We start from the raw sequence: 115343 nt of genomic DNA, 5'->3' as shown, positions 1-115343 counted from the left end.
TTTGGCCGGCGCCTGGCGCCCTGACTCGAGGACAAGCATGCTCGTCACATCGCAAGACGTACTGGATTTCTGGTTCCTGCCGATCGGCGTGAAGGGCCACAACATGCAGCGGCCGGAATGGTTCCGCAAGGACGACGGGTTCGACCGCCTCGTGTTCGCGGAATTCGGCGACGCGGTCGAGGATGCGCTGGCGGGCGGCCTGCGGCAGTGGGACGACGAAGGCACGCAGGGCGCGCTGGCGCGCATCCTCGTGCTGGACCAGTTCACGCGCAACATCTACCGCGGCACGCCGAAGGCGTTCGCCGGCGATACGCTGGCGCTGGAAGCGGCGCTGGCGATCGACAATTCCGGCGCCAACCAGACACTGCCGGCGGTGCAGCGGGCCTTTTCGTACATGCCGTTCGAGCATGCGGAAAACCTGTCGATGCAGGACCGCTCGGTGATCCTGTTCGACAAGCTGGCGGCCTCGGCCACCGGTTTTGAAAGCATGCTCGATTTTGCGAAACGCCACCGCGACGTCATCCGCAAGTTCGGCCGTTTCCCGCACCGCAACGATATCCTGGGCCGCACGTCGACGCCGGAAGAAGTGGCGTTCCTGCAAACGCCGGGGTCCGGGTTCTGATGCCCACGCTGGCCATCGTCGGTGCCGGGCACGTGGGCCGTGCGTTCGGACGCCTGTGGCATGCGGCGGGCACGTTCGACGTCGTCGGCGTGCTGGCCCGTTCGGCCGCCTCGGCCCAGCGGGGCGTGGATTTCATCGGTGCCGGCTGTTCGACCGCGGAGGTTGCCGCCTTGCCGGAGGCCGACGTCTACCTGCTGGCGGTGACGGACGACCAGATCGTTCCCGCCTGCGCCGCGCTCGCGGCCAGCCGGCCATTGCGGGGCGCCACCGTGTTCCACTGCAGCGGCGCGCTGGCGTCCGGCACGCTGGAGGCGGCGCGGCAGGGCGGGGCACTGCTGGCCAGCGTGCATCCGATCCGCAGCTTCGCCGACCCGGCAGGCGTGGTGGCCGCGTTTGCCGGCACGTTTTGCGGCGTCGAAGGCGACGAGGCGGCGCTGGCGGTGCTCGTGCCGGCGCTGGAAGCGATCGGCGCCCGGCCCGTGGCGATCGATCCGGCGGCCAAGACCGTCTATCACGCCGCTGCCGTCTTCGCGAGCAACTACCTCGTCACGGTGCTCGATGCCGCGCTGCGCGCCTACCAGGCGGCCGGCATTCCGGAAGACGTGGCGCGCGAGCTGGCCCGTCCGCTGGCACAGGAATCGCTGTCGAACGTGTTCCGGATGGGGGCGGCACAGGCCTTGTCCGGCCCGGTCGCACGGGGCGATTACACGACCGTGCAGCGCCAGCAGGCGGCAGTGTCGGCCTGGGATGCCGATACGGGCAACCTGTATGGCGCGCTGGTACCGCCGACCGCATCCCTGGCCGCGCGCAAGGCGCCAAAAACCGCCTCGGAGTAAGCGCATTGAGCGGCTTGCAATCTTGTCGCCTTGTCGCTAAAGTGTTGCGTTGAAGCAAAAATTCTGTCGCAGTGATCGACAAAATTTGCTGAAGGCAATAAGCTAGGTCCTCTTTATTACTTCCAATCAACCGGCGCCGCGCCGGACAGGGGATCTGTATGTTATTTCTGAAATCCACGACCGTCACCAAGGCGCCCGGCATCTACGAAGTCGATATCGCTGCGAAACCGCCGGGCAAGACCTTCGGCGTCTATCTCGCCACCGACCCGGACAATCCACCCGTTGCCGTGCTCGAAGCCCTGGCCGCTGCCGGCTTCGTGCAAAGCCACAGCTCCGGCTATACCCACAAGGACCGCGGCAAAGTGCTCGACCTGCATTTCCACAAGGATGGCACCGACCTGTTCAAGGGCTGGAAGCTGGAAGAGTGCGAAGCCAACATGGCGCAGATCACCAAGATCTTCGGCGACGTCGGCATCACCTACACGCCGCGCGTCATGTCGCTGGCCGAAGCCTACGCATAAGAAAAACTGGGGGCGTACCGGATCGCCGGACCGCCTGGTTTTCAGGAAATTTCCTGGAAACCAGGGTACGTCCCCAGTTTGTTGATCAAGCAATATCGATGTGGTACAGGGCCCAGGGGCACGAGCCGAAACGCTCGGCCACGGGCCTTTTTGCCATGTCGGGCACCCGGTCCGCATCGTAGAGTGCCAATAGCGGGCCCAGGCCGCCCAGCGCCATCGGTGCGCCATCCATGTGTGTCGCCACGATGAACCGTTGCTGCCGCGCCTGCGCGCCGGTGACCACCGCCGCATAGCCGTCGACGGCGCGCAGCGTGATGCGGGTGCGGTCGGTGACGGTAACGCCGGCAGCTTTCAGCACATCGGTCAGCAGCGGCCCGGACAGCGAATGCACCTTGCTATCGTACTCCAGCGTGGGCTTGATCGCCAGCACGGGCAGGGCGGCCAGCGCCGCGTAGTCGAACGCCCATGCCCTGTCGAAGGACAGCTTCTGCTTGAACATCATCTGGTCCGCCACCGGGTCGAATTTGCCGCGGTTGGCTTTCGGGATTGCACCCGTGACCGTCAGCAGCACCGGGCCGCGCTGCACGTTCTTCGGTGCGGCCAGCGCCGGTGCCGCGCCGGTGGCCGCCAGCGCCGCCAGGAAAATACGTTTCTCCATCACGATCCTTGTCGTTGTCGTTGAGCGTCCATTTGGCCCGGCGTCCACCTGTTCGAGCGTCCACCTGTTCGAGCCTTCGCTTGTTCGAGCCTCCACTTGTCCAAGCCTCCCTTATCATAGCCGGATGGACCTGTTCACCTCCGAAGCGACCCTGCAGCCGATCCCCATCGAAGATGGCGAACTGTCTTTCCTGTCGCAGCTGCCACTGGCCGAGCCGAACGACGTGGTGCTGCGCCGCCTGCTCGACGAGATCGCGTGGCGCGAAGAAACGATTTATCTCTTCGGCAAGGCGCAAAAGCAGCCGCGCCTGTCGGCCTGGTACGGCGAGGCCAGCTACACGTATTCCGGCCGCACGTTCCACCCGCTGCCTTTCACGCCGCTGCTGCGGGACATCCGGCGCGCTGTCGAGGATGCCACCGGCAAGCGCTACAACAGCGTGCTGCTGAACTGCTATCGCAACGAACGCGACAGCATGGGTTTCCACAGCGACGACGAACCGGAACTGGGGCCCGAGCCCGCCATCGCATCGGTGACGTTCGGTGCCACCCGCACCTTCATCCTGAAACATAAAAAACTGGCGAAAACCGTAAAGCTCGACCTCACGGACGGCAGCCTGCTGCTGATGGCCGGCACGCTGCAACGGCACTGGCGCCACGGCGTCAACAAGGAAACCAGGCCGCGCGGGATGCGCATCAACCTGACCTTCCGCTTGATTCGCTGAATCCTTTCCGCGACTAAACTTTATTAGGGTTTCTTAAGGAAACGCCGCCATTTTGGGCCCGTTCGCGTCCTTTCAATAGCCATTACATCTGCTAACAATTATTACGGAAATGGACCTTTTATAAATGAGGTCCGGTGTTATCTTGGTCTCATCGCGGTTCCACACATGCTGAACAGCGATCCCGCAGCACTGTGAACAACAACCATTTTTTGCTGAGAGATCCATCATGAAAAACACCATTCTTGCCCTTGTCGCTTCCGCTGCCGCCTTCGGTGCCGTCACCGCCCATGCTGCCGAAGGCCAGCCGTACGTCGGTATCGGTGGCGTCGTCTCCGAGCATCGCTATGAAAACCTGAATGGCGACATCGGCTCGGGCGACCACGCCAAGCACGAATACGGTGGCAAGTTCTTCGCCGGTTACCAGATCAACCCGATGTTCGCCGTCGAGGCGGGCTACACCGATTTCGGCAAGTCGAACTACGCTTACTCGCAGGCTGGCCTGAATGGCCGCGCCCAGGCCGATTCCAAGTCCTACTACCTGGCCGGCAAGGCCAGCTACCCGGTGGCGGAAAAGGTCAATGTGTTCGGCAAGCTCGGCGTTGCGCACAACAAGAACGACGTGACCGTTTCCGGCCTGGCCGGCAACTACAGCGGCGAAAGCAGCCGCAACACCGCCTACGCGGCGCTGGGTGCCGAGTATGCCGTGAACGAGAAGGTCGGCCTGTCGCTGGAATATGAACACTACGGCAAGAACGAAGTCGACATCGGCCGCAGCAAGGGCGCCGTGTCGCTGAACGCGAAGTACAGCTTCTAACGCTGTACGCACCGATCGAGGCCGGGCGCGACAACGACAGCCCGCATGGGCCGCCAATGTCCTTGTGCCCGCCTCACTGGAAGAGGTTCTTCGTGAGAGAAGAAAAAAACGGACTCCCGAGGGAGTCCGTTTTTGTTGATGCTTGCGAAGATCAGTTCGTGAGCGGCTTGTAGCGGATGCGCTTCGGCTTGGCACCTTCCTCGCCCAGGCGCTTCTTCTTGTCCGCTTCGTATTCCTGGTAGTTACCGTCGAAGAACGTCACCTGCGAATTGCCCTCGAAGGCCAGGATGTGCGTGGCGATACGGTCCAGGAACCAGCGATCGTGGGAGATCACCATCACGGAGCCGGCGAATTCCAGCAGCGCGTCTTCCAGCGCGCGGAGCGTTTCCACGTCCAGGTCGTTCGACGGTTCATCCAGCAGCAGCACGTTGCCGCCCTTGAGCAGCGTCTTGGCCAGGTGCAGGCGGCCGCGTTCGCCGCCGGACAGGTTGCCGACGAGCTTTTGCTGGTCGCCGCCCTTGAAGTTGAAGCGGCCCAGGTAGGCGCGCGACGGCATTTCGAAGCGGCCCACGGAGAGCATGTCGGCGCCGCCGGACACGTCTTCGAACACGGTCTTGTTGTTGCCCAGTTCGTCGCGGTTCTGGTCCACCAGCGACACCTGCGCGGTCTTGCCGATGACGACTTCGCCGCTGTCGGGCGTGTCGATGCCGGCGATCATCTTGAACAGCGTGGATTTACCGGCGCCGTTCGGGCCGATGATGCCGACGATCGCGCCGGGCGGCACGATGAAGGACAGGTTGTCGATCAGCAGGCGGTCGCCGAACGCTTTGGACACGTTCTTGAACTCGATCACATCGTTGCCCAGGCGCTCGGCGACGGGGATGAAGATCTCCTGCGTCTCGTTGCGCTTCTGGTATTCGTATTCGGACAGTTCGTTGAAGCGGGCCAGGCGGGCCTTCGACTTGGCCTGGCGCGCCTTCGGGTTCTGGCGCGACCATTCCAGTTCCGTCTTCAGCGCTTTCTGGCGTGCCGATTCGGTGGCTTCTTCCTGCTGCAGGCGGGCCTGCTTCTGGTCCAGCCAGGAGCTGTAGTTGCCCTTCCATGGAATGCCGTGGCCGCGGTCCAGTTCCAGGATCCATTCGGCGGCGTTGTCGAGGAAGTAGCGATCGTGGGTGATGCCCACCACGGTGCCCGGGAAGCGCAGCAGGAACTGCTCGAGCCACTCGACGGATTCGGCATCCAGGTGGTTGGTCGGTTCGTCGAGCAGCAGCATGTCGGGCTTGGACAGCAGCAGCTTGCACAGCGCCACGCGGCGCTTTTCACCGCCGGACAGCACGCCGATCTTCGCGTCCCACGGCGGCAGGCGCAGCGCATCGGCGGCCATTTCCAGCTGCAGGTTCAGGTTGCCGCCATCGGCGGCGGCAAGGATCGATTCCAGGCGCTGCTGCTCGGCGGCCAGCGCGTCGAAGTCGGCATCTTCCTCGGCATAGGCGGCGTACACGGCATCGAGCTTGGCCTGTGCCTCGAACGCTTCGCCCAGGCCCGATTCCACTTCCTGGCGCACGGTTTTTTCCGGGTCCAGCTGCGGTTCCTGCGGCAGGTAGCCGATCGACAGGCCCGGCATCGGGCGTGCTTCGCCCTGGATGTCGGTATCGATGCCGGCCATGATCTTCAGCAAGGTCGACTTACCGGAGCCGTTCAGGCCCAGCACGCCGATCTTCGCGCCCGGGAAGAACGAGAGCGAAATGTCTTTCAGGATCTGGCGCTTGGGCGGGACGATTTTGCCCACGCGGTTCATGGTATAGACGTAATTTGCCATTGAGAAATTCTCGAATTGAGTGTGGTGACTGTAAAGAAGGTCAACAAGGATACGCCAAACGGTGCGCGAGAGCCAGCGCGTGGCCAGTCAGGCCGCCGTCCGGCGCGACGTGATGAAGCCCTCCGCCATGTACAGCGCCAGTGCGCTCCAGATCACGATGAACCCGGCCAGCCGCGCCTTAGAGAACGTTTCGTGGAACACGAGCAGCCCCAGGATCATCTGGATCGTCGGCGCGATGTACTGCAGCATGCCCAGCACCGACAGCGGGATCTTGCGGGCGCCGGCGGCAAACAGCAGCAGCGGGATCGCGGTGATCGGGCCGGCGGCGACGAGCAGCGCGCGCGTCCAGTCGCTGGGCGTATTGACGAAGGTATTGGTGCCGTGGACGGTCAGCCAGATCACGTAGCCGCCCGCCAGGGGAAACAGCAGCAGGGTTTCGAACGACAGGCCTTCCAGCGCCGCCAGCGCGGCGGTCTTGCGCAGCAGGCCATAGGCGCCGAAGGTAGCGGCCAGCACCAGCGCAATCCACGGCAGCGCGCCGGCCTGCCAGGTGAGCCAGGCCACGCCGGTGGCGGCCACGCCGATCGCGAGCCACTGGCCGCGGCGCAGCCGTTCCTTCAGCACGAACAGCCCGAGCAGCACGTTGAGCAGCGGCGTGATGAAATAACCGAGGCTGGCATCGATCACGTGGCCGTTGTTGACGGCCCAGATATAGATGAACCAGTTGGCCGACAGCAGCAGCGCGCTGGCCGCGAACGTTCCCACGATCTTCGGCTGCCGCAGTACCTCGGGCAGCCATTTCCACTGCTGGCGCACCGTCAGCACGATGCACAGGAACAGCAGCGACCACACCATGCGATGGGCCAGGATTTCCACCGGCGGCACCTCGCCGATCGCGTGGAAGTACAGCGGGAACAGGCCCCACAGCAGGAACGCCATGGTGGCGTTCAGCACACCCGCGCCATGGCCTTTGTCGTCGTGGCCTTCTTTTTTCATGGAAGCTCCAGGTGCAGGATCGGATAGGGATGGCCGAACGGGTCGCGTTCCGAGCGGCCCGCCTGGCGAAAGCCCATGTGCGCATAAAAGCCGGCGGCCTGGCCATTCTGCTCGTTGACATCCACCTTCGTGGCGCCGAGCGTGCCGATCGCGAATTCCGTCAGCGTGCGGCCGGCGCCATCGCCACGATGGCCGGGGTGCACGAACAGCATCTCGATATTGCCGCCCGCCACGCCGATGAACGCATAGGGCGCGCCGGAACTGTCGCGCAGGCAGTACAGTGGCGCAAACGTGGCAAGCAAGTCGCGCACGAGCGGCACCAGCGTGGCGATCGCTTCTTCGTCGAGAAAATCGTGGGTGGCGCGAACGGCGGCTTCCCATACCTCGAACAGGCGGGGAGCGTCGGCGGCGGTCGCCTGGTCGATGCGTGCGATATTTGTTGCTGCGGTCATTCTTCATCCTTCCATAAGGCGCGACCTTAACACAACAGTGCAGCATGCGCCGGCCACCCCGCGACTTGCTTTTAGAGTATGGTTGGCCTATTGTGCAGTGCGCAAAAAAATAATTCGGGTGCAATTTTGACAGACAAGAAAAGCAGCCTCGCTACATTGACGCTGGCAGCCGTGGGCATCGTCTATGGCGACATCGGTACCAGCCCCCTCTATACCCTCAAGACCATCTTCGACCCGGACCATGGCCTGGCGCTCAACGAAGCGAACCTGCTGGGCGTCGTGTCCCTGATCGTCTGGGGACTGACGATCGTGGTCTCGCTGAAATACGTCACGCTGGTGCTGCGGGCGGACAACCGGGGCGAGGGCGGCATCATGGCGCTGATGGCGCTGGCGCTCAATTCCGTCAGCAAGCGCTCCGGCTGGCATTTTCCGCTGCTCGTGCTGGGCGTGCTGGGGGCCACCATGTTCTATGGCGACAGCGTGGTCACGCCGGCGATTTCCGTGCTGAGCGCGATAGAGGGCCTCGAGGTGGCCACACCCGCGCTGTCGCACTACGTGGTGCCATTGACCATCGTGGTGCTGGTCACGCTGTATTCGGTGCAGCGCCACGGTACGGCCGGCATCGGCCGCTTCTTCGGGCCGATCATGGTGCTGTGGTTCGCGGCGCTGGCGATCATGGGCGTCGTCAACATCGTCGAGCGGCCGGACATCCTGCGCGCGCTGAACCCGCTGCACGCGGTGCACTTCATGATCGACAACGGCTTCGTGGCATTCGTCGGCCTGGGCGCCGTGGTGCTGGCATTTACCGGTGCCGAGGCGCTGTATGCGGACATGGGCCACTTCGGCAAGAAGCCGATCCGCATGGCCTGGTTCGCGGTTGCGTTCCCCGCGCTGGCGCTGAACTACTTCGGCCAGGGCGCACTGCTGCTGCACGCGCCGGAAGCGATCTCGAACCCGTTCTTCCAGCAGCTGGGCAGCTGGAGCATCTACCCGCTGGTGGTGCTGGCCACGATGGCCACCGTGATCGCATCGCAGGCCACGATCTCCGGCACGTTCTCGATGACCAAGCAGGCCATCGCGCTCGGCCTGCTGCCGCGCATGCGCGTGATGCACACGTCCGAACACCAGATCGGCCAGATCTATATCCCGGCCGTAAACTGGCTGCAGCTGATCGTCGTGCTGATCGCCGTGATCGGCTTCGGTTCGTCCGATGCCCTGGCCGGTGCCTACGGCATCGCCGTGTCGGCCACGATGCTGGCGACCACGATCCTGACGTTCTTCGTGATCCGCTACCGCTGGCACCTGCCGCTGCCGGTCTGCATCCTCGCCACCGGCTTCTTCCTCGTGATCGACGTGCTGCTGTTCTCGGCCTGCACGCTGAAGCTGTTCCACGGTGGCTGGATGCCCCTGCTGCTCGGTGCCACCCTGTTCACGATCATGCTCACGTGGCGCACCGGCCGCCACCTCGTGTTCAAGAACCTGGAAAAGCATGCGATCCCGCTGGAGGCTTTCCTCGACTCGCTGTTCGTGGCGCCGCCCGTGCGGGTACCCGGCACCGCCGTGTTCCTGCGCGGCGAAAGCGACGGCGTGCCGCACGCCATGCTGCACAACCTGTCGCACAACAAGGTGCTCCACGAACGCGTGGCCTTCCTTACCGTGCATATCCTGGAAGAGCCGTACGTGGCACCGGACGACCAGGTGCGCATCACCGATCTGGGCCACCAGTGCTACCAGGTGAACGTGAACTACGGCTTCAAGGACGAACCGGACATCCCCGCCATCCTCGAACGGTGCGCCAAACACGGCCTCGCGTTCGAGATGATGGAAACCTCGTTCTTCATCGCCCGCCAGACTGTGATCTCGGCACCGCAGCAGGGCATGGCGCCATGGCGCGAACACCTGTTCGTGGCCATGTCGCGCAATGCGCGGGCCGCGGCAGACTATTACCAGATCCCGCCGAACCGCGTGATCGAGCTGGGAACGCAGGTGGAAATCTAGGGATCGTATTTTGTAAGGAAATGTTGTGGTGAAGGAGCGGCAGTGGCAGTCTGTTAAACTTTCGCTCCACCGGCAACCGCCAACAATCCCAGCAACCGTTCCATAACGTTTTTTTCCAATCCAGGTAAGAGTGACCACATGAAATCGATTTTTCAAATTATCGCGACGCTGTCCTGCGCGCTGTTCCTGACTGCCTGCGGTGGCAATGACGACGACGCCCCCGTGGTGACCCCGCCCGGTACCGTGACCAAGCTCGACCTGGCGGTGGGCACGGGTATCGAAGCCGTTGCCGGCGATTCCGTCACCATGGCCTACACGGGCTGGCTGTACGACGAGACGAAGGCCGAGAACAAGGGTACCCAGTTCGACCAGGCCACCGCCGCTGCGCCGTTCACCTTCCAGCTCGGCAAAGGCAAAGTGATTTCCGGCTGGGACCAGGGCGTCGTGGGCATGCGCGTGGGCGGCAAGCGCCGCCTGGTGATTCCCGCAAGCCTGGGCTATGGGGCGACGGGGTATGGCTCCATCCCGGGTAATGCCACGCTGGTGTTCGACGTCGAAATGCTGGCGATCAAGCGCTGAATATCGGCATGAAAATATCGGCATGAAAAAAACGGCAGCCCGCGGGCTGCCGTTTTTTTGCGCGGGCGTTCCGTCGACGGTCAGTCGCGCAAGGCACCGGCCGGCGGCAGCCGCAGCGCAGCCAGCGCGTGGCGCGCCGTAGCCAGTACCACCACCAGCGCCGCCAGCAATGTCGCCCCGGCCAGCGGCCACTGGCCGAGCGGCGCGCGTTCCACGAAGCCGGCCAGGTAGCGCTCGATCGCCAGCCATGCCAGCGGCACGCCCAGCAGCGCACCGGCCGCCAGCAGCGCGGCGAACTCGCGGGCCAGCAGCCGGGCGATCGCCCCCTTGCCGGCGCCATACAGCTTGCGCAGCACGATCTGGCGGCGGTTGCGCTGCACGCTGTACGCTGCCAGCACATAGATGCCGAAGGCTGCCAGGCCCACCGCCAGTGCGCTGGCCGCGCCCAGCATCCTGGCCAGCCGCGCATCTTCGCGATAGCTTTGCGCGAACAGGCCGGCGGCGGGCTGCACGGTCATGATCCGGGCCGGGAAATAGCGCTGCCACAGCGGCGCCAGGGCGCGTTCCACTTCGTCCATACCCGCCGTGGTGCGCAGCGTGAGCACACCATAGCCGGGTCGCAGCAAGTACACGATGGGCTCCGTTTGCCGGCGCAGGTCGTTGTGGCGGATGCCCGGGGCGATACCGATCACCGTGCCGCCTTCCGTGAACGGCACCTGGCCGACCGCGGCGTGCGGACTGGCGTAGCCCAGCGCGGTGGCGGCGGCCTCGTTCAGCACCAGCGCATCGCCGCCCGCCCGGTCGGTACCGGCGCGATAGAGCCGGCCGAACTGCGGCCGGATGCCGTATACCTCGAAGAACTCCGGCGACACCGGCTTGACCTCGATCCGCAAATCGCGGCCATCGCGGGTACGGAAGCCCTGCACGACCTTCCACCCGTCGCGGCCGATGGCCTCGGAGGAGAGCGCCACGCCATCGGCCTGCGGCAAGCCGCGCACCGCGTCGGCAAAGCCCTGCACGAGCGCCGGCTTGGCGCCTTCCGGCAGGTCGACCGTCACCAGCTGCGCCGGATCGAAGCCGGGATCGGCATGGCTGGCATACCGCGTTTGCCAGGCCACGGCGATGGCCATGCCGCCAAGCGCGATCGCGGTGGCGAACTGCAGCACGGTCAACAAGCGGCGCAGCCATAACCCGCCCACCGTTTCGCTGTTGTCGCGACCGGCGAGGGCCGCCGCCGGCCGCACGCGCAGCGCCACCAGTGCCGGCCATGCCCCTGCCACGATACCGGTCAGCAGCGCCGCCAGCAGGGCAAGCGCGATGCGTGCCGGGGCAAAGAAGCCTTCCAGCGTGCGGTCGACCAGGCCGGCGAACGTGGGCAGCAGCAGCCAGGCCAGCATCATGCCCAGTCCCGCTGCCAGCACGGTCACTACTACCGACTCGGCGATGAATTGCGCCGCCATGCGCGGTGCGCTGGCGCCCAGCAGCTTGCGCAAGCCCGATTCGCGCTGGCGCTGCTGCGCGCGCACGGTGGCCAGGTTCACGTAGTTGGTCATGGCCAGCAGCAGGACCAGCAGCGCGATACCGGCCAGGCCCAGCACCGTGGCGCGCTTGCCGTAACTGTCGCCGTTGCGGCTGGCGGCCATGTCGGGGTCGAAGTAGGCATCCGGCAACGCCACCAGCTTCACCTCGGTGCCCGGCCCCTGCATCGTCTTGCCGATCGGGCGGGAACGCATGCGCTGTTCCGTCGGCGAGGCGTCCATGGCCTTTTGCAGCAGTGCCTGGAGCTGGCCGGCATCGGCGTGCGCCTTCAGTTTCAGGAAGATGCCGCCACGCTTCCAGTCCGGGACAAGTGTCCGTTCCGCGGCCGGGCGCGCCCGGCTCAACGGCCCGGTCAGCGCGTCCCAGCGCGTGGTGACGTTGGCGGGAAGGTCGGGCAGCAGGGCCGCCACGCGCAGCGTTTCACCGTCGACCTGCACGGTACGATCCAGCACGCCCGTGTCGGTACCGAACAGCCGGCGAGCCGTTTCCCGGGTCACTGCCAGCGCATCGGGCCGGGTCAGCGCCGCGCCGAGGTCGCCGGCCAGGGGAACGATGCCGAAAATGCCAGCGAATGCCGGGTCGACGGCCAGCAAGGCCACGTCATGCAAGTGCTCGCCGGCGCGCAGCGGCTCGCGCAGCCACACGGCGATGCTGGCCTGTTCCACCAGGCCGCTGTCCTGCGCCACCTGGCGCAGCGGCAGCATCGAGCGGGCGTCCCAGTCCGGCCGCGGGAACCAGTTGATGCGCTGTTTGACCTGCTGTACACGGGCTGCATCGGGCACATGGCTGTCGTAGCTGAAGCTGTAGCGCACATAGCCGAGCAGCAGGAAGCACGCGGCGAACGCCAGCGCCAGTCCCAGCACGGTCACCAGCGAAAAACCGGGCTCGCGCAGCAGCAGGCGCCAGCCGATACGAAAGTCACGCAAGGTCATGGTCATCCTTCTCTCCATTCATGTTCTCAGCACCGCGGCCGGTGTGGCACGCAGCGCGGCAATGGTGTGGCGGGCGGTAGCGGCGAACGCCACCAGCACGGCGATCGCGGCCGCGGCAAACAGGGTCCAGCCACCGACCGGCGCGTGTTCGACGAAAGCGGCCAGGTAGGCCCGGATCGCCAGCGCCGCCGGCGGCAGGCCGATCACGGCACCCAGCGCCAGCAGCACGGCGAACTCGCGACCCAGCAGCCTGGCGATGGCGGCGCGGCCCGCCCCGTACAGCTTGCGCAGCACGATCTCGCGGGCACGCCGTTGCACGTTGTAGGCCGACAGCACGTAGATGCCAAAAGCCGACAGCAGGATGGCGACGACGCTGGCGGCACCCAGCAGGGAGGCCAGCCGCAGGTCTTGCGCGTAGATCGTGGCGAAATGGCTGGCGGCCGGGCGCACCACGGGAACTTCGTCCGGGAAGAATTTGCCGAACAGGCCAATGGCCTGCCGCGCCACTTCACGCACGTCGCCATCGCTGCGGATCGTCAGCACCGAAGCGCCCAGCGAGTTCCGGTAGAACATCGGCTGCGGCTTCTCGCGCAGCGATTCGTGGCGCAGGTCGGGCGCGATGCCGATCACGCGCGCCGCCAGCCGCTTGCCATTGTGCTCGAACGAGACCAGTCCGCCCACGGCCGCTTGCGCCGAAGGGAACCCGAGCGCCAGGGCACCGGCCCGGTTCAGCATCACGGTCGTCGGCACGTCGTCGCGCTCGATCTTCGGGTCGAAGGTACGGCCCGCCAGTGCCGTGACGCCGTACAGCTGGAAGAAGTCGGCCGACACGTTGCGCGATACCAGCACCGTTTCCGGCCCGCCCAGCCGGCGGATCGGGCCATTCTGGCCGGCGAACTGCTGGCCGACGGCATTTTCGGAGAACGCCACGCCTTGCACGTGCGGCAGGCGGCGCAGCGCGTCGCGGAACTGCCTGCCTTGCGGCCCTTGCCACAGCTCGCGCGGCAGTTCGACCGTGAGCAGCGGTGCCGCATCGAAGCCCGGATCGGCCGAGCTGGCAAAGCGGGCTTGCCACGCGATGGCCAGGGTTGCCGCCGCCAGGCCCATCGCCACGGTCAATTGCAGCACCGTGAGCGCGCGCCGCAGCCACAGGCCGCCGCGCTGTTCCAGTTCGCGGCGCATGGCCAGCACGGTGGCCGGACGCATGTCCAGCGCGATCCATAGCGGGTACAGCCCGGCCAGCAGGCCCGTGACGATGCCGACGGCCAGCGCCGCCAGGATCGCTGCGGGCGACATTGCCTGGTCGAGCGGGCGGTCCAGCATGCCGGACAGGGCGGGCAGCAGCAGCCACGCCAGCAGCAAGCCCAGCACCGTGGCCAGCATGGCGACCAGCAGCGCCTCGGCCAGCAACTGGCCGGCAAGGCGGAACGCACTGGCACCCAGCACCTTGCGCAACACGATTTCCGGCTGGCGGCGGGTGGTGCGCACGGCGGCCAGGTTGACGTAGTTCGCCACCGCCAGCGCCAGCACGAGCACGCCGACCGCGCCCAGGCCGATGACGACGGCCTTGTTGCCGTGCTGCGTGCTGCCGGGACGGCCTTCCAGGCTGGCGTCGAAATACAGGTCGGGCAACGGCGTCAGCGCCAGGTCGACCATCTTGCGCGAACCCAGCTTGCGAATCAGGTCGGGCGGCACTTCACGGCGCAGCGGCGAATGGTCGAATACGCGCTGCAGGTGGGCGGTGAAGTCCGCCGGGGCGGTACCGGGTGCCAGGCGCACGTAAAGGTGGCCGGCGATCATGCCCCAGGAGTCTTCCATGTGCGCGCGGTATTCCTGTGGCATCAGGACGGAATCGAGGCTGTTGACGAGTTCGTATTGCAAGGCGGACGTGGCGGGCGGATCGGCCAGCAGCGCCATCACGGTCAGGGTCTTGCCGTCGATGTGCAGCACCTTGCCGAGTGCCGCGCGGGTACCCAGCGCCTTCAATGCCGCACGGTAGGTCAGCGCAACGCCATCCGGCCGTGCCAGGGCCCGCGCCAGGTCACCCTCGGCGGCGGCAAGGCCGAATACCCTGGAAAAGCCCGGGGATACCGTCAGCGTCTTCACCTGCAGCATGCCGGACGGTGTGTGCACGCTCGCTTTGGCGGGTATGGCCAGCACGGCTGCCTGCGCCATGCCGCTTTGCTCGGCCACGCGCAGCAACGGCATCGGCACGACTTCGAACCAGCCCGGCTTGCCGATCAGGTTGATGTGCTGCTTGACCGCGTACACCTCGTGCGAGGCCGGCACGTGGCGGTTGTAGCTGAACGACAGGGCCACGTAGGCCAGCAGCGCGAAGCAGGTGGCGAAACCGGCGGCCAGGCCGAGGATCGTGACGGCCGAATAGCCCGGCTCCGCAACCAGCTGGCGCCAGGCGAGGCGCAGATGCCTCATGCGGCACGCAGCGCGTCGACGATGATGCGCCCGTCGAGCAGGTTCAGCGTGCGCGATGCCTGCGCGGCGTGGGTCGGCGAGTGGGTGACCATGACCACGGTGGTGCCCTCGGCGTTGATCGTGCGCAGCAGGCGCATCACGTCGTCGCCGTGCGCCGTATCCAGGTTGCCGGTCGGTTCGTCGGCCAGCAGGATCGCGGGGCCGGCCACCAGCGCGCGGGCGATCGCCACGCGCTGCTGCTGGCCGCCGGACAGTTGCGACGGCCGGTGCTTCGCGCGGTGGGCCACACCCAGCTTGTCCAGCATTGCCGCCACCTTCACCTTGCGTTCGCGTGCCGGCATGCCGGTGTATTCCAGCGCCAGTTCCACGTTCTCGAACACGGACAATTCCTCGATCAGGTTGAAGTTCTGGAAGATGAAGCCGATGCGGCCGCGCCGCAATTCGTTCAGCCGCGACTCGCTCCAGCCGGACACGTTGCGGCCCTCGAACCAGTAGTCGCCGCTGGTGGGCACGTCCAGCAGGCCCAGTACCGAGAGCAGCGTGGACTTGCCGCAGCCGGAGGGGCCGGTGATCGCCACGTATTCGCCGGCGTCGATATCGAGGTCGATGCGGTCGAGGGCGGTGGTCTGCACTTCGCCGGCCACGTGGATCTTGCTGACGCCTGACAGTTTGAGCATGGGATTTCCTTTGTTGAGTAGGAGAAGATTACTGCAAGTGGATTACCGGTCGAGCTGCAGCCGGGCCGCGTTGCCGAACGCCGCATAACCGGAGACGATCACGCGCTCGCCCGGGGCAAGGCCGGAGAGCACCTCGATCTGCGCATTGTTGCGCCGGCCCGCGCGGATCTCGCGGCGCTGCGCATGGGTGGCATCGGTGAATACGTAGACCCACGCCGCGCCGGAATCGGCCACGAACGCGCCGTTCGGCAGCAGCAGCGCCGGTGCCGGCTCGCCCAGCGTGATCTGCGCATCGAGGCTCTGGCCAGGGCTCAGCAACGGCTGGCCTTGCGTGAACAGCAGCTCGGCGGTGAAGCGGCCTTCCTTGATCTGCGGGTAGACGGTGCCCACTTTCACCGGGTAGCGCCGGCCCTCCTGCATCACCACGCCGAGGCGGCCCACGGAGACGCGGTTCAGGTAGTACTCGTCCACCAGCGCGGACAGCTTGAAGCGCTGCGGGTCGTCGATGCGGCCCACGCGCTTGCCGGTGACGATCGATTCGCCCACCTGCAGCCGGAAATCGGTGAGCCGGCCGGCGACGGGCGCACGCACGGCCAGCGCGTCCACGGTCTGTTCCACGAGCCGCAGGCCGGTGGCCAGGCCAAGGATGGTTTCCTCGAGGCGCCCCAGCGCATTGCCGCGCACCTTGTCCTCGGCCGCATTGCTTTCCTGTTCCAGCGCGAGCGCGCGCTGCGCCTTGTCGCGCCGGTCCTGGACTTCTTCCAGCGCCACGGCCGAAACGAAACCCTGGCCGGCCAGCCGCTCCGTTCGCGCCAGCGTTTTCTGCGCCTGCTCCAGCGCGAACGACAGGTCGTCGAGCCGGCGCTGGCGCTCCGTGCGGTTGCTCTGCTCGGCCACCCGCAACGTGGACATGTTCGAGATCTGCTGCGCGTATTCGGACTGGCGCGCCAGCAGTTCCAGGTTGCGCTGCGGGTTCGAGATGCGGAACAGCAGCTGGCCCTTGTCGACCAGGTCGCCGTCGCGCGCATGCACTTCCTCGATGCGGCCGGACTCCACCGAGTCGAGCATCACCGCCGTCAATGGTTCGGCATTGGCGCGCACGGCGATATCGTCGCGGAAGATGCCCCGTTCGACGGTGGCGATGCGCAGGTCGGCAGCCGCCACCTGCAGGCCGCGCGGCATCCAGTGCCAGATCGCGGCGCCGGCGGCCAGCAGCACCAGCAGGGCCGCCACGGCCAGCGCGATGGCACGGCCGCGGCGGCGCGGCACGATGGTGTCCATGGCCGCGCCGCTGGCCGGCTTGTTGTTGGGAAGATTCGTGATGGGCATGTTCGTCCTGCAGCAAGGCACGTGCCAGGGCGGTTTCAACACCGTTCCGGTACGCTGCGCGGCGGGTTTGGCCGGAAGCGGACAGGGTAGGGTGTCCGCTTCCGGACAGGTCGCGAAACCCCTGTCCGCGGTGTGAATGCTGCTGCTAGAATGCTCCCCAACCGTGCCCGAGCCCTGCCGCAGTGCCCGATTCCATACCCGATCCTGTGCCCGATCCTGTGCCCAATCCTGTGCCCAATCCACCACCCGATTCCACTGCCCGCATCCTGATCCTCGATGACGATGCCGACGTGGCGTATGCGGCGCGCATGTTGCTGCGCCGCCGCCATGGCGACGTGGCGGTACTCCACGATCCGGCCCAGCTCGAAGGGGTACTGGCCTGCGGCGTTCCCGATGTCGTGCTGCTGGACTTCAATTTCACGCCGGGCCGCGCCGATGGCGCCGAAGGCCTGGCGGCGCTGGATGTGCTGCGCCGCCAGCCGCGGCCGCCGGCCGTCATCGCGCTGACCGCCTATGCCGACGTGCCGCTGGCCGTGGAGGCCCTGAAACGCGGCGCGGTCGACTTCATCACCAAGCCGTGGGATAACGCGCGGCTCGTGTCCGCCGTCGATGCCGCCCTGGCGCGGTGCCGGCCGGCGGCCGACGCGACGATGCGCGGCGCCTCGGCGCTGATGGGCGATTCGGCGCCGATGCAGGCGGTGCGCGCCATGATCGCCGGCGTGGCACCGACCGAGGCCAATGTGATGGTGCTGGGCGAAAACGGCGTGGGCAAGGAACTGGTGGCGCGGGCCCTGCACGCGCAGTCGCGCCGCGCCGCCGGCACCTTCCTTTCCGTGGACATGGGTGCGCTGCCCGAATCCACGTTCGAAAGTGAACTGTTCGGCCATCGCAAGGGTTCGTTCACCGATGCAAAGGCCGACCGCGCGGGGCGCTTCCAGGCGGCGCGCGGCGGCACGCTGTTCCTCGACGAGGTCGGCAACATGCCGCTGGCCGCGCAGGCCAAGCTGCTGACGGCGCTCGAGCGGCGCGAGGTGACGCCGGTCGGTGCCGACCGGCCGGAGAGCGTGGACGTGCGCATCGTCAGCGCCACGAACCTCGACGAAGCGCGGCTGTTCGAGCCTGCCGTGTTCCGTGCCGATCTGCTGTTCCGGTTGAACACGATCGTGGTGCGCGTGCCGCCGCTGCGCGAGCGCCGTGAGGACGTGCCGCAGCTGGCACGGTATTACCTGGCCCTGTACGAGGCGCAGTACGGGCGGCCGGCGCGCGCCATCGCACCGGCCGCGATCGATGCACTGTGCATGCACCCGTGGCCGGGCAATGTGCGGGCGCTGCGGCATGCCTGCGAACGGGCCGTGATCCTGGGCGCGCATGCCGATTACCGGTTCGAGGATTTCGGCCTGGCTGCCGGCGCCGCGGTGGCGCCATCGGCGGCGGTCGGGGGGGCGGCAAATACGGTGCGCGAGGAAGCCACGCTGTCGTCGCTGGAACGCGAGGCCATCGCCGCCGCGCTGGCGCAGGCGCAGGGCAATATCAGCCATGCGGCGCGCATGCTGGGCGTCTCGCGCGCGGCGCTGTACCGCAAGCTGGACAAGCATGGCATCTGAGCGGGGCCTGCGCACGGGTGTCGTTGCCGCTGCCGCCGCGCTGGCCTTGCTCGGTGCCTGCGCCGCGTCGGTGACGGCGTCGCCGCGCCTGCTGGTGGTGTGCGGGCTGGGCGCCGCGGCGGCCGGGGCGCTGCTGTGGGGCTGCCTCGGGAAACTGCGGCTGCCGGTGGCACGGCCCGAAATGCCGGCGGCACCGGGCGGGTGGCCGGCGACGGCTTCGGTGCTGGCGCTGGAAGCGCGGCTCGAGCATGCGCCGATCGCGCTGTTCCGCGTCGACGGGTTGTCCGGCGCCGGTGCCGTCGTACCCGTCAACGCCAATGCGCGCCGGCTCGTGGCACCCGGGCGTGCCAGCGAACCGGCGGCGCTGTATGCGCTGCTCGCCGCGCAGCCCGCGGACGAGCGCAGGCTGGTCAGCTTCGACACGGAGCGGGGGCTGGAACGGGCGATGGTGGCCGTCTCCACGCTGACGGTGCAGGGAGAGGGCGGCCGGCTGGCGGCGCTGATGCCGGTCGAGAGCCAGCTGGAGGCCGAGGCGCTGAACGCCTGGCGCCAGCTGGTGCACGTGCTGACGCACGAGATCATGAATTCGCTGACGCCGGTCGCTTCGCTGTCGCGCACCGCGCACGACCTGCTGGGCGAGCTGTCCGTGGACCTGCCGGCGGATGCTGCCGAAGACCTGTCCACCGCGCTCGACGCGATCGCCCGGCGGGCTGCGAGCCTGGTCGATTTCGTGTCGAGCTACCGCAGCCTGTCCACGCTGCCGCAGGCGCAGCCGGAGCGGGTGCACCTGGGCCGGCTGTTCGCGCGGCTGGCGGCGCTCGTCGGGCCGCACTGGCAGGCACGCGGCGGCAGCGCCGAATTTTCCGTCGAACCGGCATCGCTGGAAGTGATGGTCGACCCGGGCCAGCTGGAACAGGCGCTGATCAACCTGCTGAAGAATGCCGCCGAAGCGACGGCCCATTCTCCCTCGCCACGCGCCGCCATCACCGCGCGGCTGGGGCGGGGCGGGCGGCTGCGGATCGAAGTCGCCGACAACGGCCCCGGCGTGCCCGTCGACCTCGCCCCGCACATCTTCACGCCATTCTTCTCCACGAAGAAGCAGGGGCGCGGCATCGGCCTCGCGATGGTGCGGCAACTCGTGCACGGCAACGGCGGCACCGTCCGCTACGCCCGCTCGGTCAGCAGCGGCGCCCGGTTCATCGTCAGTTTTTGACAACACCCACACCGGGGACAGTCCCCGTTTTGCGGAAATATTTCTATAGAAGAGGGACGGTCCCCGCAGCACTGGTTCAGGCAAGAGAAGACGTAATTCTTATACCAATCCTTTGTGCATCAGCAGCGGCGCCTGTGCGTCGGCATTTTCGCCACAGAATGGTGTTGCCAAGAAGCGGGGACTGTCCCCGGTTCTTTGAAATATTTCCTGGAAAAGGGGACAGTCCCCGATTTTGAGAAATGTTTTAGCGGAGCATGTCGATGTGCGGGATGCCGTCTTCGTCGTACGGGGCGCTGACGGTGGTGAAGCCGAAGCTTTGGTAGAACTGTTCGAGGCGCTGCTGGGCGCCGATGCGGATGCGGTGGCCGGGGTGCTGCTGTTCGGCGCGGCGGATGCCTTCGGCGACGAGCTGCCGGCCGATGCCGGTGCCGCGCGCGATGGCGGGGGTGAGGATGCGGCCCAGTGACATTTCGGTGTACTTGGCGCCGGGGGCGAGACAGCGCAGGTAGGCGACCAGGCGGCGCGTGCCGTCGACCGTTTGCCAGGCCATCAGGTGGTGGGCGGCTTCGTCGTGGCCGTCCAGGTCGGGATACAGGCAGGTCTGCTCCAGCACGAACACTTCCTGGCGCTGGCGCAGCACTTCATACAGGTCCCTGCGGGGAATACTTTCAAACTCCAGCCACTGCCATTCGATCATTTCAATGCCCGCTTTGATGTTGCGTAAAAGAGGGCATTGTAGGGCAGCGGCCGGAGCGGCCCAACTTTTTAGACGATCGTCAGCGTGACGTCGATATTGCCGCGGGTAGCGTTCGAGTAAGGGCAGACGATGTGCGCGGCCTGCACCAGCTTGTCGGCCGTTTCGCGGTCCAGGCCCGGCAGCGAGATCTTCAGTTCCACTTCGATGCCGAAGCCGGTCGGGATCGGGCCAATGCCGACGCTGGCGTCGATCGACGTGTCCGCCGGCACGGCGATCTTGTCGCGGCCGCCGACGAATTTCATCGCGCCGAGGAAGCAGGCCGAATAACCGGCAGCGAACAGCTGTTCCGGGTTGGTGCCTTCGGCGCCATTGCCGCCCAGTTCTTTCGGCGTGGTCAGTTTGACGTCCAGCACGCCATCGCTGGAAACGGAACGGCCTTCACGGCCACCAGTGGATTTGGCATTCGCGCGGTACAGGACTTTTTCGATCGACATGATGCAGTTCCTTTCAATTAGGTAATATTCGATTCAATAGCGCACTATTTTTACGGTGCGCTTTGATTGCTTTTTTGCTGCCTGGGACGCTGTTCGCGTCGTCCATGTGCCCACTATACATAGCGTGCGATTTAATTGCAAGCGATTTTCCGCGTGATCGCTGTCATGGCTGTCGATACTTCACAGGGCGGTCTCGAACCCTTCGAGCACGTTGACGATGTTGGTGCCCAGTTCGCGCAGCGGGCTGCCGCCTTCGAACACGAAGCAGGTCGGCAGGTTCAGCCAGGCCAGCCGTTCGCCCAGGCGCAGGTAGTCGCCCCCCGCCAGGCCGAAGCCGCCGTGGGGCTCGCCGCCGAACGTATTGCCGCCGAGCGCGACGACGAGCGCTTCGGGCCGGTACATCGACAGCCGCACGCACGCCGTTTCCAGCGCCGTGAACCATGCCTGCGACGCAGTGCCGACCGGCAGCGGCAGGTTGACGTTGTAGCCGAGGCCGGACCCACCGCCCGTTTCATCGGCATGCCCGCTGTAGAACGGATAGGCATGGCGCGGCTCGGCGTGGATGGACAGGCACAGCACGTCCGCCTGGTCATAGAAAATGCCCTGGGTGCCGCTGCCGTGGTGGTAGTCGACATCGAGCACGGCCACGCGCTGCAAGCCATCGTCGAGCAGGTGGCGGGCTGCCAGTGCTGCATTGTTCAGGTAGCAGCCGCCGCCCAGGAAATCGGCGCCCGCGTGGTGGCCGGGCGGGCGCGTCAGCGCGAAGCTGCCCCGCTCGCCCACACGCAACGCATGGGCCGCGTTGACGGCGCAGTCCGCGCCCGTTTTCGCGGCCACCCATGTGCCGGCGGTGATGGGCGTGGTGGTATCGATCGAGTACAGGCCGAGGCGGGCGCCGAAATCGTCCGGCTCGATGTCGGCGCGCAAGGTGCGCACGGGCCACTGCGACGCAAAGGCATCGCGGCTGGCATGTGCGGGGGACTGGGCAATCCACTCGCTCCAGGCAGTGCGCAGGAAATGCAGGTAGCGGGGCATGTGCACGCGCTCGAGCGACACCAGCGGCACGCCATGCGGCGTGACGATGCGCCCGAGGCCGCGGCGGCCCAGTTCGGCGAGAATGCCGTCGATGCGATCGAGCGTGTCGCGCCCGGGAACGGGCTGCCCCTGCACGAGTTCGTGCCGGGGCCGCAGCTGGGCATGCTGTTCGTTAAAAAAGGTCAGCACGCCAGGCCTGCTTCAGGCGTGGTTCGGGCACAGGTTGCTGGCGCGGTAGGCTTTCACGTAGTCGTCGAAGCTGCCGGCCTGCGTGCGCTCCAGTTCCGCCTGCTCGGCCACCGACTGTTCCGCCAGTGCGCCGAAGTGCGCTTCCTGTTCCGCGCTGGGCGGATGGGCGCGGAAATATGCCGCGTGCTTCGTGCTTTGCGCGAGGCCGAACGCGGCGAACGAATTGCCGTGCCCGGCCAATTCGCGCAGCACGGCGGCCGATGGCGTGCGATCCGGATCGGCCAGCTTGGGGGCCTGCTGCGCCAGCGCATCCATGTGCTGGGTATCGCCGCGCAGGGCGTCGAGCAGTTCGGCCGCGGGGCGGATCCGTTCGAGCAATTCCTCGCCCCAGGCACGCAGCGCGATTTCCTGGCCGTCGCGCGTCAGCGTCAGGCCCGGGCGGCGGCCTTCCTTCACCGTGCGGGAAAAGTTGCGGGCCAGGATCTCGCCCTGTTCTTCCGAAATCGGCGGGCTTTCCTCGAGCGCGCAAAACAGCAGGAAGGCATCGAGGAAGCGGCCGGTCGCCAGGCCCACGCCGACCGGCTCGAACGGGTCCACGTCCAGGCAGCGCACTTCGATGTACTGCACGCCCCGGTTGCACAGCGCCTGGATCGGCCGCTCGCCGGTGCGGATCACGCGCTTCGGCCGGATCGTGGAGTAGTACTCGTTCTCGATCTGGATGACGTTGGTGGACAGTTGCTGCCACTCGCCGTTCGCATCGCGGGTGCCGATTTTCTGGTAGGGCTCGTAAGGCTGGTTGACCGCGCGGGTCAGCGTGGCCACGTAGCTGTCCAGGCTGTTTTCATGCGGGCTCAGTCCCGATTGGGCATCGTTCTGGTAGCCCAGGTCGCTCATGCGCAGGCTGGTGGCGTGAGGCAGGTACAGCGTGTCCGCCGACAGCGTTTCAAGCTTGTGCGGACGACCGCGCAGGAAGCTGCTGTTCAGTGCGGGCGACGTGCCGAACAGGTACATCAGCAGCCAGCTGTTGCGGCGGAAATTGCGGATCAGCGACAGGTAGGCTTCCGACTGGTAGGCCACCGGCGTCAGCGGCTTGGCCGCAGGCTCGTTCTCCGCGAGGATGCGCCACAGGCGTTCATCGAGCGAATAGTTGTAGTGGATGCCGGCAATGCATTGCATGGCCTTGCCGTAGCGCAGCGCCAGGCCGCGGCGGTACACGTGCTTGAGCATGCCCAGGTTCGATTTGCCGTACCAGGCGATCTGGATGTCCTGCTCGGGCGGCAGCTGGCAGGGCATCGATTCGCTCCACAGCAGCTCGTCGCCCAGCTTGCTGTAGGCGAAGCGGTGGATACCGTCCAGCTTTTCCAGCGTGGTGGCGATGTCGTTCTCGGCCGGCGTGATGAACTCGGCCAGTGTTTCCGCGTAATCCGTGGTGATCTCGGGATGCGTCAGTGCCGACCCCCAGCCTGCCGGGTGCGGCGTGCGCGCCAGGTGGCCGTCCGGCTGCACCCGCAGCGTTTCCCGTTCGATGCCTCGCAAGCCGCCCCGCAGCACGTCGCGGTGCCGATCCTCGGCCAGCAGGGCCAGGCGGCGTGTCAGTAGATTGGACAATTGGCTTTCCTTTCTGTGCATCAGACCAAAATTGCTGCGAGAGTAACCGAAATTGCAAAAACGCGTACGCTGGCGCTCGAAAGTGCCCGATCGGCGAAGTACGGGCCTGATCGGGGATTCTAGCAAAGCGATACGGGTGGTTCGGGGCGGTGGCTAACCTTGGCTGTCGCTGCGGCCGCCGGTGACGCGGGCGATGCCGGCCAGGTCGTGCCAGCTTTGCACACCGGTGTAACTTCGGACCGCCAGCAAGGCTTGCACGGCGGCGGACTGGTCGTAGCCATGCTCCATCAGCAGCCAGCCTCGCGGCGCCAGGTGCGCCGGGGCGCCGGCGACGATCGTGCGCAATGCGGACAAGCCGTCCGCATGGTCGGTCAGGGCGCCGGCGGGTTCGAAGCGCAGGTCGCCTTCGGACAGGTGGCGGTCGCCGGCCGCGATGTAAGGAGGATTGGAGACGATCAGGTCGAACGTTTCGCCGGCGATGGCGGAAAACCAGTCGCTGTGCAGGCAGCGCACCGTGACGCCGTTCAGCGCCGCATTGCGGCGCGCGATGGCCAGCGCATCGGGGCTGACGTCCAGCGCCGTCACGTGCGCATCCGGTCGCGCGTGGGCGATGGCGACGGCGATGGCACCGCTGCCGGTGCCCATGTCCAGCACGCGGCCGCGCGGCGGCAGGCGCTCCAGAGCCAGTTCCACGAGCAGTTCCGTTTCGGGGCGGGGAATCAGTACGCCGGGGCCGACCGCGAAGTCGAGTCCGTAGAATTCGCGCTTGCCCACGAGGTAGGCGACCGGTTCGCCATCGAGCCGGCGCTGCAGCAGGGCGGCTATGCGGGCCGCCTCGTCTTCGGTGAGGGCGCGGTCGGACTGCGTGATCAGCGCCGTGCGGGTGATGCCCAGCGCGTGGCACACGAGGATGCGCTGGTCGACCGGGTCGAGCAGCGGCATGCGCTGCAGCGCGGCCAGCGTGATGCCGGGGGCAACGGACACGTTCATGCCCGGCGGCGCACGAGCACCCAGATCAACGTCGCCGTCAGGATCGCGAACCAGACGGCGGACCACTGCGGCACCGACAGGCCGAGGAACATCTCGGCCTTCGTGCACAGGCCATCCGCTTCGAACAGCCATGGCAGGTAAGTGGCGGTGGGAATCTTGTTGAGCATGGTCGTCATCGGGTCGATGCCGCACGAAAAGCCGGGGTTGGCCAGCACATACAGGTGCTTGCCGACGACACCGAGTCCCCCGATCGCCGCGGCCAGCCCGACCGCCGCGCCCACCTTCGGATTGCGCCCGAACGCGCCGATCAGGCAGCCGATGGCCACGGCCAGGAACAGGTAGCGCTGGATCACGCACATGGGGCAAGGCAGCATGTCCTGCACGTGTTGCAGGTACAGCGCCACGGCGACGACCAGCAGGCAGGCCGCGGCGGTGGACAGGAGGATGGTGCGCGAGTTCGGCGAATTCATTGTCGATAACGTTGCTCGAATGTGAAGGCGCCAATTCTCGCATAAAGCGGAGAAGGGGTTTCGCGAAGCATGCTTCGCGCCTGCGTAGCGGCCATGGCATGCAGGCCATGTCCACGGGAAAGCCGGCCGATCACGGCGTCCAGCAATGGCCGAGGCCGTGAGCTGGGCTGTAGGGCGGGACTCAGTCGCCGAGTGCCGCCAGCTGTTCGGCCTGGTGCTCGGCGGACAGCGCGCCCGTCAGCTCCGTCAGGTCGCCATCCATGATCATGTCCAGCTTGTACAGCGTGAGGTTGATGCGGTGGTCCGTCATGCGGCCCTGCGGGAAGTTGTAGGTGCGGATGCGCTCGCTGCGGTCGCCGCTGCCGATCAGGCTTTTCCGGGTGGCAGCCTCCTTCGACTGCTGTTCGCGCAATTGCACGTCCTTGATGCGCGCGGCCAGCACCTTCATCGCCGAGGCCTTGTTCTTGTGCTGCGAGCGGTCGTCCTGGCATTCGACGACGATGCCGCTCGGCAGGTGCGTGATGCGTACGGCCGAGTCGGTCTTGTTGATGTGCTGGCCGCCGGCGCCGGAAGCGCGGTACGTGTCGATGCGCAGGTCGGCCGGGTTGATGTGCACGTCTTCCACCTCGTCCGCTTCCGGCATCACGGCCACCGTGCAGGCGGACGTGTGGATGCGGCCCTGCGTTTCGGTCGCAGGCACGCGCTGCACGCGGTGGCCGCCGGATTCGAACTTGAGCTTGGAGTAGGCACCGTTGCCGACGATGCGGGCGATCACTTCGCGGTAGCCGCCCAGGTCGCTTTCCGAGGCGGACACGATTTCCACCTGCCAGCGGCTGCGCTCGGCGAAACGCGTGTACATGCGCAGCAGGTCGCCGGCGAACAGCGCCGATTCGTCGCCGCCGGTACCGGCGCGGATCTCCAGGAAGATGTTGCGCTCGTCGTTGGCATCCTTCGGCAGCAGCATCTTTTGCAGGTCGAGCTCCAGGGCGGCCAGCCGGGCCTTGCCCGCTTCGATTTCTTCCTGGGCAAACTCCTTCATGTCCGGATCGCCCAGCATCTGCTGCGCTTCGTCGATATCGCCCTGCACGCCCAGGTAATCCTTGTACAGCGCCACGAGCGGGCCCAGTTCGGCGTGCTCGCGGGTCATCTTGCGGTAGCTGTCCATATTGGACGTGGCACCTTCGGACATCAGCAGTTCGTCCAGCTCCACGAGGCGGTTGGCGAGTTGGTCCAGCTTGGCCAGCATTGATGGTTTCATGGTCTCGTTCTTGTATGGGTGGTCATCGCACCGTGGGCGGTGCGGAGGCGGAAATGCAGGATGGGGCCGCTAACGGCGGCCGCGGAACAGCTGGGGCAGCAGTTCGGCCAGCTGGGCGCGCTCGGCGCCCTGGGCACGGTGCAGCGCCTGCTGCGGGCCGTGCATGAACTTGGCCGTGAGGCCTTTCGACAGCGCTTCGAGCACCGCCTCGACATCTTCGCCCTTGGCCAGCAGCTTGCGGGCACGCTCGAGCTCGGCCAGGCGGATCGCCTCGCCGTTTTCCTGCAGGCCCTGGATGACGGGCACCACGGCGCGGTCGTCGACCCAGTGCATGAACGACTGCACGCGCGTTTCGATGATCGCCTCGGCCTGCGCAACGGCGGCCTGCCGGTTCTCGATGCCGGCCTGCACGACCTTGCCCAGGTCGTCGACGGTATACAGGAACACGTCGTTCAGCCGGCCCACTTCCGGTTCGATGTCGCGCGGCACGGCCAGGTCGACCATGAACATGGGCTTGTGGCGCCGCGCCTTGATCGCCCGCTCGACCATGCCGAGGCCGATCAGCGGCAGCGACGAGGCGGTGGAGGAAATCAGGATGTCGTACTGATGCAGCTGCGTTTGCAGGTCGGCCAGCCGGACCGCCTTGCCGTTGAAGCGGTGCGCCAGCAGTTCGCCGCGCTCGAGCGTGCGGTTGGCCACCGTGATCGATTTCGGGTTCTGCGCCGCGAAGTGCGTGGCGCACAGGTCGATCATTTCGCCGGCGCCGATGAACAGCACGTTCTGTTCGGAGAGCTTGTCGAAGATGCGCTGCGACAGGCGCACGGACGCCGCCGCCATCGACACGCTGTGCGCGCCGATCTCGGTGGTGCTGCGCACTTCCTTGGCGACGGAGAAGCTGCGCTGGAACAGCTGGTGCAGGTACGTTCCCAGGCCGCCCGCCTCGTCGGCGGTGCGGATCGCATCCTTGATCTGGCCGAGGATCTGCGTTTCGCCCAGCACCATCGAATCGAGGCCGGACGCGACACGGAACGTGTGACGCACGGCTTCATGCTGCGGCAGCATGTACAGGTGCGGGCGCAGCTCGGCATAGTTCAGCTGGTGGAAATCGGCCAGGAAATGCGCACCGGCGTCGAGCGGGTTGGCGGCGCAGCTGGCAGCGTAGAGCTCGGTGCGGTTGCAGGTGGACAGGATGGCCGCCTCTTCACTGCCCTGGCCGCCCGTGCGCTGGAACCAGTTGCGCGCCGCGCGCACGGCCGACCCCAGCTGATCAGGCGCGAACGCCAGCCGTTCGCGCAGGGCGACCGGAGCTGTAGTGTGGTTGAGGCCGACGGCAAGGAGTTGCATTTCCAGAAAAATCAACGACGTAGGCTTTGATTATAGCCTGATGTGCGGCACTCGGCTGCATCACGCCCCGGCCGCCGGAATGGGACAAATTGTCCCGGTCGCGGCGTGTTCGCGGCTTTTATTGATCAATTGCCCAGTTTTTCGAGACGATAGCCGTAGCTGTAGACTGGTACCAGGCGGAAACCATTTTCAGGTTTCAACTGGAGTTTATTGCGCACACGCGACACATGGGTATCCATCGTGCGGGAGGGGACATCGGTTTCCCGTATCCAAACCGCCTCGTGAATGTAGGCACGTGACAGAGGCCGACCGATGTTGCGGAAAAACAGCAGTGCCAGGTAGAATTCCTTGTGTGTCACATCCAGCACATGCCCATCCATCAACAGCCGTCCAGGGCGGGTTTCAAAAACATACTGGCCGAAAGTCAGTTGCTCGGCACCATTTTGTGCCGGGAAGGCGCGGCGCAGCAGTGCTTGCACGCGAGCAACCATTTCGCTGCGGCGCAGTGGCTTGATCATGTAATCGTCGGCGCCCGCATCGAGGCCGGAAACGATGTCATCCTCGCCGGAACTGGTGGTCATGAACATCACGGGCGCATGGTCGTTGAGCCTCTCGCGCGCCTTGCGCATCAGTTCCGCACCCCCCATATCCACGACCTGCCAGTCGAAAATGAGCATGTCGTAGCTGTCCTTGCGCAATTGGCCAAGCAGTTCCTTGCCGGCCGGAAAGGCATGGCAAACATGGCCCGCGGAAGTCAGCACCTGCGAAATCAGCTCGGCCTGGCTTCGGTCATTATCAAGGACTACGATTCTCATCTTATCTGTGGGTTAAAGCACGGCGGTAAGGCTTGGTCACTGCGAATATAACAGGATTCGCAAAAGAATTACTAAATTGACCAAATATTGCACTAAGTAAACTTTGTTTGTGCGATTCATACGATCAGTAAACGGTACACTGGTTAAAGGCCGTTTTCAATGAACTTTTATCTTTAGCAACTTTTTAGGAGACACATTCGTGGACAGCGGCTGGGAATTGTTGCCTGTTTCAACCAGCGATATTGCCGAGGTCAGGGAACGCTGCCGTCGGCTCGTGCGGCGCCGTGCCGCGCTGGCGGCCGGGGTATCGGCCGTGCCCATCCCGGGTGTCGACATCGTGTCGGACATCAAGTTGTTCACGCAGTTGATCGACGAGGTCAATACCGCTTTCGGACTGACGGCCGAGCAGGTCGAGAAATTGCACCCGAAGTACCGGATGATCGCTTACGAGGCGTCGGTCAGTGTCGGTGGCATGCTGGTAGGCAAGTTGATCACGCGCGACCTCGTGTTCAAGCTGCTGGCGAAGAGCGGGAAAAAGCTGGTGGCGAAACAGGCATCGAAGATCGTGCCGCTGGCGGGGCAGGTGGCATCGGCCGCGATCGGTTTTTTCGCGTTCCGGCAGATCGGCTACCTGCACGTGGATGCATGCGTGAAGGTGGCGGAGGAGCTGTTGGCGGCGAAGAAAATATAACGGCCGCAGGGGGAAGGTGCAGCCCGGCAGGGCCGCACCCGGGGGACGCGTACGAATTACACGTCCATTACGCGTGCATTACGCGTGCATTACGCGTCCATCTGGCGTGCTTTACGCGTCCGGCAGCACGACGTTGACGTCGAGAACTTCCAGGTTGCCCTGGCGGTCCAGCGAAATCTTGATGTCGTCGGCATTCACTTTCGTGTACTTCGAGATGACTTCGATCAGTTCCTTGTGCAGCGCCGGCAGGAAGTCGGGGCCGCTGCGACCATTGCGCTCGCGCGCGATGATGATCTGCAGCCGTTCCTTGGCTGCGGTGGCCGTTTTCGGCTTGCTGGGGAACAGGAAAGATAGCAGTGCCATTTACTTTCCTCCAAAGATACGCTTGAACAGGCCCGGCTTTTCATAATCCGTGAAGCGCAGGGGCCGGGTTTCGCCGAGGAAGCGGGCGATGACGTCTTCATAGGCTTCCGCCACGTCCGTGCCCTTGAAGTGGATCGCGGGATTGCCCTGGTTCGAGGCATGCAGCACCTGTTCCGATTCGGGAATGATGCCCAGCAGGGGAATGCGCAGGATTTCCTGCACGTCCGTATAGCTCAGCATTTCGCCGGCTTCCACGCGTTTCGGCGAGTAACGGGTGATCAGCAGGTGTTCCTTGACCGGTTCGCCGCCCGATTGCGCGCGGCGCGACTTGGCTTGCAGGATGCCGAGGATGCGGTCGGAATCGCGCACCGACGACACTTCCGGATTGGTGACCACGATCGCTTCGTCGGCGAACGTCAGCGCCATCAGCGCGCCGTGCTCGATACCGGCCGGCGAATCGCAGATGATGTATTCGAAGCCCATGTCGATGATCTCGGCCAGCACGCGCTCCACGCCGTCTTCCGACAGCGCATCCTTGTCGCGCGTTTGCGAAGCCGGCAGGATGAACAGGTTGTCGCAGTGCTTGTCCTTGATCAGTGCCTGCGGCAGCGAGGCTTCCTTGTTGATCACATTGATCAGGTCATAGACGACGCGGCGCTCGCAACCCATGATCAGGTCGAGGTTGCGCAGGCCCACATCGAAGTCGATCACGGCGGTCTTGTGCCCGCGCATGGCGAGACCCGTGGAAAAGCTGGCGCTGGAAGTCGTCTTGCCGACACCGCCCTTGCCGGACGTTACAACAATAATTCTTGCCACGAATAATCCTTTTAATGTGAAAGCTCAGGCGCGGGGCGCGTACGCGTGGCCTGTTGAATTGCCTTAATTGACAGATTGTATATCCAGTTTGTCGCCGCTGAGCCTGATTTGTGCCGGCTGCTTGGCCTGTTCGGCGGGGAAACCGTCCTCGAACGTGCGATAGACACCGGCGATCGACACCAGTTCCGGCGACATCGACAGGGCGAAGATCCGTGCGCTGGCGTCGCCGGAGGCACCGGCCAGTGCGCGGCCGTTCAGGGTGTTGTAGACGTGGATGCTGCCGTCGGCAATGATCTCGGCGCCGTTGTTGACGACGGCCATCACGATCAGGTCGCCGCCGCGCGCATAGATGCGCTGGCCGGCGCGTACCGGCGTATCGACGATGATCGTGCCCGTATTGGCGGACGCGGCAGGAGCAGGGGCGGCGCCGGGCGTCAGTGCCGGTGCCGGGCCTGGCGCCGGCGCGGAAGTTGCAACAGGAGGGGCGGCCATGCCGGCATCATCGCTGCGGCCGGTATCGATCGACAGGCCGAGGGCCTGGATTTCTTCCACCATGTCCGGCCGGGCATTGCGCACCGCCACCGGGTTGAGGCGGTATTTCTTCAGCAGGGCGATCGTGCCGGCCCAGTCGATCCGTTGCGAGCCTGGTGCCAGGTCGCCGACATCGATGACGGCCAGGTCGCCTTCGAAGAAATCGGACACCCCGCCGGTCATGCCGCGCAGGGCGGCATCGAGGGCAATGCAGTCGGAGGTGTGCAGGATCGCGGAAACGGCAACGACGGTGGAAATCTTGATTTCGATGGGCTTCTGGAACGGGCTTTTGGACATGACGACAGTAAAAAGTTCGGGCTGGCCCGGGCCCGAGCATTTTACTGTCAAAAAACAATTATCGGGGAGGCATTTTCATGTAGCGAACAGCCTCCCGGCCTGCATTCATGCGGTTTCCCGCCAGTTGCGGGCAGCCGCTTCCGCACGCATTTGCCGTGCCGCGTCGACCATGTTGCGCAATGCCGCTTCGGTCTCTTCCCAGCCCCGCGTCTTCAGCCCGCAATCCGGGTTGACCCAGAGTTGCCCGGCCGGGATGACCGCCTGCGCGCGGCGCAGCAATGCCAGCATTTCCTCGCGGTCGGGCACGCGCGGCGAATGGATGTCGTAGACGCCCGGGCCGATGTCGTTCGGGTAGCGGAAACCGCCGAAGGCATCGAGCAGGGCCATTGCCGAGCGGGACGTTTCGATCGTGATCACGTCCGCATCGAGCGCGGCGATCTGCGGCAGGATGTCGTTGAATTCGGCGTAGCACATGTGGGTATGGATCTGCGTGCCGTCGCGTGCCACCGCGGCGGTGAGGCGAAAGGCGCGTACCGCGCGGTCCAGGTAGCCGGCCTGCGGGCCCCGGCGCAGCGGCAGCCCTTCGCGCAGTGCCGGTTCGTCGATCTGCACGATGGCGATGCCGGCCTGCTGCAGGTCGTCCACCTCGTCGCGCATCGCCAGCGCGATCTGGTCGGCCGTGTCGGCACGCGGCTGGTCGTCGCGCACGAACGACCATTGCAGGATCGTCACGGGACCCGTCAGCATGCCTTTCACCGGCAACGGCGTCAGGCTCTGCGCATACCGCGCCCACTCGACGGTGATCGGCGCCGGGCGCGACACGTCACCCCAGATGAGCGGTGGTTTCACGCAGCGCGAGCCATACGACTGCACCCAGCCATTCTGCGTGAACGCGAAGCCGGCCAGCTGCTCGCCGAAGTATTCGACCATGTCGTTGCGTTCGGCTTCGCCGTGTACCAGCACGTCCAGCCCCAACGTTTCCTGGCGGCCGATCGCATGGCCGATCTCGGCGCGCATGGCGGCCTCGTACGGGCCCACGGCCAGTTCGCCGCGCTTGAACGCGGCGCGCGCGGCGCGGATCGCCGGCGTTTGCGGGAACGAACCGATCGTGGTGGTGGGGAAGAGCGGCAGGTTCAGCCTTGCTCCCTGCAGCAGGCGGCGTTCGGCGAACGGCGACTTGCGCTGCACGGCACCGGCGGGCAGGGCCGCCAGCCGGGCCCGCACCGCCGCATCGTGCACGCGCGGGCTCGTGCGCCGTGCCGCGATGGCCGCGCGCGAGGCGGCCAGTGCTTCGACCGCCGTGGCCGGCTGTTCGATCGCGGCTTTCAGCAACGCCAGTTCATCGAGCTTTTCCCGGCCGAAGGCCAGCCAGGATTTCACTTCGGGGTCCAGGCCGCTTTCCGGTTCCAGGCTGTACGGCACGTGCAGCAGCGAGCATGACGTGGACAGCCACAGCTGGCCGTTGCGTTTTTCCAGCACCGGGGCCAGCGTGGCCAGCGCCGCGTCGAGGTCGGTACGCCAGATGTTGCGCCCGTCGACGATGCCCGCCGACAGCACCTTGTGCACCGGCAGCCAGTCGGCCACGCTGACCAGCTCGTGGGCGGCGCGCACGCCATCCACGTGCAGGCCGGCGACGGGCAGGCGGCAGGCCAGCGACAGGTTTTCTTCCAGCGGCGAGAAGTAGGTGGCCAGCAGCAGCGGCGCGCCGGCCTGGTTCAGCTGCCAGTACGCGGTGTCGAACGCGCTGCGCCATGCCTGCGGCAGGTCGAGGCCAAGGATGGGTTCCTCGACCTGCACCCAGGCCACGCCCTGTTCCTTCAGCCGTGCCAGCACCTCGCCGTAGACAGGCAGCAGCTGGTCCAGCAGGTCGAGGCGGGCGGAACCGTCGGTGGACCTGGCCAGCCACAGGAAGGTCAGCGGGCCGATCAGCGTGGCCTTCACGGCGTGGCCCAGGGCCTGCGCCTCGGCCACTTCGTCGAACAGGCGGGTCGATGCCAGTGCGAACCGCGTGCCGGCATGCAGCTCGGGGACGAGATAGTGGTAGTTGGTGTCGAACCACTTCGTCATTTCCAGTGCGGGGCTGCCGCCGCCGTGGCTGTCGCCATGGCTGTCTTGGCTGCAGCCGCAGCGTTCGGCACCCGAGCGGCCGCGCGCCAGCGTGAAGTAGCGCGCCAGCGCCGGCTCGTCCCGGAACCCGAAGCGTTCCGGTTCGCAGCCGAACAGCTGGATGTGGTTCGCCACCTGGTCATAGAAGGCAAAGTCGCCGACGGTGACGACGTCGAGCCCGGCGTCGCGTTGCAGCGCCCAGTGGCGTGCCCGCAGGGCGCGACCGGTGTCTTCCAGTTCGGCCGCGGACAGTTCACCGCGCCAGTGGCGTTCCAGGGCCGTTTTCAGTTCACGGCGTGCGCCAATGCGGGGAAAGCCGGGGATGTGCGTGCAAATGTTTTTCATGTCATCGGAGTTAAATATTAGTGAAGTAGAGTGTGCGACAATGGGGTGCATAAGCCAAACGAAACATTTTGCGGTTTAACTTGAAAATAATTCATTGACCATGCTGGAGATCCGCCACCTGCGTACGCTTGCCGCGCTGCGCTCCGCAGGCAGCCTCGTGCGCGCTGCCCAGCTGCTGAACCTGACCCAATCGGCGCTGTCGCACCAGATCAAGCTGCTGGAAGACCGCTACGGCGGCCCGCTGTTCGAGCGCAAGTCGGTGCCCATCGGCTTTACCGCCACCGGGGCGCGGCTGTTGAGGCTGGCCGACATGCTGCTGCCGGAAATCGAGCAGGCCGAGCGCGACGTGGTGCGGCTGATGCAGGGCGACCAGGGCCAGTTGCGCGTGGCCCTCGAATGCCATACCTGTTTCGACTGGCTGATGCCGGTGATGGATGAGTTTCGCAAGCGCTGGCCAGAGGTGGAGATCGACCTGGTGTCGGGGTTCCACAGCGAACCGGTCGACTTGCTGCGCGCCGGAAATGCCGACCTCGTCATCGGCTCGGACTACAGCGCCCACTATGCGACGTTCCCGCTGTTCCGCTTTGAAATCCTGACCGTGATGGCGCAAAAGCACCGGCTGGCCAGCCAGCGCCGCCTGGCGGCCGCCGATTTCGAGGGCGAAACGCTGATCACCTATCCGGTGCCGGAAGAGCGGATCGACCTGATCCGCGAGGTGCTGTGGCCCGCCGGCGTGCAGTTCGGGCGCCGCCAGGCCGAGCTGACGGTGGCGATCCTGCAACTGGTGGCCAGCCGCCGCGGTATCGCCGCGTTGCCGAACTGGGCAATCAAGAACTATGTCGACTACGACTATGTGATCGCGCGGCCGATCGGCGAGAACGGGTTGTGGAGCGACCTGTACGTGTCGGTACCGGAAGCATTGCGGCAGAAAGCCTATGTGGCGGACTTCGTGAAGGTCATTCGCGAGCAGTGCGCGGCGACACTCGATGGAATTAAATTGCTCTCATGACGCAGAGTTTGATATTTATCAAATAACTGGTCAGCTCTGCCAATTAGCATGAAAGCCTTTGCGGAATCTCAGCTGTCTTTGCTCGGTTGTGTCCGCTCATTGTGCCCGGCGATGCTTGGCGATGTCGGCGATGCCTGGCGGTAACCCGGTAATACGCGATAGTTCCGGTCGGTTTCCGGTCGGTTTCCGTTCTTGCTCAGCCGTGCTCAATGACGTTCGCTCGCCAGTTTTTTGCCTAGTTGTGTTCGCTTAGCCGTTTTCCGAAAGGACCTTCCATGTTCATGCTTCCCACGAAGTTTTTCAGCGAGTGGCCCGCTGCCCTGCCGGCCGAGTTGCCCGCCGTCCTGCCAGCCGAGCTGGTCAATGCCGGCCGCAACTTCGCCGAGACGCAGCTGGCCGGTTGCAATGCCTTGATGCGGGCCGCCTTCGAAAGCGGCGCCAGCCTCGTCGAGCTGAACGTGCATGCCACGCGCGAAGGCATCGCGGCGGCCAATGCCGTCTCGAACGGGCTGTTGTTCGTGCGCGAGCCCCGCGACCTGGTCTGCCTGACGGCTTCGCAATCCCAGCAGGCACTGGAACGTGCTCAGCGGTATGGCCGGCAGGTGGCGGGAGTCGCCAATTCCACCCAGCATCGCTTAGGCGAGCTCAGCCGCGACTTAGCTGGTAGCTTGTCCCGCAACGCTATAGAATGAAAAGTAGTAGCGCTTCGACAACCCTGCTGGCCGGTCTGGTCAGCGAACTGGAGAAAGTAAATGGATGATGTAGTCATCGTTGCCGCGGCCCGTACCGCGGTCGGCAAATTCGGCGGCAGTCTGGCCAAGATCCCTGCAGCCGACCTGGGCGCGCACGTGATCAAGGGCCTGCTGGCGCAGACCGGCATCGACCCGAACCTGGTCAGCGAAGTGATCCTGGGCCAGGTGCTGACGGCTGGCGTGGGCCAGAACCCGGGCCGCCAGGCGGTGATCAAGTCCGGCCTGCCGAACGCGATTCCCGGCTACACGATCAACAAGGTGTGCGGTAGCGGCCTGAAGGCCACGTTCCTGGCGGCGCAAGCAATCAAGGCCGGCGATTCGGACATCATCATTGCTGGCGGCCAGGAAAACATGAGCGCCTCGCCGCACGTGCTGAACGGTTCGCGCGACGGTTTCCGCATGGGCGACGTGAAGATGACGGACACGATGATCGTCGACGGCCTGTGGGACGTGTACAACCAGTACCACATGGGCATCACCGCCGAGAATGTGGCGAAGAAATATGAAATCTCGCGCACCCAGCAGGACGAATTCGCGCTGCAGTCGCAGCTGAAGGCGGAAGCGGCCCAGAAGGAAGGCAAGTTCAAGGACGAGATCCTGCCGCTGGAAATCGCGCAGAAGAAGGGCACGATCGTGTTCGACAGCGACGAATACATCAAGGCCGGTTCCACCATCGAAGGCCTGCAAGGCCTGCGCCCGGCCTTCAACAAGGAGGGTAGCGTTACCGCCGGTAACGCTTCCGGCCTCAACGACGGCGCCGCCGCCGTGGTGATGATGTCGGCCTCGAAAGCCAAGGAACTGGGCCTGAAGCCGCTGGCACGCGTCAAGGCCTACGCCTCGTCCGGCCTGGATCCTGCCTACATGGGCATGGGCCCGGTACCGGCCAGCACGCTGGCACTGAAGAAGGCCGGCTGGTCGCCGCAAGACCTGGACCTGCTGGAAATCAATGAAGCCTTCGCCGCCCAGGCATGCGCCGTGAACCAGGAAATGGGCTGGGACACCAGCAAGATCAACGTGAACGGTGGCGCGATCGCCATCGGCCACCCGATCGGCGCTTCCGGCGCCCGTATCCTGGTGACGCTGCTGCACGAGATGGTGCGCCGCGATGCGAAGAAAGGCCTGGCCTCGCTGTGCATTGGCGGCGGCATGGGCGTGGCGCTGGCCGTCGAACGCGAGTAACAATAGTAGTGAGGGGGCCACATATGCAGTGGCCCTTTGTTTTTACGTGCGGAGCACGCTAATTAGAGGGGATGACATATGGCACGAGTTGCATTGGTAACGGGCGGCATGGGTGGTCTGGGCGAAGCGATCTGCATCAAGCTGGTCGCGCTGGGCTACAAGGTGGTAACCACGTATTCCCCGAACAACACGAAGTACCAGGGGTGGCTGGATGAAATGAAGGAAAAGGGTTACAACTTTTCCGCCTACCCGGCCGACGTGGCCGACTACGACTCGGCACAGGAATGCGTTGCCGCGATCACCCGCGACATCGGCCCGATCGACGTGCTGGTCAATAACGCGGGCATCACCCGCGACACGACGTTCAAGAAGATGGACAAGGTGAACTGGGATGCGGTGCTGCGCACCAACCTCGATTCCGTGTTCAACATGACGAAACCGGTGACCGACGGCATGATCGAGCGCGGCTGGGGCCGCATCATCAACATCTCGTCCGTCAACGGCCAGAAGGGCGCGTTCGGCCAGACCAACTATTCGGCCGCCAAGGCCGGCGTGCATGGCTTCACGAAGGCGCTGGCGCTGGAAGTGGCGCGCAAGGGCGTGACCGTGAACACGATCTCGCCGGGCTACATCGGCACCAAGATGGTCACGGAGATCCCGCAGGAAGTGCTCGATACGAAGATCCTGCCGCAGATCCCGATGGGCCGCCTGGGCAAGCCGGACGAAGTGGCGGGCCTCGTCGCCTACCTGTCGTCGGACGAAGCCGCTTTCGTCACGGGCGCCAATATCGCCATCAATGGCGGCCAGCACATGTCGTAAGTTACCGCTGTTGCAAGCTACCGGCATCCGGTAGCCTGACCGGGGGCAGGTACCTGGTGCCGGGCGAACAGCCCGCACCAGGCGCCTGCCTCTGTTTTTTTGTCCGATGATTTTCCCGATGCATTCGAGGACCGCATGAATATCCTGCCCGACGGCGGCCTGCAACTGGCTGAACTGGAAGAACAATCGCTGCAGCCCGGTACCAAGGGCCTGCCGATCACGGAACCGCTGCGCCAGCACATGGTCGGGATGCAGCGCTGGAACGTGCTGGCGGCCGATACCGGCTTTCCCGTGGCCGTGCTGAAGATGTCCAGCCTGCTGCATAACCTCGACTGGATGCGTGCCTTCTGCGCCCGCCACGATGCCGTGCTGGCGCCACACGGCAAGACCACGATGAGCCCGCAGCTGTTCGGCGCCCAGCTGGCGAACGGTGCCTGGGGCATCACGCTGGCGACCGCGCCCCAGGTACTGGCCGCTGCGCGCTTCGGCGTGCGGCGCGTGCTGCTTGCAAACGAACTGGTCGCGCCGGCCGATATCCGCGCGCTGCTGGCCTTGTTGCGCGAAGACCCCGGCTTCGAACTGTTCGTGCTGGCCGATTCGGCCGAGGGGGTACGGCGGCTGTCCCAGGCCGCGGTGGCGGCCGGCATCGGGCGGCCGTTGCCGCTCCTGGTGGAACTGGGCATCGCCGGCAAGCGCACCGGTTGCCGAACGCCGGAAGAGGCGCTCGCGCTGGCACGCGCCATCGCCACGGCGCCCGGCCTGCAGCTGGCCGGCATCGAGGGCTACGAAGGCTTGCTGGTGAGCGCCGACCGTGCCGCCGATCTCGAACGGGTCGGCGCATTCCTGGCCCAGGTCACGGACCTGGCGCGGCAGTTCGACGCGGAAGGGCTGTTCGGCGGGCCGCGGATCCTGCTGTCGGCTGGCGGCTCGTCCTATTTCGACCTGGTGGCGCGCGCGTTCCATGCGGTCGGTGGCCTGTCGCGGCCCGTGCTGCCGGTGCTGCGCAGCGGCTGCTATCTCACCAGCGATCATGGCCACTACCTGGAACTGACGGCCGAGCTGGATGCGCGCGAGGGCGGTGGCGAAGGCTTGCGGCCCGCCCTCGAAGTATGGAGCATCGTGCTGTCGCGGCCCGAGCCGGGCCTGGCGATCCTGTCGATGGGCAAGCGCGACGCATCGCACGACCTGGGCTTGCCGGTGGCGCTGGTCGCGCACCGGCCGGGCGAAGGCCCGGTAACGCTGCCCGCAGGCGCATGCATCGACAAGATGAACGACCAGCATGCCTACCTGCGCCTGCCGGAGGAGGTGGACGTGCGCGTGGGCGACCTGGTGGGGTGCGGCATCTCGCACCCGTGCACGACGTTCGACAAGTGGTCCGTGCTGCTGCTCGTCGACGACGATTACAATGTGCAGCGTGCCATCAACACCCTCTTCTGACGCTTTTGCTGAAAGTCTGCCCTATGCCCGACCCATCTTCCTGCCTGTTCCCGCCCGTTACTCCACTGCGCACCGGCATGTTGCAGGTCGACGCGCTGCACACGATCTACTGGGAAGAGGTGGGCAACCCGCAGGGCATTCCCGTGATCTTCCTGCATGGCGGGCCGGGCGCCGGGTTGTCGCCGCAGCACCGGCGCTTCTTCGATCCGCGCCACTACCGCGTGATCCTGTTCGACCAGCGCGGCGCGGGCCAGTCGACGCCGCTGGGCGAAACGCGCCAGAACACGACCGCGCTGCTGGTGTCGGACATCGAACGGCTGCGCGAGCTGATGGGCATCGAGCAGTGGCTGGTGTTCGGCGGTTCGTGGGGCTCGACGCTGGCGCTGGCGTATGGCGAAGCACATCCCGAACGCTGCCTCGGTTTCGTGCTGCGCGGGGTCTTCCTGTGCACGACGCTGGAAATCGACTGGTTCATCGACGGCGCCCAGTGGTTCCACCCGGAGATCCACGAGGAATTCGCCGAGGCGATTCCGCTGGAGGAGCGGGGCGACCTGCTGCAGGCGTATTACCGGCGCATCATGGATCCGGACCCGGACGTTTACTGGCCCGCGGTGCGGGGATGGAGCCGGTTCGAAGGGCGGCGCGTGTTCCTGATGCCGCAGCCGGAAGAGCCGTCGTGCGACACGCTGGACCTGGGCCTTGGCCGGCTGGAAGCGCACTACATGGCCAACCTGGGCTTCTTCGAGGAAGACCAGTTGCTGCGGAACGTGGCGCGCATCGCCCACCTGCCTGCCGTGATCGTGCAGGGGCGCTACGACGTGATCTGCCCGCCGGTGACCGCATGGCGGCTGCACAAGCACTGGCCGGGCTCGGTGGTGAAGATGGTGCCCGATGCCGGGCACGGGGCCATGGAGCTGGGCATCAGCAGCGAGCTGGTGGCGGCTACCGAGGCATTCCGCCGTTTCGGAAGATTTTAAGCCGCGACAGGTTCGCCCGGCACCGTCGCCGCGCGGCGGCCTGCTACACTTGCGCCTGGAGCGGGCGCGTCGTCCCGCAGCGTACATACAATAATATGGCAATGAACATCCAGCTGGGCGACATCGGCCACATCATTCAACTGGCGATCGCACCGGTATTCCTGCTGAACGGCGTGTGCACCGCCCTGATGGTGCTGATCAACCGCCTGGCCCGCATCATCGACCGCTCGCGCGTGCTCGAGGACCGCCTCGACATTGCCTACAACGACCATTACATCACCGAGCTCGACGTACTGTACCGCCGCTCGCACTACATCAACATGGCGATCACGCTGTCCACGCTGTGCGGCCTGTTCGTCGGTATCGTGATTGCCCTGCTGTTCGTGGGCGATACCACCGATGTCACGCTCGACAAGTACATTGCGGGCCTGTTCGCCGCGGCGGTGGCCAGCCTGATCGCCAGCTTCGGCGCGCTGCTGCGCGAGATCTTCATCGCTTCGTCGGCCATGCGTGCGATGCGCCACGTGCGCCGGGCACCCAAAGCCAACGAGCCAGTCACGAAACAAACCTAGATACGAATCCCATGCACGACTATCAACGCCCCCCGACCCTGCACCGCTATGGTCCCCGCAGCGAACTCGACCAGGCACTCAGCCTCGGTCATTTCGTGCTGCGGCCCGATGCGGGATTCCTCACGCTGTCGTTCTCGCAGGCATGGAGCCGCGACCTGTTCGACCATTTCGGCGCCGATGCCTGCCTCGTCATCCATAACACCGAGGAATTCGGTGAACGGGTCCACCGTGCCGTGCAGCGCACGCTGCCGAACTGGGCCGGTATCGACGGCGCCGTCGAGTATGGCAGCCGTGCCCGGCTGGGTTCGGCCTTCACGATGGCCGCCCAGGATGCGCCGGAGCAGGAATGGAAATTCGCCTGGCGGCCGATGCACGCGCAAGCCAGCCTGAACCCGGTAGTGATCCGCATCGGCAGCCTGGAGCAGTTCGCGGAAGTGCGCACGCGCGACCAGTATCCGGCCTGAACGGCCAGGGGCGGCCAGGGCGCGGCAGGGTCAGCGCGGCGCCGCCATGGCTGCAGCGCCGGTGCGGGCGATGTCCGTGCCGGCCGAAGGCAGCGCGCGCGGTGCGATGCCCTTGTCGAGCCGCGCCAGCACGGCGCCCATCATGCGTTCGATGTCGCCGCGGATGATGTTCGTGCCGAGGATGCCCGGCACGTAGAAGTTGGGCATCATTCGGCCCGTGTACAGCACCTTCGTGCCGCCCGTTTCCGGGACCGGCACCAGTTCCCAGCGCGATTCATAATGCTTCATGTCGCCGGAAATGAGCGCGATATCGATCGACGACATCGGCTGCTCGGTGGCGCGCACGATCAGGTGGATCGAGCGCGACATGAACAGGAAGCGGGCATTGCCGAACTGCTCGATGATCACCTCGTTGCCATTGCGGGAAAGCACGCGGCACGACACCAGGTCCGGCACGAATTCCTCCATGCGGTCATATCCGGTCAGGATGCGCCACACGACGGGCAGTGGCGCCTGTACGGTGCCGGTGGCATCGATCTCGAACATGTGCAGCGCTTCCTGCGTGATGCGCTTCACCGTTACCTGGAGCTTGGGCGTGTCGCTGCGCGGGCCCTGCGCAAACACCAGCGCGGGCGCACCACAACCTAACAACAATAGCAGCAATAGTTGCCTCATGGTTCCAGCGTACGGTAACAGGCAGAGGAATACAAGGGCGGCACGCGCGTACGGTTAACCAGCGCACCGAGCGGGTGCCGGTGCGCATGCCAGAGCCGATTTTCCATCGACTGGATTTTTCTCGTCCGCCCGCCGTCGTCAGTGCGCCGTGGCAATCGGCTTGCGGAAGGTGTCGATCACGAAATGGCTCATGTTGTCGGCCAGGACCTGTTCGCCGATGAAGATCTTGCCGGCCTGCTCGTGTCGCAGCAAGTCCGCTTCCTCCTCGCTGTGGGTGCGCACGACGGTGCGGATGTCCGGATTCAGCGCGCGAGCCGTTTCGATCATGGCGCGCACGTGGAAGGTGTCCGGCGTGGCGATCACCAGCATCCGGGCGTGGGCGATGTGAGCCTGGATCAGCACGGCTGGCTCGCCCGCGTTGCCGGCAACCGCGGGTATGCCGTTGCGCCGCAGTTCGTCGACCAGCTCGCGGTTCTGTTCCGCGACCACGTAGTGGATGCCGTGCTCGTTCAGCGAGCGGGCGATGTGGCGCCCGACGCGGCCGTATCCCACCAGGACCACCTGGCCGGACAGTTTGGTGCGCGCCGTGGTCATCGGCAATTCGGCCAGCGGGTCGGCCGGCCGGTCGAACTTTGCCGCCAGCCGCTGGTTGCGGCCGAGCCAGCGTTCCAGCGGCCCCGTTGCGGCAAACACCAGCGGATTCAGGGCGATCGAGATGATCGCCCCGGCCAGCAGCAGGCTCTGGCCTTCGGGCGGCATCAGCTTCAGCGAAATCCCCAATGCGGCGAGGATGAACGAGAATTCGCCGATCTGCGCGAGGCTGGCCGACACCATCAGGGCCGTCTTGACCGGATAGCGCAGCACCACCACGAGCAGGAATGCGGCCAGCGACTTGCCGAAGATGATGATCGCCACCACCGCCAGTAGCTGCAGCGGCTGTTCCAGGATGATGGCCGGCTCGAACAGCATGCCGACCGACACAAAGAACAGCACCGCGAACGCATCGCGCAGCGGCAGCGATTCCTGCGCCGCGCGGTGCGCCAGCGCCGATTCGCGCAGCACCATGCCGGCGAAGAACGCGCCCAGCGCGAACGAAATGCCGAACAGCTTCGTGGCGGCGAAGGCGATGCCGACGGCGGCCGCGATCACGCACAGCGTGAACAGTTCGCGCGAACCGGTGCGCGCCACCTGCCACAGGATCCACGGGAACAGCTTGCGGCCCACGACCAGCATGAAGGCAACGAACACGGCAACCTTGCCCAGCGTGATGGCCAGCGTCATCCAGATACTGGCATTCGGGTCGACACCTGTCGTGTCGCCGCCCAGCGAGGGCGCCAGCGCCGGCAGCAGCACCAGCACGATCACGGTGACGAGGTCCTCGACGACGAGCCAGCCGACGGCGATGCGGCCGTTGAAGGTGTCGAGGATGCCCCGTTCCTCCAGCGCGCGCAGCAGCACCACGGTACTCGCGACGGACAGCGCCAGCCCGAATACCAGCCCGCCGCCGATCGACCAGCCCCACCAGTGCGCCAGGCCCATGCCCATGGCGGTGGCGGCGGCGATCTGCAGCACGGCACCGGGCAGGGCCACCTTGCGCACCTCCCACAGGTCGTCCAGCGAGAAATGCAGCCCCACGCCGAACATCATCAGCATGACGCCGATTTCGGCCAGCTGGCCGGCCAGGGCGGCATCGGCCACGAAACCGGGCGTAGTGGGACCAAGCAGGATGCCGGCGGCGAGGTAGCCGACCAGGGCGGGGAGTTTCAGGCGGGCGGCGATGAAGCCGAGGACGAGACCGAAGCCGAGCGCGGCTGCGATGGTGGTGATCAGGGGAACGTCATGGGGCATGCAGGCAGGGTTCCTTTCGGTGGATGGCGGGACGGCGAACGCCGACCCTTGCCGAAAGTATAAACGCAGCAGCTGCCACGCCCTGCCGTTTTTCCGCGGTTTCCAGCGGCGCCTTCACTTGTGCCTGCACCTGCGCCGCTGGCTGCGGCGCTTGTAACTCACCGCTGGCTGCGGCGCTTGTAATTCACCGCTGGCTGCGGCGCTTGTAATTCACCGCTGGCTGCGGCGATTGCATCTCCACCGCCGGCCGCGGCGCGCTTCTCTACATCAGACCTTGCGGACGACGACGCTGCCGATCGAGTAACCGGCGCCGAACGAGCAGATGACACCGTAAGCGCCGGACGGCAGATCGTCCTGGTGCTTGTGGAAGGCGATGATGGAACCGGCGGACGACGTGTTGGCATACGTGTCCAGCACCACCGGTGCTTCGTCGGCGGTGGCATCGCGGCCCAGGATCAGGCGCGCGATCAGCTGGTTCATGTTCAGGTTGGCCTGGTGCAGCCAGTAGCGGCCGATCTGCTCGACCGCCAGGCCGGCGCTGGCGATCGAGCTCTTGATCATCTCGGCGGCCATCGGGCAGACGTCCTTGAACACCTTGCGGCCCTGCTGCTTGAACAGTTTGTCGGGCTGGCCCACGCCCGCCTCGTCGAAGCGGTTCATGAAGCCGAAGTTGTTGCGGATATTGTTGGAGAACGACGTCTTGAGCTTCATGTCGACGATCTCGAACTGGTGTGCGGAGACGGCGGCGTCGCGTGCCTCGATCACGATCGCCGTGCAGGCATCGCCGAAGATGAAGTGGCTGTCGCGGTCGCGGTAATCCAGGTGGCCGCTGGTGATTTCGGGGTTCAGTACCAGTACCGCGCGGGCCTGGCCCGTTTGCACGGCGGTGGCGCCGGTCTGGATGCCGAAGGTGGCGGACGAGCAGGCCACGTTCATGTCGAAACCGAAACCGTCGATGCCCAGCGCCTGCTGCACTTCGACGGCCATCGCCGGGTAGGCGCGCTGCATGTTCGAACAGGCGACGATCACCATGTCGATATCGGCCGGCTGGCGGTTGGCGCGGGCCAGCGCCTCCCTGGCCGCGGCCACGCAGATTTCGGCCTGCAGCGACAGTTCCTCGTTGGACCGCTCGGGAATGCGCGGCGCCATCCGCTTCGGATCGAGGATGCCGGCCTTGTCCATCACGTAGCGCGACTTGATGCCCGACGCCTTTTCGATGAAGCCCGCGGACGACGGTTCCAGCGCCGTGACCGTGCCCGCCTCGATGGCGGCGGCGTGTTCGGCGTTGAACAGGGCCACGTAGGCGTTGAATGCTTCCACCAGCTCTTCGTTCGAGATCGCGTGCGGTGGCGTGAACAGCCCCGTACCGCTGATAACGGCTTGTTTCATATGCAAACTTTCGAATTCGTTAAGGGCGCAAGCGCCGCTGAGGCGCTGATTCTACCTGAAGAAATGTGCGAAAAACCTGCCCAAAAAAAACGACGCCCGGAGGCGTCGCGGCCGTTCTTCGCACCTTGGGAAAATCACTTCGCGGCGGCCTGCACGATCGCCGACGCCGGCCTGGCCGTTTGCACCGGCAAGCCTTTCAGGTGGTTCAGCGCCTGTGCCAGCTGGAAGTCGCCGGCGGTGCCGTATTCGAGCGGCTTGCGTTTTTTCTCCAGCGCCAGGATGCGCGCCTGCTCTTCGAGCTCGTCACGGCGCTCCTTCGAAACCTCTTCCTCGCGGTCGTTCGCCAGGTGCCGGGACAGGTCGGCTTCGCGCATGCGCAGCGCATTCAGGCCATCGCCATCGGCGTATTCGTTCACGTGCAGGTCGGGCGCGATGCCTTTGGCCTGGATGGCGCGGCCGTGCGGCGTGTAGTAGCGTGCCGTGGTCAGCTTGAGCGCCGTGTCGGCGGTCAGCTGGCGGATCGTTTGCACCGAGCCCTTGCCGAACGTTTGCGTGCCGATGATCGTGGCGCGCCGATAGTCCTGCAGCGCGCCGGCCACGATCTCGGAAGCGGATGCGGAACCGGTATTGACCAGCACCGCCAGCGGCACGCGTTTGACGGCTTCGGGCAGCCGCGCCAGCGGATCGCTGTCGCCGCGCAGCGAGTAGTACTCGGCGCGCGCATAGTAGATCTGTTTCGAATCGGGCAGCTGGCCATTGGTGGAGACCACCGATGCATCCTTCGGCAGGAAGGCCGAGGCCACGCCGATCGCACCCTGGAGCACGCCGCCCGGATCGTTGCGCAGATCGAGCACCATGCCCTTCAGGTGGGGATCCTGCCGGTACAGTTCGGTGATCTTGGCGGCCAGGTCGTCCACGGTGGGCTCCTGGAACTGCGCCACGCGCAGCCATGCATAGCCGGGCTCGATGATCTTGCCCTTGACGCTCTTCTGCAGGATTTCCTCGCGCACCAGGTTGAATGTGAGCGGCTGCGGTTCATCGTCGCGCAGCACCGTCAGCGTGACCTTGCTGTGCGGTTCGCCGCGCATCTTCTTCACCGATTCATCGAGCGACATGCCCTTCAACGGCATCGAGTCGAGACGGGTGATCAGGTCGCCGGCCTTGATGCCGGCGCGGTAGGCCGGCGAATCCTCGATCGGCGCGACGATGCGGATATAGCCTTCGTCGCCCTGGGCGATCTCGATGCCCAGGCCCACGAAGCGGCCTTGCGACCCTTCGCGCAGTTCGGCGTAGGCTTTCTTGTCGAGGTAGGCCGAATGCGGGTCGAGCGAGGCGACCATGCCGGAGATGGCTTCGGTCAGCAGTTTCTTGTCCTCGACCTGCTCGACATAATCGGACTTGATCAGGCCATACACATCTGCCAGCTGGCGCAGTTCCTCCAGCGGCAGGGCCGGCTCCGCGCGCTGCGCCATCGCGGAGAACTGCAGCGAAACGGCAATGCCGGCCACGACACCAATACCGACCAGCCCGGTGCGCTTGAATGCACGCTTCAGTTTTTTGCCCATGTCACCGTCCATGCTGTTGCCGCACCTGTTACCGAACCTGTTACCGAACCTGCTGCCGAGTCTGCTGCTGAACCTTCTGCCGAACCTGCTGCTGAACCTTCTGCGGACCCTGCTGCTGAGTTTGCTACAAGGTCTATTACCGGGTCTGCGACTCAGTAATCCCGCAACAAACCCGCGCTCACTCGACCGCCGTTGATCCAGTATAAACCTGATTTTCCGCGAAGGTAGTGGCTGTTGCACGGTGCGGCGGACGCTTTGCCAGGATTTACTCGAAGCCATGATCTGTTCGTCACCATTGCATGTTGTTGAGGATTTGTACGACCGCGTTAATGAGCGTTACCAAATGTAAGAATGCCGGAATGACCTGTCGCCGCGTCCTACACTTGGCCCGTATTTCTCTCTACCCTGAAGTGGTTTTGGCCTGCGCCCCAAGCGCAGGCTTTTTTTTGCATGGAGTATTCATGGACACGTTGAAGAAGGGCGCGGCCGCGCTGGCGGCCGCGTGGCTGCTGGCCGGTCCGGCATGCGCGCTGCCGGTGATGGAGCTGCGGGCGCAGGATTTGCTGATGATGGCACCCGCGCTGAAGGACTCGCTGAAACTGAATGCCAACCAGCAGACCTTGTGGCAGCAGACCGAGGGCAGGACGCGCACGCTGCTGCGCGAGCGCCAGTCGCGCACGGAAAGGATGCAGGCGGCGTCGCTGCCGGCGCTGCAGAGCAAGGACGTCGAACTGCGCGACCTGGCCGGTGCGCTCGAGGCGGAAGGCGCCACGGCGCTGGCGGAGGAAAAGCAGCTGCGCGAATGGTGGCTGACGGTGAACGACGCGCTCGATGAGACGCAGCGCCGTGCGGTGGCAGTGTTTCTCGCCGAGCAGCTGCAGCGCAAGCCGGAAGGGCCGGGCAGTGGCGGCGGCGGCACACCACGCGGCGAAGGTGGCGGCGGGCATCGTGGCGGGCCGGGGGGCGGAGCCGGCGGCGGCATAGGGAGCGGCATGGGCAATATGGGGGGCGCTGTCGGCATCGGCCGCTGATCAGTGGTTGAAGGGTGACCGCATCCTCGTGTACGCTAATACTCTGGACGGGCGCCTGCGCGCCCACAGCCAAGAGTCAATCCGGGTCGGTCCCCACGAAGGACCGCTCCCTTTCCTGAAAGCGGCCACGTGAAACGACATCTCCTCTCCCTCCTGATTTTCTCCCTTTGCGCCGGTGGCGCCATCGCTGCCGACACGGCCGCGCCCTCATCGGGCATCGACACGCAGTACATCGACCACGACGTGCGCCCGCAGGACGACTTCTTCGAACACCTGAATGGCGGCTGGCTGAAGACGGCCGAGATCCCGGCCGACAAGGCCAGCTGGGGTTCGTTCATGAAGCTGCGCGACGACACGCTGCCGCAGCTGCGCGGCATCATCGAGGAACTGGCGCAGAAGAAGCGGCTGCAGGGCGACGAACAGAAGATCGCCGACCTGTATGCCAGCTACATGGATGAAAAAAAGCTCGATGCGCTGGGCATCCAGCCCGTGAAAGCGGAGCTGGCGCGCATCGACGCGATCAAGGACAAGGCGCAAATCCCCGCGCTCGTGGCGCACCTGAACCGACTGGGCGTGGTCACGCCGTATGCGGTTCGCGTATCGCAGGATGCGCGCGAATCGTCGCGCTATGCCGCCTACGTGGCCCAGAGCGGCCTGGGCTTGCCTGACCGCGACTATTACCTGAAGAAGGACGACGCCAAACTGGCCGACGCGCTGGCGAAATACGAGCTGCACATCGCGAAAGTGCTCACGCTGGCCGGCCGCAAGGATGCCACGGCACAGGCAAGGAACATCGTGGCGCTGGAAACCGCGCTGGCGCAGGCGCAATGGACCAAGGTGGAAAACCGCGATCCCGTGAAGCGTTACAACAAGGTGGCGATCGGCCAGCTGGCGGCGCTGGCGCCGGGATATGACTGGCAGGGCACGCTGGCCGCGGGCGGTATCGCTGGCAAAACCGATTATGTCATCGTGATGCAGCCCTCTTACCTGCAGGGTTTCGCGAAGACGCTGGACGATACCGGCCTGGCCACATGGAAGGCATACTTCGCGTGGCAGCTGCTGCGCGATGCGTCGCCCTACCTGTCGAAGCCGTTCGCCGATGCGCACTTCGCGTTCTACGGTACCGTGCTGACGGGCGTGACGGAGCAGCCGCCGCGCTGGAAGCGTGGCGTGGGCGTCGTGGAAGGCGCGATCGGCGAGGGACTGGGCAAGCTGTACGTTGCGCAGCACTTCCCGCCCGAGCGCAAGGAGCGCATGGAGAAGCTTGTCGACAACCTGCTGGTCGCCTACAAGCAGAGCATCGACACGCTGGACTGGATGAGCCCCGCGACGAAGAAGGAAGCGCAGGCCAAGCTGGCCAAGTTCACGCCGAAGATCGGCTACCCGGACAAGTGGCGCGATTATGCGAAGTTCAAGACGGTGAAGGGCGACCTGGCAGGCAACCTGCGCCGCGCCGCCGAATTCGATTACGACCGCAACGTCGCCAAGCTGGGCCAGCCGATCGACCGCACCGAGTGGGGCATGACGCCGCAAACGGTGAACGCCTACTACCGCTCGACCACCAACGAAATCGTGTTCCCGGCGGCGATCCTGCAGCCGCCGTTCTTCGATGCGAAGGCGGACGATGCCGTGAACTATGGTGCGATCGGTGCCGTGATCGGCCACGAGATCAGCCACGGCTTCGACGATTCGGGCAGCCAGTCCGACGGCGACGGCAACCTGCGCAACTGGTGGACCGATGCGGACCGCGCGAACTTCAAGGCCAAGGCGGACCGGCTGGTGGCGCAGTACGATGGCTACAGCCCGCTGCCCGGCTACAACGTGAACGGCAAGCTCACCCTGGGCGAGAACATCGCCGACAATTCCGGCCTGGCGATCGCGTACAAGGCCTACAAGCTGTCGTTGAACGGCCAACCGGCGCCGGTGATCGACAAGCTGACGGGCGAGCAGCGCTTCTACATGGGCTTTGGCCAGGTGTGGCGCGCGAAGATGCGCGAGGCGCAGCAGATCGTGCAGGTGAAGACCGACCCGCATTCTCCGGGCCGCTTCCGTGCCAACGGCACCGTGGTCAACCAGCCCGGCTTCTATGAAGCGTTCGGCGTGAAGGAAGGCGACAAGCTGTACCTGAAGCCGGAAGAGCGCGTGATCATCTGGTAAGCAAGGGCCAATAAGCAAGCTGCGATCTGCTGGCAAAAAGACCACAGCCCGTGGCCTTTTTGCATTCGCGGCGAACCGGTATGGTATTGTCGATCGACCGGCATCCGACCGGTAAACCCATCGTCATAAACAAGAGGGAAATACCTTGAAACGACACCTGTTAAGTGCATTGACGCTCGGCCTGCTGGCCGGCGTGTGCGGCGTTGCCGGCGCGGCCGACAAGGCTGCTACCAAGACTGCCGCATCGGGCATCGCGATCGAATATATCGACCCATCCGTGCGCGCCCAGGACGACTTCTTCGTTCACACCAACGGCAAATGGCTGGCCACCACCGAGATCCCGGCCGACAAATCGAGCTGGGGCGCCTTCCACAAGCTGCACGAGGATACCCAGCCGCAGCTGCGCAAGATCATCGAGGACGCGGCCGCCAGCGCGAAGGATGCGGACCAGCAGCGCATCGGCGATTTCTACGCCAGCTTCATGGATGAAGCGCGCGTCGAGCAACTGGGCGTTGCGCCCATCAAGGACCACCTGGCGAAGATCGCCGCCATCGGCGACAAGAAGGCCTTGCCGCAGCTGTTCGCCGAGTTCAACCGCCATGGCGTGACGGCGCCGATCAACATCACCATCCACCAGGACAACAAGGATTCCACGAAATACGTGGCCGACTTCTTCCAGGATGGCCTGGGCCTGCCCGACCGCGACTACTACCTGAAGAAGGATGACGCGAAGCTGGCCGAAGCGCTGGCCAAGTATGAGCTCCACGTGGCGAAGATGCTGACGCTGGCCGGCGATGCCAATGCCGCCGCCAATGCAAAGGCCATCGTGGCGTTCGAGACCGACATTGCCAAGATCCAGTGGAGCAAGGTCGAACTGCGCGACCCGGTGAAGGCGTACAACAAGTACGAGATCGCCAAGGTCGGCGAACTGATGCCCGGCTTCGACTGGAATGCCTACCTGGCCGCCACCGGCGTGCAGGGCAAGGCAACGTATGTGATCGTCAGCCAGCCGACCTATTTCCAGGCACTGGACAAGGTGCTGGCCGAGACACCGCTGGCAACGCTGAAGGCCTATGCGCAGTGGCAGCTGATCCACGATGCGGCGCCCTACCTGTCGAAGGCGTTCGTCGACGAGAACTTCGCGTTCTATGGCACCACGCTGTCCGGTGCCACCGAGAACCGGCCGCGCTGGAAACGTGCCGTCAGCTCCACGGAAGCGGCGCTGGGCGAGGCGATCGGCAAGGTGTACGTGCAGCAGCATTTCCCGGCCGAGTACAAGGCGCGCATGGAAGTGCTGGTGAAGAACCTGCTGACTGCGTTCAGGCAGAGCATCAACACGCTGGACTGGATGACGCCGGCAACGAAGAAGGAAGCACAAACGAAGCTGGCCAAGTTCACGACCAAGATCGGCTACCCGAACAAGTGGCGCGATTACTCGGCGCTGACCGTCAAGCGTGACGACCTGCTGGGCAACGTGCAGCGCGGGAACGAGTTCAACTACAACAAGGAGTTGAACAAGCTGGGCAAGCCGATCGACCGCGACGAGTGGCTGATGACGCCGCAGACGGTGAACGCCTACTACAACCCGGAAATGAACGAGATCGTGTTCCCGGCCTCGATCCTGCAGCCGCCGTTCTTCGATCCGAAAGCGGATGACGCCGTGAACTATGGCGCGATCGGCGGCGTGATCGGCCACGAGATCAGCCACGGCTTCGACGACCAGGGTGCCCAGTACGACGGCGACGGCAACCTGCGCGACTGGTGGAGCCCGGCCGATCACAAGAACTTCAAGGCCAAGACCAGCCAGCTGGTGGCGCAGTACGGTGCCTACAGCCCGCTGCCCGGCTACCAGGTGAACGGCGAGCTGACCCTCGGCGAGAACATCGGCGACAACTCCGGCCTGGCCGTGGCGTACAAGGCTTACAAGCTGTCGCTGAAGGGCAAGAAGGCGCCGGTGATCGACGGCCTGACGGGCGACCAGCGCTTCTACATGGGCTGGGCGCAGGTGTGGCGCATGAAGATGCGCGAGCCGGCGCAGATCGTGCAGATCAAGACCGATCCGCATGCCCCTGGCCAGTTCCGTGCCAACGGCACGATGCGCAACCAGCCGGGCTTCTACGAAGCCTTCAAGTTGAAGGCCGGCGACAAGATGTTCCTGGCGCCGAAGGAGCGCGTGATCATCTGGTAAGCGGTGACGTGAACCAGCAGAGGCCGCCCTTGGGGCGGCCTTTTTTTCGCCTGAGTTTTTGCCTGAGTTTTTGCCTGAGTTTTCGGCTGGATCGTCGGCTGCGCGGGCAACAAAAAACCGCCTCGCAGGCGGTTTTTACGGGTTCCGCAGGCATGGCCGGCGTCGTCAGCCTTTCGGTGGCTGCGCGGCTTCGGCAGCAGCGGGTGCCGCGGCATCGCCAGCGGCGGCCGGCGCGGCGGGGGCGGGCGCTTCCGGCTCCTTGAACTTGGCGCCGGACTGGTTGGCCATGTAGACGACGGCGCGGGCAACTTCCACGTCGTCCAGGTCCGGATTGCCGCCCTTGGCCGGCATGGCGCGCAAGCCTTCGACCGCATGCTTGACGACCGTGTCGTAACCCTGGGCGATGCGGGCGGCCCACTGGCCGCTGTCGCCCGTTTTCGGCGCGCCGGCAATGCCCGCGCCGTGGCAGGCCTGGCAGGTCGAGGTGTACACCGCTTCGGCGGTCTGCAGCACCTTGGGCGCGTTCGCGTCCTTGAACGTGAAGCCTTCGTCGGCAACGGGTTTCAGGCGGGCGGCAATGGCTTCCGGCGACATGGCATTCGAACCGGCGCCGGTCAGTTTTTGCTGGGTGACGAATTGCACCAGCAGGATGATGCCAATGATGGTGACGAGAAAGAAAGCGATGACTGCTGCTGCGAGTTGCTTGGGAGTCCGGATGACGGATTGGTGCTCGTGGTGTGCGTCGCTCATGATTTCCTTAGTACAAGTGGCTGGTCGACCAGCGCGTGAATGTTGTAAACATCGGGGTACTTGGGTATGGCAGACTTCTCGCCGAGAAACCGGCTGATTATAGTCCCAAAATTATGGCGCGGGAAACAACTCGGCCGTGCGGGAAATGGCGCCGCATTGCTTGCCGGCCTGTCGATGCCATCGTCCCAACAAGCAAAATACTTGTGCTTTCGGATAGACGCGCGGCAGGAAAGCCGGTATCCTTCGGTTCTCCGTGCGGCTGTAGCTCAGTGGATAGAGTATTGGCCTCCGAAGCCAAGGGTCGCTGGTTCGATCCCAGCCAGCCGCACCATCCCTTCCGAAATTCCTTAGGTACAACACAGTACCGAACAGCACCAATAGCAATAACGGCACCAACAACACCAGCAACACCAATTCATATTGAGAGCTCCGAGCTTTCCGCACGTTCTGGATTTCTCCAGTTTTCATGCAGCGTTGTCTTTCCCGTCTTCTTGTAACTGGACTTGACACGTTTTCCAGTGGCTTTCTCCCGGTTTTGCTCTAAGGCGATGCGTCAGCGCAACGGTTTAAGCGATTTCCTGTCACTTCGACAATTTCCCTACATTCTTAGTTGTCAATAAGGTTATGCTTTGCGGCATCGCTTTGTGACGTTACGAGCCGGTTTTCAAGCAGGACCTTGCGTTAGCGCTGTGAAATGGTCGAGTTACCGGTGTAAAATTTAGTCGTATCATTTCTGCAATTTCTGGTAGACAATTACGGCTGCATCTCGATGGCCAACCGCTGGGTTCAAGCGCTTGCCAACAGAAGATTCTTGTTATCAATATTGCATTGATTAAAATTTTGATATACAGTTGGCATAAAGACAATCGTAATTCTCGAACGGAACCCGATATGGAAAACGATCAAATCGTTGCAGTAGTGGGACTGGGCTATGTGGGTTTGCCCTTGGCAGTGGAGTTCGGCAAAAAGCGGGCGACTATCGGTTTCGACCTGTCGGAGGCGAAGGTCGGGAATTACAAACGTTTCGTCGATCCCACCGGTGAAGTCTCGACGGACGAGCTGAAGGCAGCCCGTCAATTGACGGTCACGACCGATCCGGCGGCGCTGGCGCAGGCCGACTATATCGTCATCGCCGTGCCGACACCGGTCGACATGGCGCACAACCCGGATTTCGGGCCGCTCATCGGCGCATCGACCAGCGTCGGCAAGCACATGAAGCGTGGCGCGATCGTTGTTTACGAATCCACCGTCTATCCTGGCGCTACCGAAGAAGTCTGCATCCCCATCCTGGAAAAGCACTCCGGCCTCAAATGGAAGCAGGATTTCCATATCGGCTTTTCGCCGGAGCGCATCAACCCCGGCGACAAGCAGCACACGCTGACCACCATCCTGAAAGTGGTTTCCGGCGACGATGCGCCAACGCTGGAAGCGGTCGCGCAGCTGTATGAATCGATCATCACCGCCGGCGTGTATCGCGCCTCGAGCGTGAAGGTGGCCGAGGCCGCGAAAGTCATCGAAAACACCCAGCGCGACCTGAACATCGCCCTGATGAACGAGCTGGCGATCATCTTCGACAAGATCGGCATCGACACGATCGAAGTGTTGCAGGCGGCGGGCACCAAATGGAATTTCCTGCCGTTCCGTCCTGGTCTGGTCGGTGGGCACTGCATCGGCGTCGATCCCTATTACCTGACCCACAAGGCCGAGATGGTCGGCTATCACCCCCAGGTGATTCTGGCCGGCCGCCGCATCAACGACGGCATGGCAAAGTTCGTGGCCGAGAAAACGGTCAAGCAAATCATTGCCACGGGCCGCCACGTGAAGGGTGCCAAGGTCAACGTGTTTGGCCTGACCTTCAAGGAAAACTGCCCCGACCTGCGTAACTCGAAGGTCGCCGACGTGATCGCCGAACTGCGTTCCTATGGACTGGATGTGCACGTGTACGACCCGGTCGCGGAAGCAGACGAAGCAATGCACGAATACGGCATCGAACTGGAAAGCTGGGAGGCGCTGCCGCGTGCTGATGCGGTCGTGGCCGCGGTATCGCACAAGGAACTGCTGGCGCTGTCGCTGGCCGACTTGGCATCGAAGCTGAACGATGGCGGCTGCTTCATCGACGTGAAATCGCAATTCCCCTTGTCCGGCCTGCGCGAAGCCGGTTACGCCGTCTGGCGCCTGTAAGCGCTGGACCATTCGGAGGCATGCCAGCTGTGAGCAAGTTCGACGACGTAGTGGAACACCTGGGCGGCCGGCAATACCGCTGGGTCGTGACGGGTGCCGCCGGCTTCATCGGTTCCAATCTCGTGGAAGCGCTGCTGAAACTCGGGCAGCGCGTGACGGGGCTGGACGATTTCTCCACAGGCCACCAGCACAACCTCGACCTCGTTCGCGAGGCCGTCGGCACGCGTGCCTGGGCTGGCTTTGATTTCATCGAAGGCGACATTCGCGATGCCGGCACGTGCGCCCGCGCCACCGAGGGCGCCGACTTCGTGCTGCACGAAGCGGCCCTGGGGTCCGTTACCCGGTCGCTGGAAAATCCGCAGCGCACCCATGACGTGAACGTGACCGGGTTCGTCAACATGCTGGTTGCGGCGCGCGACGCGAAGGTGAAGCGATTCGTGTATGCCGCCTCCAGCTCGACTTATGGCGACCATCCCGGCCTGCCGAAGGTGGAAGACCGGATCGGCAAGCCGCTGTCGCCGTATGCCGTGACCAAGTATGTCAACGAGCTGTATGCCGACGTGTTTGCCCGTTGCTACGGCATCGAGACGATCGGACTGCGCTACTTCAACGTCTTTGGCCCACGCCAGGATCCGCAAGGCGCGTATGCCGCCGTGATACCCCAGTGGGTGGCGGCGATGATCGGCGACCGTCCGGTGTTCATCAACGGCGACGGCGAAACCAGCCGCGATTTCTGCTTCATCGACAACGTGGTGCAGGCCAACCTGCTGGCTGCGCTGGCAACCGCGCCGGGTGCGGTCAACACGGTCTACAACGTGGCGCTGAACGAGCGCACGAGCCTCAACCAGCTGTACCACATGATGCGCGAACTGCTGCAGGAGCAATTCCCGCACCTGAGAAACGCGCAACCGCAGTACAAGGACTACAGGGCCGGCGACGTGCGCCATTCGCAGGCCGATATTACCCGGGCGCGTGAATCACTGGGCTATGCGCCGACGCATGACATCGCCGCCGGGCTCAGAGAAGCAATGGATTGGTACGTGCAACACCTGGCGATCGCCAGCTGAAAAGTGGTTCCACAAGCCGCGGACGACGGCGCGGGAATAAGAACTAGGTGTACGCCCTGGGGGGTAAAAATGTTAAGAATCTCCAACCACTACGTGTCCAAGGTAGTGTTCAGCCTGCTGTTTCTCGAAGTGCTGATACTCATCGGCTCCTTCTATGCCGGCGCGGGATTGCGGATCTTCGATGGTGAAGAATTCGTATTGCCGAAGCTCGACCATTTCTTCATGTCCGCGTGCGTGTTCGCGGCGGCGATCGTGTTTTCGATGAGCGCGCTGGGCATGTACCAGGTCAAGGTGAGCGAAGGCTTGCGCAACCCGTTCTTCCTGCAGCTCATGCCGTCGTTCGCGATGGGTTTCTGCATCCTCACGCTGGTGTTCTACCTGGCACCCGACCTGTATTTCGGCCGCGGCATCCTGATCCTCGTGTTCTGCATTTCCGGCACCGGCATCGTGCTGGCCAGGATCGTGTTCCTGAAGAGCTCGGAACTGTCGATCCTCGAATCGCGCATCATTTTCGTCGGCTGCGGCCAGCTGGCCAAGGAGTGCGGCGAACTGGTCACGCGCAGCGGCAGCTATCACAAGTATCACGTTGCAGGTTACGTGCCCGTGCCCGGCGAGGACATTTCCGTACCGCGCGACCGCGTGCTGGCGCTGGAGTCCGGTAAATCGCTGGTGCAGCTGGCGCAGCAGTACCGGATCAGCGAAATCGTCGTGTCCGTGCAAAACCGGCGCGGCGGCACGTTCCCGATCAAGGAACTGCTCGACTGCAAGCTGTATGGCATCAGCGTTACCGATTCGACGACGTTCTTCGAGCGTGAAACATGCCAGATCCGCGTCGATTCCGTGCAGCCGAGCTGGCTGGTGTTCGGCGGCGGTTTCGACCAGGGCTGGGTGCGTACGTTCATGAAGCGCAGCTTCGACGTTGCCGCCAGCCTGCTGTTGCTGGCGGTATCGTTGCCGGTGATGGTGTTGACGGCTCTCGCGATCTATATCGAGGACCGGGCTCCGGTCTTTTACTCGCAGGAGCGCGTGGGCAAGGATGGCCACGTGTTTCGCGTGCTGAAGTTCCGCAGCATGTTCACGAACGCCGAGCAGGGCGGCAAGCCGCAGTGGGCAGCCAAGAACGATCCCCGCATCACCCGCGTGGGCAACATCATCCGCAAGCTGCGGATCGACGAGCTGCCGCAGATCCTGAATGTGCTGAAGGGCGAGATGAGTTTCGTCGGCCCGCGCCCGGAACGGCCCTATTTCGTCGAGCAGCTGACCGAGCGTGTCCCGTACTACAATGTGCGGCACAGCATCAAGCCGGGCATTACCGGCTGGGCACAGGTGCGCTACGGCTACGGCGACTCGGTCGAGGATGCTGTGCAGAAATTGCAATACGACTTGTATTACGTGAAAAACAACAGCTTGTTGCTCGACGTGCTGGTACTGATCGATACCTTCAAGGTCGTCATGTTCCGGGGAGGCCGCTGAGCGGCCTGGGCTGCACGGCCACGCGAGATCCTATGGGCACGACCGCTACTTTCAGCTACGCCAGCGCCGCGCTGGCGTTTGCGCTCTTGTGCCTGCCATTGATGACCCGGTGGCGTGGCCGGCCGCATACACACCTGTTTGCTGTCGCATGCGCCGCAACGGTACTCTGGTGTGCGGCGATGGTGGGCCTGGCTTACGACGTGGTGCCGACAGTGGCCGCGGAGCTGGCCGAACTGCTGCGCACCGCCGCCTGGACGGCAGTGCTGTTCGCCATGCTGGGCCAGCTGCGCCCCGCCGGCGGGGCGCGCCGCCGCAGTGGCATGCTGACATTTGCCGCCGGCTTGTACCTGTTGCTGCTGGCCGCGACACTGGCAGAGCCGCTGTTACCCACGGGATTGCGGTTCCAGGTAACGGTGATCGGCCGTCTTGGCACTGCGGTGCTGGGCATGCTGCTGGTCGAGCAGCTGTACCGCAATGCCGGCGCCCAAAGCCGTTGGGCCATCAAGTTTGCCTGCCTGGGCCTGGGCGGCATCTTTGCCTACGACTTCTACATGTACAGCGACATGCTGCTGTTCCGCGAGCTGAACCGCGACCTGTGGGCCGCGCGCGGTATTGTCAATGCCCTGACGGTGCCGCTCCTGGCACTGTCGCTGTTGCGCAGTGCATCCTGGGCCGGCCACCTGGCCGTCTCGCGGCGGATGCTGTTCCATTCAGCGGCGCTGGTCGGCTCGGCGGTCTACCTGTTGGCGATGAGTTCGGCCGCTTATTACCTGCGCTTCGTCGGCGGCAGCTGGGGCTCGCTGATGCAGCTCGTGTTCCTGTTCGGCGCCTCGATGCTGCTGATAGGGATCCTTTTCTCCGGCAGCTTCCGTGCCTGGCTGAAGGTTTTCATCAGCAAGCATTTTTACCGCTACAACTACGATTACCGCGACGAATGGCTGAGTTTTACGCGCACGCTGTCGCATCCGGGCCCCGGGCTGGGTGAACGCACGATCCAGGCACTGGCGGCGCTCGTCGAAAGCCCCGGGGGCGCGCTATGGATACGGCGCGATGCACGCTGCGAACCCGCCGCGCACTGGCAAACGGCGCCGGCCGCGGTGGTCGAGCCGGCCGATTCGCCGTTCTGCCAATTCATCGAACAGAAACAGTGGGTGGTGGACCTCGGTGAACGCATCACCGGAGAGCCGTCGCTGCCGGCATGGCTGCAGGCCTTTCCCCGCGCGTGGCTTGTCGTACCGCTGATGCTGCACGGTCGGCTGCACGGCTTCATCGTGCTGCAGCGGCCACGCAGCCCCGTTGCACTGAACTGGGAAGTGCTGGATCTGTTGAAGGTGGCCGGCACGCAGGCTGCCAGCTACCTGGCGCAGCAGGAGGCCGACAATGCGCTGATGCTGGCGCGCCAGTTCGATTCGTTCAACCGGCTGTCGACATTCGTCGTGCACGACCTGAAAAACCTGGTGGCACAGCTGTCGCTCCTGACGGCCAATGCGGAAAAGCACCGCAACAATCCCGAATTCCAGCGCGATATGCAGGATACGGTAAGCTATTCCGTGCAAAAGATGAAACTGATGTTGCAGAAGCTGAGCCGCACCGCCACGCCCGCACATGCCCGGCCACTGGCCGTGGACCAGGTGCTGGCGGGCGCGGTGGCGCTGAAGGCGGCATTCGAGCCCAAGCCGGCGCTGCACCTGGGGCCGCCTGGCCTGTCGGTCCTGGCGGACGCCGAGCGCCTGGAGCGCGTGCTGGGACACCTGATCCAGAATGCGATCGAGGCAACGCCGCGCGATGGCCGCGTGTGGGTGCGTGTCGATGGCATGGCCGACATGGTCACGATCGAAATCGGCGACACCGGGCAGGGCATGAACGACGAGTTCGTGCGTGAACGCCTGTTCAAGCCGTTCGATTCGACCAAGTCGGCCGGCATGGGTATCGGCGCCTTTGAAAGCCGGGAATACATACACGAACTGGGTGGGCAGCTCGATGTGCGCAGCGAGCCGGGGCAAGGAACCACGTTTACGGTGACCTTGCCGCTGTACCGCGCGGAAGCCATTGAAGCCGCCGCCTGAAACACGCCAGCTGGAAGCCGATAGCTGGGAGCCAAGATTGAGCCGGGAACCCGGCACGAGGACTGTTGTGACGCAAACCAAACCGAAGCTGTTGATCATCGAGGACGACCCCGGCCTGCAAAAGCAGCTGCGCTGGAGCCTGGACGCCTACGACGTGGTGGTGGCCGGCGACCGTGAAGCGGCACTGGCCCAGTTGCGCCGCCATGAGCCGGCCGTGGTGACGATGGACCTGGGCCTGCCGCCCGATCCCGACGGCGCCACGGAAGGCCTGGCCACGCTGGCGCAGATGCTGGCACTGGCGCCGGAGACGAAGGTGATCGTCCTGACCGGCAACCAGGATCGCAGCCATGCGGTAAAGGCGATCGCGATGGGCGCCTACGATTTCCACCAGAAACCCTGCGAGCCGGACTTGCTGAACCTGGTGATCCAGCGCGCGTTCGTGCTGCATGGGCTGCAGCAGGAGCACCGCCGGTTGCAGCAGGGCCAGGCCGACTCGCCGCTGTCCGGCTTGATCAGCCGCGACCCCGGCATGCTGAAGGTTTGCCGCAATATCGAGAAAGTGGCACCCAGTTCCGCGACCGTGATGGTGCTGGGCGAGAGCGGCACCGGCAAGGAAGTGCTGGCCCGCGCGCTGCACCAGCTGTCGCCACGGGCCAAGGAGCGGTTCATGGCGATCAATTGCGCGGCCATTCCCGAAACGCTGCTCGAATCGGAGCTGTTCGGCTACGAGAAGGGCGCCTTTACCGGTGCCGTCAAGCAGACCAAGGGCAAGGTGGAACTGGCAAACGGCGGCACGTTCTTCCTCGACGAGGTGGGCGATTTGCCGATGCCGCTGCAGGCCAAGCTGCTGCGCTTCCTGCAGGAGCGCGTAATCGAGCGGGTTGGCGGCCACGAGGAAATCCCGGTCGATGTGCGGATCATCTGCGCCACGCACCAGAACCTGAAGGCGTTGGCCGCCAGCGGCAAGTTCCGCGAAGACCTGTATTACCGGTTGTCCGAGATCGTGCTCACGATCCCGCCGCTGCGCGACCGCAACGGCGACTCGGTGCTGCTGGCCCAGCATTTCAAGAACCGCTTCTGTACGCAGGAAGGCCGGCCGGCATTGCACTTCGCTTCCGATGCGCTGGCGCAGATCGCCCGGCACGACTGGCCCGGCAACGTGCGCGAGATGGAAAACTGCATCAAGCGCGCCATCATCATGGCCGATGGCCCCGCGATCACGGCCGACGACCTGGGTCTGGGCCTTGGCCCTGTCGAGGACGAGCCGCTGAACCTGCGGCAGGTGCGCGACGAGGCCGAATACAAGGCAATCGTCAAGGCGCTGGCGCGGGTCGACGGCAATATCCTCAAGGCTGCCGAACTGCTTGGCGTCAGCCGCCCCACGCTTTACGACCTCATGGACCGCCACGCGATCCGGCCCACGGTGGTCCAGGCCTGACGGACCGCCGATGGGTTTCCTGCTGCTGTTGTATGCGGTGCTGCTGATCTATGGCAGCTGGTATCCGTTCGCCTGGGGCGAGCCGCTGGCACCGCCGTTCACGTTCCTGCATACCTTGCCGACCTACCTGGACAAGGGCGACATTGTCCAGAACGTGCTGGTGTATATGCCGTTCGGCTTGCTGGCGGTGGCCTGGTGCGGCCGGCGCCTGCCGTTCGCCGCGGCATTGCTGCTGGCTGCCGCGGCCGGCACCATGCTCAGCCTGGGGATCGAGACCGCCCAGCAGTACCTGCCGTCGCGCGTGCCGTCCCTGGTCGACGTGGTCATGAATTTCGGCGGCACCGTCATCGGCGGTCTCATGGCGGGTCTGGTCAGCCGCCACACGACGCCCGGGGCCGCCTTGCTGCGCCTGCGGGACGCCTGGTTCCGCCCCGGGCCGCTGGCCAGTGCCGGCTTGATCGTTGTTGGCCTGTGGATGCTGTCGCAAACCAGCCCGCTGGTGCCATCGCTCGACATCGCCCAGTTGCGCAGCAAGGCCGGCTATCTGTATCGCGCGATCACGCAACCCTGGTGGTTCGACTGGGGCAGGCTGGCGACGCTCTGGTGCTATCAGGTGGCGCTGGGCATCCTGCTGTGCACGTTGTTGAATCCGGGGCGACCGCTGCTGCGGCTTTATCTGCTGCTGACGCTGGCGGTTTGCGGCTGGAAGTTGCTGGTAGTGGGCCGCGTGCTGTCGCTGGAGCTCGTCGCAGCGGTAGCGCTGGCATTACCGGCATTGCTGGTGTTGCGCACGCTGCCGCCACGCCTGTTGATGACGGCCGGCGTCGCACTGCTGGCGGCCGGTTTCACGATCTACGAACGGATGCCGGGCGACGCGGCAGCCTTCCGTGGCGCGTTCAACTGGATTCCGTTCGAAGGGCAGATGAACGATCTCTCGGGGCTTGAAAACATCCTCGAGTTCCTGTGGCCGCCCATGGCGATGGCTTGCCTGTTGCGGCAAGCCTTGCCGTTTCACCGGCAGGACGCCGGGGCCGTGATCGGGACGGTGCTACTGGCGCTGGCGGTATTCCTGCTGGAGTGGCTGCAGCAGTCGGTGCCGGGACGGTATGGCGACATCACGCAGGTGGTGCTGGCCTGCGTTGGCTGGATCATTCCATGGTGCGTGCCGGCCCACGGAGCACGATCCGCGAGGCCGGGACGGCGCGCCGCCGCGGGACAGGGCTGACGACAGGGGCGACACCCGGCGACACCGGTCAGCGCGCCGCCGTTTCAGGCACAGCCTCCGCGGCGGCATCTTCCTTGCCGGCGGCTTCGCCATCCCTGGCCGGCAGGGGGTCCACCTTGCCATCCCACTTGCGCGCGCCGACGAGCATGTTACGCAGCCCGTCGAACGGGAAATCGTGCTGGTAGGCGACCTTCGCGTGCTTGACGGCCAGGTCATACTGCTTGGCGCGGAAATACGCGATGCCGAGGTTGTAATTGACGGAAGGGTTGTCCGGCGCGATGTCATAGGCTTTCTTCAGCAGCGGCATGGCGCGTTCCGCCTGCCCCATGCCATACAGGTACTTGCCATAAGCGCCCCAGGCCATGCCATCGTCCGGCTGGAAACGCACCGCCCGCTCGAAATAGCATTCGACCGCGTACCTGGCGCCGGGCAACTGGTTGACCTTGGTGCGTGTCGCCACCGTCGCCATCGATGTCAGGGCCTTTACATGGTTGGGAAACGCGCGCAACGTGTAGTCGAGGTCGGCCCCGATCGAGCCGGTGTTGCCTTTCACGCCCGCCGCGACCTCCTCGGTATAGTGGGCCATCTCCACCAGGTACAGCGCATCGGGCGGAGGTTCACGGTAGTCGAATGGTCCGATCGCGTTGGCCAGTTCGCCACAATACGGCTTGGCGCCGGCAGTCGCGGCTGCCAGCAGCAGGAGCGCCGGCAGGAGCCGTTTCAGGATGGGTTTCAGCATGCTTCACTCGTTCCTTTCACCTGGACGTTGGGCACGGTGACCGACACCTGCTCCAGCAGGCGGGCCAGTTCCGCCGTGCGGGCGCGCCGGGAATTGGCGGCCACCGCCTCGTCGGATGCGAGCGGCGCACGGCCCGCCTCCGCCAGCTCGAGGAAGCGCAGCAGCGCTGCCCGGATGCCGGCCTTTTCGTCCAGCGGACCGATCGTGTCGATGCCGGCATGGCGCAGCGCCGCTGCCGTATCGCCGATCGCATCGGTCAACGCGAGTACCGGCCGGCGTGCACGCAGGTATTCGTACAGCTTGGCGGGGATCTGGTGGTTGCAATTGGTGGCTTGCAGCACGAGCAGGCCATCCGCGCCCAGCATCTCGGCCAGCGCATCGCGGTAGGCGATGTGGGGCGCGAGGCTGACCATGTCGCCGATACCGTATTTTTCGATCAGCGGAACCAGGTAATCATCGTGCGCGGTCGCGCGCAGCACGATGCGCAGGCGCCCGGCAGTCACGATACCGCTTTCCTTCAGGTCGGCCAACGCTTCGAAGAACGGCACCGGGTCGCGCTCGGAAGGGTAGATGATGCCGCTGTGGATCAGCGTGAACGGTCGGCCCGTGGCCGGTGCCGCCGGCTTCTGCAGTGCGGCGGCATTGGCGAAGTTTTCCTCGTCGTAGCCATTCTCGATCAATGCGAAGCGGCTGGCGGGAATGTCGGGAAACCGCTTTGTGTAGGTAATGATCGCCCCCGGCGTGGTGCACACGGCAAGCGCGCAGTTACGCACGGTCTTTTCCTCGATCCAGCGATAGAACCGGCGGGTCAGCGGGTCGGCGGGATAGTCGACGTCCGTCATCGGGTCGCGCAAGTCGGCGATCCACGGCAGGCCCGTCAGCTTGTGCAGGGCGAGGCCGATCAGCTTCGCGCTGGCGATCGGATAGGTGGTCCAGATCACCTGCGGCTTGTATTTGCGGATCATGCGCAGCCCGGCGGGAATCGCGCCCAGGCACCAGCTCACCCAGCGGTCCGGCAGCGCCATCCAGCCCACGTAGCGGCCGCGCACGGACAGGTGGCGCGACGTGTCGAGCGCAAACGCACGGTGCACGATCGCTTCCTGGGGAATCTCGGCCAGCTGGTCGTTGCCGCTGTTGGCATAGGCACGCGCGCTGGCGGACAGCACGAGCGGCTGCCAGCCGTGCTGCGGCAGGTATTGCGAGAACTTCAGCGTGCGCTGGATGCCGCTGCTGCCGCGCATCGGCGGGTAGTGATAGGCGATCATCAGGACGCGGTTCATGCCTGCGCCTCCATTGCTGTCTCGCGCACCCACGCCGCAGTCCAGGCGGCGACCTGGTCGCGCCACTCGCGGCGCGAGAATGTATGATCCGCCGCCGGCAATGTGCGACGCTGCACGCGTTGCGCGGCCAGCAGCTTTCGCCACTGGCGCGATGCCTTCACCATGTCGAGGAACTCCTGCGCCGTCAGGTCGGCGCCACTGATGATCAATAAAATCGGGCCTTTGAAACCTTGCCAGCCGGCCTGCATGCGGGCATGCAGGTTCGGGCTGGCCGGCATGGCCGGTAAGGATGCCGGCTGCACCGGGGGGGCGGCATCCGGCGGGACACGGACGGCAGCCTCCGGAGCAATAGCGGCGGTGGCCTCCGGCAGTGCGGTCGCGCCGCGGCGCGACGCCCGCAGCAACCCGGTAAACGAGCGCAATGCCTTGCCGAACTCGAACTGGCCGCTGGCGATTTTCTTCCACAGCGCCGGCTGCAACAGGCGCTCCACATAGTAGTGCTTCAGCGTGGCGCGTGCATGGCCATCTGGCGTGCGCGCCCATGGGTTGAGCAGCACGAGGCCGGCAACGCGGCGGTCATGCTGCGCGTAGAACAGTGCCGCGCTGGCTGCGTCGCACAAGCCCCAGATCACCACTTCCCGCATGCCGGGCACGGCAGCCATGAAGCGGTCGATGGCGGCACGCAGGTCGCCGTCGACGTCTTCGAAATTGCGGGCTGGCCCGCTGCTGTCGCCCATGCCGCGATAGTCGAAACGCATGGCAGGAATGCCCTGGGCCGCCAGCGCGCGGGCCAGCAGCGCGAACTGGCGATGGCTGCCGGCACGGTACTGCGGGCCACCGACGACGACCAGCACGCCGCGTGTCCGAAGCGATGAGGTGCACTGCGCGGCAGGGCTCAGGATCGCCGTCAGCCACTCGCCGGCACAGGGGAATGTCAGCGCTTGTTCGTCAGGCGGCATGGCATGGCTCGGACAGCGATTCGATGGTGGCGTCGAGCAGGGCGGGGCACTCCTCGATTTCCTGCGTGGCCCAGAATGGCGGGCCCGCGACGACGTGTGTCGATACATGTGCGCCCCCCGCGCCCAGCACACTGGCGACGCGCGCGGCGGCCGGCGAGAGCGGGCGGCCACTTTCCGCCGCGATGTCGAACCAGTGCACCGGGCAAGCCGGCGGCGTGAATTTTTCCGCCATGCGCGTATCGATCGCCAGCGCAAGGGCGGGATCGAGCGTGTAGCCGGCGATTTCCAGCGACTGACCGGCCGCCAGGCTTCGTTTCAGCGCGGCCGTGCCGCCACCGTTGGCATCCCTGCCATCCTTGCCGTCCCTGCCATCGGCCAGCATCTGGCTGGCCACCTTCAAGCGCAGGAACTGCGTGAGGAACTGGCTGCCGTTCGTCACCGGTTGCCACAGCAGCAGGCCGGGCAGGGGGCGTGACTGCGCCCTTTCCTGTGCAACATCGAGCGCCAGCAGGGCGCCCAGGCGCAACCCCCACAAACCGGCGGCACAGCCGCCCTGCTGTTCGAGCCAGGCCAGGCCGCGTGCCGCATCTTCCCGCCAGATGTCCCAGCGGGCATCGCCGAAATCGCCGGCACTGTCGCCGCAGCCATACAGGTCGAGCTGCAATACCGCGTGACCGTGCTGCGCGAGCGCGCGCGCCTGCAGCGCGGCCATCCGGCGCGACTTGTTCATTTCTTCGGCAAACGGGTGAAGATAGAGCCATGCGCCGCGGCATATGCCGGCAGGCGCGTGGTACAGGCAGAAACGCGCCGCCGCGCCGCTGTCCAGGAAGAACGGCTGCGCTGGCGGCGCGGCGGCGATGGTGTTCATTTGAGGACGATTCAGGCGGTGAGCTTGTGCTTGACGAAGGCGGTCAGGCTGCCCAGCGTGGCGAAGGTTTCGGCGCTGATCTCGTCGTCATCGACCGCGAAGCCGAACTGCTCTTCCAGCGCGCCGATCAGCTGGACGACCGCCATCGAATCCAGTTCGGGGATGCTGCCCAGCAGGGCGGAATGCTCGTCCAGAGAGCGGCCGGCCGGACCCAGTGCGAGGACGTCGATGACAATCTGCTTTACTTCGTCGAGATACATGTTTACTCCGTGGTTGAGGTTTGCTGCCGCGTGGCGACCGGCGCAGGGGCCGGGGCGGCGAATTTGCCGCGCAACCTCTGCACCATGGCGTTACGTTCGCCGGCGGCGGCATGCAGCTGGCGAAGTACCGGCCAGCGGTAATGGTTGACATGGTACATGGTCCGGATTTCGTCGGTCCAGCGCGTATGCCATTCCATCACTTTGCCGTAGAACTCCAGCCGTGCGTACTGTTCTTCGTCAAACAGCCGCTGGCAGCATTCCTCCCTCATCAACAATGTCGGCGACAGGCTTGCCGGCACCGATTCATCGTAGGTGGTCTTCAAGACGATCAGGGCACCATCGCCTTCGATGCACAGGTCCATCGCCACCAGCTGCGCATCGAAGTAATAGCGGTACACCGCAGCCTGGCCCCGATGGGCGAACCCTTCCAGCATCGCCGTATAGAAGCGGCCCTGGTCATTGTCCGGATGGATGGCGGTGCCCAGCTGCGCCTTCCAGCCGGCGCTTTCCAGCCGCCCGTAATCGGCCACGGCGGCCGCCATCTGGCCAGGCAGCCGGTCGATCTGCATGCGCGTGGCGATGCCATCCTTCTGCAGCCGCGAACGTTGCTTCTTGAGATTGCTGCGCAGGTTCTTGCCGCGCGCATTCCAGTAATCCTCGAAGCTGCCGGTGATCGGCACATGGGCGGTGCGGATGTAATCGAGCGTACCGGTAACGGCACTGTCGGCCGGGCGGGGTTCCAGTTGCGGGTCGCGCTGCTTCAAGCCGACCATCAGCGCAAACCCCGGCAGCTTGCGCGTCAGCGGCGGCAGCAGCCGGTCGAGCGGGATGCCCGGGCGGTGCAGCCACAGGCCGATCGGCGCCTGCGATGGCTGCAGGGCTTCCCACACACCGCGGCCGCGTGGCGCCAGGATGCCCATCGCAACGGTATCGCCGCCAGCCTCGCAGACCGCAAGCTGCCCTTGCGGGTCGCTGAATTCGGCAAGCAAGGGCTGCACGAATTCGGGGTCCAGCAAGGGCGAACGCGCAGTGGCTGCATTCAACCGGCGCCATGCCTCGGCATGGTCGGCAAACGCGCTTGCCGGATACAGGTGCCATTTCATTGCGATCCTCCCTCTCCACCGTTGACCGCGCTGCGCACCTGGCCGATCATCCATTCGATTTCATCGTCGCGCAGCTCCTGGTGGCAGGGAAACTGCAAGACGCGGCGTGACAGGTCCACGCTGTTCTCGCAGACGCTCGCATCGACGCCGGGCCACAGGTACTCGCCGAACCGTATTACCGGTACCCCGGCGCCTTTCAACTGGCGGAACAGGGCGTGGGGCTCGTCGCACAGGAGCGGGAACACCCAGGGGTAGACACCGTCCGGCAACGTGGCGAACAAGGGGCGACAGCCGGGGAGCGTGGACAGCGCGTCGTACAGGCGGCGGTAATTGCGACGACGCAGTTCGCCCATCCGGCGGCGCGATACCAGCCGCAGCATCAATCGTGAATACAGCGACGAGCGCTTGGTCAGCCAGGCCGGATCGAAACCAAAGCCGCCATCGGACGATCCCGGCGCGAGCGCCGGCGCATCGCCATGGCGGCGGGACTTGATCACGCCCCACACGGCGTTCTTGGCCGCCATCGGCAGTGCCATCAATGCGCGCAGCACCGGCAGCCGGCCGTAGGCAAAGCCGTTTTCGACGGAGTTCAACAGTACCTTCGCCTCGAAGGCGGCACCGGCCGACTGCAGGGCCACGCCATCGAGGCGATGGCGCGCCGAGACGAGGCAGCCGCCTTCATACACCGGGAAGAACTTCATGCTGCTGGCGATCGCGTAGTCGCCCCATGATCCCAGCGGGCGTCCGGCATGGTGGCCCAGGAACGAGTGCGCGCAATCTTCCAGCAACTGGATGCCGCGTGCATCGCAAAAGGCGCGCAATGCCGGTAGCGGCTGGTGGAAGCCGTAATAGTTGGTTGCCATCAGCGCCTTGATGTTATCCATGCCGGCAGCCTTGGCGGCAAGGTCGTCCAGGTCGACCGTGGTATCGGGACGGATGCGGTAGAACAGCGGCGTGGCCCCGGCCCAGATGACCGGTTCGATCATCGATGCGCAGTGATAGGAAGGCACGAGCACCGTATCGCCCGGCCCGACCCCCATCTGTTTCAGCGCCAGCGCGATCGCCACCCGGCCGCTGGTCACGAAGCGGACTTGTCCTGCATCGAGGATCGATGGTGCCGCAGGACCACCCATGCGGAGAAACGACGCCAGCGACAATGCGGGCGCGACAGGCAGTCGGGAGCGCGGAAAGTCGGCAGGAGCGGGCGGAAGAGGCTGGATTGGTGCTGGCGCAATATCCGCTGGCTTCATATCTGAAATGCTGATCTTTCCCATGGTCGTCTCGATTGAGCCAATTTCCAGAACAAAACTAACGGCGGTTCACATCATACATCAAAAGATTGCCAAAAATTTATGTTAATTGTTGTTTTCGGAACAATGCATGAGGAAATTTTCCGCCAAATATTGCCAAAAAACAGGAAGGAAGTGATTGTAAAATGTTAATATTCCCGCCTAGGTTTCCGTATGGTTACAAAATTGTGTCATTACGGCCCAGCCATTTGCAGGACATGATATGAGCGACCTCATCCACGACTTCATTTTCCGCTCGGCCGGCCGGACACCCGGTGCCGAAGCCCTCGTCCATGGCAGCCGCCGCCTGGATTACGGCGGGCTTGCCGACCTGGTTCGCCGCACCGCCGCTGCCCTGCTGGCATCCGGCCTCGAACGCGGCGAGCGTGTCGCGGTCTACATGGAAAAAAATGTCGAAAACGTTGGCGCGATGTTCGGTGCGGCCGCGGCCGGTGGCGTGTTCGTGCCGGTCAATCCCCTCCTCAAGCCCGAGCAGGTCGCCTACATCCTGGCCGACTGCAACGTTCGCGTGCTGGTCACCACGGTCGATCGCCTGAAACTGCTGAAGGACGTGCTGCCTGCCTGCCGCGACCTGCGCCTGGTGGTGGCGGTGGGCGGCAGCGACGCGCTGCCCGTCGTGCATAACGTCGAAGTGCTTTCCTGGGATGGCGCGATCGCGCGCGGCGAAGCGAATGTCCGGGAGGCGCACCGTGCGATCGACGGCGACATGGCCGCGATCCTGTACACCTCCGGCAGTACCGGCAAGCCGAAAGGCGTGGTGCTGTCGCACCGGAACATGGTGGCAGGCGCCCACAGCGTGGCCACTTACCTGAAAAATACCGCGCAGGATCGTATCCTCGCCGTGCTGCCCTTGTCGTTCGATTACGGCCTGTCGCAGCTCACGACGGCGTTCCACGCGGGGGCCACGGCCGTGCTGATCAATCACCTGCTGCCGCGCGACGTGCTCAATGCCGTCGTTGCCGAACGCATCACGGGCCTGGCCGCCGTGCCGCCGCTGTGGATACAGCTGGCGCCGCTGCTGTGGCCGGCGGATTGCACGCTGCGCTACCTGACCAACTCGGGCGGCGCCATGCAGCGTCCCACGCTGGATGCCCTGCGCCGCGCGCTGCCGAATGCGCAGCCGTTCCTCATGTACGGCCTGACCGAAGCGTTCCGCTCCACTTACCTGCCGCCGGAAGAACTGGACCGTCGCCCGGATTCGATGGGCAAGGCGATTCCGAACGCCGAGGTGATGGTGCTGCGGCCGGACGGCACCGAGTGTGCGCCGCACGAGCCTGGAGAGCTGGTGCACCGGGGCGCGCTGGTATCGCTCGGGTACTGGAACGATCCGGGCAAGACCGCGGAGCGCTTCAAGCCAGTGGCACCGCGGCATTACGGCCTGCCCCTCACGGAACTGGCGGTATGGTCCGGCGACACGGTGCGGCGCGACGAGGACGGCTTCCTGTACTTCATCAGCCGCAACGACGAGATGATCAAGACGTCGGGCTACCGTGTCAGCCCGACCGAGGTGGAAGAAGTGGTGTATGCGCGCGAGCACGTCGCCGAGGCGGCCGCGATCGGCGTCAGGCATCCGGCCCTGGGGCAGGCGATCGTCGTCATCGCCTTCCCGCGCGAGGGCGCGGCACTGACGGCGGGCGACCTGCTGGCCGCATGCAAGCCGCAGCTGCCTGCCTACATGCTGCCGCAAAAAGTCGTCATTGCCGATACCGCGCTGCCACGCAACCCGAACGGCAAGATCGACCGCAAGCTGTTGTCCATGCAGTACGAAAATGTCTTCGGGGAGCCGCAGCAATGAACGCACCGCGCCCGCAGCATGCGCCGCTGCTGCAATTTCCCGTCGTCGACGATTGCCTGCAGGTCGGCGGCGTGCCGCTGCCACGGCTGGCACAGCGCGTTGGCCAGACCCCGTTCTATGCCTATGACCGCGGCGCCCTGACGGCGCGCGTGGCCGAGCTGCGCCGGCACCTGCCGACCGACGTGCACCTGCACTATGCGATGAAGGCGAATCCCATGCCGGCGGTGGTGCAGCACATGGCCACGCTGGTCGATGGCATCGACGTGGCCTCCGGCGGCGAACTGCGGGTGGCGCTCGACACGCCTATGAACCCGCTGCACATCAGCTTTGCCGGCCCGGGCAAGAGCGACCTGGACCTGTCGTGCGCGATCGCCTCCGGCATCGTGCTGAACCTGGAGTCCGAGGGCGAAACGGAGCGGGCGGTGCGGATCGGCGACACGCTGGGCATCAGGCCGCGCGTCAACGTGCGCGTCAACCCCGATTTCGAACTGAAATCGTCGGGCATGAAGATGGGCGGCGGGCCGAAACAGTTCGGCGTCGATGCCGAGCGGGTACCGGCGCTGCTGCGCCGCATCGGCGAACTGGGTCTCGATTTCCACGGGTTCCACATCTTTTCCGGTTCGCAGAACCTGAAGGCGCAAGCGCTGCACGAAGCGCATGAGAAGACATTCGCGCTGGCGCTGCGGCTGGCCCAGGATGCGCCGCGGGCGCCACGCATCTTGAATATCGGCGGCGGATTCGGCATTCCGTATTTCCCCGGCGAGGAACGCCTCGACCTGGCGGCCGTGGGGGCCAACCTGCACGCGGTGATGGAAGGCGTGCGTCCGCAGTTGCAGGGCGCACAGGTCGTCATCGAACTGGGCCGCTACCTGGTCGGTGAAGCCGGTGTGTATGTCTGCCGCGTGGTCGATCGCAAGGAGTCGCGGGGCAGCGTGTACCTGGTAACGGATGGCGGTCTGCATCATCACCTGTCCGCATCCGGCAATTTCGGCCAGGTCATCCGCAAGAACTATCCGGTCGTCATCGGCAACCGGGTGCAGGGCGGCGAACGCGAAAAGGCATCCGTCGTCGGGCCGCTGTGCACGCCGCTGGATGTGCTGGCCGACGGCATGGACCTGGCGCGTGCGCAAGCGGGCGACCTGGTTGCAGTGCTGCAGTCGGGAGCCTATGGCGTGTCGGCCAGCCCGGCAGGATTCCTCAGCCATCCGGCGGCACCGGAAATAATGGTCTGAACTGAACATATTAGGGGTGCACGATGAGCGGTATTTGTGGATGGATCGGCCACGGCGCGCAAGACCGTGACCTGATCGGCAGGATGGCTGCGCCGCTGGCGCGGTTCGATGACAGTGCCGTGCACCAGGCCGAAGGCAACCGCTCGGCGGCCGCAGTGGCCGGCGCAGGCGACGTGCACCGCCAGGATGGCCTGCTGATCGCCCTGTGGGGTCATCCGGTGCTGCGCGATCCCGCACTGGCCGAGCAGGCCGGCACGCGCGGCACGGCCGCTGTGCTGGCCACGCAACGCCACCTTGGCGCGGAAAAACTGTGCGCGCTGCTGGGTGGCGCCTTTGCGTTGTGCATCCTCGACGAGCGCGCCGGCGAGGCGATCCTCGCGATCGACCGCCTGGGCGTGCACCCGCTGACCTGGCAACTGGCCGGCGAGGCGCTGCTGTTCGCGTCATCGGCCGATGCCCTGATCCGCCATCCGCTGGCGCGCCGCGACATCGATCCGCAGGGCATCTACAACTACGTGTACTTCCACATGGTGCCGGCGCCCGGCACCGTCTACAAGGACCAGCAGCGGCTGCTGCCAGGCCACTTCCTGCATTACCGCCAGGGGCGTGTCGAGACTCGTCCGTATTGGAAAATGGCGTTCCAGGAAGATGGCAGGCGCTCTTTCGACGACTTGAAGGAGGAATTCCTCGCCCAGTTGAAGAACGGCGTGCGCGAAGCATCGGCCGGTGCGAAGGTCGGCGCCTTCCTTTCCGGCGGAACCGACAGTTCGACGATCGCCGGCATGCTGTGCGATGTCGGCGGCGCGCCGGCCGAGACCTACTCGATCGGTTTTGCCGCGCAAGGCTACGATGAAATGGAATATGCGCGCATCGCCTCGCGCCATTTCGGTACCCATCACCATGAATACTATGTAACGTCGGACGACGTGGTGGCCGCGATTCCCGAGGTGGCCGCCGTGTGCGACCAGCCGTTCGGCAACGCGTCGGCGGTGCCCGCGTTCTACTGCGCGCGAATGGCCCGCAAGGATGGGGTGACGCGCATGTTGGGCGGTGATGGCGGCGATGAACTCTTCGGCGGCAACGAGCGCTATGCAAAGCAGCATGTATTTGCCCGCTATGAGCAAGTACCGTCGCTGTTCCGCAAGGTGCTGCTGGAACCGGCGATCTTCAATTTTCCCGGCGGCGATCGCGTGACGCTGCTGCGCAAGGCGCGCAGCTACATCGAGCAGGCCTCCGTGGCGATGCCGGCACGGCTGGAAACCTACAATCTGCTGGGCCGCTACGGTGCGCGCCAGGTGTTCACCGACGATTTCCTGGCCGGTACCGATACGAATCAACCGCTGGACGGCCTTGCCCGAACCTATGGCGCCAGCGAAGCGAAAAGCCTGATCAACCGCATGCTGGCGCTGGACCTGAAGATCACGCTGGCCGACAACGACCTGCCGAAGGTGATGAAGGCTTGCGAACTGGCCGGCGTGGAAGTGGCGTTCCCGTTCCTGAACGATGCGATGGTCGCGTTTTCCGCCGGTCTCACGCCGCAGCAGAAGCTCAATGGCACGCAATTGCGCTGGTTCTTCAAGGAGGCGTTGAAAGGCTTCCTGCCGCCGGAAATCATCACCAAGCAAAAGCATGGTTTCGGCTTGCCTTTCGGTGTCTGGCTGCAGGAGCACAAGGCGTTGCAGGACCTGGCGTCGGACAGCCTGACCGACCTGAAAAAGCGCGGCATCGTGCGTCATGAATTCATCGACCAGCTCACCGGCACACACCTGCGCGAACATGCGGGCTATCACGGCACGATGGTGTGGGTGCTGATGATGCTGGAGCAGTGGTTCCGCCAGCGCACCGGGGCCTGACATGCGCACCCGGGTCTGCATCTCGATCGACACCGAATTTTCCATCGGTGGCGCGTTTACAAACCCGGGCAACCGACCGGTTGCCGAACCGATGGTCTGGTGCGAAGTGGATGGCCGTTCGCAGGGGCTGGGCTTCCTGCTCGACCAGTTCGAGCGGCATCGCATCCCCGCCACGTTCTTCGTCGAGGCGGCGCACCGTTACTATTTCCAGCAACACGATCCGATGGGCGCCATCGCCCGCCGCATCGTCGCCGGCGGCCACGAAGTGCAGTTGCACACGCATCCCTGCTGGGCCGTCTTCCAGCATGCGGACTGGCCCGAGCGGGTGCGGTGCGAACCGCTCCAGGACGAATTCTTCGGCCGCGCCGAGGAAGACACCGTACAGCTGCTGCGCCAGGGCCAGCAAGCGTTTGCCGATTGGGGCGTGCCGGCACCAACCGTGTTCCGGCCGGGGAACATGCAGCACGACGATGCGCTGTTCGCGGCACTGGCCCGCTGCGGCATTGAGTACAGCTCGTGCGTGGGCCTGGCGGTCTTCGACAGCAACGATCCGCGCTACCGGTTGTACAGCGGCGTGCACCGCCGCCACGGCGTGCTGGAAATGCCGGTGCTGACGTTCCAGGACTGGCAGCTCGGCGGCCGCCGCCACCTGAAGACGCTGACGGTTGCCGGCACCAGCTTCGACGAAACACGCCTGCTGCTCGAACGGGCCCATGAGCAACAGGTCCCGCTGGTCGTGCTGCTGACCCACCCGTTCGAATATGTGCAGCGGCGCGATGACCAGATGCTCACCGCGCGCGGCAATGCCCTGCACCAGGACCGGCTGGCGCGCCTGTGCCGCTATCTCGACGGCAACCGCGACCGCTTCCTGCCGACCGGCATGGGCGAAGCGGGCAGCGCGCTGCAATCGATGCCGGATGAACGCAATGTGCTGCTGCAGGGCAGCGGATGGAAAAGCATCCGCCGTCTCGCCGAACAGGCCGTGTACGACCGCTACGGCAGTTGGGCACTGTCGCGGCAGGGAGTACCGGCATGATCGCCTTCGCCCGCGACCGCCTGAATGCCCGCTTCGGCACCTGGCGCGGCCTGGTGCGGCTGCTCCTGGCGCATGCCGAACGGGCTGCCGGCCGGCTGCGGCGGTTCGAGCTGCACGAGCCGCAGGCGGTGCGCCGCGTGGTATTCGTTTGCCAGGGGAATATTTGCCGCAGCGCCTATGCCGAACAGGTGGCGCGTGCGGCGGGCTTGCACACCGTGTCGCTCGGCCTGTCGACGACGACCGGCGCGGCATCGCCCGCTCCTGCGCTGGCCGCGGCTGCACGCAAGCAGATGCCGATGGACGCGCACCGTGCATGCGACTGGGAAGACTTTCCGTTGCAGCCGGGCGACCTGCTGCTGGCGATGGAAGTGCGCCAGGTGCACGAACTCCTGCGCCGGCTGGGTGGCCGTATGGATGTACAGGTGGCGCTGCTCGGTAACTGGTGCACGCCGCCAACGCCGCATCTGCACGATCCTTTCACGCTGTCCGATGCCTATTTCGATACGTGCTTTACCCGCGTGCGCCAGGCTGTCGAGCAGCTGGCACACGATGTTCCGAACGCGCGCGCCGTGCCGGCGCAGAAGAGGGGGCAGCGATGAACCGCGAATTCTCGCTTTACCTGGACGCGGTGCGTTTCCTGGCCGCGCTGATGGTCGTGTTCTACCACATGAACATGCGCTGGCTCAGCACCGACATCCTGCCGCTGTCCGATCACGGGCACGCTGCGGTGATGGTGTTCTTCGTGCTGTCCGGCTACGTGATCTCGTATATCCATGCCCGGCGCGAGAACACGCCGGCCGAATACTGGGCCAGTCGCCTGTCGCGCTTTTATTCGCTGGCGATCCCGGTGGTGCTGGTGACGCCATTGCTGGATCTCGCCGGCGCGGCGCTCCGTCCGGATATCTATGAAGGCTGGACCACGCATGGCCTGGCGCCGGTACGTATCGTCACCAGCCTGGCGTGGCTGAACGAGGTGTGGACGATCTCCATCATGTCGTTTTCCAACACACCCTACTGGTCGCTGTGCTACGAGATGTGGTACTACATCATGTTCGCCGTGTGCGTGTTTACCGCCGGGCGCACGCGCATCCTGCTGTTGGCTGGCTGCGTGCTGGTGGTGGGCCCGAAGATCCTCCTGTTGGCGCCCGTTTGGGCCATGGGCGTGGTACTGCACCGCTGGCAGCTGCTGCAGCGCACGTCCTTTGCGGCGGGGCTGGCGCTGTTCGTCGGTTCGTTCGTGGCCTTCGGTTTGTTCGAGCATTACCGGCTGACGGATATGGGCAGCGCGTGGATGCGCAGCCTCGTTGGCGACGCGCTGCATCATCAGTTGACGTTCTCCCGCTTTGCGCTGACCGATTACCTGCTGGGCCTGATCGTGGCAGTCAATTTCGTCGGCGCCCGGGCCGTCGCGCCCGTGCTGGGCCGGGTGCTGCTGCCGTTCGAGCGGCCGATTCGCTGGCTGGCCGGCTACACCTTCTCGCTGTACCTGATGCACCAGCCGCTGCTGCTGTTCTTCGGCGCCCTGATCGATGGCGATCCGCGCGGTCCACTGTATTTCATCGAAGTCCTGGCGGCCATTCTCGTCACCGTCTGGCTCGTGGGGTCGGTCACGGAAGGGCGCAGGCACCTGCTGCGTGCATGGTTGCTCGCGCGGCTGCAGTCGCTGCAGGGGTGGCGCTGGCTGGCGGCAAGGGGTGCGAGATGAACGCGCCATCGAACCTCCATGATACGGCGCCCGTCGACGGCGAGGCGCCGGCGCAGCGATTGCTGCCGGCGGTGGTACTGGGCATCGACACGCCCATCGGCCTGGCGATCGTGCGCAGCCTCGGGCGGCGCGGCGTTTCTGTCTACGGCATCGCGCGCAGCGCGGCGGCGCCAGGCTTGTCGTCGCGTTACCTGCGTCAGGGCATGTTGCGCGCGCAGGACGCCGCCGGCACGCTCGACCAGCTGGAAGAGCTGGCGGGCCGTATCGGGCCTTCGTGCCTGTTCGCGATTTCGGAGGGCGACATCGCGTTGCTCAATCGGCACCGGGACCGGCTGTCCGGCTACCGGTTGATGTTTCCGGATACGCGCCGGATGGATGCGGTGGTGGACAAGCAAAAGACCTACGCCGCCGCCGGCAAGGCAGGCGTTCCGGTGCCGCGGACGGTACAACCGGAGACGTTCGCCCAGGCGCAGGCCGCGGCACCGACGCTGCGCTATCCGGTGGTGTTGAAGTGGTCCGAGCCGAACGAGGCCGGCATCCTGCTGCGCCGTGCCGGGCTGTCCCTGGACAAGACCCGCTATTGCCATGACGGTGAAGAACTGCTGGACTATTTGCGCCAATTCGAGCCGGTCGGCCGTTATCCGATGATCCAGGAGTATTGCGCCGGTTACGGACTGGGGCAGTTCTTCCTGATGCATGAAGGCAAAGCCTACGGCATGTTCCAGCATCGCCGGCTGCACGAGTGGCCTCCGGAAGGGGGCGTCTCCACGCTGTGCGAATCGGTAGCGCTCGAACACCATGCCGCCTTGCGCGAGCGCTCGCTGGCCTTGCTGCGGGAACTCGACTGGGAAGGCATCGCCATGGTCGAATACCGCTACGACCCGGATCGCGATGAAGCGGCGCTGATGGAAATCAACGGCCGTTTCTGGGGCAGCCTGCCACTGGCTTGCCATGCCGGAGCCGATTTTCCATGGCTGGCATATAGCCTGCTCGGGGTTGGCACGCCGCAGCCGCAACCCGGCTATCGTGCCGGCATGCGCTGCCGTTTCATGATCCCGGAAACAAAACGCCTTGCGCGATTGTTGTTCCGTCCCGGCGCGGTAGCGGATCGCAAACTGACGTTTTCGCGCATGGGCGAGCTGGCTGGATACCTGTGCGATTTCGTGCGGCCGTCCACGCGCTATTACCTGTTTACCTGGTCTGACCCAGCCCCGTTCCTGCGCGACCTGTGGCACGCGCTTCGGCGTACAGGCTGACATTTAACTTGGAGCGACGATGCAGAGGATGAACCCGCCCGGCGCACGTGACCGCGGCACATGCAAAGAGGCCGTGTCGTGAAGATCGCGGTTGTCATTCCCTATTTCCAGCGCCGGCCCGGCATCCTGGCGCGCGCATTGCGCTCGGTCGCGGCACAAACGGTCGAAGCGCAGCTGGACGTGATCGTGGTCGACGACGGTTCGCCGGTGCCGGCACGTGACGAAGTCGCCCAATTCGTGACGTCATTGCCGGCTGCGGAACGTTCACCTGTGCGCATCGTGGAACAGAAGAACGGCGGGCCGGCCGCGGCCCGCAACACGGCGCTGGGACATGTCACGCCCGATACCGAGCTGGTCGCTTTCCTGGATTCCGACGATACCTGGGAACCGGAGCACCTCGCCAATGCGATGCGGGCGCTGGGTGCCGGCTACGATTTCTATTTCGCCGATTTTTATCAACTGGACCAGACGGTCAGCGCATTCGAGCGGGCTGGCCGGATCGAGCCGGGCCGCCATGCGCTGCTGCCGGGCGAGCGCCATCTCCACATCTATCAGGCGGACATGCAGGCGCAGATCCTGGGTGGCAACGTGATCGGCACATCGTCCGTCGTCTACCGCTTCCGCTCGTTCCGCACGCTGCGCTTCCGCGAGGAGTTCGTGTACGCGGGCGAGGATTACCTGTTCTGGCTGGACTTGTCGCGCATGACGGACCGCATCGTGTTTTCGTCCGCCCGCGAGGTGGTGTGCCGCGATGGTGTGAACGTGTTCGCGGGTTCGGGGTGGGGCACGGAAAAATCGCTGATCCGGCTGCACTACGAAATGAAGTACAAGAAGGCGATCGCCCGGCTGTATCCGCTGACCGAGCGCCAGGTGAAGGAAAATCGCGAGGCCGTGCTGATGCTGCGGCGGGGCTTCGTCGCGGACGTGCTGCATCGCGTAACGCATCGCAAGCCATTCCTTGATGTGATGTGGAAGCAATGGCGGATCGATGTGCGCAGCGTGCTGTATTTCATCCCCCTGGCGGTCGGCCTGATGCTGCGGCGGGAGCACAGCGCGTGAGCCGGGTGCTCGTCAGCATCCTGAACTGGAATGGCGCGGTGCAAACCATCGATTGCGTGCGCGATCTGCTGCGCCAGCAATTGCCCGGTGGCGTCACTGCCGATATCCTCGTCATCGACAATGGCTCGGCGCCCGCCGATGCGGAAACGCTCGTGCAGGGCCTGGCCGGCCTGCCGGTCGCGCTACGCCGCGAGGCCGTCAACCATGGTTTTGCGGGCGGTCACAATCTGGCTGTTGGCCGTGCGCTGGAAGAAGGCCACGACTTCTTGTGGCTGGTCAACAGCGATGCCGCGATGGGCAGCCACGACGTGCTGGCGCAACTGCTGGCCCTGATGGCGGCGGACGACCGGTGCGGTGCTGCATCGCCACTGCTGGCCATCCTCGACCAGCCGGAAAAAGTCTACTTCTGCGGTAATTTCCACGATTGGGCGCGGCTCGATACCCACCATGCCCGCAACGTCGACGATGCCCGCGCCACCGCCCGTCAACGCCTGGCCCAGCAATGGGTACCCGGCACGGCGATGCTGCTGCGCACGCAAGCGCTGCGTGACGCAGGCAAGCTCGACGAGCGAATGTTCGCTTACTACGAAGACGACGAAATATGCGCCAGGCTGGCAACGCATGGCTGGCACAGCGCCGTGGCATACGACGCTCGCGTGCTCCATGCCATGCCGCGGCGCGAGACCGACCGCCCGCCGTATTACTTTTACCTGATGGCGCGTAATTACCTGATTTTCTGGCAGGGCAGCACGCCGCCGGCGCATCGGCGCGGCCTCGCTTTGAAGTTGCTCGACCGCGCACTGTATGACGTCAACCGGCTGTATTACCGGGGTTTTCCGGAACAGGCGCGGGCGGCGTTGCTCGGCGTTGAAGATTATTTGCGTCGCCGTCATGGCCGCCCGGCTCTCGACCGCAATGCCGGAGTCCGGCTGCGCGTCTTGCGCGCGCTGCTGTGGCTACCTCACCTGCGTGTATTGCGCCGGCTCGACCGGGCTGGATGAGCATGATGGCTTTCGTGCACTTGGCGGCCAGAGGCTATTGATTGGCTATCGCCCTCGTGTCATTATTCGATTATTAACTTTTAGTAGGTGCATCATGTCTTCTCAATTGACGAAAGCCGCAGCCGCGGCCCTGGTGGCCGTTACCGTCCTTGGTGCGTGCAGCTCGGACACGGCGGAATCGCTGAAGGCAGATGCCCGGCAGCACCAGCAAAAGGGAGACAGCAAGGCAGCTGTCATCCAGCTGAAGAATGCGCTGGAAAAGAATCCGGACGATGCGCAAGCTCGCTTCATGCTGGCTTCCCTTGCCATCGACATGGATGATCCGCTGGCTGCCGAGAAGGAAGCACGGCGTGCCTTGGCGTTGAAATACCCGGCCGAGCAGGTACTGCCCGTGCTGGGCAAATCGCTGACGCTCCAGGGCAAATTCCAGGAAGCCCTGGATGAAACGAGCCAAGGCCCGCGTACGGCTGGCATCCTGACATTGCGCGGCCATGCCTTGCTCGGGCTGGGCAAGATGGACGAGTCAAAACGCGAATTCGACGCTGCGCTGGCACAGCAGCCCGGCTTCAGTGATGCCATTACCGGGCAGGCACGGCTGGCAGCGCTGCAGCAGGACTGGGCTGGCGGCCTGCGGCTGCTCGACGAGGCGATCGCAAAAAATGCGGCCAATTTCGATGCCTGGCAATTGAAAGGCGACTTGCTGCGCGTGGCGGGCAAAGGCGATGAGGCGATGGCGGCCTACCAGCAGGTATTGAAGATCAAGCCAAATCACCGGACGGCTCACCTGGAGCAGGCGGCCATCAATATCGCAGCGAAAAAATACGAAGCGGCGCAAGCGGATATCGACGCAGCGCGCAAGAGTACGCCAGGCAACTTCCTCGTCGCTTATCACCAGGCATTACTGGATTTTTCGCGTGGCAAGCTGAAAGAGGCGCAAACGAACCTGTTGAAGGTTAACCAGGCTGCCTCGCAATACATGCCGGGCGTGCTGCTGTCAGGTGTCGTTGCCCTGAATCTGGGCTTGCTGGAGCAAGCCGAAGGCAGCCTCCGCAAATATGTCGAGTGGAATCCCGATCACTTGCAATCGCGCATGATGCTCGCCAGCACGCTGCTGAAGTCGGGCCAGGGTCGCGAAGCCCAGGCCATACTGGCTCCGGTGTTGAAGGGCGAAGCGCCGGATGTGACTGTGCTGCAGCTGGCGGGTGAAGCGGCAATGCTGTCGCGCGATTTCAGCAAGGCCGCGGACTACCTGTCGCAGGCGGTCAAGCGGGAACCCGATCGCGCCGCTTCCCATACGTCGCTCGGCCTGGTCAAGCTGGCCCAGGGAGACCGCACAGGGGGAATTGCCGAGTTGCAGAAAGCCTTGGTCCTCGAGCCCGGTTCATTGCAGTCCGGCTCGGTCCTGGTGCGTACGTTGCTCGACCTGGGCAACCCGGACCAGGCGCTGGCGGCCATCGCCAAAATGGAAACCTCGCATCCCGGCAGCGCGGAAGTGCTGGTCATGAAAGGTCATGCCTACCTTGCCAAGCGGGATCGGGCCAAGGCCCGGGCCGCATTCGACGCCGCGCTGGCCGCCGATGCCGTCAATTTCACTGCCACTGCCGGTCTCGCGCAACTGGACATGGCGGATAAAAAGCCGGATGCGGCACGCAAGCGCTTTGAAGCGCTGCTGGCGAAGGATGGCAAGAATATCGAGGCGCTTACGGCATTGGCGCAGCTTGAAATAGCACAAGGCAATACCGCAGCTGCCACCAAGTGGCTCGAGAAAGCCAACGAGCTGAACCCGGATGACCTGACAACCGCCTTGCGTCTCGGCGCGCACTACAATGCCAGTGGCCAGCCGGGCAAGGCGCAAACACTGCTGCGCAAGTACCAGGCAGCCAACCCGGACAACGCCGCGTTACTCGACGTGCTTGGCCAAGCGCAAATGGCGAACAAGGATCCTGCGGCAGCACTGGAAACCTTTGGCAAGCTGACCAGCGTTTTGCCGCGGGCGGCTACCCCCCAGTTGCGGCTGGCCGGTGCGCAGATGGCCATGAAAAATCCTTCGGGTGCCAGCGCTACCCTGGCAAAAGCAGCGAGCCTGGAGCCGAACAACATCCAGCCATACCTTGCGCAGGCCGAATTCGCGGTAAGCCAGGGGAATGCTCCGCAGGCGCTGGAAATCGTACGCCAGGTGCAAAAGCAGTTCCCGAAAACTCCGGTCGGCTACATGCTGGAAGGCGATCTGTTCATGCAGCAGAAAAATGCGGCAGCGGCGGTGCGGCCCTATGAGCAAGCCTTGGCCATGTCCACCGAAGCACCTGTGCTGATCAAGCTTGCCAAGGCGTTGCGTGACTCCGGAAAGCTCAAGGAAGCTGAAGCCCGTGTCGTAGAGTTCATCAGGAAAAATCCACAAGATCCATTGGCGGCTATGTTCTTGGCGGAAAGTTATATTGCCTTCAAGCGCTATCCTGAAGCGAAACAGCTGCTGGAGGGCGTTGTCCAGCAAGTCCCGGACAACATCGTGGCGCTCAATAACCTGGCCTGGATATACCAGCAGCAAAAGGATGCGCGCGCGCTGCCCACGGCCGAACGTGCGCTCAAGCTGAACGATGCCAATCCCGAGGTGCTCGACACGGTCGGCTGGATGCTGGTAGAGCAGGGTTCTTACGAGCGGGCTGTTACGCTGCTGAAAAAAGCAGCCTCGACGGCCCCCAAAGCCCCCCAAGTGCATTACCATCTGGCTGTCGGTCTCTTGAAATCGGGCGACAAGCCCGGCGCCCGCAAGGCGCTGGAACAGGCACTGGCTGCCGGGTCTGGATTCAGCGAGGCCGAGCAGGCGAAAGCGCTGCTCCGGCAGCTATGAGCAAGCAGTACCTGTAGCAAAAAATATAATATTTTAATATATTATTACATAATAAACTAAATAGTTGTTGAAGATGCACGGCAAGACCGATGACTGCTCCGTTATCGGTATTCATGTCGAGCCACTCAACAGGGGAGTGTGCTATGGCCTCAGAGTTTACCCAGGACGGCAACGTCGACCAGTTTCTGCCGGATGATTACGAATCCGGAGAGCCGCTGATTTGCGCTGTCGAAGAAGATAACTCTGCAAACATAACGCATGTGACTATTAATCAATCCGATTTCGGCATCCGCGTTGCCGATACCGAGGCTGGGCGTACTTCCGCAAGTATGCTCATCAATAAAATGTATGCCTGGCGCGGCTATACGGGCACACACCGGATCGATAACAATCCTAACCGTATCACCCTCGCTGCCTCCGATAAGGGAGAGGTCATCGGCACTGTCACGCTGGGCATCGATTCGTCGATGGGAATCCTGGCGGACGAGGTCTTTTCCGATTACATTGGAGAGTTCCGTGCGCGCGGCGCCAAGGTCTGCGAAATCACCAAGCTCGCATTCGCGCCGCACGTTAAATCGAAAAGCGCCCTGGCGTCGCTGTTTCATGTGCTTTTCATTTATGGTCATTATCTGCATCAATGTACCGATGTGTTCATTGAAGTAAATCCCCGACACAGGCGATATTATATGAACATGCTGGGGTTTAACCAGATCGGTGATTTGCGGAGTAATCCGCGCGTTGATGCGCCGGCATACCTGCTGCATGTCAGCATGGATTACGTTAACGACCAGATCCGCAAGCTCGGTGGCACCAGTACCCACCCGGCAGGCGAGCGTTCGCTGTATCCCTACTTCTTCTCGCCAAGGGAAGAACGCGGCATTGCAAGCCGGTTATTGCAGATCGGCTGAGATACTGTTTGCAACAAGCGCGTTGACAACAAGCGATGCGGCTGCGGCCGCATCGTTGTCGCGCCGGTCCGGTGCGCCACCACATGCCGTGGTTTGCGTTCTCGTGACCGTTCGCGCCTGCGATCCGCGACAGCAGTAATTCTTTTATCAATAAAAAAGACCTGGCATGGCCAGGTCTTTTTGTTGCTTGCGGCACCAGGGTGCCGCGTCCGCGTGTGCCGCGGATTACTTCTGCTTGCGGCGACGCACTTGCGCCAGGCCCAGCAGGCCCAGGCCCACCAGTGCCAGCGAACCCGGTTCCGGGATGTCGGTCGCAATCGATTGACCGAAGAAGTTACCGGTGCCGACGACGCGGTTCGGGTCGCCCGGATACGGTTGCGTGAAGCTCGTGCTGAACGACAGGTCGGAACCGCTGACTTGCTGATTGGTATCGAAGTTGGCCGCGGCCAGACCGCCGATGACGTCGAGCTGGCCGAGACCGCTCAGATTCGGCGGCGAAACCGCATTGACCGTACCGCGCAGCGTGCTGCCGTTATGCAGGGCGCCAGCCAGACTCAGCCAAAGCGTACCCAGGCCGGTATTGCCCGCGTTCATCGTCAGTGGGTCGGAAGGATCGATCGTCGAGGGTGCGAAGTTGACATAGATGTCAACCTGGCCGCCACCGTACAGGATGGTCGTACCATCGGTGCCGATCGGGGTGTAGCCGCCGAACTTGAACGTCAGTTCGCAACCTGGGCAGAATTCTGATTGCCCGTCACCGTTCATCGTCGACACGAAGCCGAAGCCGCTCAGCGAGCCGGTGTTCGGATCGACGATCTGCTGGATTTGCACGGACGACGACGAGAAGTCGATTGGGTAGTCAGGATCCCAGATGACACCGCCAACGTTGATCGGGGCTGCCATCGCTGCGGTCATCGTCGACACTGTCAGGGCCGCCGCCAGCGCTACTTTTTTCAACATGTTCATCAAATACTCCTTGAGTTTGGTATTTAGTGCTGCTTTAAGGGGCGGACCTTCCCACCACATTTATCTAAAAGCAAACACCATGCCAATTCATGGAGATCGTCGGTAAGTAATTGATTTTAATCAAAGAGTAAGGTTTTTCGTGGAACTTGTGCGGAGAGAAGGTTTTACGGTGTAAAGTTTTTCGACAGGTCAGTACCTGCCACGCGCGATGAGGCCTTCCGGATCGAGCGCAGCGCGGAGCCGGGCATTGAAAGCGGTGGCATGGGGCATGCGCTGCGCCAGCGCTTCCATGACATCGACACCTACCCGGTACGGGAAGACTCCCAGCGTACGGCCCTGCTGCACGAGGGCGTCATAGCATTCCCGCGTGCGTGCCGCGGCGCCAGGCACGCCATGGTCGAACAAAAGTGGAACCGTGCTGTCGAACAAGCGGTCGCTGATCGAGGTGAACGTCAACAGCGGTTCCAGACCGTGCTCGCGGGTGATGCGGGTAACCATGTCGACGTAAGCGCGCGCGTCGGCGCCCCGCATCGGTACCAGCGGCGCATACCAGCGCAGGCCACAACCGTCGCGGGCAGGGTTGCGATCCTGGTCGGGCTGGTGGCCCGGGTTGCGCCAATAGGCAAGCGGCAATGCCGTTTCGTTGGGCCGGCCGCCGACCAGCTCCAGCGCATGGGCCAGTGTGCGGCTGGTCGAGGCGATGCCCTTGCCGAGCGGGCCCGGCATCATGTTCGACGCCCGGGCCAGCAAATGCGCGTTTTGCGGGCTCAGGAACAGCAGCCGGCTGGCGATACCACGCAGGGCCGCCCTGATTTCCTTCTGCGCGGCCGCGACCATGCCACGCGTGCCATACAGCGTGCCAAACCCCGTCCAGGGCGCGATCTGGTACTGGCGGCCAAGCCGGGCGATGACGGCATCGGGAATGGTGCCATCAACGACCTCGGCAGCAGGGTAAGGGGCCGTCATTGCCAGCACGCGGTGGCGGTTCATCAGGTTGATGCCACCCACGGTACCAGGCAGTGTTGCAAGAATATGCCGGATTTTTTCCACCGCCGGCTCCAGCAGCGCATCGTCACGCAGGTTGAACAGGCACACCTTGACCGTTTCCGGCCGGCGCGCCAGCACGATCGACATCCGCGTCACGATGCCAAGCCCGCTCTGGGTGAACAGGCCGGCCGAGTACGACGTGATACCCCACTTGAACAATTGTGCAAGTTCGTGACCGCCCGCCTCGGACAAGGCAGTGCGGTAGAGGGAGCCGTCGGCCAGCACCGCTTCCAGGTCGGTCACGGCGCCAAAGTGATCCGAGTGGGGCGTGATGCCATAGCCGCGCTCCAGCGCATTGCCCAGCAGGCTGACGCTTGGCCCGGCACCGGTGACCGGCACCATGAATGGATAACCCTGTTCGTCGAGGAAGCGGGCCAGCATGCCCTGGGTGACGCCGGGTTCCAGGGTGACGACGCCCAGCACCGGGTCGACACAGAAGCGCTGCATGCCGGACAAATCGACGATCACGGCATCATCCTGCACCGGTTGGGAGCTGCCGTATCCCCAGTTCTTGCCTGTGCTGATCGGGTAGACATGGCAACCGTGGCGCCGGGCGATCGCCAGCACGGCGGGCAGGGCGCCGCCGTGTGTGATCTTCAGGGCCGCCGCGATGCGCCGGCTGACACCGCCTGTATCGCTACCGTACGCGGCCGCCGCCGCCGCCTGGTCGAGCACCTGTGCCACGCCCGGCACGGCGCGCCATTCGGCCAGTGCCGATAGGTGGGAATCGTTCATCGCTTCGAGAGTGGGTCATTGGACGAACTCCGATAGTAGCGGTGGACTGGCAGGCTGTACAAGCGCGCGATTCGTATAACGTACTCCTGGGTTTCGCGGTAGGGCGGCACGCCGCGATGACGCAGCACGGCTCCCTCGCCGGCATTGTAGGCCGCGGCCACCAGCCGCACGTCGCCATCGAACAGACCGAGCAACCAGCGCAGGTAGGCCAGGCCGCCGCGCACATTCGATTCCGGGTCGAAGGGATCGGCCACCTGGAACCGCTGGGCGGTTTCAGGAATCAGCTGCATCAGGCCCTGCGCATTCTTGGGCGAAACGGCGTTGGCACGGAAACCGGATTCCACCGCAATGACGGCCATCGCCAGTTCGGGATCAACCTCGTAGGCAGGTGCCAGCCGTTCGACAATGCGGCGCACCGAGGCACTGGCGGGCGGATAAACGGCGGGGCCGGCAGCCCAGGGATCGGGATCGAGATTCACCTGCAGGGGCAGATCGGCAGCCATGCAGGCTGGCAGCGGCGCATCCGGCTGCGCCGGCAGTGCCTGTGCCAGATGCGCCGCCTGGGCATGGCCCTGTTCAGCCGCAGCCGAGAACAAGCGCCATGCAACGGCGTCGTCACGCGGCATACCGCGGCCGTTGGTGGCCATCCACCCAAGCGCATAGTGGGCATCCGGCGAACCCAGGCGTGCCGCCTGGCAATACAGCGCGGCGGCTTGCGCAGGATCGCGGGCCATGCCCTCGCCGTGTTCGAGTTGCGCCGCCTCGGCGATCAGCAGCGCAATATTGTCAGGAGCGGCATTTGCCGGACCGGCGGCGCCGCACAACAGTGCCAGCAAGATGGGAAGGCGATGGAGCATGGCATCACCTGCGGCCTTCGCGAGCGTTATGCCGTGCCAGGCTGCTGTTGAGCTGGGTGATGATCTCGGAGGCAGCCTGCACGATCTGGTTCGAGTCGAAACCGGCGCGGGCCATCTCCCGGTAGAACGAGCGCGCGAGCAGGCGTGCCACATGGTCCGGTTTTTGATAGGCCGTCGTGGCGGCGGCGCCCTGCAGTTCACGAGCCAGTGCCAGCTGCGTGAAGCGGGAAGCCAGGATGCCGCGCAACTGCCGCAACTGCACGGCCCGGCCGACGAATAATGCAACGGTTTCCAGCAATGCCAGCTCGTGCTCGCCAAAACAACCGTTCGCACAGCCACTGCTGGCGGTCAGCGTGCCGACCACGCGCCCCTCGATGCGGATCGGGGCCAGCATCAAGCTGCGGCCGGGATCGGTGGGCCGGCGGGCCAGTGCGGCGTAGGGAGAAGCGAGAATATCGTCCACCAGCAACGGCTCGCCGCTGGCCAGCACGCGACCGGCCAGGCCTTCACCGCGTGCGACGAGCGTGGCAGTGGCATCCTGCGCCAGGGGACCATGGCTGGCGGCGATGCTCATCCGGGCGTTGTCACCTTCGCCGTTGATCAGCATCACCGAACAGGTGTCCGCACCGACGAGCGAGGCTGCCAGCTCGGCGTGTGATGCCAGATCGTCGTGCGTGGCCGGCATGCCGCGGCATAGCTGGTGCATTTTGTTCAACAGATCGTCGGCCATCGCTGCCTCCAGGGGATCGATTCATTCTAGTGGCCGTGGCTGCCAGTTTACGCAGCTTCTGGCCCGGATTTGCGCGGCGACAGGAATGCCTTGTGAAACAGGTGCCGCGCGAGCAGCAGCGGCGGCATTCGCAGCCAGTTACCACGCAGGTAGAGAAGAAAGCGTGCCAGGGGGCTGTAACGGTCGCCGCAGCTGGCATGGTCCGGTAGCAGTGCGCGACGGAACAGCGCATCCATCAGGGCCAGCAGCGCCGGCGCTGGTCCCGCGACTTCGTCACGCACGTTGGCGGGGACGGGCGTGCCCAGCAATATCCTGCTGTAGCGCAGCGCATAGAACAACGGCCGCTCGAGTTCCAGCTGGCGTGCACGCGGCGCCATCTCGGCCCAGAAGCGGCGGTCCGAACCGAAATGGCACAGCAGCCGGTGAATGTCGAACAAGTCGCGTAGCGCATTGTTGAATTCGCCGTCGCTGAACAGGTGGACTGCGCTGTGCAGTACCATGTCGACCGGCGCCAGCACATAGACACCTGGCATGCCGTGCAGCGGCACCGCGGCACTGCGCAACAAGGTAGGATCCGGCCGCAACGCGGCTGTTCTCGGCAGGATTGCATGGTGCACGTCGATCATTGAAGCGCGCCGCAAGTGACGCATCGGCGGCAGCTCATGCATCCACTCCCGGTAATAGCGCTGGTCGTAGGCGTCGTGATGTGTGCCGGCCCAGCCTGCCAGCATCAATGCCGCCTCCGCCTCGCCCAGGCGCTCTTCCGGCACCAGCACGTCAATGTCCGAAAACAGCCGGCCATGCGCGGGCGGCAGCCCGGCCAGCGTATAAGCCGCGCCTTTCAGCAGGATCAGCGGCATGTCCAGGCTGGCCAGCGCCTGGCGGATTTGCCGCACCTCCCATAGCACGCCCTGGCGATGCCGGCGTGCCAGCACCCGGGTCCAGCCCAGCTGCTCGCGTGCTGCCGGCACGATATGAGGCAGGAAGCCATGTTCTTCCAGCAGGCACGAGAGCGTCGCCAGCAGGTTTGCGGCCCCCGCCTGGCGCAGCAGCAAGTCCCAGCTGGCATCGTCCAGCGCCGGCAGTTGCGGCGGGGATTGCGTCAAGGCGCGCAGTGCGGCGCTCAACAGCGGTTCCATGCGGCACGTCATGGCAAGCTGTCGAAAAAGGCCAGCGCTTCATCCAGCACGCCATAGCGGAAACGGTAGCCCTGGCTACGCTCGACAAGGTCGGCCAGCGCGGTAAACCCTTCGGCCCCCAACAAACTGTAGTTGAAGCAGTTCTGGGCCAGTTGCATGAACGTTTCCGCGCGCGGCATCGGCTCGGCCGTGACAGGGGCACCGGCTTCGAAGCGGGGGAATACGACCCATGCCGGCAGTGCGGTATCGGACGCCCGCGCCACGCTGCCAGCCGGTGCGCGCACGTGCGCTACCGTGCCTTTCACGGTGTCGGTGACAGCCCTGCTCATCACGCTGCCGGGTACATAGTCGCGGATGACGCCGATCGATGCGTTTTTCAGGCTGATGGGACGCGGCAAGGGATACAGCACGCCTTCATCGAGCCTGAGCAACGTCAGCTCGTCGGATAACAGCCGCCAGCCGCCACGACCCACCAGCGCAGCACAGAGCGTGCTTTTGCCGGAACCGGGAGGGGCGGGCAGGATCGCGGCGCGTCCACCTTTTTCGATGACCGCCGCATGCACGATGAGGTAGCGGTTGGCCCGGCTCGACACACACCAGTTCAAGCCCCATTCGAACATCGGGAATGCCTGGTCCAGCGGCAATGGCTTGAACATCGAACGGCCATCGTAGAGCAACGTCACTTGCGGGCGCAGCCAGCGCCGCAGCGTGGCCGGCCGCACCAGGTCGAGATGAAAATCGGCAAAGCCTTCCTGCAGCGGATAGTCCTCGTACAGCAAGTGGATGCCATCGGCAACGCTGCCGATCGGCGAGCGCAGCAGTGTAGTGAAGTGGCCTGTGCGCAGGTGGATGCCGGGGCCGGCAAGGCGCTCGCCCAACTGGGCGCGGGTCAGGCTGCCGACCGTGGTCATATGCGGCTCATACGCAAGCTCATACGCAAGCTCATACGCAAGCTCATACGCAACTCAGCAGGGTTCGGCCAGGTCCAGCTGGCGCAGTGTGGCGAGCAACTCGGTCAGCTCCGGTGCCGCCAGCTCCTCCGGCGTGACATCGCCATCGCGCAACGCTGTCAGCAATGCCATCGCATCCGTGGACAACAGGTGGGTATCGCCGGACAGGTCGTTGTAAAGCACGAAGGCGCCATCCCAGCCGCGATGCAGCAGGGTCTGGCCGGGGACGAGACGCCAGGATGAAGCCATCAGTACATGGTGCCTTGCAGGTACTCGACAATTTTCGGGCCATCCCAACGCACGCCGGCCGTGGGCGTGTAGTAACCCTTTGCCTGGTATTCGAGCCAGATACGCTGGAGCATGGGAACCGTCTGGAACGTCGACAGGCCAGCCTGCACGTTCAGGTAGCATGCGACCAGGTGCCGGCCAATGCCGTACTTGTCCCATTTTTGCGGATCCAGAATAGCTGCCTGGGTCACGGTTCCATACGTTTTTGCTTGATTGCCATTACTACTGAAAACACGGGTGTACAGCTGATTCTTGTCGCAGCCGCGCGGCCAGCTGTGATTCTTCCAGTACCCCGGCGACCGGCCGGCACAAGTGGGGGGCGGGCCCCGAAAGCTTTGCAATCCACCGGACAGGTAACCGGATGGCGTGGTACATACTTCCACTGCCATGCCGGGTTGGCTGTGCAATGTGAGCAGAACGCCGGATGCGGCCACGCCGGCGCGGGCAAAGCGGCGCCGTGCCTCGCCTTGAGGCGACAAGTTTGCCGGACCCGGCGCTGCGGCATCATGCTGTTGTTCGGTGGCCACGTCGATTTCCTTCTGGGTGGTCTGACAGTTGGGTAGATATTGCGAAAATGGTAAGCAATTCCCGTTCCCGACTGCCGACCCGGTGCTTATAGACTTTTAAATCAATGACTTAAAGCAAAAAAAGCACGCTTTATTGTTGAGCTGTCTCAGATGCTGTAAAGATTCCCGACAGCTCGACGCGGTTAGAAAAAGCTTTCTGGAATCACCAGGATATCGCCCGGGCGCATCGACACATTCGCGGAAATATCGCCTTCCTTGATCAGGTCGTTCAAACGCACGCGGTATTGTTGCTGCTTGCCGTCGACATGACGAATGATCGTTGCCCGATTGCCGGATGCGAATTCGGTCACTCCCCCGACAGCGATCAGCACATCCATCAGCGACATGTCGCGCCGGTATGGCAGTGCCTGTGGCCGCGCAGCCTGGCCGATCACGCGGATCTGCTCGCCGTATGTGCCGGTAAAACCGGTGACGATGACCGTGACTACCGGTTGCTGGATGTACTTGGCGAGCGCCTTTTCGATATCGCGTGCCAGTTCGGTCGATGTCTTGCCGATTGCCTCCAGGTCTTCGACCAGCGGCGTGGTGATCTTGCCATCCGGCCGCACGGGCACGCTTTGCGACACTTCCGGATTGCGCCACACAATGATGCTGACGTTGTCGCCCGGGCCAATCAGGTAGTCGGGGGCTGGGGCTGGCCCGGCATCGACCATCGTATTTCCCGAACTGGCGCAACCACCGAGGGCACCCAGCATGACCGCGCCTGCCGCCAGCCATTTGAACAGCGTTTGGTATTTCACGGGACTCTCCAGTTTGGTTGTTACGGCACGGGACTATGGCAACTGGCATACGACATTGTGCCGTACGAGCTCGTAACTATCATTGTGTCAATCTTATGTTGCTTATTTTATACGAGGGAGTGAGGCGGCCGTGCAATTTTTTACTTTTCGCTCGTGTTTTGCTGCAACAATTCACGAACATAGCGAATGGGGATTGCATACGAAATGCCGCTTGGCTGGCTCAGCGCATTTTCTTTCTGGTTCTTGAGGAAAGTCATGTTCAACACGCCATGAACAATGCCGCTTTCGGGGTCATACACGGGGCTGCCGCTATTGCCCGGGTAGGCAGTACCGTCCAGTTGCAAGATTGAAAATGGGCGGCGCTGCAATTGACTGATAACGCGCGCGTCCAACCGGCGCGAGTTCAATGATGGAAGAATCATCGGCGTGATGGCCGAGAGCATTGCGCGATGCGTAACGGGCGTGAGACCCAGACTCATACCGAGTGGAAAGCCGGTAAAGGCCAGCGCCTGGCCCTCGGCCACGGTGCCGTTAACGTCCAGGCGCAGTGCGGGAAGGGGCACACCGGTCAAGCGCAGATGTGCCAGGTCATGCTCACGATCGACAGCGACCACCGTGACGGGCCGGAAATCGAACTTCTGGCCAGTACCAATCACGATGCCCAGTGTTTCCATCTTTTCCGTATCGAGATCCGGCAGTGCATGGGCATTGGTGATGATGGATAGACCATCGGCGACGGCGAAGCCGGTAGCAACGAAAACGATCGCCGGACTGCGAGTACGCAGCAGCGTGCCGATGCCAACCACCGATGGCTTGATCGCTGGAATCGTATCCTTCAGGGCCGCCCGGGCTGGTGCCGGGAGCGCAAAAGCAAGCACGGCGGCGATGCATGCCAGCAGCACGAGATAACAGGGGCGGATCACGGAGCTCATCGGGTCAGGATAGCAGAAAAATATTAACTTGCAGTGACAGGAATAATTTCCATAAGGAAATTTACTGATAGATTGTCAGCAGATTGCAACGCTCGGTCCCGTGTCATGTTGGAAAGAAAAATTAATATCAACAGGCAACGAATTCTGCGGTATGATAGAGCGATTGATGTAATTTAAGCAATATTCTGGATGGTATTACGTCGGGTTGAAGCAGGTGCGGCATCCTGAATGGCTTAGCTGAAAGCGAGTTAACAAGATGGCAGAAATGATGGCCCTGCTTTTGAGCTTCCTCAAAGCAATTGGCAAGTACCGCTGGTATGCGGTGGCAATCACATGGCTGGTAGCGCTTGTCGGCTGGACCGTTGTTTCCCGCATGCCCAACGATTACCAGGCATCCGCCCGTGTTTACGTAGATACCCAAAGTATCCTGAAACCGCTGTTGGCAAGCATGACCACGCTGCCCAACACCGAGCAGCAGGTGATGTTCATGCGCCGCACGCTGATCAGCCGCCCGAACGTGGAACGTGTGCTGAGAATGGTCGATCTCGACATTACGGCCAAGACGCCCAAAGAGCATGAAAAGATCGTCGACGAACTGATGACCCAGATCAAGGTGATCGGTACCGAGCGCGACGATATCTATACGATCTCGTACAGCAACGCCAATCCAAAGCTGGGCAAGGACGTGGTGCAATCGCTGCTGACGATCTTCGTCGAGGGCAGCTTCGGGGGCAAAAAGCAGGAATCGGAAAAGGCAATCCAGTTCATCGACGACCAGATCAACATGTATGAAGAAAAGCTGGCGATCGGTGAGAATGCACTGAAGGATTTCAAGATCCGTCACATGGGACTGCTCCCACGCCAGGGCGGCGACTACGCCTCCGCTTATGGTGACTTGAACGAAAAAATCAGCCAGGCCCGCCTGGAGCTGCTGGAGGCTGAGGAGGCGCGCAATGCGATCAAGCGCCAGATGGCCGGCGAAGACATGGCTCCTGTTACCGATACGACGGAACGGGCGATCGTCAATCCGGAAATCGATGGCCGCATTTCGGTGGTGGAGAAGAACCTCGATCAATTGCGCATGCAGTTCACGGAGGAACATCCGGACATCGTTGCCGCCAAGCGCCTGGTGGCCCAACTCGAACAGCGCAAGAAGGAAGAAGCCAAGAAAATCCGCGCGGTCGATCCGGGCGCCAGCTACAGCCCGATGCTGCAGCAGATGAATGTCCAGTTGTCGGTCGAAGAAGCCCGCATTGCTTCCTTGAAGGCACGGGTGGGCGAATATTCGGCGCGTCTCGCGCAGATGCGCTCGATGAGCACACAGGCGCCGGAAGTCGAAGCCCAGCTGGCGCAGCTGAACCGCGACTATGCGGTGAACAAGGACAATTACGAGAAGCTGGTACAACGGCGCGAGGCGGCCAAGCTGTCGGGTGACCTGTCCACCGCCACCGACATGATGACGTTCCGTGTTGTCGATCCTCCTGCCGTGCCGAGCACGCCCGCCGGCCCGAATCGACCGCGCCTGTATACCCTGGTCTTCCTGGCGTCGCTGGTTGCCGGCCTCGGCACTGCGCTGCTGTTGAGCCAGATTCGGCCAACGTTCCTCAGCCAGACCAATCTGCGTGAGGTCACCGGCTTGCCGATCCTGGGCAGTATCGGCATGAACTGGACCGACCAGCAGAAGGTTCGCCGCCGTCGCCGCGTATATGCCTTCGCTGCTGCGGTCGCCTCGCTGTTTACGGCGTACGGCGGAGTATTGGCCATCACCGTTTTCCGGCAATCCTAAGCCGGGGAAAGCACAGGTTACAACGTGAGCATCATTGAAAAAGCCGCGAACCGCATCGGCAAACCCGTAGCCCCGGCTGCTCCGCTGGCCCAGGTGCGCACGCAAGCCGTGCCGGTTACGAGCGAGCCCATGATGGACAGCCCGGACATTGCCGTGGCCGAGTTGCCGGACGCTCCGATGCCGGAATTCCTGGCGCCTGCGCAGGGCCCCACGGTTGCGTTGTCGAATCCCGAGCCGGCTGCACCGGAGCCGCGCCCCCGCAATACCCGCATGATCGAACTGGACCTGGCGCGGATGAACGAAGCCGGCCTGGTTACGGCGGCTGGTGGCCGGACCAACCTGGTCGAAGATTTCCGCATCATCAAGCGGCCGCTGATCAAGCGCGCGTTCGGCGCGCGCAAGCCGAATGCGAATCCGGGCAACCTGATCATGATTACCAGCTCGCTGCCGGGCGAGGGCAAGACATTCACTTCGATCAACCTGGCGATGAGCATCGCGATGGAACTCGATCATACGGTGCTGCTGATCGATGCCGACGTGGCCCGGCCTTCGGTGTTGCGCACGCTCGGGCTGCCAGCCCAGCGCGGCTTGATGGATATCTTGCTGGACGACCATCTCGACATGTCCGAGGTCATGCTGCGCACCAACGTCAATACGTTGTCGATCCTGCCTGCCGGCACGTCGAATCCGCGCGCCACCGAGTTGCTGGCCAGCCAGGCGATGAAGTCGCTGGTCCTCGAAATTGCTGATCGTTATCCGGACCGGATCGTGATCTTTGATTCGCCCCCCCTGTTGCTGACGAGCGAGGCGCATGTGCTGGCCAGCCATATGGGGCAGATCGTCGTTGTCGTCGAGTCGGAAAAAACCACCCAGCACGCGGTCAAGGAAGCCTTGAACCAGCTCGAAGGCTGCAGTAATGTCAACCTGGTCTACAACAAGTCGCGCGAGCTGAACACATCCAGCAAGTACGACTACCACTATGGCTAAACGTCAGGCCCGCTGTGCCGTGCTGGGCTCGGCGATGCTGCTCGCCTTGCTACCGTCTGCGGTGCGTGCGGCATGGCAGGTCAAGCCAAGTGTCGAAGTGCGCGAAACATGGTCGGATAATCCTGAACTGCGCAGTGATGACCAGAAGCGCAGCCAGTTCATCACGGCCGTATCGCCCGGCGTGTCGATCTCGAACGACACGCCACGGCTGCAGGTGGCGGCGGCATATCAATTGAATGCGTTTGCATATTCGGACGAGCGGGTGACCGGCAGCGATCGCTTCAACAGCACGCTGAGCGGAACTGCCAAAGGCAATCTCATTCACGATTTCCTGTACTTCGATGCCTCGGCGGGCATCGCGCAGACCCCGGTTTCCGCCTTTGGCCCCGTCAGCAACAGCCCTTATTCCAACAACAACCGCTCTGAAGTCCGCTCCTACCGCGTCTCGCCGTTCATCGTGCACCAGTTCGGCAGCTTCGCTTCGACGCAGCTGCGCTACTCCCATGATGTGGTCGATAGCGACCTGGGCGGTTTTGGCCGCAGCACATCGGATGTGATCGACCTCTCGCTCAACAGCGGCATGGCGTTCAAGACACTTGGATGGGGCCTGCAACTGAACCGGGAGAACCTGGAAGATGGCATCGCACCGACATCGATCAACAGTTCGGCACTGGCTTCGCTGCGCTATTCGCTGAACCGGCAGTTCAGCCTGACGACCACCAGTGGCTACGACAAGTTCGATTACGAAGGCATGGGTGAAGGGACGAAAGGCGCGTCGTGGTCGCTCGGATTCAACTATGAGCCCAGCGCCCGGACCAGCCTGCGGGCGTCGGCAGGCCGCCGTTACTATGGGAATAGCTACTTCCTGGCCGCCACCCACCGCAGCCGCAACACCGTATGGAGCATCAATTACAGCGATGACGTGAGTACCAGCCGCGGCAATTTCCTGCTGCCTTCGACCGTCGACACGGCATCCATGCTGAACCAGATGTTCCTGGCGAATTATCCCGATCCAACGCAGCGTGCCGCATTCGTCGAAGCCTATATCCAGGCCCTCGGACTGCCGCGTTCAATACCGAATGCCGTGAACTACTTCAGCAACCGCTATTCGCTGCAGCGGCAGTTCAACGCGTCGGTGGCACTGCGTTCCGCGCGGACTACCACGATGGTCACCGTGTTCAAGATGCGCCGCGAAGCGCTGTCCCTGGTGCAGTACGACAGTCCGCTGCTGGGCAGCGGCCAGCAAAACCTGAACGACAACACCGACCAGACCGGCGTGTCGCTGAATGCCAGCTACAAGCTCAGCGCGCGTACCAGCGCCGCATTGTCCGCCAACCTGAGCCGCAGCAAATCGCTCAGCGGCGACCTCAGCGAAAACAACCGGCAATTCCGGTTCCACATGACGCATACATTCCAGCCGCGGTTGAGCGGCAGCCTGGAAGTGCGGCGCAATTCCGGCGGGCTGGCGCTGCAGAACAGCTCCTATACGGAGAACGCGGTATCAGCCTCCCTTTCGATGAAATTCTGACCGAGCGAGACGTTTTCATGTACGAGAATTACTACGGGCTCAGCGATAAGCCTTTCCGCTTGCGCCCGGACCCCCATTTCTTCTTCGGCAGCAGGGGCCACAAGCGTGCCATGGCTTACCTGGAATATGGTTTGGCACAAGGCGAAGGGTTCATCGTGATCACCGGCGAAGTGGGCGCTGGCAAGACGACATTGATGCGCAACCTGTTTCGCCAGATCGAATCGGATCGCATCGTGGCCGCGCACATCGTCAACACGCATGTCAACGCCGACGATATCTTGCGGGGAGTGGTGGCCGCGTTCGGCCTGCCTTTCGAAGACAGCGCAAGCAAGACCACACTGCTGGCGCGCCTCGAAGGTTTCTTGCGCACATGTGATCGGGACGGCAAGCGGGCGCTACTTGTGGTTGACGAAGCGCAGAACCTGACGCCCCGCGTGGTGGAAGAATTGCGTATGTTGTCGAACTTTCAGTCCGATGAAAAGCCACTGCTGCAAACGTTCCTGCTGGGCCAGCCGGAATTCCGCGCAACGCTGCATAACCCCGGCATGCAGCAGTTGCGCCAGCGCGTCATCGCCACTTATCACCTGGGGCCGATGGACGAGCTGGAAACCCAGGCGTACATCGAGCACCGCTTGCTGACAGTGGGCTGGAAAGGCGATCCGTCGTTCACCCCGGCAGCCTACGCGGCCATTTACGAATTCACCGGAGGCATTCCACGCAAGACCAACCACCTCTGTGATCGGCTTTTGCTGATGGGCTTCCTGGAGGAAATGCATGCGTTCACCGATGCCGACGTCGACACTGTGATCCGCGACATCCAGCAGGAATTCGAGGCCCCAGCCGGCACCCAGGCGCCTGCCGCGTCGCTGGCGGATCCCGCCGGGGGGGATCCTGATAGCGCTGTGTTCGCTAACCAGTATTCATCCGTGCTGGACGAGCGCATGTTGCGGCTGGAACGATCGATGGGATCGGTCCTGTCGATCCTGAAGCGAATCGTGAGCACGCCTGCCGGTGTCAATCAGGCTTTGGATGAATGAACATGAGCGATAGCGACCAAATCCACCATAGCGCGTGCGGCATCGGAGCACGGCCGGGTTCCTTGAACATGTCGCCGGAGATGGCCTTGTTCGATAGCATGCCGGCCGGCTGGCTGGAAAGCCGCTAGGAGCCACGATGAATGCGCCAGTACGCCAACTGCATGCGGCCGCGCCGGGCGCCGCCATGCTGCGCAACGCGATGACGATCGATGTCGAGGATTATTTCCAGGTATCCGCATTCGCCGACCACATTGCCCGCGACAGCTGGCCATCGCGCGAATGCCGGGTCGAAGCCAACATCGAACGCATCCTTGCGATCCTCGATGACGGTGGCGCGCAGGGAACTTTCTTCACGTTGGGCTGGATCGCCGAGCGTTATCCCGCGATGGTGAAGCGCATCGTCGCCGGCGGCCATGAACTGGCCAGCCACGGTTATGCCCACTTGCGTGCGTCGGACCAGACACGCGAACAGTTCATGGACGATGTCGCTCGCAGCAAGGCGATCCTCGAAGACATTGGCGGTGCTGCGGTGCTGGGCTACCGCGCACCCAGTTTTTCGATCGGCCCCGCCAACCTGTGGGCATTGGACGTGCTGCAGGAAGCGGGCTACCGTTACAGCTCCTCGATCTACCCGATCGTGCACGATCACTACGGCATGCCGGATGCACCCCGCTTCGCGTTCTACCCGAACGGTACCGATGGCTTGCTCGAGGTGCCGATTACCACTGTGCGGATGATGGAACGTAACCTGCCGGCCGGTGGCGGTGGTTACTTCCGCCTGCTGCCCTACGCACTGTCGCGCCGGCTGATGCGCCGTGTCAATCGCGAGGATGAACAGCCGGCGATCTTCTATTTCCATCCCTGGGAAATCGATCCGGGCCAACCGCGCATTGGCGGGGTGGGGGCCAAGACGCGCTTCCGGCATTACGTGAACCTGCAGCGGATGGAGCGTCGCATTCGCGCGCTGACACGCGATTTCAAATGGGATCGCATGGACCGTATCTTCCTGGAGCGTGCATGAGCGCCATCATCGAGCAGGCGATGCAAAGGGCGCAGGCAGGCGATGCCGCCAGGCCGGCAGTCACGGCTGATTTGCCTGGTATCGCCGAACCCGCTCCGCTTTCCGTGCGCCCGATGCGCGCCGATGACGCCGATCGCGCGAGGTGGGATGCGTTCGTGCTGGACTGTCCGGATGCGACATTCTTTCACCGTTCCGGCTGGCAGCGGGTAATCGAGGAAGCTTTCGGCCACCGCACATGGTTCTTCCTGGCTGAGCGCAACGGGCAGATCGAAGCCGTCCTGCCGCTGGCGCAGATCAGGAGCCGGCTGTTCGGACATTCGCTGATCGCCTTGCCATTCTGCGTATATGGCGGCGTGGCTGGCCGCAGCGACGAAGCGCGCGCCGCACTCGATGCCGAGGCGCTGCGCCTGGCGGCGTCATTGAACGTGGGCCATCTCGAATACCGCAACTACTCGCCAGCCCACCCGGGCGATCCAGCGTGGTCGGGCAAGGACCTGTACGTGACGTTCCGCAAGGAGATCAGCGGCGACGATGAAGCCAACATGAATGCGATTCCCCGCAAGCAGAGGGCAATGGTTCGGAAGGGCATCAAGCTGGGGCTGACGGGCGAGGTGGACCAGCACGTCGACCGCTTTTTCGCTGCGTATGCAAGCAGCGTGCACCGGCTCGGTACTCCGGTGTTTTCCAAAAAATATTTCAGCTTGCTGAAGGACGAGTTCGGTGACGACTGCGAAGTGCGCGTCATCGTACAAGGCGAAACACTGGTCGCCGGGGTATTGAGTTTCTTCTTCCGCGATGAAGTGCTGCCGTATTACGGTGGCGGCATGCCGGTCGCGCGCGATGTAGCCGGGAACGACTTCATGTACTGGAACCTCATGCAGGCCTCGGCCGCGAAGGGATATCGCATCTTCGATTTCGGCCGGAGCAAGCGTGGCACCGGAGCATTCGACTTCAAGAAGAACTGGGGTTTCGTGGCCCAGCCGCTGCCGTATGAATACCGGCTGGTGGCTTCGCAAGACCTTCCGGATGTGAATCCACTGAATCCGAAATACCAGCTGTTCATCAGGTTGTGGCAGAAACTGCCGCTGCCGCTGGCGAACGCGCTGGGTCCGCACATTGTCAAAGACTTGGGGTGACACCGTGGAAGACCTGCTGCTGCTGGTGCACCGCATTCCCTACCCGCCGAACAAGGGGGACAAGATCCGTTCGTGGCACCTGCTGCGGCACCTGTCCGCACGCTATCGCGTTCACCTGGCCACGTTCGTCGACGACCCGGAAGACTGGCAATACGTGCCTCACGTGCGCAAGCTGTGTGCTTCGAGCCATTTCGCGCCGCTCAATCCGCGCCGCGCACGGTTGCGCAGCCTTCGCGCACTGCTGGCCAACCGGGCGCTCTCGATCGATTACTACAGTGACCGTTCCACCCGTGCCTGGGTGGGCCGGACGGTGCGTGATACCGGCATCGAACGGGTAGTCGTATTCTCGTCGCCGATGGCGCAGTATGCGCACGGCCTGCCGGAAGCGTTGCGCGTGGTCGACCTGTGCGATGTCGATTCCGAGAAATGGCGCGCCTATGCGAAGAAGAAGCCATGGCCGACCAGCCTGCTGTACGGCTATGAGGCAAGCCGCCTGCTGCGCTACGAGCGCAAGGTGGCGGCCGAGACCGATGCGGCACTGTTCGTGTCGGCTCCCGAAGCGGAACTGTTCCGCTCGCTGGCGCCGGAAAGCGCAGCCCGCATCGGCTGGTTCGGCAACGGCGTCGATACCGAGTATTTTTCGCCCGATGCCAGCTACGCCAATCCCTATGGGCCCGGTGAATGCGCGCTGGTCTTCTGCGGCGCAATGGACTACTGGCCGAACGTGGACGCCGTACAGTGGTTTGCGCATGATGTGCTGCCGCTGGTGCGTTCCCGTGTGCCACAGGCGTCGTTCGTGATCGTCGGCGCAAGGCCGACATCCGAAGTGCAGGCATTGGCGAACCTGCCCGGGGTGACCGTTACCGGCACCGTGCCGGATGTGCGCCCCTATGTTGCGCATGCCACCCTGTCGGTGGCGCCATTGCGCGTGGCACGGGGCATCCAGAACAAGGTGCTCGAGGCCATGTCGATGGCGAAAGCCGTCGTTGTCAGCCCGCAGGCGCTCGAAGGCATCGACGCGACCGCCGGCGTCGAGGTGCTGCTGGCCGAGCATGCCGGCGACGTGGCAGAGACCATTCTTGCGTCGCTGGCGGACGACGCATCGCGCACGGCGATCGGCCACGCGGCCCGTGCCCGTGTCGAGGCTTCGTATGGATGGGATGCGCGGCTGGCACCGCTCGATGCATTGCTGGGAGCACCCCGGCATCCCGCTACCGCCACGCCGCTTCCAGCCGGCATTCCCTCACCGACATGGAACCGGGCATGAACACCATTACCGTTACCGAAGAAGCCAGGCTGGCCGCCGCGCGACCCGCAGACGATGCGCCACCGACGGCACAATGGTGGATCGCAGCGCTTGCGGTGTTGCTGCCGCTGCTTGCCTATTTCGATACGGGCGCCTCGATCGTGTCGATCTGGGATCGCTCGGAAACGTTTGCCCATGGCTTCGTGATCGTGCCGATCTCACTGTGGCTGGTATGGCGCCGCCGCCAGGAACTGGCACTGCTGCCGGTTCAGCCCTGCTGGCCGGCACTGGCCGCCTTGCTGCTGTGCGGCGCGGCCTGGATGCTTGCCACGCTGGGCGATGTGCTCGTGGTGCGCCAGTATGCGTTTGCCGTGATGCTGCCGCTGACCGTCCTGGCCGTATATGGCGCGCCGATCACCCGGGCGCTGGCGTTTCCGCTGGCGTTCCTGCTGTTCGGCGTTCCGGTCGGCGAAGGATTGATCGATCCGCTGATCGGCATCACCGCCGATTTCACGGTCGACGCGCTGCGCTTCACGGGGATTCCTGTGCTGCGTGAAGGGAACAATTTCAGCATTCCGAGCGGTGACTGGTCGGTGGTCGAAGCGTGCAGCGGATTGCGGTACCTTATTTCATCGGTCACGCTGGGCTGCCTGTACGCGTATCTGACGTACCAGTCGACCTGGCGCCGTGTGCTGTTTGTCATTGTCGCGCTTGCGTTGCCTGTGCTGGCCAACGGCCTGCGCGCATACATGATCGTGATGATCGGCCACACCAGCAACATGACGCTGGCCGTCGGGGTGGACCACCTGATCTATGGCTGGGCATTCTTCGGCCTCGTGATGCTCCTGCTGTTCTGGATCGGCAGTTTCTGGCGCGAGGATGCACCGGCCGCGCCTGCGCTGGCAAACGCCACGCGATATGCCGCCTCCGCTTCGCCGGCGAAGGTTGCCATGGCCGTGCTCGGTGTCGCGGCTTGTGTCAGCGTGTGGCCCGCGTATGGCTGGTATATCGAACGCGGCAATGTGACGCCCCCAACGGTCGATTTGGCTTCGTTCGCGGCAAAGGCGCCTGCCGCCGCCTCATTTACCGGATGGACGCCCGATTTCGCGCCGGCCAGCGCCACGCTGAGCCGTTTTTACCAGGTCGGCAACCAGCCGGTAGGATTCACCCTCAAGTATTACCGCGATGGCAACGGCGGCAAGCTGATCAGCTCCACCAACAGGCTCGCGGCGATCCGTAGCGGCTGGAACGAAACTGGCGTGGCCATCCGTACCGAAACCATCGCGGGGCGTCCGCTCGTCATCCGGGAAACCACCCTGATAGGTGCCGGCACTCGCTTCGTCGTCTGGCAATGGTATGACATCGGCGGCCGGCCAACGGCCAGCAACTATGTCGGCAAGCTGTTGCAAACGAAACAGAAATTTCTGACTGGCAGTGATGATGGCGCAGTGCTGATGCTATTCTCGCCATACGACGAGACCCCCGAGACGGCTCATCCTGCGCTGCGGGCGTTCCTGGAGAGCCATCTCGCTTCCATCGATGCCGTGCTGGCGGCCAACGCGCGACAGTGACTTCCATGAACAACGTGCCGCTCATCGTCCATCTGATCTACCGGCTCGATTTTGGCGGGCTGGAAACGCTGATGGTGGAACGGATCAACCGCATGCCGGCTGGTGCGTATCGGCACGCAATCGTTTGCCTCACCGATTTCAATCCCGCCTTTGCCCGGAAAATCACGCGCACCGACGTGGCGATCCACGCGCTGCACAAGCAGCCAGGCCAGTCGCCGGGAACGCACGTGGCGCTGTGGCGCCTGTTGCGCGATTTGCGTCCAGCCGTGCTGCATTCCTACAATCTGTCCGCTGTCGAATACGGCCTGGCCGCATTGCTGGCCGGCGTGCCCGTGCGTGTCAATGGCGCGCATGGGCGGGATCACGATGATCCCCATGGTACCAATCGCAAACATAACGCGCTGCGCCGCCTCATGGTGCCGCTCTACGATTGCTGCTACGCGAATTCGGCGGCGATGGAGGCTTGGAACCGGGAAATCATCGGCGTGCCTGTGCACAAGAGCCGGATGCTGGCGAACGGCATCGATGTGGAGCGTTTCCACCCACGGGTGCCCGGCGAGGCGGCATTGCCGGAACACTGGCCATTCGGGCCGGGGCATCTCGTCATCGGCACTGTTGGCCGGATACAGGCGGTGAAAGACCATGCTGTCCTGATCGATGCCTTCGCCCTGCTGCGCGCCCGCTTACCGGACCTGCCCCTGCGCCTGGCGATCGTTGGCGATGGCCCCTTGCTGGAAGCAATGCGGGCCAAGGCCTCCGGGCTCGGCCTGGATGGCGTGGCGTGGCTGCCGGGTGCGCGCACCGATATCGCAAACATCCTGCGCAGCCTGCGCGTATTCGCGATGTCGTCGATCGCCGAGGGCACGCCCGGTTCCGCGCTCGAAGCGATGGCATGCGCCTTGCCGGTCGTCGGCACGCGTGTCGGCGGCATTCCCGAGGTGATCGACGATGGTGTCACCGGCATGCTCGTGCCGCCGTCCGATCCCGGGGCGATGGCGGCGGCACTCGCGCGCTATGCGGCGGCGCCGGAACTGGCGGCCCGTCACGGTGCCGCGGGCCGCGAACGGGTGCTCCGCAACTACAGCATGGCGGCGATGGTCGCCGCCTACCAGGGCATGTATGACAGCCTGTGCGAACGAAAGATCAAGACTAGAGGGGCGGTGACATCATGTGCGGAATAGTGGGAATGCTGGATACGCGGGGCCGGCGCGAAATCGACGAAGCGCTGCTGCGGCGGATGAACGATACCCAGTTCCACCGGGGGCCCGACGAGGGCGACATCTACCGCGAGCCAGGCGTCGGCTTCGGCCACCGCCGGCTGTCCGTCATCGACCTGTCGATGGGCCAGCAGCCGCTCGGCAACGAAGATGGCAGCGTGATGGTCTGCTACAACGGCGAGATCTACAACTATCGCGAGCTGACGGCCGAGCTCAAGGCGCTGGGCCACGTATTCCGCACCAAGAGCGACACCGAGGTGATCGTGCATGCCTGGGAGGAGTGGGGCGAAGCGTGCGTGGAGCGCTTCCGCGGCATGTTCGCCTTCGGCCTGTGGGACCGCAACCAGCAGGTCATGTTCCTGGCGCGCGACCACATGGGCGTCAAGCCGATGTTCTACACCATGCTGCCGGATGGATTGTTCGCGTTCAGCTCCGAGCTGAAAGCCTTGCGCTCGCTGCCCGGCCTGCCACGCGAGATCGATCCGTGCGCGGTCGAGGATTACTTTGCCTATGGCTACGTGCCGGAACCGAAAACGATCTACAAGGGGGCCTTCAAGCTGTCGCCGGGCTACCGGCTGCTGCAGAAGGTGGGCGCGCCCCTTGCCATGCCGCAGCGCTGGTGGGACGTGCCGTTCAAGCTGCACCATACGATGACGGAAAGCGATGCCCAGGGCGAGCTGGTCGAGCGGCTGCGCGATGCCGTGCGCAGCCAGCTGGTGGCGGAAGTGCCGCTGGGCGCATTCCTGTCCGGCGGTGTCGACTCCAGTGCCGTGGTGGCGATGATGGCGGGCCTGAACAATGCCCCGGTGAATACCTGTTCGATCGGCTTTCGCGACCGGGCCTTCGATGAATCGGCATATGCCGCGCAGGTGGCGCAGCAATACCGCACCGATCACCACGTGCAAACGGTCGATACCGACGATTTCGGCCTGCTCGATACCTTGTCCGACCTGTACGATGAACCCTATGCCGACAGTTCCGCGATCCCCACCTATCGCGTGTGCCAGCTGGCACGCCAGCGCGTGACGGTGGCGCTGTCCGGCGATGGCGGCGATGAGAACCTGGCCGGCTATCGCCGCTACCGCTACACGATGGCGGAAGAGCGGGTGCGCGGCCGCATTCCCTCCGCATTGCGCCGCCCGTTGTTCGGCACGCTGGGCCGCTACTACCCGAAAGCCGACTGGGCACCGCGCGTGTTCCGCGCCAAGAGCACCTTCGAATCGTTGTCGCGCGACCTGGTGGAAGGCTATTTCCACGGCGTGTCGATCATGACGGATGCGATGCGCGCCCAGCTGTTCTCCAACAATTTCCGGGCCAGCCTGCAGGGCTATCGTGCGATCGACGTGATGCGCGGCCATGCACGACATTCGCCGACGGACGATCCGCTGTCGCTGATCCAGTACCTGGACATGAAGACCTACCTGCCGGGCGACATCCTCACGAAGGTGGATCGTGCCAGCATGGCCCATGCGCTCGAGGTGCGCGTACCGTTGCTGGATCATCAGCTGGTCGAATGGATTTCCGGCCTGTCTCCGGACCTGAAGCTCAAGGGCAGCGAAGGCAAGTACATCTTCAAGAAGAGCATGGAAAAGTACCTGCCGCAGGACATCCTGTACCGCCGCAAGCAGGGCTTCGCGGTGCCGCTGGCCGCCTGGTTCCGCGGGCCGCTGCGCGAACGCGTGCGCACGTCGCTGCTGGGGCCGAACCTGGCCGCCACCGGCATGTTCAACGGCGCTTTCCTGGCCGAGATGGTGGACCATCACCAGTCAGGCCGTCGCGACTACAGCGCACCGATCTGGACGCTGTTGATGTTCGAAGCCTTCCTGAAAAAAGAAATGCAGGCGTAACATGGGTATCTCCGACATTCCCGGCATTACCGGACGGCCGCTGAAGATCCTCCACGTGCTGGATCATTCGATTCCGCTGCACAGCGGTTATACGTTTCGTACGCGTTCGATCCTGCAGCAGCAACGCGCGCTGGGCTGGATGACCGACCACATCACCAGCCCCAAGCATGCTGCGGCGGCCGAGAAGGCGGGGGACACGCAGGAAACCGTCGACGGCCTGCGCTTCTTCCGCACCGAACCGGCGCTGGGCATGCTGTCCCGGCTGCCCGTGCTGAACCAGCTGGCCGTGATCAACCGGCTGGCCGCGCGCCTGCTGGAAGTGGCGCAGGAAGTGAAGCCGGATATCCTGCATGCCCATTCGCCCGCCCTGAATGCGGTGGCGGCGCTGCGCGTGGGCCGCAAGCTGGGTATTCCCGTCGTCTATGAAATCCGCGCCTTCTGGGAAGATGCGGCGGTCGACCACGGCACCAGCAAGGAGTGGGGCGTGCGCTACCGCCTTACCCGGGCAATGGAAACGTGGGCACTCAAGCGCGTCGACGCCGCCACCACGATTTGCGAGGGCTTGCGCGCGGAGATCGTCGGCCGCGGCATCCCGGCGCAAAAGATCGAGGTGATCCCGAATGCGGTCGATGTCGGCGATTTCTCGGTAGACGGTACGCGCGATGAAGCGCTGGCGCGCACGCTGGGCCTGGATGGGACAACCGTATTGGGTTTCATCGGTTCGTTCTATGCATACGAAGGGCTGAACGTGCTGCTCGACGCGGTGCCGGCAATGCTGGCCCAGCAGCCAGGATTGCGCGTGCTGCTCGTTGGCGGAGGCCCGCAGGACGCCGCATTGCGCGCCCAGGCCACGGCGCTCGGTATCGAGAACCAGGTGATCTTCACGGGGCGGGTGCCGCACAAGGAAGTGCAGCGTTACTACAACCTGGTCGATGTGCTGTGCTACCCGCGCCTGAAGATGCGGTTGACCGATCTCGTCACGCCGTTGAAACCGCTCGAGGCGATGGCGCAGGGGCGGCTGCTGGCCGCGTCGGACGTGGGTGGGCACCGCGAGCTGATCGAAGACGGCCGCACCGGCGTGCTGTTCGCGGCTGGCGATGCCGCCGCGCTGGCGCGCCGGGTGCTCGCGCTGCTGGCTGCCCCCGAGCAGTGGCCGCGATTGAAGGAGCAAGGCCGGCGCTTCGTCGAAAACGAGCGCAACTGGGCTGCCAGCGTGGCGCGTTATCGCAAGGTATATGGCAAGCTGGTCGCGGGGGAGCTCGCATGACGGCACTGTCGATCGGTCTTGTCGGTCCGCTACCGCCACCCTCCGGCGGCATGGCGAACCAGACCTTGCAACTGGCCGCCTTGCTGCGTGGTGAAGGCATCAAGGTCGAGACCGTGCAGGTCAACGCACCTTACCAGCCTGCGTGGGCTGGCCGTATCAAGGGATTGCGCGCCGTGGCGCGACTGTTGCCGTACCTGGCCTCCCTCTGGCGCACGGCCGGACGGGTACAGGTATTCCACGTAATGGCCAATTCCGGCTGGTCGTGGCACCTGTTTGCAGCGCCGGCAATCTGGATCGCCCACCTGCGGGGCAAGCCGGTCGTTGTGAATTATCGAGGGGGCGAAGCCGATGGCTTCCTGGCCCGCGCACGCCGCTGGGTCGCGCCGAGCCTGGCGCGGGCGGATGCCGTCATCGTGCCATCGGGTTTCCTGGAAGCCGTGTTCGGCAAATACGGTTTTTCAACGCAAATCGTGCCGAACATCGTCAACCTGGACCGCTTCTCGTCGGCCCGGGAGACGCCAGCCGGAGCCGGCCTGCGCCTGCTGGTGGCCCGCAATCTTGAACCGATCTACGACAATGCCACCGCGCTGCGCACCCTTGTCCTGGTGCGTGAACGCCACCCTGGCGCGACGCTGGTCATCGCGGGCTCCGGGCCGCTTCGCGAAGAGCTCGAACGGCTGGCGAAGGAACTGGACATTGCCAGCGCCGTCACGTTCACCGGACGCGTCGACAATGCGGCCATGGCGGATCTGTACCGCGAGGCGGATGTGATGCTCAACCCCAGCCTCGTCGACAATACGCCCAATTCCGTCCTGGAAGCACTCGCCTGCGGCGTGCCCGTGGTCAGTACGCACGTCGGTGGCGTGCCCTATCTCGTCGAAGACGGGCGTACGGCGCTGCTCGTGCCACCGAATGCGCCGCAGGCAATGGCGGCCGCCGTCTTGCGGCTGGCCACCGAGCCTGCGCTGGCGGCATCGCTGCGCGAGGCGGGCCTGCGGCAGGTGCAGCATTACACCTGGTCGAGCGTGCGTCCGCGCCTGCTCGCCGTTTATCAACACGTGCTGGCGGCTCGCGCCGGTACCACCGCGGTGAGCCAGCCATGAGCATGCAGAATGCCCGCTATCGCCCCGCGCCCTATACGGCGCTCGTCACGAACCTGATTTTCCCGCTGCACGAACGTGTCAAGCAACATCGCAGCGTGGCCGTGCGCAAGCAGCTCGAGGAATCGCAGTACTGGCCGGAAGAGCGCCTGCGCGACCTGCAGCTGCAACGCCTGCGCCGGCTGCTGGCCCGGGCCGGCGCTTCGGTACCGTATTTCCGCGACCTGTTCGCCGAGATCGACTTCGATCCGATGCGCGACGTGCGCAGCCTGGACGACCTGGCCCGGTTGCCGCTAATGGACAAGTCGGTCATCAGGGCCAATGTCGACCGCCTGAAGGCGGAAGACGCGGTGGGCCTTGCCCGGTTCAACACCGGCGGCTCCAGTGGAGAACCGCTGATCTTTTACATCGGCAAGGAACGCGTCAGCCACGACGTGGCCGCGAAATGGCGTGCCACGCGCTGGTGGAACGTCGATATCGGCGATCCGGAAATCGTCGTATGGGGGTCGCCGATCGAACTCGGTGCGCAGGACCGGGTTCGTGCGCTGCGCGACCTGCTGCTGCGTACGCATCTGCTGCCGGCGTTCGAGATGTCGGCAGCCAAGCTCGATGGCTTCGTTGCCCGCATCCGCGCCCACAAGCCGCGTATGCTGTTCGGATATCCCTCGGCGCTGTCCCATATTGCCCGGCATGCCCGTGCCAGGGGACAGCGGATGGACGACCTGGGCATCCGCGTCGCTTTTGTCACTTCCGAGCGGCTGTACGATGAACAGCGCATGCAGATATCCGACACGTTCGGCTGCCCGGTCGCAAACGGCTACGGCGGCCGCGACGCCGGCTTTATCGCCCACCAATGCCCGGAAGGCGGCATGCACATCACCGCCGAGGATATCGTGGTCGAGATACTCGACGTCGATGGCAGGCCGGTACCGCGCGGCCAGTCCGGTGAGATCGTCGTCACGCACCTGGCCACCGGCGATTTCCCGTTCATCCGCTACCGCACCGGCGACATCGGCGTGCTGGGCACGCAGCAGTGCGCCTGCGGGCGCGGCTTGCCGTTGCTGCAGGAAATCCAGGGCCGCAGTACCGATTTCCTGGTGGCGCAGGACGGCACCGTGATGCATGGGCTGGCGCTCGTGTACATCCTGCGCGACCTGCCCCAGGTGCAGGCATTCAAGATCACCCAGGAAAGCCTGGACCTGACGCGTGTGCAGGTCGTGCTTGCCGCGCCGCTCGATGTCCAGGCATTCGGCAAGCTGCAGGGCCAGATCGAGCGCGGTTTCAAGGCACGGCTCGGTGCCGGTGTCGCCGTCGAGGTCGGGCAGGTCGCCGACATCGCGCCGGAAAAATCGGGCAAGTTCCGCTACGTGGTCAGCAAGGTCGCCACCGGGAGCGTGACGGCATGAGGGACGTAATCATCACGCTGCTGGTATTTGGTTCGCTGCCGTATATTTTCAAGCGTCCCTCGATCGGCATGGTGATGTGGATCTGGATCAGCGTGATGAATCCGCATACGCAAGGATGGGGCTTTGCACGCGAATTCCCGTTTGCCGCCATCATCGCGGTGACGACCGTGGCGGCGATGGCGACCAATGCGCATCGCAAATACCGCTACCCCCTGACACCGGTCACCGTCACATTCCTGGCCTTCATTGCCTATATGTGCCTGACAGCGGCGTTCGCGATCCATCCTGACCAGATCATGCCGCAACTGATCAAGGTCATGAAGATCATGGGCATGACGATCGTTGTCATGATGCTGCTGCGCAAACGCACGCACGTCGAATGGCTGATCTGGACGGTGGTGATCTCGATCGGCTTCTATGGCGTCAAGGGCGGCATCTTCACGTTGCGCAGCGGCGGCCAGTACCGCGTATGGGGCCCGATCGGCACTTTCATCGACGGCAACAATGAAATCGCGCTCGCACTCGTGATGACGATCCCGCTGATGCTGTACCTGTACACGCAGCTCACCCACAAATGGGCGAAGCGGGCCATGCTCCTGTCGATGCTGCTGTGCGCGCTGGCATCGCTGGCGTCCTATTCGCGTGGCGCGGCCATCGCCATGGTGGGAATGCTTGCCTTCCTCTGGCTGAAGAGCCGCAACAAGGCAATGATCGGCACGCTTCTGATGCTGTGCGTGCCGGTTGCACTGGTGTTCATGCCCGAGCAGTGGCATGCGCGCATCGACACCATCGACGAGTATGAGCAGGACATGTCGGCGATGGGCCGCATCAATGCATGGTGGATGGCTTACCACCTGGCCAATGACCGGCCACTGGGCGGCGGTTTCGAGATCTACGATTCCCACGTGTTCCAGCTGTATGCACCGATCCCGGAGGATGTACACGCCGCGCACAGCATCTATTTCCAGGTGCTGGGCGAACACGGCTGGGGCGGATTGGCGATCTATCTCGCGCTCGGCATCCTTACGTGGCTGGCCGGTTCGCGCATCATCCGCCGCTCCGCCCCGTTCGCCGAACTGGCCTGGGCCGGCAACCTGGCACGCATGGTCCAGGTCAGCCTGCTGGGCTTCGCGGTCGGCGGCGCCTTCCTGAGCCTGACCTATTTCGACGTACCGTATTACCTGATGGCGGCAATGGTGGCCACGCAACTGATCGTCGAGCGCGAACGCAAGGTGCTGGTGCCGAAACCGCTCGCCAATCCCCTTGCGCCGGAGCCCGACCCGCCGGATGAAACGACCCCAGAAGAAGAGCTTCGCCATGAAACAGCCTGAATTCGATGCGACTCCCGCAATCGCAGCCACTGCCGCACAAGCCACCAATGCCCCGCTCCTCGAGAGGGGCTTGCTGTCGCTGCTGTCGCCAGGGGGGCGGCATGGCCTCTCGATCCTGATCTACCACCGCGTGCTTCCCCGGAAGGACGCCTTGTTCCCGAGCGAAGTCGATGCAGCGGAATTTTCCGCGCAAATCGGCATGCTGAAATCGCACTTCAATGTGCTGCCGCTGCTGGAAGCGGTACGGCGCTCGAAGGATGGCACATTGCCCCCGCGTGCGGCGGCGATCACCTTTGACGATGGCTACGCCGACAACGCCGAGGTGGCGCTGCCGGTCCTGCAGCGCCATGGCCTGCATGCCACGTTCTTCGTGGCCACCGGATTCCTGAACGGTGGCCGCATGTGGAACGACAGCGTGTATGAACTGGTTCGGCGCGCGCCAGACGGCGTGCTCGATGCCACGCCGCTCGGCCTCGGCACACATCCGCTGCACACGCTGGCCGAGCGCCGGCAAGCCATCACGGCGCTGATCGGACAATTGAAGTACCTGCCGATGGCCGAGCGCCAGCGGCAGGTCGACCGGCTGGTGGTGCTGGCTGGCACCGCACTGCCGGATGACCTGATGATGAGCACCAGCCAGGTGCGCAAGCTGCACCTGGCCGGCATGGGCATCGGCGCGCATACGGTCAACCACCCGATCCTGGCGCGCTTGCCCGACGATGAAGCGCGCGAGGAAATCGCGCAGGGCAAGCTGGCGCTGGAAGACATGATCGGCGCCAGCGTATCGCTGTTCGCCTACCCGAACGGCAAGCCGGGCGAGGACTATGAAGCACGTCACGTCGCGATGGCGCGCGAATTGCGTTTCGAGGGTGCCGTGTCGACCTCCTGGGGGGCGAGCCGCGTCCGGCCGGATCCTTTCCAGCTGCCACGCTTCACACCATGGGACCGGAGCCGCTTGCGCTTCGTCCTGCGCATGGCACGCAACCTGGCCACGAGCGCCCGGCTGGCGTAACAAGCAATAACGAGGAACATCCCCGCATGTCATTGAAGAAGGACGTCCTGCACGGACTCAAATGGGTTGCCGGCGCTAAATTCGCCAGCCAGATCATCAGCTGGGTCATCACGATCATCGTGATGCGGATGCTGGTGCCGGCCGACTACGGCCTGATGGCAATGGCTTCCGTGTTCCTCGCGTGGTGCGCGATGTTCGTCGAAATGGGCCTGGCACCAGCGCTGGTGCAGGCCAAGGAAGTATCCACGCAAAAGCTGCGCCAGGCCTATGGCCTGTTCATGCTGGTCAATTTCACCGTGGTGCTGGTACTGGTGGCATGCGCGCCGCTGGCGGAGCATTTCTTTGCCGAACCGAACCTGGCCAACCTGATCCGGCTGATGTCGTTGCAGTTCGTGCTGGCGCCATTCGGCCTCGTATCCGAAGTACTGTTGCAGCGCGGCCTGAACTTCCGGGCCCGCTCGCTGCTGGACCTGTCGCAATCCGTGCTCACCGCGTTCGTCACGCTGGCGCTGGCATGGTGGGGCATGGGCGTGTGGTCGCTGGCCCTGGGCATCCTCGTCGCCGCGGTTTACCGCACGGTTGCGGTGAATATGGTGGCGCCGTTCCCGCATATGCCGCTGTTCTCCTGGCATGGCATGCGTGAGCTGTTCACATTCGGCGGCAAGATCTCGGCTTCGCGCTTCCTGTGGTTCTTCTTCACGCAGGCCGATACGGTGATCATCGGCCGCACGCTGGGTGGCGAAATCCTCGGCGTGTACTCGGTGGCGCTGCATCTCGCCAGCCTGCCGGTGCAGCGCGTCTCCGGCATCCTGAACCAGGTCGTGTTCCCGGCGCTGGCACGTTACCAGAACGACCGTGCCGCGATCGGCCGCCAGTTGCTGAAGGCGTTCGAGCTCGTGTCGCTGGTTGCGTTCCCGGTCCTCTGGGGCATGGCCGCGACAGCCAGCGATATCGTGCTGGTATTTCTCGGCAAGCATTGGGAAGAAGCGATCCTGCCACTGCGCGTGCTGGCGCTGATCATGCCGTTCCGCACCGTGGTGCAGTTCCTTCCCGCCGTCACCGATGCGGTCGGCCGCCCCGGCATCGCGCTGCAGAACGGTATCGTTGCCTGCACGCTGATGCCGCTCGCGTTCTATGCCGGCACGCACTGGGGCATTTTCGGCGTAGCCATGGCATGGGCACTGGTGTATCCGGTTGTCCTGCTGATCAACATGCACCGCATGCTTGGCGTGATCGGCCTGACGATGGGCGAGGTGGCGCTGCGAATGCTGCCGGCAATGTTGTCCAGTGCCGCCATGTGCGCGGCCGTGGCCGGCGTGCACGGCATGCTCGACGACATGGCCGATCGCCGCATCGCGCTGGCCATCCAGGTCGCCGTCGGCGCAGTCGGCTACGTGGCCGCCAGTTGCCTGCTCAATCGCGCCGCCGTCGCCGAGATCTGGGGCATGCTGCGCCGCAAGCGGCAGGTGGCCTGATGGCGGTGAACCGCATCCGCATCCTGCCGAAGCAGTTCGAGTTCGATGCGGAAGAAGGCGAGACCCTGCTGCATGCCGCCGAGCGCGCGGGCATCCGGCTGCCCAGTTCGTGCCGCAACGGTACCTGCCGCACCTGCCTGTGCGGCAGCGATGGCGGGCGGGTGCGGTACCTGGTCGAATGGCCCGGCCTGTCGTTCGACGAGCGGCTGGCGCACGACGTGCTGCCGTGCGTGGCGGTAGCGGAAAGCGACATCACACTGATCGCACCGGCGGCACGCAAAATCCCGCAGCTGGAGTCCTAGCGCCAGCGGTCAGCCCGCGCCGTCCGGCTTGCGCAGCCGGGCCAGCAGCGCCTCGGTCTGCTCGTTCAATGGCTGGCCGTGGCGCCGCAGCAGCTGCACGTGCAGCACGAGGTTTTCCAGCACCAGCTTGGCCGACACGGCCAGCAGCGTCATCTGCCGATCAGCCTCGCTGAACGACTCCATCGCCCCGGCCATCTCGCACAGGCGACCAGCGACGATGCCACGCAAGTCTTTCTCGTCGAAGGGCAGGTCGGCGAAATCGATCGGGTCTTCCTGCTCCACTTCCTGCATCAGCGTTTCCAGTTCTTGCTGGGTAATCGACATTGGCAGCTCCTGTGTTGCTTTCCGTCCGTCAGTAATTCATTGTAGGCCAACACGGCCGGCAGCCGCGCTAGAATCGTCCAATCCGGAGGCGATTTCCCTTGGCGCTCATCATCTTCACCCAACAGCTGGCGCGCTTCTTGCCCGTGCCCCAGATGGAGACGGATGCCACGACATTGCGCAATGCGCTCGATGCGGTGGCCGCGGCCCACCCGCGCCTGGCCGCCTATGTGCTCGATGACCAGGGCCGGTTGCGCGCCAACGTCGTTGCCTTCGTCGACGGCCGGCGCTGCCGTGACAGTGCCTTGCTGGACGATCCCCTCCGGCCTGATTCCACCATCCACATCTTGCAGGCACTTTCCGGAGGCTGACATGAGGCGCCACGCATTCATTGCTACCCGCAAGGGACTGTTCGAACTGACGAAGCAGGATGGCGCGTGGAACTTGTCCGCGCCGCATTTTCCCGGCGATCCGGTCTCGATCGTGCTGCCCGACCGGCGCGATGGCACCACCTACGCGGCGCTGAACCTGGGCCACTTTGGCGCGAAGCTGCACCGGCGTGACGCCGGCGGCGCGGCATGGAAGGAAGTCGCCGTGCCCGTGTATCCCCCGAAGCCGCAGGACAGCGGTGACAAGACCGACTGGACACTGAAGCAGATCTGGTCGCTGGAAGCGGGCGGCCCGGACCAGCCAGGGGTGCTGTGGGCCGGTACCTTGCCGGGTGGGCTGTTCCGCTCGAACGACCGCGGCGAAAGCTGGCAACTGGTTGAATCGTTATGGAACGTTCCCGGACGCGCCGAATGGTTCGGCGGCGGTTACGACACGCCGGGCATCCACAGCATCTGCGTCGACCCGCGCGACAGCGCCAGCGTGCTGGTCGGTGTATCGTGTGGCGGCGCATGGCTGACGAACGATGGCGGCAGTACGTGGGCCCTCCGTACGCAAGGCATGGCGGCCCGCTACATGCCGCCCGAGCTGGTCGATGATGGCGCGGCGCAGGATCCGCACCGCATCGTGCGCTGTGCCGGCATGCCCGACGTGCTGTGGTGCCAGCACCATAGCGGCATCTGGCGGTCGGTGGACAATGGCGGGCAGTGGCAGGAATTGCAGGCACCGGCATCTTCATTCGGCTTCGCGGTCGCAGCGCATCCCGCCGACGGACGCATGGCGTGGTTCGTGCCAGCCATTGCCGACCAGCAGCGGGTGCCCGTCGGCGCCGCGCTGGCGGTGAACCACACGCGCGATGGCGGTGCCACGTTCGATACGCAGCGCAACGGCCTGCCGCAACGGGATTGCTACGATCTGGTTTACCGGCACGGGCTGGCGGTCGCCGACGATGGCGCCACGCTGTTGATGGCGTCGACAACGGGTGGCGTGTGGGTGTCCGGAAATGGCGGCGCCAGGTGGCACACCATCGCTGCCCACCTGCCGCCCGTGTACGCGGTGCGGTTCGCCTAGCCTGACACAGAGGTTGACTCGCCCGCGCCGCTCCTGAATGCTTGTCAAATTTGCAAAG

At 64.3% G+C, this 115343-nt stretch carries 102 protein-coding genes and 1 tRNA gene (1 of these 103 only partly in view); 59 read left to right on the top strand and 44 right to left on the bottom strand.

From position 1 onward, the window contains the following. Nucleotides 1-37 precede the first annotated feature (37 nt). The 3 genes from ACY65G_RS23635 to ACY65G_RS23625 all read left to right on the top strand — a co-directional run bounded on the left by ACY65G_RS23635 (nt 38) and on the right by ACY65G_RS23625 (nt 1979). Complete coding sequence (locus ACY65G_RS23635) at nt 38-622, top strand: DUF924 family protein (RefSeq protein WP_464999734.1); 585 nt, start codon at nt 38-40, stop codon at nt 620-622. Next, nucleotides 622-1458 carry a Rossmann-like and DUF2520 domain-containing protein gene (locus ACY65G_RS23630; RefSeq protein ID WP_464999733.1) on the top strand — a complete coding sequence of 279 codons (837 nt, stop codon included), beginning with the start codon at nt 622-624 and terminating at the stop codon, nt 1456-1458. Before ACY65G_RS23635 ends, ACY65G_RS23630 begins: the two co-directional genes overlap by 1 nt. 158 nt (nt 1459-1616) lie before the next feature. After that, nucleotides 1617-1979, top strand: a complete 363-nt coding sequence (locus tag ACY65G_RS23625) for a hypothetical protein (RefSeq protein ID WP_464999732.1) — start codon at nt 1617-1619, stop codon at nt 1977-1979. 85 nt (nt 1980-2064) lie between these two features. Here the strand turns inward: ACY65G_RS23625 and ACY65G_RS23620 are convergent, their stop codons facing one another. Continuing rightward, nucleotides 2065-2637: a molybdopterin-dependent oxidoreductase gene (locus ACY65G_RS23620; protein ID WP_464999731.1), complete on the bottom strand. Its 573-nt coding sequence runs from the start codon at nt 2635-2637 to the stop codon at nt 2065-2067. A 124-nt stretch (nt 2638-2761) separates the two neighbouring features. Here ACY65G_RS23620 and ACY65G_RS23615 point away from each other — a divergent pair, with 124 nt between their 5' ends. After that, nucleotides 2762-3358: an alpha-ketoglutarate-dependent dioxygenase AlkB family protein gene (locus ACY65G_RS23615; RefSeq protein ID WP_464999730.1), complete on the top strand. Its 597-nt coding sequence runs from the start codon at nt 2762-2764 to the stop codon at nt 3356-3358. A gap of 226 nt (nt 3359-3584) precedes the next feature. Continuing rightward, nucleotides 3585-4172 carry an outer membrane beta-barrel protein gene (locus ACY65G_RS23610; protein ID WP_464999729.1) on the top strand — a complete coding sequence of 196 codons (588 nt, stop codon included), beginning with the start codon at nt 3585-3587 and terminating at the stop codon, nt 4170-4172. 151 nt (nt 4173-4323) lie between these two features. On the opposite strand, the gene ettA is transcribed toward ACY65G_RS23610, so the two are convergent. The 3 genes from ettA to ACY65G_RS23595 all read right to left on the bottom strand — a co-directional run bounded on the left by ettA (nt 4324) and on the right by ACY65G_RS23595 (nt 7439). Further along, complete coding sequence (gene ettA, locus ACY65G_RS23605; RefSeq protein WP_464999728.1) at nt 4324-5991, bottom strand: energy-dependent translational throttle protein EttA; 1668 nt, start codon at nt 5989-5991, stop codon at nt 4324-4326. A gap of 87 nt (nt 5992-6078) precedes the next feature. Continuing rightward, complete coding sequence (rarD, locus tag ACY65G_RS23600; protein ID WP_464999727.1) at nt 6079-6987, bottom strand: EamA family transporter RarD; 909 nt, start codon at nt 6985-6987, stop codon at nt 6079-6081. Beyond that, nucleotides 6984-7439, bottom strand: a complete 456-nt coding sequence (locus tag ACY65G_RS23595; protein ID WP_464999726.1) for a GNAT family N-acetyltransferase — start codon at nt 7437-7439, stop codon at nt 6984-6986. The genes rarD and ACY65G_RS23595 overlap by 4 nt, the downstream gene beginning before the upstream one ends. Nucleotides 7440-7517: 78 nt before the next feature. Here ACY65G_RS23595 and ACY65G_RS23590 point away from each other — a divergent pair, with 78 nt between their 5' ends. Both ACY65G_RS23590 and ACY65G_RS23585 read left to right on the top strand, forming a co-directional pair. After that, nucleotides 7518-9437, top strand: a complete 1920-nt coding sequence (locus tag ACY65G_RS23590; RefSeq protein WP_464999725.1) for a potassium transporter Kup — start codon at nt 7518-7520, stop codon at nt 9435-9437. 138 nt (nt 9438-9575) lie between these two features. After that, on the top strand, nt 9576-10016 hold the full coding sequence (locus ACY65G_RS23585) for an FKBP-type peptidyl-prolyl cis-trans isomerase (RefSeq protein WP_464999724.1): 441 nt from the start codon (nt 9576-9578) through the stop codon (nt 10014-10016). 80 nt (nt 10017-10096) lie between these two features. Here the strand turns inward: ACY65G_RS23585 and ACY65G_RS23580 are convergent, their stop codons facing one another. Genes ACY65G_RS23580 through ACY65G_RS23565 form a run of 4 tightly spaced genes read right to left on the bottom strand, consistent with a single transcriptional unit; the run spans nt 10097 to nt 16926 of the window. Further along, on the bottom strand, nt 10097-12493 hold the full coding sequence (locus ACY65G_RS23580) for an ABC transporter permease (RefSeq protein WP_464999723.1): 2397 nt from the start codon (nt 12491-12493) through the stop codon (nt 10097-10099). Nucleotides 12494-12505: 12 nt separating this feature from the next. Beyond that, a complete protein-coding gene (locus ACY65G_RS23575; RefSeq protein WP_464999722.1) occupies nt 12506-14920 on the bottom strand; it encodes an ABC transporter permease in 2415 nt (804 codons plus the stop codon). Then, on the bottom strand, nt 14917-15597 hold the full coding sequence (locus tag ACY65G_RS23570) for an ABC transporter ATP-binding protein (protein WP_464999721.1): 681 nt from the start codon (nt 15595-15597) through the stop codon (nt 14917-14919). The genes ACY65G_RS23575 and ACY65G_RS23570 overlap by 4 nt, the downstream gene beginning before the upstream one ends. 42 nt (nt 15598-15639) lie before the next feature. Continuing rightward, on the bottom strand, nt 15640-16926 hold the full coding sequence (locus ACY65G_RS23565) for an efflux RND transporter periplasmic adaptor subunit (RefSeq protein ID WP_464999720.1): 1287 nt from the start codon (nt 16924-16926) through the stop codon (nt 15640-15642). A gap of 230 nt (nt 16927-17156) precedes the next feature. On the opposite strand from ACY65G_RS23565, the gene ACY65G_RS23560 reads away from it, so the two are divergent. After that, a complete protein-coding gene (locus ACY65G_RS23560; RefSeq protein WP_464999719.1) occupies nt 17157-18530 on the top strand; it encodes a sigma-54-dependent transcriptional regulator in 1374 nt (457 codons plus the stop codon). Further along, complete coding sequence (locus ACY65G_RS23555) at nt 18520-19743, top strand: sensor histidine kinase (RefSeq protein WP_464999718.1); 1224 nt, start codon at nt 18520-18522, stop codon at nt 19741-19743. The genes ACY65G_RS23560 and ACY65G_RS23555 overlap by 11 nt, the downstream gene beginning before the upstream one ends. Nucleotides 19744-19987: 244 nt before the next feature. On the opposite strand, the gene ACY65G_RS23550 is transcribed toward ACY65G_RS23555, so the two are convergent. From ACY65G_RS23550 to ACY65G_RS23510, 9 genes are all read right to left on the bottom strand, one after another. Then, the gene (locus tag ACY65G_RS23550) at nt 19988-20440 is read right to left on the bottom strand and encodes a GNAT family N-acetyltransferase (protein ID WP_464999717.1); all 453 of its coding nucleotides are present in this window, start codon (nt 20438-20440) and stop codon (nt 19988-19990) included. Nucleotides 20441-20508: 68 nt separating this feature from the next. After that, entirely contained in the window at nt 20509-20934 is a 426-nt protein-coding gene (locus ACY65G_RS23545) for an organic hydroperoxide resistance protein (RefSeq protein WP_130186782.1), read from the bottom strand. 180 nt (nt 20935-21114) lie between these two features. Next, a complete protein-coding gene (locus ACY65G_RS23540) occupies nt 21115-22158 on the bottom strand; it encodes a histone deacetylase family protein (RefSeq protein ID WP_464999716.1) in 1044 nt (347 codons plus the stop codon). Nucleotides 22159-22170: 12 nt separating this feature from the next. Further along, on the bottom strand, nt 22171-23766 hold the full coding sequence (gshA, locus tag ACY65G_RS23535) for a glutamate--cysteine ligase (protein ID WP_464999715.1): 1596 nt from the start codon (nt 23764-23766) through the stop codon (nt 22171-22173). Nucleotides 23767-23919: 153 nt separating this feature from the next. Then, complete coding sequence (prmC, locus tag ACY65G_RS23530; protein WP_464999714.1) at nt 23920-24756, bottom strand: peptide chain release factor N(5)-glutamine methyltransferase; 837 nt, start codon at nt 24754-24756, stop codon at nt 23920-23922. Beyond that, nucleotides 24753-25226 carry a disulfide bond formation protein B gene (locus tag ACY65G_RS23525; protein ID WP_464999713.1) on the bottom strand — a complete coding sequence of 158 codons (474 nt, stop codon included), beginning with the start codon at nt 25224-25226 and terminating at the stop codon, nt 24753-24755. Before ACY65G_RS23525 ends, prmC begins: the two co-directional genes overlap by 4 nt. 181 nt (nt 25227-25407) lie before the next feature. After that, nucleotides 25408-26484: a peptide chain release factor 1 gene (gene prfA / locus ACY65G_RS23520; protein WP_464999712.1), complete on the bottom strand. Its 1077-nt coding sequence runs from the start codon at nt 26482-26484 to the stop codon at nt 25408-25410. Nucleotides 26485-26553: 69 nt separating this feature from the next. Further along, nucleotides 26554-27828, bottom strand: a complete 1275-nt coding sequence (hemA, locus tag ACY65G_RS23515) for a glutamyl-tRNA reductase (protein ID WP_464999711.1) — start codon at nt 27826-27828, stop codon at nt 26554-26556. Between the two features lie 125 nt (nt 27829-27953). Further along, nucleotides 27954-28643 (bottom strand): response regulator transcription factor, encoded by a 690-nt coding sequence (locus tag ACY65G_RS23510; protein ID WP_464999710.1) that lies wholly within the window; start codon nt 28641-28643, stop codon nt 27954-27956. Between the two features lie 199 nt (nt 28644-28842). Here ACY65G_RS23510 and ACY65G_RS23505 point away from each other — a divergent pair, with 199 nt between their 5' ends. After that, complete coding sequence (locus ACY65G_RS23505; protein WP_464999709.1) at nt 28843-29334, top strand: hypothetical protein; 492 nt, start codon at nt 28843-28845, stop codon at nt 29332-29334. 111 nt (nt 29335-29445) lie between these two features. On the opposite strand, the gene minE is transcribed toward ACY65G_RS23505, so the two are convergent. The 4 genes from minE to metE form a co-directional block, all read right to left on the bottom strand. Continuing rightward, nucleotides 29446-29697: a cell division topological specificity factor MinE gene (gene minE / locus ACY65G_RS23500; protein ID WP_130186775.1), complete on the bottom strand. Its 252-nt coding sequence runs from the start codon at nt 29695-29697 to the stop codon at nt 29446-29448. Continuing rightward, on the bottom strand, nt 29698-30513 hold the full coding sequence (gene minD / locus ACY65G_RS23495) for a septum site-determining protein MinD (RefSeq protein ID WP_130186774.1): 816 nt from the start codon (nt 30511-30513) through the stop codon (nt 29698-29700). A 63-nt stretch (nt 30514-30576) separates the two neighbouring features. Continuing rightward, a complete protein-coding gene (gene minC, locus ACY65G_RS23490; RefSeq protein WP_464999708.1) occupies nt 30577-31341 on the bottom strand; it encodes a septum site-determining protein MinC in 765 nt (254 codons plus the stop codon). Between the two features lie 105 nt (nt 31342-31446). Next, entirely contained in the window at nt 31447-33792 is a 2346-nt protein-coding gene (gene metE / locus ACY65G_RS23485; RefSeq protein WP_464999707.1) for a 5-methyltetrahydropteroyltriglutamate--homocysteine S-methyltransferase, read from the bottom strand. 100 nt (nt 33793-33892) lie between these two features. On the opposite strand from metE, the gene ACY65G_RS23480 reads away from it, so the two are divergent. The 8 genes from ACY65G_RS23480 to ACY65G_RS23445 all read left to right on the top strand — a co-directional run bounded on the left by ACY65G_RS23480 (nt 33893) and on the right by ACY65G_RS23445 (nt 41001). Beyond that, nucleotides 33893-34801: a LysR family transcriptional regulator gene (locus tag ACY65G_RS23480; protein ID WP_464999706.1), complete on the top strand. Its 909-nt coding sequence runs from the start codon at nt 33893-33895 to the stop codon at nt 34799-34801. Between the two features lie 275 nt (nt 34802-35076). Beyond that, a complete protein-coding gene (phaP, locus tag ACY65G_RS23475; protein WP_464999705.1) occupies nt 35077-35493 on the top strand; it encodes a TIGR01841 family phasin in 417 nt (138 codons plus the stop codon). Between the two features lie 60 nt (nt 35494-35553). Then, a complete protein-coding gene (locus ACY65G_RS23470) occupies nt 35554-36732 on the top strand; it encodes an acetyl-CoA C-acetyltransferase (protein ID WP_464999704.1) in 1179 nt (392 codons plus the stop codon). Between the two features lie 78 nt (nt 36733-36810). Further along, entirely contained in the window at nt 36811-37551 is a 741-nt protein-coding gene (gene phbB, locus ACY65G_RS23465; RefSeq protein WP_130186768.1) for an acetoacetyl-CoA reductase, read from the top strand. A gap of 135 nt (nt 37552-37686) precedes the next feature. Next, nucleotides 37687-38988: an amino acid deaminase gene (locus ACY65G_RS23460; RefSeq protein ID WP_464999703.1), complete on the top strand. Its 1302-nt coding sequence runs from the start codon at nt 37687-37689 to the stop codon at nt 38986-38988. Between the two features lie 23 nt (nt 38989-39011). Next, entirely contained in the window at nt 39012-39965 is a 954-nt protein-coding gene (gene pip, locus ACY65G_RS23455) for a prolyl aminopeptidase (protein ID WP_464999702.1), read from the top strand. Nucleotides 39966-40066: 101 nt separating this feature from the next. Then, nucleotides 40067-40537: a DUF2721 domain-containing protein gene (locus tag ACY65G_RS23450; RefSeq protein ID WP_464999701.1), complete on the top strand. Its 471-nt coding sequence runs from the start codon at nt 40067-40069 to the stop codon at nt 40535-40537. An 11-nt stretch (nt 40538-40548) separates the two neighbouring features. Beyond that, nucleotides 40549-41001 (top strand): hypothetical protein, encoded by a 453-nt coding sequence (locus tag ACY65G_RS23445; protein ID WP_464999700.1) that lies wholly within the window; start codon nt 40549-40551, stop codon nt 40999-41001. A 30-nt stretch (nt 41002-41031) separates the two neighbouring features. Here the strand turns inward: ACY65G_RS23445 and ACY65G_RS23440 are convergent, their stop codons facing one another. The 4 genes from ACY65G_RS23440 to ACY65G_RS23425 all read right to left on the bottom strand — a co-directional run bounded on the left by ACY65G_RS23440 (nt 41032) and on the right by ACY65G_RS23425 (nt 46478). Then, a complete protein-coding gene (locus tag ACY65G_RS23440; protein ID WP_464999699.1) occupies nt 41032-41676 on the bottom strand; it encodes an SRPBCC family protein in 645 nt (214 codons plus the stop codon). Between the two features lie 138 nt (nt 41677-41814). Continuing rightward, entirely contained in the window at nt 41815-43524 is a 1710-nt protein-coding gene (locus tag ACY65G_RS23435; RefSeq protein ID WP_464999698.1) for a cation:proton antiporter domain-containing protein, read from the bottom strand. 267 nt (nt 43525-43791) lie between these two features. After that, complete coding sequence (locus tag ACY65G_RS23430; protein WP_464999697.1) at nt 43792-44913, bottom strand: beta-ketoacyl-ACP synthase III; 1122 nt, start codon at nt 44911-44913, stop codon at nt 43792-43794. A 134-nt stretch (nt 44914-45047) separates the two neighbouring features. Beyond that, entirely contained in the window at nt 45048-46478 is a 1431-nt protein-coding gene (locus ACY65G_RS23425) for a S41 family peptidase (protein WP_464999696.1), read from the bottom strand. A gap of 461 nt (nt 46479-46939) precedes the next feature. Here ACY65G_RS23425 and ACY65G_RS23420 point away from each other — a divergent pair, with 461 nt between their 5' ends. The 3 genes from ACY65G_RS23420 to ACY65G_RS23410 all read left to right on the top strand — a co-directional run bounded on the left by ACY65G_RS23420 (nt 46940) and on the right by ACY65G_RS23410 (nt 51854). Beyond that, nucleotides 46940-47509 (top strand): hypothetical protein, encoded by a 570-nt coding sequence (locus ACY65G_RS23420; protein ID WP_464999695.1) that lies wholly within the window; start codon nt 46940-46942, stop codon nt 47507-47509. A 129-nt stretch (nt 47510-47638) separates the two neighbouring features. Next, entirely contained in the window at nt 47639-49666 is a 2028-nt protein-coding gene (locus tag ACY65G_RS23415; protein ID WP_464999694.1) for a M13 family metallopeptidase, read from the top strand. 145 nt (nt 49667-49811) lie between these two features. Beyond that, nucleotides 49812-51854, top strand: coding sequence for a M13 family metallopeptidase (locus ACY65G_RS23410; protein WP_464999693.1), 2043 nt, complete (start codon nt 49812-49814; stop codon nt 51852-51854). 165 nt (nt 51855-52019) lie between these two features. Here ACY65G_RS23410 and ACY65G_RS23405 read toward each other — a convergent pair whose 3' ends face one another. Continuing rightward, on the bottom strand, nt 52020-52604 hold the full coding sequence (locus ACY65G_RS23405; protein ID WP_464999692.1) for a c-type cytochrome: 585 nt from the start codon (nt 52602-52604) through the stop codon (nt 52020-52022). A 255-nt stretch (nt 52605-52859) separates the two neighbouring features. On the opposite strand from ACY65G_RS23405, the gene ACY65G_RS23400 reads away from it, so the two are divergent. From ACY65G_RS23400 to ACY65G_RS23370, 7 genes are all read left to right on the top strand, one after another. Then, nucleotides 52860-52935: transfer RNA gene (locus tag ACY65G_RS23400), tRNA-Arg, on the top strand. A 560-nt stretch (nt 52936-53495) separates the two neighbouring features. Next, nucleotides 53496-54785, top strand: coding sequence for a nucleotide sugar dehydrogenase (locus ACY65G_RS23395; protein WP_464999691.1), 1290 nt, complete (start codon nt 53496-53498; stop codon nt 54783-54785). A gap of 20 nt (nt 54786-54805) precedes the next feature. Further along, on the top strand, nt 54806-55852 hold the full coding sequence (locus tag ACY65G_RS23390; protein ID WP_464999690.1) for an SDR family oxidoreductase: 1047 nt from the start codon (nt 54806-54808) through the stop codon (nt 55850-55852). A gap of 69 nt (nt 55853-55921) precedes the next feature. Further along, nucleotides 55922-57325 (top strand): TIGR03013 family XrtA/PEP-CTERM system glycosyltransferase, encoded by a 1404-nt coding sequence (locus tag ACY65G_RS23385; RefSeq protein ID WP_464999689.1) that lies wholly within the window; start codon nt 55922-55924, stop codon nt 57323-57325. A gap of 32 nt (nt 57326-57357) precedes the next feature. Beyond that, nucleotides 57358-59391 carry an XrtA/PEP-CTERM system histidine kinase PrsK gene (gene prsK / locus ACY65G_RS23380; protein WP_464999688.1) on the top strand — a complete coding sequence of 678 codons (2034 nt, stop codon included), beginning with the start codon at nt 57358-57360 and terminating at the stop codon, nt 59389-59391. 67 nt (nt 59392-59458) lie between these two features. Then, a complete protein-coding gene (prsR, locus tag ACY65G_RS23375) occupies nt 59459-60829 on the top strand; it encodes a PEP-CTERM-box response regulator transcription factor (RefSeq protein WP_464999687.1) in 1371 nt (456 codons plus the stop codon). A 10-nt stretch (nt 60830-60839) separates the two neighbouring features. Further along, nucleotides 60840-62054 (top strand): VanZ family protein, encoded by a 1215-nt coding sequence (locus ACY65G_RS23370; protein WP_464999686.1) that lies wholly within the window; start codon nt 60840-60842, stop codon nt 62052-62054. A 28-nt stretch (nt 62055-62082) separates the two neighbouring features. On the opposite strand, the gene ACY65G_RS23365 is transcribed toward ACY65G_RS23370, so the two are convergent. From ACY65G_RS23365 to ACY65G_RS23335, 7 genes are read right to left on the bottom strand one after another with little or no spacing between them, the layout of a single operon-like run. Further along, nucleotides 62083-62793, bottom strand: coding sequence for a tetratricopeptide repeat protein (locus tag ACY65G_RS23365; protein ID WP_464999685.1), 711 nt, complete (start codon nt 62791-62793; stop codon nt 62083-62085). After that, nucleotides 62787-64073, bottom strand: a complete 1287-nt coding sequence (locus tag ACY65G_RS23360; protein ID WP_464999684.1) for a glycosyltransferase — start codon at nt 64071-64073, stop codon at nt 62787-62789. The genes ACY65G_RS23365 and ACY65G_RS23360 overlap by 7 nt, the downstream gene beginning before the upstream one ends. Further along, entirely contained in the window at nt 64070-65032 is a 963-nt protein-coding gene (locus ACY65G_RS23355) for a hydrolase 1, exosortase A system-associated (protein WP_464999683.1), read from the bottom strand. Before ACY65G_RS23355 ends, ACY65G_RS23360 begins: the two co-directional genes overlap by 4 nt. Next, entirely contained in the window at nt 65022-65900 is an 879-nt protein-coding gene (locus ACY65G_RS23350) for a hydrolase 2, exosortase A system-associated (RefSeq protein ID WP_464999682.1), read from the bottom strand. Before ACY65G_RS23350 ends, ACY65G_RS23355 begins: the two co-directional genes overlap by 11 nt. Before the next feature lie 11 nt (nt 65901-65911). Continuing rightward, entirely contained in the window at nt 65912-66160 is a 249-nt protein-coding gene (locus tag ACY65G_RS23345) for an acyl carrier protein (RefSeq protein WP_130186740.1), read from the bottom strand. 2 nt (nt 66161-66162) lie between these two features. Beyond that, nucleotides 66163-67263: a GNAT family N-acetyltransferase gene (locus ACY65G_RS23340; protein ID WP_464999681.1), complete on the bottom strand. Its 1101-nt coding sequence runs from the start codon at nt 67261-67263 to the stop codon at nt 66163-66165. After that, the gene (locus ACY65G_RS23335) at nt 67260-68396 is read right to left on the bottom strand and encodes an aminotransferase class I/II-fold pyridoxal phosphate-dependent enzyme (RefSeq protein WP_464999680.1); all 1137 of its coding nucleotides are present in this window, start codon (nt 68394-68396) and stop codon (nt 67260-67262) included. Before ACY65G_RS23335 ends, ACY65G_RS23340 begins: the two co-directional genes overlap by 4 nt. A 379-nt stretch (nt 68397-68775) precedes the next feature. Between ACY65G_RS23335 and ACY65G_RS23330 the strand changes: the two genes are divergently transcribed. The 11 genes from ACY65G_RS23330 (at nt 68776) to ACY65G_RS23280 (ending at nt 83266) form a co-directional block, all read left to right on the top strand. Then, nucleotides 68776-70368 carry an acyl-CoA ligase (AMP-forming), exosortase A system-associated gene (locus tag ACY65G_RS23330; protein ID WP_464999679.1) on the top strand — a complete coding sequence of 531 codons (1593 nt, stop codon included), beginning with the start codon at nt 68776-68778 and terminating at the stop codon, nt 70366-70368. After that, complete coding sequence (locus ACY65G_RS23325) at nt 70365-71600, top strand: pyridoxal-dependent decarboxylase, exosortase A system-associated (RefSeq protein WP_464999678.1); 1236 nt, start codon at nt 70365-70367, stop codon at nt 71598-71600. Before ACY65G_RS23330 ends, ACY65G_RS23325 begins: the two co-directional genes overlap by 4 nt. A gap of 23 nt (nt 71601-71623) precedes the next feature. Continuing rightward, entirely contained in the window at nt 71624-73453 is a 1830-nt protein-coding gene (locus ACY65G_RS23320; RefSeq protein WP_464999677.1) for an asparagine synthetase B family protein, read from the top strand. 1 nt (nt 73454) lies between these two features. Continuing rightward, on the top strand, nt 73455-74489 hold the full coding sequence (locus tag ACY65G_RS23315) for a polysaccharide deacetylase family protein (protein ID WP_464999676.1): 1035 nt from the start codon (nt 73455-73457) through the stop codon (nt 74487-74489). Then, nucleotides 74486-75088 carry an arsenate reductase/protein-tyrosine-phosphatase family protein gene (locus tag ACY65G_RS23310; RefSeq protein ID WP_464999675.1) on the top strand — a complete coding sequence of 201 codons (603 nt, stop codon included), beginning with the start codon at nt 74486-74488 and terminating at the stop codon, nt 75086-75088. Before ACY65G_RS23315 ends, ACY65G_RS23310 begins: the two co-directional genes overlap by 4 nt. Further along, nucleotides 75085-76194 (top strand): acyltransferase family protein, encoded by a 1110-nt coding sequence (locus tag ACY65G_RS23305; protein WP_464999674.1) that lies wholly within the window; start codon nt 75085-75087, stop codon nt 76192-76194. The genes ACY65G_RS23310 and ACY65G_RS23305 overlap by 4 nt, the downstream gene beginning before the upstream one ends. Next, nucleotides 76191-77450, top strand: a complete 1260-nt coding sequence (locus ACY65G_RS23300; protein WP_464999673.1) for a carboxylate--amine ligase — start codon at nt 76191-76193, stop codon at nt 77448-77450. Before ACY65G_RS23305 ends, ACY65G_RS23300 begins: the two co-directional genes overlap by 4 nt. 78 nt (nt 77451-77528) lie before the next feature. Then, on the top strand, nt 77529-78509 hold the full coding sequence (locus ACY65G_RS23295; RefSeq protein WP_464999672.1) for a glycosyltransferase family 2 protein: 981 nt from the start codon (nt 77529-77531) through the stop codon (nt 78507-78509). Beyond that, entirely contained in the window at nt 78428-79510 is a 1083-nt protein-coding gene (locus ACY65G_RS23290; RefSeq protein ID WP_464999783.1) for a glycosyltransferase family 2 protein, read from the top strand. Before ACY65G_RS23295 ends, ACY65G_RS23290 begins: the two co-directional genes overlap by 82 nt. A 94-nt stretch (nt 79511-79604) precedes the next feature. After that, entirely contained in the window at nt 79605-82358 is a 2754-nt protein-coding gene (gene prsT / locus ACY65G_RS23285) for an XrtA/PEP-CTERM system TPR-repeat protein PrsT (protein ID WP_464999671.1), read from the top strand. A 143-nt stretch (nt 82359-82501) separates the two neighbouring features. Beyond that, nucleotides 82502-83266 (top strand): N-acyl amino acid synthase FeeM domain-containing protein, encoded by a 765-nt coding sequence (locus ACY65G_RS23280; RefSeq protein WP_464999670.1) that lies wholly within the window; start codon nt 82502-82504, stop codon nt 83264-83266. 225 nt (nt 83267-83491) lie between these two features. Here the strand turns inward: ACY65G_RS23280 and ACY65G_RS23275 are convergent, their stop codons facing one another. From ACY65G_RS23275 to ACY65G_RS23230, 10 genes are all read right to left on the bottom strand, one after another. Continuing rightward, nucleotides 83492-84292, bottom strand: a complete 801-nt coding sequence (locus ACY65G_RS23275; RefSeq protein ID WP_464999669.1) for a PEP-CTERM sorting domain-containing protein — start codon at nt 84290-84292, stop codon at nt 83492-83494. Between the two features lie 129 nt (nt 84293-84421). Continuing rightward, nucleotides 84422-86014 (bottom strand): FAD-binding oxidoreductase, encoded by a 1593-nt coding sequence (locus ACY65G_RS23270; RefSeq protein ID WP_464999668.1) that lies wholly within the window; start codon nt 86012-86014, stop codon nt 84422-84424. Continuing rightward, the gene (locus tag ACY65G_RS23265) at nt 86011-86871 is read right to left on the bottom strand and encodes a lytic transglycosylase domain-containing protein (RefSeq protein WP_464999667.1); all 861 of its coding nucleotides are present in this window, start codon (nt 86869-86871) and stop codon (nt 86011-86013) included. Before ACY65G_RS23265 ends, ACY65G_RS23270 begins: the two co-directional genes overlap by 4 nt. A gap of 4 nt (nt 86872-86875) precedes the next feature. Next, nucleotides 86876-87601 (bottom strand): GAF domain-containing protein, encoded by a 726-nt coding sequence (locus ACY65G_RS23260; protein ID WP_464999666.1) that lies wholly within the window; start codon nt 87599-87601, stop codon nt 86876-86878. A 47-nt stretch (nt 87602-87648) separates the two neighbouring features. Further along, nucleotides 87649-88740 (bottom strand): nucleotidyltransferase domain-containing protein, encoded by a 1092-nt coding sequence (locus ACY65G_RS23255; protein WP_464999665.1) that lies wholly within the window; start codon nt 88738-88740, stop codon nt 87649-87651. 8 nt (nt 88741-88748) lie between these two features. Continuing rightward, nucleotides 88749-89651 (bottom strand): HprK-related kinase A, encoded by a 903-nt coding sequence (locus ACY65G_RS23250; protein ID WP_464999664.1) that lies wholly within the window; start codon nt 89649-89651, stop codon nt 88749-88751. A 54-nt stretch (nt 89652-89705) separates the two neighbouring features. Continuing rightward, on the bottom strand, nt 89706-89939 hold the full coding sequence (locus ACY65G_RS23245) for an HPr-rel-A system PqqD family peptide chaperone (RefSeq protein WP_464999663.1): 234 nt from the start codon (nt 89937-89939) through the stop codon (nt 89706-89708). Continuing rightward, nucleotides 89939-90505, bottom strand: coding sequence for a hypothetical protein (locus ACY65G_RS23240; protein ID WP_464999662.1), 567 nt, complete (start codon nt 90503-90505; stop codon nt 89939-89941). Before ACY65G_RS23240 ends, ACY65G_RS23245 begins: the two co-directional genes overlap by 1 nt. 182 nt (nt 90506-90687) lie before the next feature. Beyond that, nucleotides 90688-91260, bottom strand: a complete 573-nt coding sequence (locus ACY65G_RS23235) for an XrtA/PEP-CTERM system exopolysaccharide export protein (protein WP_464999782.1) — start codon at nt 91258-91260, stop codon at nt 90688-90690. A gap of 185 nt (nt 91261-91445) precedes the next feature. After that, entirely contained in the window at nt 91446-92237 is a 792-nt protein-coding gene (locus ACY65G_RS23230) for a S1 family peptidase (RefSeq protein ID WP_464999661.1), read from the bottom strand. 265 nt (nt 92238-92502) lie between these two features. Between ACY65G_RS23230 and ACY65G_RS23225 the strand changes: the two genes are divergently transcribed. The 17 genes from ACY65G_RS23225 to ACY65G_RS23145 all read left to right on the top strand — a co-directional run bounded on the left by ACY65G_RS23225 (nt 92503) and on the right by ACY65G_RS23145 (nt 113506). Beyond that, a complete protein-coding gene (locus ACY65G_RS23225; protein WP_464999660.1) occupies nt 92503-94023 on the top strand; it encodes an XrtA system polysaccharide chain length determinant in 1521 nt (506 codons plus the stop codon). Between the two features lie 24 nt (nt 94024-94047). Then, on the top strand, nt 94048-95010 hold the full coding sequence (locus tag ACY65G_RS23220; protein WP_464999659.1) for an XrtA-associated tyrosine autokinase: 963 nt from the start codon (nt 94048-94050) through the stop codon (nt 95008-95010). Then, on the top strand, nt 95003-96538 hold the full coding sequence (locus tag ACY65G_RS23215; RefSeq protein ID WP_464999658.1) for a TIGR03016 family PEP-CTERM system-associated outer membrane protein: 1536 nt from the start codon (nt 95003-95005) through the stop codon (nt 96536-96538). Before ACY65G_RS23220 ends, ACY65G_RS23215 begins: the two co-directional genes overlap by 8 nt. A 17-nt stretch (nt 96539-96555) precedes the next feature. Beyond that, nucleotides 96556-97575 (top strand): XrtA/PEP-CTERM system-associated ATPase, encoded by a 1020-nt coding sequence (locus ACY65G_RS23210; RefSeq protein ID WP_464999657.1) that lies wholly within the window; start codon nt 96556-96558, stop codon nt 97573-97575. A 136-nt stretch (nt 97576-97711) separates the two neighbouring features. Beyond that, the gene (locus ACY65G_RS23205; protein WP_464999656.1) at nt 97712-98596 is read left to right on the top strand and encodes an XrtA system polysaccharide deacetylase; all 885 of its coding nucleotides are present in this window, start codon (nt 97712-97714) and stop codon (nt 98594-98596) included. Beyond that, complete coding sequence (locus tag ACY65G_RS23200; protein WP_464999655.1) at nt 98593-99732, top strand: FemAB family XrtA/PEP-CTERM system-associated protein; 1140 nt, start codon at nt 98593-98595, stop codon at nt 99730-99732. Before ACY65G_RS23205 ends, ACY65G_RS23200 begins: the two co-directional genes overlap by 4 nt. 4 nt (nt 99733-99736) lie before the next feature. Beyond that, nucleotides 99737-100999: a TIGR03087 family PEP-CTERM/XrtA system glycosyltransferase gene (locus ACY65G_RS23195; RefSeq protein ID WP_464999654.1), complete on the top strand. Its 1263-nt coding sequence runs from the start codon at nt 99737-99739 to the stop codon at nt 100997-100999. After that, nucleotides 100996-102549 (top strand): exosortase A, encoded by a 1554-nt coding sequence (gene xrtA / locus ACY65G_RS23190; RefSeq protein WP_464999653.1) that lies wholly within the window; start codon nt 100996-100998, stop codon nt 102547-102549. Before ACY65G_RS23195 ends, xrtA begins: the two co-directional genes overlap by 4 nt. Before the next feature lie 5 nt (nt 102550-102554). Further along, a complete protein-coding gene (locus ACY65G_RS23185) occupies nt 102555-103730 on the top strand; it encodes a TIGR03088 family PEP-CTERM/XrtA system glycosyltransferase (RefSeq protein ID WP_464999781.1) in 1176 nt (391 codons plus the stop codon). Further along, complete coding sequence (locus ACY65G_RS23180) at nt 103718-105613, top strand: XrtA/PEP-CTERM system amidotransferase (protein ID WP_464999652.1); 1896 nt, start codon at nt 103718-103720, stop codon at nt 105611-105613. The genes ACY65G_RS23185 and ACY65G_RS23180 overlap by 13 nt, the downstream gene beginning before the upstream one ends. A gap of 40 nt (nt 105614-105653) precedes the next feature. After that, nucleotides 105654-106880: a TIGR04063 family PEP-CTERM/XrtA system glycosyltransferase gene (locus ACY65G_RS23175; RefSeq protein WP_464999780.1), complete on the top strand. Its 1227-nt coding sequence runs from the start codon at nt 105654-105656 to the stop codon at nt 106878-106880. Beyond that, nucleotides 106877-107983 carry a glycosyltransferase family 4 protein gene (locus tag ACY65G_RS23170; protein ID WP_464999651.1) on the top strand — a complete coding sequence of 369 codons (1107 nt, stop codon included), beginning with the start codon at nt 106877-106879 and terminating at the stop codon, nt 107981-107983. The genes ACY65G_RS23175 and ACY65G_RS23170 overlap by 4 nt, the downstream gene beginning before the upstream one ends. After that, nucleotides 107980-109386: a phenylacetate--CoA ligase family protein gene (locus tag ACY65G_RS23165; protein WP_464999650.1), complete on the top strand. Its 1407-nt coding sequence runs from the start codon at nt 107980-107982 to the stop codon at nt 109384-109386. The genes ACY65G_RS23170 and ACY65G_RS23165 overlap by 4 nt, the downstream gene beginning before the upstream one ends. After that, on the top strand, nt 109383-110717 hold the full coding sequence (locus tag ACY65G_RS23160; RefSeq protein WP_464999649.1) for a putative O-glycosylation ligase, exosortase A system-associated: 1335 nt from the start codon (nt 109383-109385) through the stop codon (nt 110715-110717). The genes ACY65G_RS23165 and ACY65G_RS23160 overlap by 4 nt, the downstream gene beginning before the upstream one ends. Then, nucleotides 110704-111729: a polysaccharide deacetylase family protein gene (locus ACY65G_RS23155; protein ID WP_464999648.1), complete on the top strand. Its 1026-nt coding sequence runs from the start codon at nt 110704-110706 to the stop codon at nt 111727-111729. The genes ACY65G_RS23160 and ACY65G_RS23155 overlap by 14 nt, the downstream gene beginning before the upstream one ends. Before the next feature lie 26 nt (nt 111730-111755). Continuing rightward, the gene (locus ACY65G_RS23150) at nt 111756-113204 is read left to right on the top strand and encodes a lipopolysaccharide biosynthesis protein (RefSeq protein ID WP_464999647.1); all 1449 of its coding nucleotides are present in this window, start codon (nt 111756-111758) and stop codon (nt 113202-113204) included. Next, on the top strand, nt 113204-113506 hold the full coding sequence (locus ACY65G_RS23145) for a 2Fe-2S iron-sulfur cluster-binding protein (protein ID WP_464999646.1): 303 nt from the start codon (nt 113204-113206) through the stop codon (nt 113504-113506). Before ACY65G_RS23150 ends, ACY65G_RS23145 begins: the two co-directional genes overlap by 1 nt. A gap of 9 nt (nt 113507-113515) precedes the next feature. Here the strand turns inward: ACY65G_RS23145 and ACY65G_RS23140 are convergent, their stop codons facing one another. Next, a complete protein-coding gene (locus ACY65G_RS23140) occupies nt 113516-113830 on the bottom strand; it encodes a hypothetical protein (protein ID WP_464999645.1) in 315 nt (104 codons plus the stop codon). Between the two features lie 98 nt (nt 113831-113928). Here ACY65G_RS23140 and ACY65G_RS23135 point away from each other — a divergent pair, with 98 nt between their 5' ends. The 3 genes in view from ACY65G_RS23135 to ACY65G_RS23125 are tightly spaced (at most 41 nt apart) and all read left to right on the top strand, a layout consistent with a single transcriptional unit that may run on beyond the window. Next, on the top strand, nt 113929-114198 hold the full coding sequence (locus ACY65G_RS23135; protein WP_464999644.1) for a MoaD/ThiS family protein: 270 nt from the start codon (nt 113929-113931) through the stop codon (nt 114196-114198). Nucleotide 114199: 1 nt separating this feature from the next. Next, complete coding sequence (locus tag ACY65G_RS23130) at nt 114200-115285, top strand: WD40/YVTN/BNR-like repeat-containing protein (protein ID WP_464999643.1); 1086 nt, start codon at nt 114200-114202, stop codon at nt 115283-115285. Between the two features lie 41 nt (nt 115286-115326). Further along, a protein-coding gene (locus ACY65G_RS23125; RefSeq protein WP_464999642.1) for a DUF4214 domain-containing protein crosses the window boundary here: on the top strand, nt 115327-115343 show its beginning. It continues 325 nt past the right edge of the window; only the first 17 of its 342 coding nucleotides appear in the window; its start codon is at nt 115327-115329; the stop codon falls past the right edge of the window.

Source organism: Pseudoduganella sp. jia 12 (assembly GCF_055502675.1).
The sequence above is the reverse complement of the archived record's forward strand: the minus strand, read 5'-3'. Positions and strand labels throughout refer to the sequence as shown.

What these genes read in the sequence shown, in the direction of transcription:
- ACY65G_RS23635 (WP_464999734.1), top strand. Translation starts at nt 38, where the DNA reads ATGCTCGTCACATCGCAAGACGTACTGGATTTCTGGTTCCTGCCGATC.
- ACY65G_RS23630 (WP_464999733.1), top strand. Translation starts at nt 622, where the DNA reads ATGCCCACGCTGGCCATCGTCGGTGCCGGGCACGTGGGCCGTGCGTTC.
- ACY65G_RS23625 (WP_464999732.1), top strand. Translation starts at nt 1,617, where the DNA reads ATGTTATTTCTGAAATCCACGACCGTCACCAAGGCGCCCGGCATCTAC.
- ACY65G_RS23620 (WP_464999731.1), bottom strand. Translation starts at nt 2,637, where the DNA reads ATGGAGAAACGTATTTTCCTGGCGGCGCTGGCGGCCACCGGCGCGGCA.
- ACY65G_RS23615 (WP_464999730.1), top strand. Translation starts at nt 2,762, where the DNA reads ATGGACCTGTTCACCTCCGAAGCGACCCTGCAGCCGATCCCCATCGAA.
- ACY65G_RS23610 (WP_464999729.1), top strand. Translation starts at nt 3,585, where the DNA reads ATGAAAAACACCATTCTTGCCCTTGTCGCTTCCGCTGCCGCCTTCGGT.
- ettA (WP_464999728.1), bottom strand. Translation starts at nt 5,991, where the DNA reads ATGGCAAATTACGTCTATACCATGAACCGCGTGGGCAAAATCGTCCCG.
- rarD (WP_464999727.1), bottom strand. Translation starts at nt 6,987, where the DNA reads ATGAAAAAAGAAGGCCACGACGACAAAGGCCATGGCGCGGGTGTGCTG.
- ACY65G_RS23595 (WP_464999726.1), bottom strand. Translation starts at nt 7,439, where the DNA reads ATGACCGCAGCAACAAATATCGCACGCATCGACCAGGCGACCGCCGCC.
- ACY65G_RS23590 (WP_464999725.1), top strand. Translation starts at nt 7,518, where the DNA reads ATGGTTGGCCTATTGTGCAGTGCGCAAAAAAATAATTCGGGTGCAATT.
- ACY65G_RS23585 (WP_464999724.1), top strand. Translation starts at nt 9,576, where the DNA reads ATGAAATCGATTTTTCAAATTATCGCGACGCTGTCCTGCGCGCTGTTC.
- ACY65G_RS23580 (WP_464999723.1), bottom strand. Translation starts at nt 12,493, where the DNA reads ATGACCATGACCTTGCGTGACTTTCGTATCGGCTGGCGCCTGCTGCTG.
- ACY65G_RS23575 (WP_464999722.1), bottom strand. Translation starts at nt 14,920, where the DNA reads ATGAGGCATCTGCGCCTCGCCTGGCGCCAGCTGGTTGCGGAGCCGGGC.
- ACY65G_RS23570 (WP_464999721.1), bottom strand. Translation starts at nt 15,597, where the DNA reads ATGCTCAAACTGTCAGGCGTCAGCAAGATCCACGTGGCCGGCGAAGTG.
- ACY65G_RS23565 (WP_464999720.1), bottom strand. Translation starts at nt 16,926, where the DNA reads ATGCCCATCACGAATCTTCCCAACAACAAGCCGGCCAGCGGCGCGGCC.
- ACY65G_RS23555 (WP_464999718.1), top strand. Translation starts at nt 18,520, where the DNA reads ATGGCATCTGAGCGGGGCCTGCGCACGGGTGTCGTTGCCGCTGCCGCC.
- ACY65G_RS23550 (WP_464999717.1), bottom strand. Translation starts at nt 20,440, where the DNA reads ATGATCGAATGGCAGTGGCTGGAGTTTGAAAGTATTCCCCGCAGGGAC.
- ACY65G_RS23545 (WP_130186782.1), bottom strand. Translation starts at nt 20,934, where the DNA reads ATGTCGATCGAAAAAGTCCTGTACCGCGCGAATGCCAAATCCACTGGT.
- prmC (WP_464999714.1), bottom strand. Translation starts at nt 24,756, where the DNA reads ATGAACGTGTCCGTTGCCCCCGGCATCACGCTGGCCGCGCTGCAGCGC.
- ACY65G_RS23525 (WP_464999713.1), bottom strand. Translation starts at nt 25,226, where the DNA reads ATGAATTCGCCGAACTCGCGCACCATCCTCCTGTCCACCGCCGCGGCC.
- prfA (WP_464999712.1), bottom strand. Translation starts at nt 26,484, where the DNA reads ATGAAACCATCAATGCTGGCCAAGCTGGACCAACTCGCCAACCGCCTC.
- hemA (WP_464999711.1), bottom strand. Translation starts at nt 27,828, where the DNA reads ATGCAACTCCTTGCCGTCGGCCTCAACCACACTACAGCTCCGGTCGCC.
- ACY65G_RS23510 (WP_464999710.1), bottom strand. Translation starts at nt 28,643, where the DNA reads ATGAGAATCGTAGTCCTTGATAATGACCGAAGCCAGGCCGAGCTGATT.
- minE (WP_130186775.1), bottom strand. Translation starts at nt 29,697, where the DNA reads ATGGCACTGCTATCTTTCCTGTTCCCCAGCAAGCCGAAAACGGCCACC.
- minC (WP_464999708.1), bottom strand. Translation starts at nt 31,341, where the DNA reads ATGTCCAAAAGCCCGTTCCAGAAGCCCATCGAAATCAAGATTTCCACC.
- metE (WP_464999707.1), bottom strand. Translation starts at nt 33,792, where the DNA reads ATGAAAAACATTTGCACGCACATCCCCGGCTTTCCCCGCATTGGCGCA.
- ACY65G_RS23480 (WP_464999706.1), top strand. Translation starts at nt 33,893, where the DNA reads ATGCTGGAGATCCGCCACCTGCGTACGCTTGCCGCGCTGCGCTCCGCA.
- phaP (WP_464999705.1), top strand. Translation starts at nt 35,077, where the DNA reads ATGTTCATGCTTCCCACGAAGTTTTTCAGCGAGTGGCCCGCTGCCCTG.
- ACY65G_RS23470 (WP_464999704.1), top strand. Translation starts at nt 35,554, where the DNA reads ATGGATGATGTAGTCATCGTTGCCGCGGCCCGTACCGCGGTCGGCAAA.
- phbB (WP_130186768.1), top strand. Translation starts at nt 36,811, where the DNA reads ATGGCACGAGTTGCATTGGTAACGGGCGGCATGGGTGGTCTGGGCGAA.
- ACY65G_RS23460 (WP_464999703.1), top strand. Translation starts at nt 37,687, where the DNA reads ATGAATATCCTGCCCGACGGCGGCCTGCAACTGGCTGAACTGGAAGAA.
- pip (WP_464999702.1), top strand. Translation starts at nt 39,012, where the DNA reads ATGCCCGACCCATCTTCCTGCCTGTTCCCGCCCGTTACTCCACTGCGC.
- ACY65G_RS23450 (WP_464999701.1), top strand. Translation starts at nt 40,067, where the DNA reads ATGAACATCCAGCTGGGCGACATCGGCCACATCATTCAACTGGCGATC.
- ACY65G_RS23445 (WP_464999700.1), top strand. Translation starts at nt 40,549, where the DNA reads ATGCACGACTATCAACGCCCCCCGACCCTGCACCGCTATGGTCCCCGC.
- ACY65G_RS23440 (WP_464999699.1), bottom strand. Translation starts at nt 41,676, where the DNA reads ATGAGGCAACTATTGCTGCTATTGTTGTTAGGTTGTGGTGCGCCCGCG.
- ACY65G_RS23435 (WP_464999698.1), bottom strand. Translation starts at nt 43,524, where the DNA reads ATGCCCCATGACGTTCCCCTGATCACCACCATCGCAGCCGCGCTCGGC.
- ACY65G_RS23430 (WP_464999697.1), bottom strand. Translation starts at nt 44,913, where the DNA reads ATGAAACAAGCCGTTATCAGCGGTACGGGGCTGTTCACGCCACCGCAC.
- ACY65G_RS23425 (WP_464999696.1), bottom strand. Translation starts at nt 46,478, where the DNA reads ATGGGCAAAAAACTGAAGCGTGCATTCAAGCGCACCGGGCTGGTCGGT.
- ACY65G_RS23420 (WP_464999695.1), top strand. Translation starts at nt 46,940, where the DNA reads ATGGACACGTTGAAGAAGGGCGCGGCCGCGCTGGCGGCCGCGTGGCTG.
- ACY65G_RS23405 (WP_464999692.1), bottom strand. Translation starts at nt 52,604, where the DNA reads ATGAGCGACGCACACCACGAGCACCAATCCGTCATCCGGACTCCCAAG.
- ACY65G_RS23395 (WP_464999691.1), top strand. Translation starts at nt 53,496, where the DNA reads ATGGAAAACGATCAAATCGTTGCAGTAGTGGGACTGGGCTATGTGGGT.
- ACY65G_RS23390 (WP_464999690.1), top strand. Translation starts at nt 54,806, where the DNA reads ATGCCAGCTGTGAGCAAGTTCGACGACGTAGTGGAACACCTGGGCGGC.
- ACY65G_RS23385 (WP_464999689.1), top strand. Translation starts at nt 55,922, where the DNA reads ATGTTAAGAATCTCCAACCACTACGTGTCCAAGGTAGTGTTCAGCCTG.
- prsK (WP_464999688.1), top strand. Translation starts at nt 57,358, where the DNA reads ATGGGCACGACCGCTACTTTCAGCTACGCCAGCGCCGCGCTGGCGTTT.
- ACY65G_RS23370 (WP_464999686.1), top strand. Translation starts at nt 60,840, where the DNA reads ATGGGTTTCCTGCTGCTGTTGTATGCGGTGCTGCTGATCTATGGCAGC.
- ACY65G_RS23365 (WP_464999685.1), bottom strand. Translation starts at nt 62,793, where the DNA reads ATGCTGAAACCCATCCTGAAACGGCTCCTGCCGGCGCTCCTGCTGCTG.
- ACY65G_RS23360 (WP_464999684.1), bottom strand. Translation starts at nt 64,073, where the DNA reads ATGAACCGCGTCCTGATGATCGCCTATCACTACCCGCCGATGCGCGGC.
- ACY65G_RS23355 (WP_464999683.1), bottom strand. Translation starts at nt 65,032, where the DNA reads ATGCCGCCTGACGAACAAGCGCTGACATTCCCCTGTGCCGGCGAGTGG.
- ACY65G_RS23350 (WP_464999682.1), bottom strand. Translation starts at nt 65,900, where the DNA reads ATGAACACCATCGCCGCCGCGCCGCCAGCGCAGCCGTTCTTCCTGGAC.
- ACY65G_RS23345 (WP_130186740.1), bottom strand. Translation starts at nt 66,160, where the DNA reads ATGTATCTCGACGAAGTAAAGCAGATTGTCATCGACGTCCTCGCACTG.
- ACY65G_RS23340 (WP_464999681.1), bottom strand. Translation starts at nt 67,263, where the DNA reads ATGAAATGGCACCTGTATCCGGCAAGCGCGTTTGCCGACCATGCCGAG.
- ACY65G_RS23335 (WP_464999680.1), bottom strand. Translation starts at nt 68,396, where the DNA reads ATGGGTGGTCCTGCGGCACCATCGATCCTCGATGCAGGACAAGTCCGC.
- ACY65G_RS23330 (WP_464999679.1), top strand. Translation starts at nt 68,776, where the DNA reads ATGAGCGACCTCATCCACGACTTCATTTTCCGCTCGGCCGGCCGGACA.
- ACY65G_RS23325 (WP_464999678.1), top strand. Translation starts at nt 70,365, where the DNA reads ATGAACGCACCGCGCCCGCAGCATGCGCCGCTGCTGCAATTTCCCGTC.
- ACY65G_RS23320 (WP_464999677.1), top strand. Translation starts at nt 71,624, where the DNA reads ATGAGCGGTATTTGTGGATGGATCGGCCACGGCGCGCAAGACCGTGAC.
- ACY65G_RS23315 (WP_464999676.1), top strand. Translation starts at nt 73,455, where the DNA reads ATGCGCACCCGGGTCTGCATCTCGATCGACACCGAATTTTCCATCGGT.
- ACY65G_RS23310 (WP_464999675.1), top strand. Translation starts at nt 74,486, where the DNA reads ATGATCGCCTTCGCCCGCGACCGCCTGAATGCCCGCTTCGGCACCTGG.
- ACY65G_RS23305 (WP_464999674.1), top strand. Translation starts at nt 75,085, where the DNA reads ATGAACCGCGAATTCTCGCTTTACCTGGACGCGGTGCGTTTCCTGGCC.
- ACY65G_RS23300 (WP_464999673.1), top strand. Translation starts at nt 76,191, where the DNA reads ATGAACGCGCCATCGAACCTCCATGATACGGCGCCCGTCGACGGCGAG.
- ACY65G_RS23290 (WP_464999783.1), top strand. Translation starts at nt 78,428, where the DNA reads ATGGCGGATCGATGTGCGCAGCGTGCTGTATTTCATCCCCCTGGCGGT.
- prsT (WP_464999671.1), top strand. Translation starts at nt 79,605, where the DNA reads ATGTCTTCTCAATTGACGAAAGCCGCAGCCGCGGCCCTGGTGGCCGTT.
- ACY65G_RS23280 (WP_464999670.1), top strand. Translation starts at nt 82,502, where the DNA reads ATGGCCTCAGAGTTTACCCAGGACGGCAACGTCGACCAGTTTCTGCCG.
- ACY65G_RS23275 (WP_464999669.1), bottom strand. Translation starts at nt 84,292, where the DNA reads ATGTGGTGGGAAGGTCCGCCCCTTAAAGCAGCACTAAATACCAAACTC.
- ACY65G_RS23270 (WP_464999668.1), bottom strand. Translation starts at nt 86,014, where the DNA reads ATGAACGATTCCCACCTATCGGCACTGGCCGAATGGCGCGCCGTGCCG.
- ACY65G_RS23265 (WP_464999667.1), bottom strand. Translation starts at nt 86,871, where the DNA reads ATGCTCCATCGCCTTCCCATCTTGCTGGCACTGTTGTGCGGCGCCGCC.
- ACY65G_RS23260 (WP_464999666.1), bottom strand. Translation starts at nt 87,601, where the DNA reads ATGGCCGACGATCTGTTGAACAAAATGCACCAGCTATGCCGCGGCATG.
- ACY65G_RS23255 (WP_464999665.1), bottom strand. Translation starts at nt 88,740, where the DNA reads ATGGAACCGCTGTTGAGCGCCGCACTGCGCGCCTTGACGCAATCCCCG.
- ACY65G_RS23250 (WP_464999664.1), bottom strand. Translation starts at nt 89,651, where the DNA reads ATGACCACGGTCGGCAGCCTGACCCGCGCCCAGTTGGGCGAGCGCCTT.
- ACY65G_RS23245 (WP_464999663.1), bottom strand. Translation starts at nt 89,939, where the DNA reads ATGGCTTCATCCTGGCGTCTCGTCCCCGGCCAGACCCTGCTGCATCGC.
- ACY65G_RS23235 (WP_464999782.1), bottom strand. Translation starts at nt 91,260, where the DNA reads ATGCTGGGTGCCCTCGGTGGTTGCGCCAGTTCGGGAAATACGATGGTC.
- ACY65G_RS23230 (WP_464999661.1), bottom strand. Translation starts at nt 92,237, where the DNA reads ATGAGCTCCGTGATCCGCCCCTGTTATCTCGTGCTGCTGGCATGCATC.
- ACY65G_RS23225 (WP_464999660.1), top strand. Translation starts at nt 92,503, where the DNA reads ATGATGGCCCTGCTTTTGAGCTTCCTCAAAGCAATTGGCAAGTACCGC.
- ACY65G_RS23215 (WP_464999658.1), top strand. Translation starts at nt 95,003, where the DNA reads ATGGCTAAACGTCAGGCCCGCTGTGCCGTGCTGGGCTCGGCGATGCTG.
- ACY65G_RS23210 (WP_464999657.1), top strand. Translation starts at nt 96,556, where the DNA reads ATGTACGAGAATTACTACGGGCTCAGCGATAAGCCTTTCCGCTTGCGC.
- ACY65G_RS23205 (WP_464999656.1), top strand. Translation starts at nt 97,712, where the DNA reads ATGAATGCGCCAGTACGCCAACTGCATGCGGCCGCGCCGGGCGCCGCC.
- ACY65G_RS23200 (WP_464999655.1), top strand. Translation starts at nt 98,593, where the DNA reads ATGAGCGCCATCATCGAGCAGGCGATGCAAAGGGCGCAGGCAGGCGAT.
- xrtA (WP_464999653.1), top strand. Translation starts at nt 100,996, where the DNA reads ATGAACACCATTACCGTTACCGAAGAAGCCAGGCTGGCCGCCGCGCGA.
- ACY65G_RS23185 (WP_464999781.1), top strand. Translation starts at nt 102,555, where the DNA reads ATGAACAACGTGCCGCTCATCGTCCATCTGATCTACCGGCTCGATTTT.
- ACY65G_RS23180 (WP_464999652.1), top strand. Translation starts at nt 103,718, where the DNA reads ATGTGCGGAATAGTGGGAATGCTGGATACGCGGGGCCGGCGCGAAATC.
- ACY65G_RS23170 (WP_464999651.1), top strand. Translation starts at nt 106,877, where the DNA reads ATGACGGCACTGTCGATCGGTCTTGTCGGTCCGCTACCGCCACCCTCC.
- ACY65G_RS23165 (WP_464999650.1), top strand. Translation starts at nt 107,980, where the DNA reads ATGAGCATGCAGAATGCCCGCTATCGCCCCGCGCCCTATACGGCGCTC.
- ACY65G_RS23160 (WP_464999649.1), top strand. Translation starts at nt 109,383, where the DNA reads ATGAGGGACGTAATCATCACGCTGCTGGTATTTGGTTCGCTGCCGTAT.
- ACY65G_RS23155 (WP_464999648.1), top strand. Translation starts at nt 110,704, where the DNA reads ATGAAACAGCCTGAATTCGATGCGACTCCCGCAATCGCAGCCACTGCC.
- ACY65G_RS23150 (WP_464999647.1), top strand. Translation starts at nt 111,756, where the DNA reads ATGTCATTGAAGAAGGACGTCCTGCACGGACTCAAATGGGTTGCCGGC.
- ACY65G_RS23145 (WP_464999646.1), top strand. Translation starts at nt 113,204, where the DNA reads ATGGCGGTGAACCGCATCCGCATCCTGCCGAAGCAGTTCGAGTTCGAT.
- ACY65G_RS23140 (WP_464999645.1), bottom strand. Translation starts at nt 113,830, where the DNA reads ATGTCGATTACCCAGCAAGAACTGGAAACGCTGATGCAGGAAGTGGAG.
- ACY65G_RS23130 (WP_464999643.1), top strand. Translation starts at nt 114,200, where the DNA reads ATGAGGCGCCACGCATTCATTGCTACCCGCAAGGGACTGTTCGAACTG.